This window comes from Ottowia pentelensis (genome assembly GCF_964341695.1).
In genome coordinates this window covers 1-112,023 of record NZ_OZ224513.1, presented here as the reverse complement: position 1 = coordinate 112,023, position 112,023 = coordinate 1, and the positions used below count along the sequence as shown (strand labels likewise).

Sequence of the window (112,023 nt, the reverse complement as noted above, 5' to 3'; positions counted from 1 at the left end):
GCGGATCGATCGCCAGGATGCGGTTGAAGCGCGCCAGCGACAGCGTCACGCCCCGCTCGTGCGGCAGCGCGCCGCCCGACAGGCCGGTGCCCGCCCCGCGCGCCACCACCGGCACGCCCAGCGCATGGCAGGTCTGCAGCACGGCGCGCACCTGCGCCTCGGTCTCGGGCAGGGCCACGGCCATGGGGCGCTGGCGGTAGGCGGTCAGGCCGTCGCACTCGTAGGGCGTGGTCTGCTCGTCGGTCCACAGCAGCGCGGCGGGCGGCAGCACGGCCTGCAGCGCCTGCACCACCTGGGCTTGCCGCTGGGCAAGCGAAGGCGCGGGCGTCGCGTCGGCGGCGGGAGAGGGCTGGAGGTCTGGCATGGAAAGCGGGCGGGGAAAAGGCGGTGCCGACACTATATCGGCCGGTGCCGCCGGCGGGCGCAAAAAAGCCCGCTGGAGGGCGGGCTTGGATGGGCGCGCGCGGACGTCAGGCCGCGCTCAGCCAGTAGCCGGCATTGAAGGGGCTGCTCATGCGCAGCGCCAGCGGCGAGATGTCGACCAGCTTGTCGGTCGGCATCTTCTCGGTGGCCTCGGCGGCGGCGTCGCCTGCCTCGGCTTGGGCCTCGTTGGCCCGTTCTGCTTGGCCAGCTGGTGCAGAACGGGCTACCGAAAAGAATAGAAGCACCGGAAGGGTATCTTGCGATCCCCCCAGTAGTCGGCGGCGTCGCGGAAGATGTCCAGCAACTGCTCGCGCGCTTCCTTGTCGAACTTGGCCGTGGCCGGGATGTGCTCCAGCACCACGATGAAGCCCGGCTGCGCGCCCGCCTTGTGCAGCGGGTCGGTCATGCAGTCGTACAGGGCGTCGAAGTTCTTGCCGAAGTGCGCCGGCAGGTTGAACTGCGCGGCGATCAGGTCCAGCACGTCCTGCTTGGTCTGCGCCTGCGCCAGGTTGGCGTACAAAAAGTGCTGGCCCAGCGCGGTGGCCGCGTCCTGCAGGTCGCTGGCGTGAAACGCGCGAATCGACTGCACGATGTTGGTGCGCACGTTCTTGAGGGGCGTGTCCCCCGGTTGACGAAGTGGCTGATCCATCTCCGCTGCTCTTTCTGAAGTCAATGACCGATCCGGGACAGCCAGCTGCACCGGTTGAAACTGCTCTTGCGCCTTCATGGCTCGACGATCCTCTTGAAGCTCGAATAATGGTCGCTCGTGTACCAGCACGCGTCGGGTTCGGTGCGCTGCACGCCGCCGCAGACGATGCGACGGGCGCCGCGATTGCGCGCGCCGGGGGTCTCGACGGTGTATTCACGGTAGTAGCCGCGCCGCTTGGGGGGCAGCAGGCGTTCGCGATTGCCGAACACCACGCCGTCCTTGTCGTGCGCGAACGGCCCGCCCTGGTGAATCAGGACGTACGTTTGCTGCCCCTGTCGGGGCAGCTGGGCCACCCCGATGGTGGTTTCCGCGCTCCTCAGGTCGCTGCGCGCCAGTGCCACATCGACGCCGGCCCCAAGGCCTGCACACAGCGACACGGCTACCAGCGATCGGGCAACAAGCGATGCCGCTGTCCGCAACATGAAAAACACCTCTCCAAAACCTCCGGGTAAACCCGAAAATCTCAAGCCGATAGTGTGCCGCAGCGGGCGCGAAAAATCAAGCACTTGGCCATGGGCCCGGTGCCGGTTCAAGGCCTCGATAGGTCAAATTAGTGAGCGCACACTAATTTGATTGGCCTTTCAATTCAATCGTTTGCGTCCACCACGGCCAGGGCCGTCAGGTTGACGATGCGGCGCACGGTGGCGCTGGCCGTGAGAATGTGCACGGGTTTGGCCGCGCCCAGCAGCACCGGGCCGATGGCGATGTTGCCGCCGGCGGCGGTTTTCAGCAGGTTGTAGGCGATGTTGGCGGCGTCGATGCCGGGAAACACCAGCAGGTTGGCGTCGCCCTGCAGCAGGCCGCGCGGCATCAGCGCCTGGCGGCCGGCGCCGTCCAGCGCCAGGTCGCCGTGCATCTCGCCGTCCACCTCCAGCCAGGGCGCCTGCTCGCGCAGCAGCGCCAGGGTGCGGCGCATCTTGAGCGCGCTGGGCTGCTCGCTGGTGCCGAAGTTGGAGTGCGACAGCAGGGCGGCCTTGGGCGTGATGCCGAAGCGCAGCATCTCGGTGGCGGCCATGGCGGTGATCTGCGCCAGCTCCTCGGCGCTGGGGTCGTAGTTGACGTGGGTGTCCACCAAAAACAGCTGGCGGCTGGGCAGCAGCAGGCCGTTCATGCAGGCGTAGACGGGCGCGCCCGGGCGCCGGCCGATCACCTGGTCGATGTAGTGCAGGTGGTTGGCGGTGGTGCCCCAGGTGCCGCAGATCAGGGCGTCGACCTCGCCCTTGTGCAGCATCATGGAGCCGATCAGGGTCAGGCGCCGGCGCATCTCGATCTTGGCCACCTGCACGGTGATGCCCTTGCGCTCGGTCATGCGGTGATAGGTCTGCCAGAAGTCGCGGTAGCGGTGGTCGTAGTCGGTGTTGACCACGTCGTAGTCCTCGCCCTGCTGCAGTCGCAGGCCGAACTTCTCGACGCGCTGGGCGATGATGGCCGGCCGCCCGATCAGCGTCGGCCGCGCCACGCCCTCGTCGACCACGATCTGCGCGGCGCGCAGCACGCGCTCTTCCTCGCCCTCGGCGAAGGCCACGCGCTTCTTGGCCGCCAGCCGCGCGGCGTCGAAGATCGGGCGCATGGTGGTGCCCGAGGCGTAGACGAAGGTCAGCAGCTTCTGGCGATAGGCCTCCATGTCGGCGATGGGGCGCTGCGCCACGCCGCTGGCCGCCGCCGCCTCGGCCACGGCCGGGGCGATCTTCATCATCAGGCGCGGATCGAAGGGCTTGGGGATCAGGTATTCGGGCCCGAAGGCCAGCTTTTCACCCGCATAGGCGCGCGCCACCACCTCGCTTTGCTCGGCCTGCGCCAGCTCGGCGATGGCGTGCACGGCGGCCACTTCCATCTCGGTCGTGATGGTGGTGGCGCCGCAGTCCAGGGCGCCGCGGAAGATGTAGGGAAAGCACAGGACGTTGTTGACCTGGTTGGGGTAGTCGGTGCGGCCGGTGGCGATCAGCGCGTCGTCGCGCACCGCCTGCACGTCCTCCGGCATGATCTCGGGGTTGGGGTTGGCCAGCGCCAGGATCAGCGGGCGCGCGGCCATGCGCGCGGCCATCTCGGCCTTCAGCACGCCGCCGGCCGACAGGCCCAGGAAGATGTCGGCGCCGTCGATCACCTCGCTTAAGGTGCGCTGGTCGGTCTTTTGCGCATACACCGCCTTGTCCGGGTCCATCAGCTCGGTGCGGCCTTCGTAGACCAGGCCCTTGATGTCGGTCACCCACACGTTCTCGCGCCGCACGCCCAGCTTGACCAGCAGGCCCGTGCAGGCCAGCGCCGCCGCCCCGGCGCCCGAGACGACCAGCTTGACCTGATCGATCTTCTTGCCCACCACTTTCAGGCCGTTGACCACCGCCGCACCCACCACGATGGCGGTGCCGTGCTGGTCGTCGTGAAAGACGGGGATCTTCAGGCGCGCGCGCAGCTTGCGCTCGACGATGAAGCACTCGGGCGCCTTGATGTCCTCCAGGTTGATGCCGCCGAAGGTCGGCTCCAGCGCGGCGATGATCTCCACCAGCTTGTCCGGGTCCTTCTCGTTGATCTCGATGTCGAACACGTCGATGCCCGAGAACTTCTTGAACAGCACCCCCTTGCCTTCCATCACCGGCTTGCCCGCCAGCGGCCCGATGTCGCCCAGGCCCAGCACGGCCGTGCCGTTGGTGATGACGCCCACCAGGTTGCCGCGCGCGGTGTACTTGAAGGCGGCGGCCGGGTCGCGCACGATTTCCTCGCAGGGCGCGGCCACGCCGGGGCTGTAGGCCAGCGACAGCTCGTAGCGGTTGCTGACGGTCTTGGTCGGCTGCACGGCGATCTTGCCGGGCACCGGGTGTTCGTGATAGTCGAGCGCGGCGCGGCGCAACTGGGCCTGCTTGTCGTCGCCGGCGGGTGGGGTGGGGGTGCTGCTCATGCCAAAAAGTCTCCTGGGTGCGTGCGCCGGGCCGGTTCAGCCGGCCCAACGGCGCCTGCACCGGCGATTGTAGGAAACGCCCCCTGTACGGGCCGTCGGGCGCCCCGTATCATCCGCCGACACCGACGGCACTGGAGGGCCCGAGCATGGCGCTGATGGATTTCATCAAGAAGCAGTTCATCGACATCCTGGAGTGGACGGAGGACGGCGACGGCACGCTGGCCTGGCGCTACCCCATGGCCGACCGGGAGATCCAGACCGGCGCCCAGCTGGTGGTGCGCGAGTCGCAGCTGGCGCTGTTCGTCAACGAAGGCCAGGTGGCCGACGTGTTCGGCCCCGGCACGCACAAGTTGACGACGCAGACGCTGCCGGTGCTGACCTACCTGAAGAACTGGGACAAGCTGTTTCAGTCGCCCTTCAAGAGCGACGTCTACTTCTTCAGCACGCGCCAGCAGGTGGACCAGAAGTGGGGCACGCCGCAGCCCATCACCATCCGCGACCCCGAATTCGGCGCCGTGCGCCTGCGCGCCTTCGGCAACTACGCCTGGCGCGTGGCCGACCCCAAGACCTTCTACACCGAGATCTCGGGCACGCGCGAGCAATACACCGTGGCCGACCTGGACGGCCAGCTGCGCGGCCTGATCGTGCAGAACATCGCCACCGGCATCGCGCAAAGCGGCATTCCGTTTCTGGATTTGGCGGCCAACCAGCAGGCCTTCGCGCAGGCGCTGGCCGGCGCGCTGACGCCGGCCATGGAAGGCTACGGCCTGAAGCTGGAGGCGATGACGGTGCAAAGCATCTCGCTGCCCGACGAGCTGCAGAAAATCCTCGACCAGAAGATCGGCATGGGCATGGTCGGCGGCGACATGGGCAAGTTCATGCAGTACCAGACCGCGCAGGCCATTCCCAAGATGGCCGAGGGCGTGGGCGGGGGCGGCGACGGCGGCCTGGCCGGCGCCGGACTGGGCATGGGCGCGGGCGTGGCCATGGGGCAAATCCTGGCGCAGAACATGCAGTCGGCGCTGCAGGGCGGCGCGCCCGCGGCGGCCGCCGGCGCGGCGCCGGTGGGCGTCAAGCCCGAGGACGTGATGGCCACGCTGGAGAAGCTGGGCGAGCTCAAGACCAAGGGCATCCTGACCGAGGACGAGTTCAACGCCAAGAAGGCCGAGTTGCTCAAGAAGTTGGTCTGATACTATAAAAATGATAGCTATCGGCTCTTGACCGACGGGCGCCAGAGGCATAAAACACTTAAAAATGGCCGCCGACGCCCCGCAGCGTCACTACCGCGCGCCCTGCCCCTCGTGCGGCGCGCCGGTCGAGTTTCGCAGCGCCGCCGCGCCCTACGCTGTGTGCGGTTACTGCCGCAGCACCGTGGTGCGCAGCGGCGAGCAGCTGAGGCGCATCGGCCGCATGGCCGAGCTGTTCGACGACCACAGCCCGCTGCAGCTCATGGCCAGCGGCCGCATCGCGCTGGACGGCAAGGACCAGCCCTTCACCCTGATCGGACGGCTGCAATACCAGAGCGAGGCCGGCGTCTGGGCCGAGTGGATCGCCGCGCTTCAGGATGGCCGCACCGCCACCCTGGGCGAGGACAACGGCGCCTACGTCTTCACCCAGCCCGACGCCGCCGCGCACCCGCCGGCCGGCCTGCCGCCCGATTTGCCGCGCCAGCCCGCCGGCGGCACGGTGACGCTGGACGGCCAGCCCTGGGTCGTCGCCTTCAGCGGCCGCGCCCAGCTGCTGGCCGCCGAGGGCGAGCTGCCCAAGCTGCCGGCGCTGGGCCAGCCCTTCGAGCTGGTCGAGCTGCGCAGCGAGGACGGCCAGGTGTTGTCCATCGACTACGGCCACGCGCCGCCGGCCATCGAGCGCGGCCGCGCCGTGCAACTGCAAGACCTGCAGCTGACGGGCCTGAAGGACGAATCCACGCGCGAGGACCAGGGCGGGCGCTCCTTCGCCTGCCCCCACTGCGGCGCGCCCGTCACGGTGCAATTGGACAGCAGCAAGAGCTGCACCTGCCCCAGCTGCCACAGCCTGATCGACTTGTCGGCCGGCATCGGCGGCGAGCTCAAGGCGGTCGAGCAATCCGTTCATTCCACGCCGCTGATCCCGCTGGGCGCCAGCGGTGAGTTGGAGGGCGTGCGCTGGCAGGTGGTGGGCTATCAAAGGCGCATCGGTCACGAGCCGGGCGACGACGAACGCTTTGCCTGGAGCGAATACCTGCTCTACCACCGCGAGCGCGGCTTCGCCTTCTTGGTCGACGCCGAGGACGGCTGGAGCCTGGTGCGCACCGCCACCGGCGCGCCCAAGATCGACAAGGACCACCGGCGCGCGCGCTACCTGGGCGCCACCTACACGCTGCAATCCAGCTACGAGGCCACCACCACCGAGGTGCTGGGCGAGTTTTACTGGCCCGTCCAGGCGGGGCAAAAAACCGACAACCGCGACTACATCAGCGGCAACAACCTGCTGTCCACCGAAAGCGGCGCCGGCGAAGTCACCACCTCCGTGGGCAGCAAGATCAGCGCGCAGACGGTGGCCGAAGCCTTCGGCCTGGCGACCGCCCAGGAGCAGTTCGAGCGCCAGGAGGTCGGCCCCTTCGTCGCCTCCAAGGGCGTGGGCTGCATGACGATCATCGTCATCATCATCTTCTTCATCGTCATCGCGTCCATCATGGACAGCTGCTCGGGCTCGTCCGGCTACAGCCGCAGCTCGGGCGGCTCCTTTGGCGGCTACTCCAGCGGCGGCAGCCACAAATGACCCTTTCCAACCCCGGAGAACCACCCCATGGAAACCGAATGGCTCAAACCCGCCGCCCTCGTCGGCTCGCTCGTCTACGCGCTGATCGGCGTGCTCATCTTCTGGGTGTGCTTCATCGTCATCGACAAGATCACGCCCTACGACCTGTGGCTGGAGATCGTCGAAAAGCACAACCGCGCGCTGGCGCTGATCGTGGCCGCGATGTGCCTGGGCATCAGCATCATCGTGGCCGCTGCAATCCATTGACCCACCCCCAGTCTCCACACGCTGCGCGTTGTTGCGCCTCCCCCTCGCAGGGGGCATCGCCAGTGACCGGGGAGACCCCGGTCACGGCGCTTGCTGGCACGGCCTGCTCCGCGGCCCTTGGGCTCTTGGGTTTTCATGCGCCGCAGGAGATGCCGTGCGCCGCACCCCATGAGCGCCCTGCCCTCCGCGATCGACGCGCCCGCGCGCGCCGCCCCGCGCCCCATCGCCGTGGCGCTGCTGGCCAGCGTGTTCGTCATTGCCGCCTGCGGGCTGCTGTACGAGCTGGCGGCCGGTGCGCTGGCCTCGTACCTGCTGGGCGACTCGGTGCTGCAGTTTTCCACCGTCATCGGCACCTACCTGTTCGCCATGGGCGTGGGCTCGTGGGCCTCGCGCCATTTCGAGCGCGAGCTGCCGGCGCACTTTTTGCGCATCGAGCTGCTGATCGCCCTCTTGGGCGGCGCGCTGCCGGCCGTGCTGTTCATCGCCAACGCCACCGTGCCGCAGGCGTTTCGGCCGCTGCTGTACGCCATGGTGCTGGCGGTGGGCACGCTGGTGGGGCTGGAGATTCCGCTGGTCATGCGCATCCTGCGGCGCGACGTGCAGCTCAAGGACCTGGTCAGCCAGGTGCTCACCTTCGACTACCTGGGCGCGCTGGCGGTGTCGCTGGCCTTTCCGCTGTGGCTGGTGCCGCGGCTGGGGCTGATCCGCACCGGCTTTCTGTTCGGCCTGATGAACGCGGCGGTGGCGCTGTGGGCGCTGTGGCTGTTTCGCCATGAGCTGCCGCGCCGGCGCGACTTTGCCGCCGCCAGCGTGCTGGTGCTGGCGCTGCTGGCCGCCGGCATGGCCGGCGCCGGGCGCATCACCACGCTGGCCGAGGAGCACTTCTATCAGGACCGCATTGCCTTTGCGCACAGCTCGCCCTACCAGCGCATCGTGGTGACGGCCGGCCACGCGGGCTTGCGGCTGTTCTTGAACGGCAACCTGCAGTTTGCCCAGCGCGACGAATACCGCTACCACGAGGCGCTGGTGCACCCGGCCATGGCCGCCTTCGGCGCGCCGCGCCGCGTGGCGGTGCTGGGCGGCGGCGACGGCATGGCGGTGCGCGAAATCCTCAAGTACCCCTCGGTCGAATCCGTCACCCTGGTCGAGCTGGACCCGGCCATGACGCGCCTGTTTCGCGACACGCCGCAGCTGGCGCGGCTCAACCGGCAGTCGCTGAGCAATCCCAAGGTGCACATCGTCAACACCGATGCCTTCCAGTGGCTGCAACACACCGAAGATGTTTTCGACGTGATCGTGGTGGACTTCCCCGACCCCACCAACTTCGCCATTGGCAAGCTCTACACCAGCAGCTTCTACGGCCTGCTGGACCGGCGCCTGGCGGCCGGCGGCTACGCAGTCGTCCAGACCACCTCGCCGCTGATCGCGCGCCGCAGCTTCTGGACCGTGGTGCAAACCATCGAGTCGGTGGGATTCAGCGCCACGCCCTACCACGCCCACGTGCCCAGCTTTGGCGAATGGGGCTTCGTCATCGCCAGCCGCCGGCCCTGGCACTGGCCCACGGCGCTGCCGGCGGGGCTGCGCTTTCTCGACTTGCCTTCGCTGCCGCTGCTGTTCGACTTTCCGCCCGACATGGCGCGCGTGCCGGCCGAGGTCAACCGCCTGTCCAACCAGGTGCTGGTGCACACCTACGAGCAGGAATGGGGGCAGGTGCATCCATGACCGCCTTGCGCCGCCGCGCGCTGCTGGCCTTTGGTGCGGGCGGCCTGCTGGCGGGCTGCGCACGGCCCGATGCCAGCGCCATCGAAGGCGGCTTTACCGGCATCGACCACGCGCGCGGCCACCGGCTGCGCGCGCCCTGGCCCACGCGCGCGCCCGACGTCACGCGCCGCGTGCACACGCTGATCGCCGGCGGCGGCATCGCCGGGCTGGCCGCCGCGCGCGCGCTGCGCCAGCGCGGGCACGAGGATTTCGTGCTGCTGGAGCTGGAGGACACGGCCGGTGGCAACAGCCGCGGCACGCACATCAAAGGCATCGCCTGCCCGCAGGGCGCGCACTACCTGCCGCTGCCGGGCGCGGACGCGCGCGCCGTGCAGGACTGGCTGGAAGAGCTGGGCCTGCGCCGGCGCGTGGCCGGCCGCTGGCGCTACGACGAGTTCACGCTGTGCCACAGCCCGCAGGAGCGCCTGTTCATCGACGGCCACTGGCAGCCCGGCCTGCTGCCGCTGCAGGGCGTGGGCGAGGCCACGCTGGCGCAACACCGCCGCTTCGCCGATCTGGTGCGCCAGGCCCGGCAGGCCGCGCACTACGCCATTCCGGTGCAAAAATCGGCTTTCACGCCCGTCCAGCTTGCGCAAGACGCTATCACTTTCGATGTGTGGCTGAATCAAAACGGCCTGAACGACCCGGCCCTGCGCTGGTATCTGGACTATGGCTGCCGCGACGACTACGGCGCCGGCCTGGGCGCCGTGTCGGCCTGGGCCGGCCTGCATTACTTCGCCAGTCGACACGGCTTCCAGGCCCCGGGCGAGGCGGCGGACGACGAGGGCGAGGACGCGGTGCTGACCTGGCCGCAGGGCAACGGCTGGCTGGCCGAGCGCCTGGCCGCGCCCCTGGGCGAGCGCCTGCAGGCCGCGCGCGTGGTCGGCCGCATCGCGCCCGGGCGCCACGGCGTGACGGTGGACGCCCTGCACGAGCCCAGCGGCCGGCTGGAGCGCTGGCAGGCGCGGCAGGTGGTGGTGGCGCTGCCGCTGTGGCTGGCCGCGCGCGTGCTCGATCCCGTGCCCGCCGCCCTGCGCGCGCGCGCCCAGGGCCTGCGCACCGCCCCCTGGCTGGTGGCCAACCTGCGCCTGCGCGCGCCGCTGCTAGACCGCCCCGGCGCCGCGCCCAGCTGGGACAACGTGCTGTACGGCGCGCCCGGCCTGGGCTATGTCGACGCCCGGCACCAAAGCCTGTCGCCCGTGCCCGGCCCCACGGTGCTGACGTACTACCGCGCGCTGGGCGATGTGTCGGACGGCCGCGCGCAGCTGCTGCGGCAGCCTTGGACGCACTGGCGCGACGCCATCCTGGCCGAACTGGGCGCCGCCCACCCCGACCTGATCGAGAAGACCGAGCGCATCGACATCGTGCGCTACGGCCACGCCATGGCGGTGCCGGTGTCGGGGGCGCTGGCGCAGGTGGCGCGCGCGCGTGCCGCCGCCCGTGCCGGCGCCGCTCGCACCGAGGTGGCGCCGCTCATCTTCGACGACGCGCCGCGCCTGGCTTTCGCCCACGCCGACTGGTCGGGCTATTCGATCTTCGAGGAGGCGTTTACCTTGGGCGACGCCGCCGGCGCGGCATTGGCCTGACAGCCCGCGGACAGGCGCCGCCGGTCGCCACACATTTTTTTACCGGGGCGTCATGACAGGCCCGGAACTTTGCCGTATCTTTGCCCCTCACATGGCTGCAACGAGTGAATGACTCCTCCCATTGCCTTGACGCTGCCGAGCCCCTTGGCTCCGCGCCGACTGAAAACCTGAAGCGCTTTTCCTCCTCCCTCCCTCCTCCTCCTTCGCTTCAGGCCGCCTCGGCAGCATTTTTATTCTGAGCGCGCCGCTTTCGCCCCCGGGCCAAGGCGGCGCGCTTGTTTTTGGCGCAGGACAAGGCGCGGCGCGGTGCCGCGCGTGCCAATTGGGGCCCTTATGCGGGTTGGGTGTCGACGAAGCTGGCGCGCTGCATCAGCCTATCGTCCAGCAGGCGCGCCAGGTTGGCGTGGCGCGCGCGCCAGTCCAGCTCGGCAAAGCGAAAGTCCAGGTAGCCCAGCGCGCAGCCGACGGCGATGTCGGCCAGCGTCATGTGCACGCCGGGGGCGCACCAGGGCTTGTCGGCCAGGCCGGCGCTCATGGCCGCCAGCGCGGCGTCCACCTTGCCCATCTGGCGCGCGATCCAGGCGGCGCTGCGCTCGCCCTCGGCGCGGCCGGGCCAGGTCTTTTCCAGCCGCGCCAGGATGGCGGCGTCCAGCAGGCCGTCGGCCAGCGCCTCCCAGGTCTTGACCTCGACGCGTTCGCGCCCCGGTGGCGGAATCAGCTTGCTGACGGGCGAGAGCGTTTCCAGGTAGTCCACGATCACGCGCGAGTCGAACACCGCGTCCTGCCCGTCCATCACCAGGCAGGGCACCTTGCCCAGCGGGTTGGCGGTGCCGATGGTGGTGTCGTCGGCCCAGACGTTTTCCTGCACGAACTGGTAGTCGAGCTTTTTCTCGGCCAAAACGACGCGCACCTTGCGCACGTAGGGGCTGGTGATGGCGCCGATCAAACGCATGGTCATGAAGGTCGGGTCAGGAAAGCCGGGGTGCCGGCGAGCGCCGCCATTTTAGGGGCTGCGCGGCGGGGCGCGCGACAGGGCGCTTTTACAATCGACGCCATGGATCTGACCGCGCTCACCGCTCTTTCGCCGCTCGATGGGCGTTACGCCGCCAAGCTGGATGCCCTGCGCCCGCACCTGAGCGAGCTGGGCTACATGCGCTACCGCGTGCAGGTCGAGCTGACCTGGTTCATCGCCCTGTCGGACGCCGGCTTTGCCGAGTTCCAGCCGCTCGGCGCCGCCGCGCGCGCGCATCTGCTGGGCCTGCTGCGCGACTTTTCCGAGGCCGACGGCGCGGCCATCAAGGCCATCGAAAAAACCACCAACCACGACGTCAAGGCCGTCGAGTACTGGATCAAGGGCCGCTTCGACGGTCAGCCCGAGCTGCAGGCCGCGGCCGAGTTCGTGCACTTCGCCTGCACCAGCGAGGACATCAACAACACCAGCCACGCGCTGCAGCTGCGCGCCGGACGCGCCGTGCTGCTGCAGGGCCTGGACGCGGTGATCGAGCGCCTGCGCGCGCTGGCGCACCAGCACGCCAGCGTGCCCATGCTTGCCCGCACGCACGGGCAGACCGCCAGCCCCACCACCGTGGGCAAGGAGCTGGCCAACGTGGCGGTGCGCCTGCAGGCGGCGCGCCAGCGCATCGCGCAGGTCCAGCTGCTGGCCAAGATGAACGGCGCCGTGGGCAACTACAACGCGCACGTGTCGGCCTGGCCCGACTTCGACTGGCAGGCCTTCGCGCGCCGCGTGGTGGAAAGCGCGGAGCCCGCCGGCCTGGGCCTGACGTTCCAGCCCTACAGCACGCAGATCGAGCCGCACGACACCATGGCCGAGCTGTTCGACGCCATCGCGCGCGCCGACACCGTGTGCATCGACCTGGCGCGCGACGTCTGGGGCTACATCAGCCTGGGCTACTTCAAGCAAAAGACCAAGGCGGGCGAGATCGGCAGCTCCACCATGCCGCACAAGGTCAACCCGATCGACTTCGAGAACGCCGAGGGCAACCTGGGCTTGGCCAACGCCCTGCTGCGCCACCTGGCCGAGAAGCTGCCCATCAGCCGCTGGCAGCGCGATTTGACCGACAGCACGGTGCTGCGCAACATGGGCGTGGCGCTGGGGCACGCCGTGCTGGCCTACCAGTCGCTGCTGGCCGGCCTGAACAAGCTGGAGCTGAACGAGGCCGCGCTGGCGGCCGACCTGGACGGCGCCTGGGAGGTGCTGGCCGAGCCCATCCAGACCGTGATGCGCCGCTTCGGCGTGCCCGGTGCCTACGAGAAGCTGAAGGAGGTCACGCGCGGCCAGCAGGTCACGCGCGAGGCGTTGCACGGGCTGATCCGCGCGCTGGACATTCCGCAGGCGGAGAAAGAGCGCCTGCTGGCGCTCACCCCCGCCCGCTATGTGGGGCAGGCGGCGGAGCTGGCGCGGCGGGTTTGACGCGCCGTCAGCCCTCACCCCAACCCTCTCCCAGAGGGAGAGGGAGTTAAAACCCCACCGGCCGATCGCCCTCGCCCCTTTGGGGAGAGGGAGGGGTGAGGGGCCAGCCCAAATCAACAAAACTCAGATCGAATTGACCGCCAGCGCTTGATGGAAAAGCGCTAAATGCTATCAAAAACAAAGCAACCTCATGGCCCTCAAGGCAACCATCTTCAAGGCCGACGTGGCGCTGGCCGACATCGACCACGGCCACTACGCCGACCTGCAGCTGACCCTGGCGCGCCACCCCAGCGAGACCGACGAGCGCATGATGGTCCGGCTGGCCGCGCTGGCGCTGAACGCCCACCAGGTGCAGGACCTGTGCGGCGGCGACGCGCGCATCGGCTTCGGCGCCGGCCTGTCCAGCCCCGACGAGCCCGACGTGCAGCTGCAGGACTTCACCGGCCGCACGCGCCTGTGGATCGAGGTCGGCCAGCCCGAGGACAAGCCGCTGGCCAAGGCCTGCAGCAAGGCCGACCAGGTCCTCGTCTACGCCTTCGGCCCGGCGGCCGAAGTGTGGTGGCGCGGCATCGAGGGCAAGCTGACGCGGCTGGACAAGCTGCAGGTCTGGCGCATTCCGGCCGTGGAGGCGCAAGCGCTGGCGCAACTGGCCGAGCGCAGCATGCAGCTGCAGGCCACGCTGCACGAGGGTGTGCTGACCCTGTCCAGCGCGCGCGGCAGCGTGGGGGTGGAGCCGCTGCGCTGGAAGTGACGGTGGGCGGCCGCCCCTGGGCACCCGGGTGCGCCCTTCAGAGTCACACACTCCGGAGGTTCATGCATCGGCCTCGTGCGCGCCGCTGAACCCGGGGCATGGGTCGTGGACGTGTTGCGCCCCTCCAGACTGCAACGACAAAATGAGTCTTTTCCAATTCAGGTATGAGCCTGAACGAGCCGGATTGAAGGTTGGGTTCAGGCCAAGCGTCTGGATCGTTTTTCAATTGTCGCAAACAGCGCCATGCGCGCTGCATTGAGCTGTTCAGCGGCCTGCAAGTCAGTCACTTGCACGGCCTGCTGTTGCAGCAGCTGGACAGTGATGCCGCGGCGCAACTGCTTGTCAATGTCCGGCAAGCTCGCGAGCTTCTCCAACGGCGTTTGCACCAGCTCGGGTGGGTAGGTCTTGCGAATTTTGCCCTTGGCATCCATCACCTGCTTGGCAAACAGGCAAGGGCGGTGCAGGTTGACGTAGGTGTTCAGATGCTCTTGGCAGAACGTGTTGATCAGGCCGGCAAAGCGCTGCGGAATATGGCTGTAGCCGAACGTCTTGCGCACCACGGCGGCGTTCTTGCTCTCGGCCAACGCGTTGTCATTGCTCTTGCGCGGGCGCGACTTGGTCTGCTCGGCCTGCAGCTTGCCCAGCAAGGCGGCCACCTGTCGATTGACGAACTCGCCGCCGTTGTCCGAATGAAAGCCGCGGATCGGAAACGGAAACTGAGCCATGAGCTGCTCCAACACCGGCAGCAAGAACGCCTCGCTGATGCGCTCGCAGCAAGCCACCACCTCCCACTGAGTGAGGATATCGACGGCATTGACGTAGTACACCCCCTTGATGCGATCGAGATCGCCCTGATGGACGCTGTCGATGCGAATGAAGCCCACTCGCCCGCCGGGGTCGGGCGCGCGTCGCTGGCCAATGGCATTGAGCACGGGCCGGGTTTTGGTCAAGGACACCCGGGCGGCTTTGTATGGGCCGCTCTTGCGCAGGTTGTACAGGTGCGAGGGCGACAGTTGCGCCAGGCGTTCAAAGCGCGCATCACCGTGCACATGCCAGGCGCGGCGCAGCAGGTGCACCGTCGCCGGCCCCGACAAGCAGCCATGGGCGCGATCAACGCTCACCAGCAGCGCCACATCGGCGGGGCTGTAGCGCCGGGCAAAGGCATGCGCTGGCACGCGGTAGCGCTTGGCCAGAGGCTGGCCTTCCAGCACGCGCGCCAGCAGCCGCGTCAGTTGCGCGCGCGAGTAGCCGCTGGTGCGCGCCAGATAGCGCAGCACGATGCCCTTGTCGGGCCTGGACAGACGCGTATAGCCCAAGCGGCGCACCACGCTGGCAATGTGCGCATAGCGCTCTTGATCATCGGCGAAGGCGCTGAAGCTGACCTCCAGCGTGCCTTCGAGAAACGCCTGCAATTGGGCAATGCTGCCCAGCCGGGATTCGTCCATGTCGATCACCATCTGAAAAATGATCGACCCAGATCGCCCATTCAGGCTCATATCTCGTTGGAATCTCGGCAACTCGTTCAGGCTCATACCTCGTTGGACAAGACTAAATGTTGCAACAATGGACGAATTGGTGCATGGTAGGCAGCGGCGACACTGCGGGTCGGCACGTTCCGGCCTTCGACTAGAGGAGGAAAGGATGGGAACTCATGCGTTGATGCGTGCGGCACGGCGTCTGCTGCCGCTGGCCTTGGGCGGCGTCGTGCTTGGCGCCTCGGGGGCCTTTCTCAATGCGCCGGTGCCGGCCAATGCCTACATCACCCAGGGGGGCCTGGACTGGGCTTGGGCGTCGCCGCTGCCGGCGGCCGTCGCTCCGCTCGACCTGAGCTACCAGTCCGCACAGGGCTGGCGCTTGCCGACGGCGGCCGAGCTGGCCAACGCGCCCTTGGCCACCGATTTCATGAAGGCGGGCGCCAACGTGCCGCTGGCCGGCACCGACCCCGTCAGTGGCGCATATTTTGCCGTCCCCAACGCCAACCTGACCGGGCCCGCGGCCTGTGCAACGCCGTACTTTTCTGCCAGCTATCACCACTGCGATTGGGCGGACGGCCTCGGGCAGCCGGGTGGGCTGTGGGCGCAGCCGGGAGATGTTGGTTTTCGAGACCAGTGGTCGTGCGCACATCTGGCGCCTCGTCGGCCATTGCGCCGGTGCCGACGCTGGGTGGGGGAGCGCTGGTTCTGCTCAGCCTCACCCTGCTTGGTGTCGGCTGGCTGAACCGGCCGCGCCAGCGCTGAAGGGGGCAAGCAGGGGCGCCGATGCACAGACGCCCCACGCGCCCGACCCGAAGACCGGTGCGGGTGCGGCGCTGATTCACCGCGGGGCGGGTGCGGCGGCGTCGCGCGGCATCCACGCGCCGCAGTTCCAGCACTGCTCGAAGCCGCCCTCCACCCATTCGCCGCAGTGCGCGCAGTGCCAGCGCCGCTGCGGCAGCTGCGCCAGGTCATCCAGCAGCTGGCGCGCGGCGGTTTCATGCTCGGCGTGGCGCAACCAGATTTCGGGCTGGCATTGGTCGGGCGGCAACTGGCCGGCGATGCTGCTGAGGTAGCGCCGCTCCACCGTCGCCGCATAACCGGCCTCGCACAGCAGGTCGGCCCAGACCTGGGCGATGGCGAGGTTGGGCGCTTGCGTCAGGCGAAACATGCGTGCGCCGGGCTATTCGTGTCAAATCGGGCGGCAGCCGGCATCCGTCAAGCGCAAACAGCTATTAAATATATAGTATCGACTACTTGCCGGTGTGGCTGACGCCGGCATCCACCGTGCCGTACACCGTCACGCCCGATTGCGCGGCATCGACGTCGGGGTTGCGCGGCAGGTTGGTGCAGCCGGCCAGCAGGGCGAACGCGCTGGCCAGCAGGGCGCCGGCCAGGGGGAGGGGCAACAGGGTCTTGCTCATGCGGCCAGTATGCCCCCGATGCGCATCATCGGTGCGTGTCCGATTGCGACGGCGCGCGCGGCAGCCACCCAAACAGGGCCGCCCCCGCCAGCAGCAGCGCCGACATCGACAGCAGCGCGGCGCTGAAGGGCTCCAGCCCCAGCGCCGGCGCCCAGCCGGCCACCCAGCCGCTGACCGACTGCATCAGCGCCACGCCCAGGAACATCGCCATCGTCAGCAGCGACAGCGCGCGCCCGCGCACCGCCGGCGCGTAGCTTTCGTGCACGTAGCCGTACTGCAGCACGGCGAAGCCCGACAGCAGCCCGTACAGCACCGGCAGCACCACGTCCACCCAGGCGATTTGCACCAGACCCAGCGTGGCCACCAGAGCGGCCGCCACCAGTGCCATGGTCAGCAGCCAGCGCTGGCGCCCGCGCCCGCCGGGGGTCAGGCGGCCGAACAGCGCCGGGCTGCCGATGCTGGCCAGCGTCATCGCCAGTGCGACGTTGCCGCTGGCCACCAGCGAAAGCCCCGCGCGCTCGACCAGCAGCGGCCCCAGCCACAGGCCGCGGATGGTGATGAAGCTGGCATACGCCACCATGCCGTAGGCCACCATGCCCAGGGTGTGCGGCAGCTTGAACAGGCCCAGCAGGCCGCGCAGCGCGTCCATCGGCGAGGCGCGCGGCGGTGTGGCGCCGGGCGCCGATGCCGGTTCGTGCACGCGCCAGGCGATCAGCAGCCAGGCCACCAGGGCCGCGCTCGCCAGCGCGCCAAAGCCCCAGCGCCACGAGCTGCGCTCGATCAGCCAGGCCAGCGGCGTGGCCGTCAGCAGCATGCCCAGGTAGCCGATGCTCATCACCGTGCCCGACACGGCGGTGAAGCGCTCGGGCGCGAAGTGCCGGCTGGTGAACACGGTGCAGACCAGAAAGGCGGGCGAGCAGCCGGCGCCGATCAGCAACTGCCCCGCCATCAGCATGGAGTAGCTGCTGGCGTTGGCCGACAGCGCCGCGCCGGCCACGGTGAGCGGAAACGCCAGCAGGATGGTGCGGCGCACGCCCCACACGTCCAGCGAGATGCCCATGGCCACCTGCATCACGCCGAAGGCCAGGTGGTAGGCGGCCGACCAGTTGCCCAGCTCGCTGGCGCTCAAGGCCAGCTCGCGCATCAGCGGCGGCCCCATGATGGCCGCCAGCGAGCGGAACGCCTGGCTCAGCACGAAGGCGCAGGCCAGCGCCAGCAGCATGGCCCAGGCCTGGCGCACGGGCAGCGCCGGCGCAGGCTGGGCCGCGGCGGCGACGTCCGGGCGGGAGGGCATGAGGGAGCGGGTCTCGGCCTGATCTCAGTGCAAGATCAGCCCAATGCCGGCGTCGATAGAGCGCAAACAGCTATCAAAATATGAGTGCCGATCAGTGATGATGCCCATGCGCCCCATGCACGTGGCGGTGCGTGATCTCCTCCTGGGTGGCCGCGCGCACCGCCTTGACGGTGGCGACAAAGCGCAGGTCGTGCCCGGCCAGCGGGTGGTTGCCGTCCAGGTGCACCACCGGCCCCTTGATCTTGACCACGTTGTAGTGCACCGGCCCATTCGGCCCGGCGCCCTGCAGCTGTCCGCCCACCTTCACCCCGGGCGGAAATTCGCTCTTGGGGATGGTGCGCACCAGCGCCTCGTCGCGCTCGCCAAAGGCATCCCGGGCGGCCAGCTCCAGGTTGATCGACTGCCCTACCTCCAGCCAGGCCAGCGCCGCCTCGACCTTGGGAAACAGGTTGTCGTAGCCGCCGTGCAGATAGGCGGTGGTGCCGGCGTCCAGTGGCTTGCCGGTGCGGGCGTCGGTGATCTTGTAGGCCAGGGTGACGGCGCTGTCTGGGGTGATGGGCATGGGTGGTCGGGGGCCGTTGAAATGGGTGTGGGGGGGGCCGGCAGTCCTCGGCGCGCGGCGAACCTCCGACTCTAACGTCTTGCGCCGCCAGGGTGCCAAGCGCCCGGGGTTTGTCGAGTCGGTGGCTTCGGACCACAATCGGGCCATGCGACCTGCTCGATCACCCCGGCCTGGCGCCGTCACACGCGTGCAGGTGTGCTGCCGCCTGGCGCTGGTGGCGCTGACCGGCGCCTCGGCCCCATCGGCATGGGCCGCTACGCCATACCCCGCCGGCATGACGCAGGTGGAGTACGTTGACGCGGCCAGCGGCCAGCGCACCCTGAGCTACATGCTGATCTATCCGGCCGCTCCGGCGGATGGGGCGGAGCCTTTCAGGATGCCGATGACCGAGGGCTTGCGGCTGTATCTGGACGCGCCGGCCGTGCCCGATGGCCCACGCCATCCGCTGGTGGTGCTGTCGCACGGCGCGGGCGGCAATGGCTCCAACTACGCGTGGCTGGGCCAATACCTGGCGGCCCGGGGCTACATCGTGGCCCTGGTGCACCACTACCGCGCCAACACCTACGACCGCAGCGCGCTGTATGTGCGCAACCGGCTGTGGCAGCGCCCGCGCGATATCAGCCTGGACATTTCCCATCTGCTGCAGGACCCGGTCTGGGGACCGCGCATCGACCCCGGCCGCATCGGCGCGGCCGGGCATTCGCAAGGGGGTTTTGCCGCGCTGTGGCTGGGCGGCGCCCAGGTTGACCCCGAGGCCTTCATGCGCTATCAGCGCGGCTGGAAGAACAACCCCCTGGTGCCTGCGCACATCCGCGCGCGCATGCAGGTTGACGCGGCGCCCACGCAGCATCTGCGCGACGAGCGGGTAAAGGCGGTGTTCGCCATGGCGCCCGGCATGATCCAGGCCTTTGGCATGGATGCGAACGGACTGCGCCAGACGCGGGTGCCGGTCCATCTGGTCGTCGGTGCGGGCGACCAGACCACGCCCGCCGACGAAAACGCCGCGTTTGCGGCCCGGCACATCCCGCAGGCGCGGCTGCAGCTGTTGCCCGGCACCGTGGGCCACGAGATCTTCACCAACGAATGCGATGCGGACGGGCGCGCCAATTTCCCCGAATCCTGTGTCGATGCGCCGGGCGTGGACCGCGCCGCCCTGCACCAAGCGATCGGCCAGGCGGCGCTGGCGTTTTTTGACCGGACGCTGGATGTGCAGCGCGCCGCGGCAGGGCAAGAAATGCGCTGAGCGGGCGTTGATGCCGAAGGGAGTTCAAGTCGTTGGAGGCCGTTCGTTCGCACTGCGCTGGTCGAAGTGCCTGAGCCGGGCGGCACACTCCGCAGGCGCGGCCCGGCCCTCGTTGCGCCGAGCGGCCTTCGGCGTTCGCGCTGGTCGAGAAGGCGCGCTGGGCGCGCGGCCTCAGCTCAGGGCGTGACCAGCCCCTGCATCCGCACCACCTCGAAGTCCGCGCCCTTCACGGCGCCCAGCTCGCGCAGCAGCGCGTCGTTGTTCCAGCGCGCGTCGGGCGCGCCGCTGATGTACCAGCTGGAGCCGTTGTCGGCGACGAACATGCCGTAGGTCTTGAGCGCCTGCAGGATGGCGCGCGATTCGGTGCTGGTGCCTGGCGGGATCGCGTAGGTCGCCTTCAGCCGCACCCGCATGCCCATCGGCGGCAGGCTGGCGCTGGTGTCGCTGGACGCCCAGTGCGTGGCCGGCGGCACATAGGCCCGGCGCGTGCGGCTGACGGTAAAGCGCAGGGCGTGGGCAATCACCCCGCTCGCCGCCTCGTCGTAGCGCGCCAACCCAGGGAAAATCGGCAGCCCGGCCGCGTCGGCGCTGGTCCAGCCCGGCTGGCCGCCCGGGCGCACGGTGTTGCTGTCCAGGTGAAACACCGCCCCGCCGCTGGCCAGCCAATTGCCGTCGGCCTGCGGGTAGGCGTTGCCCATTTCGTACAGCCGGTTGGCGTCGCGGTCGATCACCAGCACGTGCCGGTCGCCGCCAAAGGCGGCGCCGTCGGCGCGCTGGCCCTCGATCGGCGCATTGGGTGGCACCGGGTAGGGGCCGGGGTCGCTCTCGTCGCCGTAGTCGGTAAAGCTGATCCTGACCTTGGGCTGGCCCGCGCCCACCACCACGTAGGGAATGCCGATCGGCGCGCCCTCCCACAAGCCCGCGCCAAAGTCCGGGTGCAAGCCGCGCGTGAGGCCGATGCTGGCGATCAGCGCTTCCGAATTGGGATCGACCGGCGCCGTGGAAATGTCCGTGTTCCAGGCGTTGTCGGCCGGGAACGGAACCGCCCCGTTCAGGCTGGCGCCCGGGCCCAGCGACGCCGCTTGCAGGTTGCCGTAAGTTGCGCCGGCGGTTGGGGGCGTGGTTGGTGGTGGTGTCGTTGGTGGGGTGGGCGAGCTTGGTTCGTCAGAGCCGCCACCGCATCCTGACACGCAGAGCAGGGCGGCGGTGAGCAGCAGGGCACCCTGGCGACACCAGCTGCGCAGTTGCCTGATTGCGTGCAAGTCCATTTCTTTGTAATTGAAAAGTTTGGCTCACTTCGCAGTGCGGCTGTCTGAATCGCGAGCCCTCCCAAACGGAAGAGCGTCAATGAATTTTTTCATTAACGGACCAGCGATTGGGTGCTCTGCTGCGTCAGGAGCCTTCTGTTTGGAGGGATTACTTTGAACTTCAAAGAAGACTGCTGTCGTGATCTCTTCCTCATAGTTGGGAGCTTGCTTCTTGAAGCCTTCCACGGAACGAGCTAGGGCAGCTTTATGTGCATATTCGCGCTCGAGATGAAAAAATTCTGAGAATGCCTTCGAAAAGAACTGTGTGAGCCATGTTGCCGGAAATAGCAAACATATCTTTCCAAGGAGACTTATCCAGGCGTCTGCTTTTCCGTTCGAATTCTGCAATTCAGTAGCAGCTATTGGTGATAACAACCAAGTAGTGAAGAGACCAGGAAGAACGTGCGAAACAAGCGGTATGGCAGACGCCGCCAGAAGAACGATGGATAAAAAGAAACCAACGCCAGCACCGAACATGCGACGTCCGTAGAGTTTTCGCGTCGTCTCTAGACTTTCTCCAAGGCCCGCTGTTGTTGAGCCTTTAATCATCGATTCCGACTTCTTGATGAGACGATCAATCTCTTCTTCACGTCCTTGGTTTTCTTGCAGCGCCGCGTTCGTGTCCAGCTCGAATTTTTCGTGCAACGCGACACGTTTATCCAACGACTTCTGGAAAGCATCAAAGGCTGCGTCGAAATCTTGGACTTGTGTCTGGAGACTTGCAGCGGCCTTCGCGGTTTCACGAATGACAGCGAGTTTCGCTTCAGTCTCTACTTGGGCTGCGTGTGACGCGTCAGCCGCCGCTATCGAGTTATCGGCCGCCGCTTTTGCTTCTTCTGCACCGGAAGATGCCCTTTCTGCAGCTTCATCCGCCTTGACTCGGAGAGCCTCTACAGTGTCGTGAAGTTTTGCTATTTCACTGCATGTCTTACCGGCCAAGTCGGACAACTTCTCGAGTTGCCGACCATACTGCTGATACAGTGAGAGCCCTTTTACTTTGCCGAACTTCAAACCTATCGACACTATGTCGAACAGAGCCGACATGTTGTTGCTGATTTGTTCTAGCTGAGTACCTGCATTAACAGTGACGACGTGGCTATCATTTATGAATCCTTGCAGGTTATCGAGGTTGTTGTTTGTATCTTTGAATTTCGCATCCGGATTGGAGTTCAACTCGGTGAGGATCTGCTCCACACTCGTCCGAGCGGCGTTGAGCTGCTGTTTAGCACTATTAACTTTTGGCAAAAACATCACTTGCCCGGCGGTGTCCACCGAGCCGAGAGTTGCAACCAGTTCAAGTGTCGAAATTACGCGAAGGCTTAGTTCTTGAAACGTCGCCCCGCACAGTCGTGCATATGGTGTCGAGTCAGGTAGTTCGGAAGTCGACCAGCGCTGAACGAGTGCAAACCAGCGATGCGAGAGCTCTTGCGCTTCAACGACCAATGGTTCAATTTGCGAATGCATGAATGGATTTTCCAACGCTCGATTGTCTGTGGTGTCATGTCAGGCGAGCTGCACACGAACCAGCCTCCGAAACCGATCACACATCAATATTCCCCGCCCTCAGCGCATTCGTCTCGATGAACGCCCGCCGCGGCTCCACGTCGTCGCCCATCAGGGTGGTGAAGACCTGGTCGGCGGCGATGGCGTCTTCGATCTGCACGCGCAGCAGGCGCCGCACGGCCGGGTCCATGGTGGTTTCCCACAGCTGCTCGGGGTTCATCTCGCCCAGGCCCTTGTAGCGCTGGCGGCTGGTGGTGCGCTCGGCCTCGCCGATCAGCCATTGCATGGCTTCGCGGAACGTGCCCACGGCCTGCTCGCGCTGGCGCTCGCCTTCACCGCGCGTGACCTTGGCCCCTTCGCCCAGCAGGTGCTGGAAGGTCTGTGCGGCGGCCACCAGGGCGGCGTAGTCGCCGCCATGCACGAAGTCCTGCGGGATGACGCTGCTCTTGATGTTGCCGTGGTGATGGCGGCTGATGCGCAACACGGTGCGCTCGGTGCGCGGGTCTTGCACGGCGGCCACTTCGGGCGCGCCGCCGTTGGCCTGCTGCTCGTGCAGGTGCGACTGCAGCTCACGCGCGCTGGCGGCGGCGGCCTCGGGCGTGTCCAGGTCGATGACCACGCCGCTGGCGATGGCGCGCAGGGCCTCTTCGTCCATGAAGGCTGAAAGCCGCGCGATCACGCCTTCGGCCACCTGATGCTTGCGCGCCAGCTCGGCCAGTGCCTCGTCGGCGATGGGTGCAGCGCCTGCGCCAGGGTGCACCACGGCGTCCTTCAGCGCCACGCGCAGCAAGAAGGCATCCAGCGCGGCGTCGTCCTTCAGGTACAGCTCTTCCTTGCCGGATTTGACCTTGTACAGCGGCGGCTGCGCGATGTAGATGTGGCCGCGCTCGACCAGCTCGGACATCTGGCGATAGAAAAAGGTGAGCAGAAGGGTGCGGATGTGCGCGCCGTCCACGTCGGCGTCGGTCATGATGATGATGCGGTGGTAGCGCAGCTTGTCGATGGCGAAGTCGTCGCTGGCGCTCTTGCCGTTGCCGTCCTCGGCGGCCTTGCCGATGCCGGTGCCCAGGGCAGTGATCAGGGTCACGATCTCGTTGCTGGACAGCAGTTTTTCGTAGCGCGCGCGCTCCACGTTCAGGATCTTGCCGCGCAGCGGCAGGATGGCCTGGAACTTGCGGTCGCGCCCCTGCTTGGCGCTGCCGCCGGCCGAGTCACCCTCGACGATGTAGATCTCGCACTGGGCCGGGTCTTTCTCCTGGCAGTCGGCCAGCTTGCCGGGCAGGCCAAAGCCGTCCAGCACGCCCTTGCGCCGCGTCATCTCGCGCGCCTTGCGGGCGGCCTCGCGGGCGCGCGCGGCCTCGACGATCTTGCCGCAGATGATCTTGGCGTCATTGGGGCGCTCTTCCAGGTAGTCGGTCAGCGCCTTGGCCACGATGTCTTCCACCGGCGCGCGCACTTCGCTGCTGACCAGCTTGTCCTTGGTCTGGCTGCTGAACTTGGGCTCCGGCACCTTCACCGACAGCACGCACACCAGGCCCTCGCGCAGGTCGTCGCCCGTGACGTCGACCTTGGCCTTCTTGGCCAGCTCGTTTTGCTCGATGTACTTGGTGATCACGCGCGTCATGGCCGCGCGCAGGCCGGTCAGGTGGGTGCCGCCGTCGCGCTGCGGGATGTTGTTGGTGAAGCAGAGGACCTGCTCGTTGTAGCCGTCGTTCCACTGCATGGCGACCTCGACGCCGATCTCGGTGCCGGGGATGCCGCCATAACTTTCGGCCGGGCGCGAGCCGGTGGCGTAGAACGGGTTGGGGTGCAGCACCTTCTTGCTGCCGTTGATGAAGGTGACGAAACCCTGCACGCCGCCGGCGCCCGAGAAGTCGTCTTCCTTGCCGGTGCGCTCGTCCACCAGGCGGATGCGCACGCCGTTGTTCAAGAACGAAAGCTCGCGCAGGCGCTTGGCCAAGATCTCGTAGTGAAAGTCGTTGTTTTCCTTGAAGATCTCGGTGTCGGGCAGAAAGCGCACCTCGGTGCCGCGCTGGTCGGTGTCGCCCGTCACGCGCATGGGCGACACCTCGACGCCGTCCACGGTCTCGACCAGGCGGTTCTGCACGAAGCCGCGGCTGAACTCGATCTCGTGCTTCTTGCCCTCGCGGCGCACGATCAGGTGCAGGCGGCTGGACAGCGCGTTGACGCAGGACACGCCCACGCCGTGCAGGCCGCCCGAGACCTTGTAGCTGTTCTGGTTGAACTTGCCGCCGGCGTGCAGCTCGGTCAGCGCGATTTCGGCGGCCGAGCGCTTGGGCTCGTTCTTGTCGTCCATCTTCACGCCGGTCGGGATGCCGCGGCCGTTGTCGACCACGCTCAAGGATCCGTCGGCGTGGATGGTGACCACGATGTCGTCGCAGTAGCCGGCCAGCGCCTCGTCGATCGAGTTGTCGACCACCTCGAACACCAGGTGGTGCAGGCCGGTGCCGTCGCTGGTGTCGCCGATGTACATGCCCGGGCGCTTGCGCACCGCCTCCAGCCCTTCCAGGATCTGGATGGCGCCCTCGCCATAGCCGCCGCTGGCGCCGGCGGATGACGGGGAATCGGGGGTGGGGTTGGCATCGGTCATGGCATTCTTTCCATCAATTGAAGCTCAAAACCCGCCAACGCGGGCGGGTTTGTTGCGCAAGCAGCTCTTAAAAAGTGAGCATGCTCAGATGCGCATCGGCATCACCACGTACTTGAAGTGGTCGTTGCCGGGCAGGGTGATCAGCGCCGAGCTGTTGCCGTCGGCCAGCTCGATGCGGATCATCTCCTCGGTGTTCATGTTGGCCAGCGCGTCGATCAGGTAGGTGACGTTGAAGCCGATCTCGATCGAGTCGCCGCCGTAGTCGATGTCCAGCTCGTCCACGGCCTCTTCCTGCTCGGCGTTGTTGGACGCGATCTGCAGCGTGCCGGGATCGAAGGACAGGCGCACGCCCTTGAACTTCTCGCTGGTCAGGATGGCGGTGCGCTGCAGGCTGGCCAGCAGCGGCGCGCGCCCCAGGGTGACCTGGTTGCGGTGGTTCTTGGGGATGACGCGGTTGTAGTCGGGGAACTTGCCCTCGACCAGCTTGGTGACGAACTCCATGCTGCCGAAGCTGAACTTGGCCTGGTTGGCGGCAAACTGCATCTCGATCATGGGCGCGGCCTGGCCCTCGGGGGCGCTGGCGTCCGACAGCAGGCGCTGCAGCTCGATCACGGTCTTGCGCGGCAGGATCACCTCCTGCTTGGGCACCTCGGTGTCCAGCTGGCTGCTTGCAAACGCCAGCCGGTGGCCGTCGGTGGCGACCAGGGACAGCGTCTTGCCCTCGGCCACGAACAGGATGCCGTTCAGGTAGTAGCGGATGTCGTGCACCGCCATGGCGAAGGCCACCTGGCCCAGCAGCGTCTTGAGCGTCTTTTGCGGCACGCTGAAGGCGGGACCGAAGCCGGGCGCCTCCTGCACCAGTGGAAAGTCCTCGGCCGGCAGGCTGGCCAGGGTGAACTTGCTCTTGCCGCCCTTGAGGATCAGCTTGGCCTGCTGCGCTTCCAGGCTGACCGTCTGGTCGGCCGGCATGGTGCGCAGGATGTCGATCAGCTTGCGCGCGCCGACGGTGGTGGCCAGGCTGCCGCTGTCGCCGCCCAGCTCGGCCTGGGTGCGGATCTGGATCTCCAGGTCGCTGGTGGTCAGCTGCACGGTGGAGCCGTTCTTGCGCAGCAGCACGTTGGCCAGCACGGGCAGCGTGTGGCGCCGCTCCACGATGCCTGAAACCGACTGAAGGGCCGCCAGCAGGGTGTCTTGGGTGGTCTTCAGAACGATCATGTCTTCCTCTGGGTTGTGGGCACGGTCGAAACCCGGCGCCGCGCACGGGAGCGCCATGGGTGGCAAACCCCATATTGTCGCTGCTTTTGCCAGCGGTTTCGGCGGCGTCGGGGCATGGTGGCGGTCAGCCTTTCAGGGTCTGCTCCAGCACGTGCAGCTGCTGGTTGAGCTCGGTCAACTGCTGGCGCTCGCCGGCGATCTTGCGCACGGCGTGCAGCACGGTGGTGTGGTCGCGCCCGCCGAACAGCTCGCCGATCTCGGGCAGGCTTTTTTGCGTCAGCTCCTTGGCCAGGTACATGGCGATCTGGCGCGGGCGGGCAATGCTGGCCGGACGCTTCTTGCTGTACATGTCGGCGACCTTGATCTTGTAGTAGTCGGCCACCGTTTTCTGGATGCTCTCGACGCTGATCTGGCGGTTCTGGATGGACAGCAGGTCGCGCAGCGCCTCGCGCGCCAGCTGGATGGAGATTTCGCGCTGGTTGAAGCGCGAGTACGCCAGGATCTTGCGCAGCGCGCCCTCCAGCTCGCGCACGTTGGAGCGCACGTTCTTGGCGACGAAGAAGGCCACCTCCTCGGGCATCTGCGCGCCTTCGCCGCCGGCCTTGTTGATCAGGATGGCCACGCGCATTTCGAGCTCGGGCGGCTCGATGGCCACCGTCAGGCCAGCGTCGAAGCGCGACACCAGGCGCTCGTGGATGTCCGTGAGGCCCTTGGGGTAGGTGTCGCTGGTCATCACGATGTGGCTCTTCTTGGCCAGCAGCGCCTCGAAGGCGTTGAAGAATTCTTCTTGCGTGCGGTCCTTGTTGGCGAAGAACTGCACGTCGTCGATCAGCAGCAGGTCCAGCGAGTGATAGCGCTGCTTGAACTCGTCGAAAGTCTTGCGCTGGTAGCTTTTGACCACATCCGAGACAAATTGCTCGGCGTGGATGTAGAGAACCTTGGCGTCGGGGTGGTCGGCCAGCAGCCGGTTGCCCACGGCGTGCATCAGGTGCGTCTTGCCCAGGCCCACGCCGCCGTAGATGAACAGGGGGTTGTACAGCCGCCCGGGCGCGCCGGCCACGTGCAGCGCCGCCGCCCGCGCCATGCGATTGGCCGAGCCTTCGACCAGCACGTCGAAGGTCAGCGCGCTGTTCAGCCGGCTGCGGTGCGCGCCCTCGGCGGCTTCGCGCGCGGGGGCGCCGGCGGGCTCGCCGGGCGGGGTGCTGGCGGGCTCGGGACTGGCGCCATTGGACGCCCCGTTGGGCATCGACGAAGGTTTGCTGGCGCTGGCTGCGCGCGGAGCAAGCGCCAACTCCAGTTGCACCGGGTGGCCGGCCAGCTGCTCCAGCGTGGCGACGATGCGGGCGGCATATTGCGCCCGGATCCAGTCCATCTTGAAGCGGTTGGCCACCAGCAGGGTCAGGCGCGAGCTGTCGGGCGCCGCTTGGGCCGACAGCGGCTTGATCCAGGTGTTGAACTGCTGCTCGGGCAATTCCTGCGCCAGCACGTCCAGGCAGCCCGGCCACAGGGTTTGACTTGAATCGGAAATCACGAAAATGTGTTGTATTGTTTCTAAGGCGCGCGTGTCCGAATTGTGGACAACTGGCCGCTCCCGTGCCCGTCCATTGTAGGGAGCCGGCCACTTGTCCACAAGGGCGAATGGCGGTCGAGCCCGGTCTTTGTGCACCCGGCCGCCGCCGCCTCGCGCGCAAGGCATTGGCCGCATTGCAAATTTTTGCGATAATCGGCGGTTTTCCTCGACGGGCGGGCTTTGGGCCAGCGGGCAGTGCCTGCGCCGCCTGCCGCGTGCGGGGCGTTCGGCGGCGGTTGGGCCGGGCCCGACGCACGCCACATCCAGATTCCTCAAGGGGCGATCCATGAAACGTACTTATCAGCCTTCCAAGACGCGCCGTGCGCGCACGCACGGTTTTCTGGTGCGCATGAAGACGCGCGGCGGCCGCGCGGTGATCAACGCGCGCCGCGCCAAGGGACGCAAGCGCCTGGCGGTCTGAGCCTGGCTGCCCACGCCTGTGGCTGCCGGGCTTGCCGCATCGCCCCCTGAGGGCGCGCCGGCCCGCGTGCAGCGGCTGCGCACGCGTGCGCAGTTTCAGGCGCTTCTGGCGCATCGCCCCGTGGCCCGCACGGCCCATTTCGCCCTGCATCGCCTGGCCTTGCCAGCCGAGCGCGCGCCCGAGGCCGCGTTGTTCGGCCCCGCGCCCGCCAGCTGGCTGGGCGCCATGGTGCCCAAGCGCTGGGCGCGCCGAGCGGTCACGCGCAATGCCATTCGCCGCCAGGTCTATGCCCTGGGCGGCGCGCAGCCGTGGCCACGGCCGGCGGCGCGCCTGGTGCGCCTGCACACGGCGTTTGCGCCGGCGCAGTTCGCCAGTGCCAGTTCGCCCGCGCTGCGCCGTGCCGTGCGCGCCGAGCTGCGCGAGCTGATGAAGCGGGAGCCGGCATGATGCGGATGCAGTGGTTGCTGATCGGGCTGGTCAAGGGCTATCGGCTGCTGCTCTCGCCCTGGCTGGGCTCGGCCTGCCGCTTCGAGCCCACCTGCTCGCGCTATGCGCTGCAGGCGCTGGAGCAGCATGGCGCCGCCATGGGCAGCTACTTGACGCTGCGCCGGCTGGCGCGCTGCCACCCCTGGTGCGCGGGCGGCTGCGATCCGGTGCCGGCCGAGCGCCCCCGTCTTTTCACCGGCCTGCCGGGCGTGCGCTGCAAGCCGCCGGGCGAGCATTCCGAGTCAACATGAACGACATCCGCCGCACCATTCTCTGGGTGATCTTTGCCTTTTCGCTGGTCATGTTGTGGGACCAGTGGCAGGTGCACAACGGCCACAAGGCCACGTTCTTCCCCAGTGCCTCGTCGGTGGCGGCCAAGCCGGGCGCGAGCGCGTCGGCTGTGCCGCCGGCCGCTGCCGCCAGCACGCCGGCGGCGGTGCCTGCCGGCACCGCCGTGACCGCTGCCGCCGGCCAGCCGCCGGTGCCCGAAGGCGCCGCGGTGGCGCACGAGCGCATCACCGTCCGCACCGACGTGCTCCAGCTCACCTTCGACACCGAAGGCGGCTCTGTGATTGAAAGCGAGCTGCTGAAGTACCCCGACGACGCGCAAACCGACCGCCATGTGCTGCTGTTCGACAGCCAGGGCAACGAGGTGTATCAGGCGCAGTCGGGCCTGATCGGCGGCGCCTTTCCCAACCACAAGACGCCGATGAGCTTCAGCGGCGACAAGGCGCTGGCCGACGGCGCGCAGCAGCTGGTGCTGAGCTTCACCTCGCCGGTGGTGGGCGGCGTCAAGCTGGTGCGCACCTACACCCTCACGCGCGGCTCCTACGTCATCGGCGTGCGCAACGAGGTCATCAACGAGGGCAGCCAGCCGGTGCACCCGCAGCTGTACGTGCAGCTGGTGCGCCACGGCGCCGAGCCCGGCAGCAAGACGCCGTTTTATTCCACCTTCACCGGCCCGGCCTTCTATACCGAGGCCAAGAAGTACCAGAAGGTCAGCTTCAGCGACATCGAGAAGGGCAAGGCCGAGTTCGTCAAGCAGGCGCCCGATGGCTACGTGGCCATGGTGCAGCACTATTTCGCCAGCGCCTGGATGTTCGCGCCCGACACGCCGCACGACAACTTCGCGCGCCAGATCGGCCCCAACCTGTACGCCGCCGGCATGATCGCGCCGCTGGCCGAAATCGCCCCCGGCGCGCACCAGACCGTGGACACGCGCCTGTTCGTCGGCCCGCAGGTCGAGACCATGCTGGAATCGGTCACGCCGGGGCTGGAGCTGGTCAAGGACTACGGCTGGGTCACCATCGCCGCCAAGCCGCTGTACTGGCTGCTCGACCAGATCCACAAGGTGCTGGGCAACTGGGGCTGGTCGATCGTGGCGCTGGTGCTGCTGCTGAAGATCGCCTTCTACTGGCTCAACGCCAAGGCCTACGGCAGCATGGCCAAGATGAAGGCGCTCAACCCCAAGATCACCGCCCTGCGCGAGCGCCTGAAGGACAAGCCGCAGCAGATGCAGATGGAGATGATGCGCATCTACCGCGAGGAAAAGGTCAACCCGCTGGGCGGCTGCCTGCCGATGGTGGTGCAGATTCCGGTGTTCATCGCGCTGTACTGGGTGCTGCTGTCCTCGGTGGAGATGCGCGGCGCGCCCTGGATCGGCTGGGTGCACGACCTGTCGGCCAAGGACCCGTACTACATCCTGCCGGTGGTGATGACCCTGACCACGCTGCTGCAGACGGCGCTGAACCCGGCGCCGCCCGACCCCATGCAGGCCAAGATGATGTGGATCATGCCGCTGGTGTTCAGCGTGATGTTCTTCATGTTCCCGGCCGGCCTGGTGCTGTACTACGTCACCAACAACCTGCTGTCCATTGCCCAGCAGTGGATCATCAACAAGCGCATGGGCGTGCCGCCGCAGTTCAACCTGCCCAAGTTCTCCTGATCGGGACAAACCCCGAGCCTCGCCAGGCCGCCTGCGGGCGGCCTTTGTGTACCATGCTTCGCTCCATCCAAACCCCTTTTTGTGCGAGGAGCGCATGCACCCCATCACCAAGCTCAGCCTGATCGCCGCGGCCACCCTGGCCCTGCTGCAACCCGTGGGCGCCGCCACGCTGCGCATCGGCGGCGCCAACGACATCCTCACCTTCGACCCGCACGGGCAGAACCACCAGACCACGCTGGCCTACCAGCAGATGGTGTACGAGACCCTGGTGCGCTACAACGAGAAGTTCGAGGTCGAGCCCGGCCTGGCCACGAAGTGGACCTTCGTCACGCCCACGCAGCTGCGCTTCGAACTGCGCCAGGGCGTCAAATTCCACGACGGCGCGCCCTTCACCGCCGACGACGTGGTGTTTTCCATCACCCGCGCCATGACGCCGCCCTCCAACATGGGCGCCTACGTGCAAAGCGTGAAGGAGGCCAAGAAGGTCGACGAGCACACGGTCGATTTGATCCTCAAGGGCCCCAGCCCGGTGGTGCTGCGCGAGCTCACGGGCTCCTACATCATGAACAAGGCCTGGGCCGAGAAGAACAACAGCGTGAAGGCCCAGGACTACAAGGCCAAGGACGAGAACTACGCCTCGCGCAATGCCAACGGCACCGGCCCCTTCATCCTGGTCGGCTGGCAGCCCGACACCAAGCTCACGCTGAAGAAAAACGACGCCTGGTGGGACAAGCCCAAGGGCAACATCGACGAGGTGGTGTTCACGCCCATCAAGTCGGCCGCCACGCGCTCGGCCGCGCTCATCTCGGGCCAGGTCGACCTGGTGCAGGACCCGCCGGTGCAGGACATCGAGCGCATGCGCCGCGACCCCAACCTGAAGGTGCTCGACGGGCTGGAAAACCGCACCATCTTCCTCGGCTTCGACCAGTTCCGCGACGAGCTGCCGGGCGTCAAGGGCAAGAACCCGCTGAAGGACAAGCGCGTGCGCCAGGCGCTCTACCAGGCGGTGGACATCGCCGCCATCGAGCGCAACGTGATGCGCGGCCTGGGCAAGCCCACCGGCACCATGATCGCGCCCATGGTCAACGGCTGGACGCAGCAGCTGGCCACGCGCGCCTCCAAGTTCGACGTCGAGGCGGCCAAGAAGCTGCTGGCCGACGCCGGCTACCCGGACGGCTTCGAGCTGACGCTGGACTGCCCCAACGACCGCTACGTCAACGACGAGGCGATCTGCCAGGCGGTGACCGCGATGTGGACCAAGGCCGGCATCAAGACCAAGCTGCAGACCAACCCGATGTCGATCCACTCGGCCAAGATCCAGCGCTTTGAAGTCAGCGCCTACATGCTGGGCTGGGGCGTGGCCACCTTCGACGCGCTGTACACGCTGGACTCGCTGATCCACACGGTGGACCCGAAGGGCGGCACCTCGGGCAACTTCAACAACGGGCGCATGAGCAACCCCAAGGTCGACGCGCTGATCGACGGCATCAAGGTCGAGATGGACGCCAAGAAGCGCGACGGCATGATCCACGAGGCGCTGCAGATCGTGAAGGACGACTACAACTACCTGCCGCTGCACGACCAGGTGCGCCCCTGGGCCATGCGCAAGAACGTGAACACCATCCACCGCGCGGACGACCGCCCGATGCCGATCTGGACGACTATCAAATAACTAGCTGTTCGCGCTTGCATGGCGGGCGTTACAGCCCGATTTGTCTTGAAACCCCGGCCCGCGTGCCGGGGTTTTTCATGACCGCAGCGCGTTGAAGCGCAGCTGCCCGCCCTGCATCACCAGCGCGATGCGCTCGCCCTGGCCGGCCAGGCAGCGCAGGTCTTGCAGCGGGTTGCCGTTCACCAGCAGCAGGTCGGCGCGCGCGCCCGGTGTCACCTCGCCGATCTTGCCCTGCTGCCCCAGCAGCTCGGCGCCGACCAGGGTGGCGCTCTGCAGTATCTCCAGCGGGGTCTGCACCTGCGCGCGAATCAAGAGCTCCTCGCTTTGCAGCGCGTGCGAGGCGCCCAGCAGGTCGGTGCCGAAGGCCAGCTTCACGCCCGCGGCCTTGAAGATTTCGAGCGAACGCAGGCCGGCCGCGCGGACGCGCGCGATCTTGGCCACGCTCTCGGGCCCCAGGCCCAGCCGTGCGCCGTCGCGCGCCAGGGCTTCGTAGGTGATGAGGGTGGGCACGGCAAACGTGCCGCGTTCGGCCATCAGCGCGGCCGTGGGGGCGTCGATCAGGTTGCCATGCTCGATGCTGCGCACGCCGCATTGCACCGCGCGGCGGATTGCCGCGGGCGTGTAGGCGTGCGCCAGCACGCCCGTGTGGCGCGCCGCCGCCTCATCCACGATGGCGCGGGTTTCCTCCAGCGAATAGCCCAGCGCGTCAATCGGGTCGGTGGGCGAGGCCACGCCGCCCGAGGACATGATCTTGATCTGGTCGGCCCCCATCTGCAGCAGCTCGCGTACCGCGCCGCGCACGGCATCCACGCCGTCGACCACGCGCGTGCTGGCGAGGCGCTGGCAGCCGCAGCCCACCGGTTGCAGGCGGTCCGAGCGCGCGCGAAAGTCGCCATGCCCGCCGGTGGGGCTGAGCGCCGGGCCGCTGACGAACAGGCGCGGGCCGATCACCGTGCCGTCCATGCCGTCCTCGACCGCCTGCTTGAGCGCCCAGTCGGCGCCGCCGCAGTCGCGCACGGTGGTGAAGCCGCGCCGCAGCATGCCGCGCAGGATGGGCAGCGCGCGATACGCCAGCGTGGTGTTGGGCGTGCCGGCCAGCAGGCCCAGGTGGGTGTGCGAGAAGGTGACGTGCACGTGGCAGTCGATCAGCCCCGGCATCAGCGTGCGGCCGCCGCCGTCGATCACACGGGCGCCGGGGCGGGTGATGGGCGTGTCGCTGACTTCGCGGATCGTATCGCCCTCGACCAGCACCTCGTGCGCTTCCAGCAGCGCGCCTTGGCGCACGTCCAGCACATGCACGTTCTTGAACAGGGTCGGGCTCATGGCGGCGTGGGGCAAGCGGCAGTCGCGGACAATCATGCCATGCATGCCGCGCCCGACCCCATCGTCGCCATCGCCACCGCGCCCGGCCGCGGCGCGGTGGGCATCGTGCGCGTGTCCGGGCGCGGCCTGCTGCCGCTGGCGCGCGCGCTCACCGGGCGCACGCCGGCGCCGCGCCACGCCAGCTATGGCGCGTTCATGGACGCCGACGGCAGCCCGATCGACCACGGCCTGGCGCTGTACTTTCCGGCCCCGCAGTCCTACACCGGCGACGACGTGCTGGAGCTGCAGGCGCACGGCGGCCCCGTCGTCTTGCAGCTGCTGCTGGCGCGCTGCCTGCAGGCGGCCACACAAATCGAACCCGCCAGCGGCCAGGCGCTGCTGCCGCGCCTGCGCCTGGCGCGGCCGGGCGAGTTCACCGAACGCGCGTTCTTGAACGACAAACTCGACCTGGCGCAGGCCGAGGCGGTGATGGATTTGATCGACGCCAGCACCGAGCAGGCGGCGCGCTCGGCCAGCCGCTCGCTGGCGGGCGACTTTTCGCGCGAGATCGAGCGGCTCACCGACGGCCTGATCCAGCTGCGCATGCTGATCGAGGCCACGCTGGACTTTCCTGAAGAAGAAATCGACGTCCTGTCGGCGCACGACGTGCGCGGACAGCTATTGAAATTGCAGCAAACCCTGCGTGACGTGCAGGCGCGGGCACGCCAGGGCGCGCTGCTGCGCGAGGGCATCCAGGTGGTCATTGCCGGCCAGCCCAATGCGGGCAAGAGCAGCCTGCTCAACGCCCTGGCCGGCGCCGAGCTGGCCATCGTCACCCCCATTGCCGGCACCACGCGCGACGTGGTGCGCCAGACCATCCAGATCGAGGGCGTTCCCCTGCACGTGCTGGACACCGCCGGCCTGCGCGCGGCCGGCGACGCGGTGGAGCAGATCGGCATCGAGCGCGCCTGGCAGCACATCGAGCAGGCCGACGCCGTGCTGTGGCTGCACGACCTGACGCGCCAGCATGACGCCGACTACGCCGCCGGCGAGCAGCACATTGCCGAGGGCCTGGCCACGCGCAGCGCCGCTGGCGTGCCGCTGCTGCACCTGTGGAACAAGCACGACGCGGCGCCGGACGCGGCCGTGCCCGAGGGCGGCATCGCCCTGTCGGCGCGCACCGGCGAGGGCCTGGACGCGCTGCGCCAGCGCCTGCTGCAGCTGGTGGGCTGGCAGGGCGGCGCGGGCGAAGGCCTGTTCATCGCGCGCGAACGCCACCTGCAGGCGCTGGCGCGCGCCGCTGCGCATTTGGAAGCAGCCGGCGATCATCTGGCGGGCGCTGCGCCCATGCTGGACCTGTTGGCCGAAGAACTGCGTCTGGCGCAGAACGCGCTGGGCGAGATCACCGGCCAGTTCAGCGCCGACGACCTGCTGGGCGTCATCTTCGCGCGCTTTTGCATCGGCAAGTAGGCCGGCGCCGGGCTGGTATCCGCGCCGGTATCCGCGCCGGCAACGGGACTTTTCGGCTTGCGCTACGGTGCCTGCATCATCTTTGGAGCGATGTCATGGATTCCACCCACCCCAGCCAATGGCTCGAAGCGCAGCACCGCCGGATCGACGACGGCCTGAAGGCCGCGCTGCGCGGCAGCGCCAGCGATGCCGTGCTGGCCGACGCCCTGCGCCTGCTGCAGGAGCACATCCATCTGGAAGAGGCGGTGCTGTTCCCGCCGCTGGAGCGCGCGGGCCTGAGCATGCCGATTTTCGTCATGCAGCGCGAGCACGGGCAGATGTGGCCGCTGATCGAGACCCTGCTGGCTTCTGGCGCGGCGGCCGCGCACGAGCCGGGCCGCGAACTGTTCCAGATGCTGCAGATCCACAACCCGAAGGAGGAGCAGATCCTCTACCGCGCCGCCGACCAGCTGCCGCAACAGACCGAGGATGGCGCGCTGCTGCGCGCCCTGCAGGACGCGCGCATGCCCGCCGGCTGGGCCTGCGCGATGGCGCCGCGCTGAGGCCCTGCCCGGCTCAGGCTGCGGTCACAGGCTGTCGTCGAACACGATCACGCCGCGCGCATTGCGCCCGGCCTGCAGGTCGGCAAAGGCCTGCGGCGCCTCGGCGATCGGGTAGGTGCGGGTGATGAGCTCGTCCAGCTTGAGCTTGCCGGCCTTGTACAGGCCCAGGATGCGCGGCGCGTCGACGCGCGGGCGGGCCGAGCCGAAGTAGCTGCCGCCGATGCTTTTCTCGTCGAAGGTGAGGCTGGCGGTGCGCAGCGTGGTGGTGTCCTTGGGCCGCGCCACGCCGACCACCACCGCCTGCCCGCCCTTGCGCAGCACGCCGTAGGCGGTGGCGGCCAGCTCGCCCGAGCCCACGCATTCGAAGGCGTAGTCGGCGCCGCCGCCGGTCAGCTTGCGCAGGGTCTTGACGATGGCCTCGTCGCCCTTGGAGTTGACGGTGTGCGTGGCGCCCAGGGTCTTGGCCAGGCCGAGCTTGAAGTCGTCGATGTCGACCGCCACGACCATGCGCGCGCCGGCCACCGCCGCGCCCTGGATGGCCGACAGGCCGACGCCGCCGGCGCCGAACACCACCACCACCGAGCCCGGCGCCACGCGCGCGGTGTTGGTGGCGGCGCAAAAGCCCGTCATCACGCCGCAGCCGACCAGCGCGGCCGAGCGCAGCGGCGCGTCGCCGGCGATCTTGATCAGGCTGCGGGTGTCCAGCGTGGCGTACTCGGCCATCACGCCGCAGCCCGAGAACACGCTGAGCGGCTGGCCCTGGGCGTCGGTGGTGCGCAGCGCGCCGCTGGGCAGGGTGGTCAGGGTGCGCGCGCCCAGTTCGCACAGCGCCGGCCGGCCGATCGTGCAGTAGTGGCACGTGCCGCACATGGTGACGAAGGAGGACAGCACGTGGTCGCCGACGGCGAAGTCGCTCACGCCGGGCCCTACCTCGACCACCACGCCGGCGCCTTCGTGGCCCAGGATCAGCGGCGGGGCGAAGGCGATGGTGCCGTTGGTGGCCGACAGGTCGCTGTGGCACACGCCGCAGGCCGCCAGCTTGATCATCACCTCGCCGGCCTGCGGCGGCGCGACCTCGATGGTCTCGACCACGACCGGCTGGTTCAGTTCGCGGCAAATCACGGCTTGGGCTTTCATGGGGGTGAATCTCCTGACAAGGCTTGAAGGGTTGACAAAGGGGAGCGGCGCGCACCGCAGCGGCGTGCCGCGTGAAAAAAAGTCGCTCAGTGGCCGGCGAAGTCGACCAGCGTGAACAGTTCCAGGCCGGCCTCGCGCAGGCGCTGCGCGCCGCCCAGCTCGGGCAGGACGACGATGGCGGCGCCTTCGGTCACGGTGGCGCCCAGTTTTTCCAGCAGCTTCTTGCCGGCCATCATGGTGCCGCCGGTGGCGATCAGGTCGTCGATCAGCAGCACGCGCTGGCCCGGGGTCACGGCGTCGGTGTGCAGCTCCACGGTGGCGCTGCCGTATTCCAGCTCGAAGGTTTCCTGCACCGTGGTGTAGGGCAGCTTGCCCTTCTTGCGGATGGGCACGAAGCCCACGCCCAGCTCGTAGGCAATGACCGAGCCGATGATGAAGCCGCGCGCGTCCAGCCCGGCCACCACCTCGGGGCGCCGCGCCGGCTCCATGTAGCGGTGCACGAAGGCGTCGATCAGCACGCGGAACACGCGCGGGTCCTGCAAGAGCGGCGTGATGTCGCGGAACTGCACGCCCGGCGCCGGCCAGTCGGGCACGGTGCGGATGTGCTGGCGCAGGTAGTCGGTGATGGCGAGCGGTGCGGTCATGGGTGGGCGAGGTCGGCGGGGCGGTCGAAGGGCCATTGTGCCGCGCGGAGGGCGCTCGGGGGCAACTCAGGGGGCCAGCGCCTGCTCCGCGCGCGACAGCGCCTCGGCCTTGCCCGACAGCACCAGGGTCTCGCCGCCTTCCAGCGTGAAGGCCTCGTGCGCGGCGACGGGAATGCCCAGGCGACTGCGCAGGCGCACCACGCGCAGCGCGCCGCCCTCGCCCACCGCCTGCTTCAGCACGTCGGCCAGGCGCTGCCCGGCCGCCGCCGGCGGCACCGTCAGGGTGGCCAGGCGCTCGGCCTCCAACTCGTCCTCGTGGCTGTCGGCGGCGCCGTGAAAAAAGCCGCGCAGCAGGCCATAGCGCTGCTCGCGGTACTGCTGCACGATGTGGATCACGCGCCGCATCGGCACGCCCACCAGCGCCAGCGCGTGGCCGCCCAGCATCAGCGCGCCCTCCTGCGACTCGGGCACCACCTCGGTGGCGCCGGCGGCGCGCAGGCGCTCCAGGTCGCGGTCGGTCTGGGTGCGCACGATCACCGGCGTGTGCGGCGCCAGGGCGCGGACGGTGGCCAGGGTCTTGAACACGGTGGGCGTGTCCAGATAGGTCAGCACCACGGCGCTGGCGCGCGTCAGGCCGGCGGCCGTCAGCGTGGGCGCCTTGGTGGCGTCGCCGAAGGCCACCGCCTGGCCGGCGCTGCGCGCCTGCTGCACGTGGTCGGGGTCCAGGTCCAGCGCCATGGTGGCGATGCCCTCGTGCTCCAGCATGCGGGCCATGGCCTGGCCGCTGCGCCCGAAGCCGAGGATCAGCACGTGGCCGCTGGTGTTGATCGACTCCACCGCGATGTGCGTCATCTGCAGCGACTGCTGCAGCCATTCGCTGGCCACCAGGCGCAGCACGATGCGGTTGCTGGCCATGATGATGAAGGGCGTGGCCAGCATCGACAGCACCATCGCCGCCAGGATGGGGTGAAACAGCTCGGGCGCCACCAGGCCCTCGCGGCGGCTGAGGGTCAGCAGCACGAAGCCGAATTCGCCCGCCTGCGCCAGGTACAGGCCGGTGCGCAGGGCGGTGCCGGCGCTGGCCCGCAGCGCGCGCGCCAGCACGGTCACCAGCACCAGCTTGAAGGCCACCGGCACCAGCAGCAGCACCAGCACCAGCGGCCAGCGCAGCATGACCTGGTGCACGTCCAGCAGCATGCCGATGGTGATGAAGAACAGGCCCAGCAGCACGTCGTGAAAGGGCCGGATCTCGGACGCCACCTGCACGCGAAACTCGGTCTCCGAGATCAGCACGCCGCAGATGAAGGCCCCCAGCGCCAGCGACAGGCCCGCCTGCTGTGTCAGCCAGGCCAGCCCCAGGGTCATCAGCAGCAGGTTGAGCATGAACAACTCGGGACTGCGCCGGCGCGCCACGATGGTCAGCCAGCCGTGCATCAGGTGCTGGCCGCCCCACAGCAGCAGCGCGATCAGCAGCCCCGCCTTCAGCGCCGCCAGGCCCAGGCCGGCCAGCAGCTGCTCGGGCGGCAGGTTCAGCGCCGGAATCAGCACCAGCAGGGGCACCACCGCCAGATCCTGAAACAGCAGCACGCCCATCACGCGCTGGCCGTGTTCGGACTCCAGCTCCAGCCGGTCGGCCATCATCTTGACCACGATGGCGGTGCTGCTCATGGCCATGGCGCCCGACAGCACCAGGGCGGTCTGCCAGCTCATGTGCCAGACGGTGGGCAGCAGCCAGGCCAGCACCATCGAGCCGCTGGTGGCCAGCAGCATGGTCCACAGCACCTGCGCCAGCCCCAGCCCGAACACGTGGCGGCGCATGGCGCGCAGCTTGGGCAGGTTGAACTCCAGCCCGATCACGAACATGAGAAAGACCACGCCGTACTCGGCCAGTTGGCGAATGCCCTCGGCGTCCTGCCCGAAGGCCAGGCCCAGCGTGTGCGGCTCCATCATCACGCCCGCCAGCAGGTAGCCCAGAATGGGCGGCAGCTTGGCCCAGCGGCACGCCGCCACCCCCAGCACGGCGGCCAGCAGGTACAGCAGCGTCAGCTCGAGCGAACTCATGCCCGATGGTAGTGCACCGAATGGTGCACACATCAGGGCGCCCGATAGAATTTGGCGCATGAAAGTCAACCCCGAGCAGGCCCTGCGGCTGGCGCGCGAGGCGCTGGCCATCGAGGCCGACGCCGTGCGCGCCCTCACGCAGCGCCTGGGCGACGGCTTCGTGCAGGCGGTGCAGCTGATGCTGGACGTGCGCGGCCGCGTGGTCGTCATGGGCATCGGCAAGAGCGGGCACGTGGGCCGCAAGATCGCCGCCACGCTGGCTTCCACCGGCACGCCGGCCATGTTCGTGCACCCGGCCGAGGCCAGCCATGGCGACCTGGGCATGATCAAACCGGTGGACGTGGTGCTGGCCATCTCCAACAGCGGCGAGAGCGAGGAGCTCAACGTCGTGGTGCCGCTGGTGCGTCGTCTGGGCGCGCCGCTGGTGGCCATGACGGGGCACACCGACTCCACCCTGGCCCACCACGCCGACGTGGTGCTCGACAGCGGGGTCGAGAAAGAGGCCTGCCCGCTCAACCTGGCACCCACCGCCAGTACCACCGCGCAGTTGGCGCTGGGAGACGCGCTGGCCGTGGCGCTGCTGGACGCGCGCGGCTTCAAGGCCGAGGACTTCGCCCGCTCGCACCCCGGCGGCGCGCTGGGGCGGCGCCTGCTCACGCGCGTGCTCGACCTCATGCGCGCGGGCGAGGACGTGCCGCGCGTCGGGCCCGACGCGCCCTTCGGCGAGCTGATGCGCGAGATGACGCGCAAGGGCCTGGGCGCCTCGGCCATCGTCGCCACCGACGGCCAACTGCTGGGCATCTTCACCGACGGCGACCTGCGCCGCCTGGTCGAGACCGGGCGCGACCTGCGCGCGCTCACCGCCGGCCAGGTCATGCACGCCGGGCCGCGCACCATCAACCCCGGCGCGCTGGCGGCCACCGCCGCCGAGCAGATGGAGCGCCACCGCATCACCGTGCTGCTGGTGACCGACGACGCGGGCCAGCTGGTCGGCGCGCTCAACACCAACGACCTGATGCGGGCCAAGGTCATATGACCCACCCCCAGGCTCCACACGCTGCGCGTTGTTGCGCCTCCCCCCTCGGGGGGGCAGCGCCAGTGGCCGGGGAAACCCCGGCCACGGCGCTTGCTGGCATGGCCTGCTCCGCGGCCTTTGGGCTCGCACCGTTTCACGCGTTGCGGGCAGCACCTCAACGCCAAGGCTCCTGAGATGCAAGTTGCCCAGACTTGGCCGGCCGAACTGCTGCTGCGCGCGCAGGGCATTCGCCTGCTGCTGCTCGACGTCGACGGGGTGCTGACCGACGGCGGCCTGTACTACGGTGAGGGCGGCGAGGTGCTCAAGCGCTTTCACACGCTGGACGGTCACGGCCTGAAGCTGCTGGGGCGCGCGGGCATCGCCGTGGGCGTCATCTCGGGGCGCGACTCGCCGGCGCTGCGCCAGCGCCTGGCGGCGCTGGGCATTCAGCACGCCCGGCTGGGCACCGAGGACAAGCTGCCCGCCGCGCAGGCCCTGCTGCAAGAGCTGGGCATCGACTGGCCGCAGACCGCCGCCATGGGCGACGACTGGCCCGACCTGCCCTTGCTGCGCCACGCCGGCTTGGCCTGCGCGCCGGCCAACGCCCACGCCGAGGCGCGCGCGCTGGCCGCCCACGTCACCGCGCTGGCCGGCGGCGCGGGCGCGGTGCGCGAGCTGTGCGACCTGCTGCTGGCGGCCGGCGGCCACTATCGGCGCCTGCTCGATCAACACCTGGGGCCGGCATGAACAGCGCCCGCCTGTGGCGCCACGGCAAGGAGCAGTTCTTTGCCTGGCTGCCGGCGCTGATGATGGCGCTGTTTGCCCTGGGCACCGGCTGGCTGGTGCGCCACACGCCCGACTTCACCGCCGCCAGCACCGTGCCCGGCCCGCTGACGCACGAGCCCGACTACCAGATGCGCTCGTTCGCGGTGCGCAGCTTCGACGCCGCCGGGCGCATGACCTCCGAGCTGCGCGGCGTCGAGGGCCACCACTACCCCGACACCGACACGCTGGAAGTCAGCCAGCCGCGCGTGCGCTCGTTCGACGCGAAGAACCAGCTCACCGTGGGCCGCGCCGAGCGTGGCGTGTCCAACGGCGACGGCTCCGAGATCCAGCTCTACGGCCAGGCGCAGGTGGTGCGCGAGCCCAACACCGGGGCCGACGGCCGGCCCACGCCGCGGCTGGAGTTTCGCGGTCCCTACCTGCACGCCTGGGTCAAGGACGAGCGCGTCAGCTCCGACCAGCCGGTCGAGCTGCTGCGCGGCCCCGACCGCTTTACCGGCGACCGCTTCGACTACGACAACCACAGCGGCGTGGCCAACCTGATCGGCCAGGTGCGCGGCGTGATCCAGCCGGCGCGGCGCTGAAGGCCGGGCATGAGCGCGCCGGGCCGCTCCCAAGCGCGAATCCCGCAGCGCGCAGCGCGGAGGGTCATCCAGTGAGCGTTGCGCGAGGACTGGTCTTCATCACCGGCGCCTCCAGCGGCATCGGCCAGGCCCTGGCCCGGCGCTACGCGCAGGATGGCTGGCGCCTGGCCCTGGTGGCGCGCCGCGCGGCCGAGCTGACGGCCTGGGCCGAGGCCCAGGGCTGGCCCGGCGAGCGCTGGCGCGTGTATGGGGCCGACGTGGCGCAGGTGGACGCCATCGCCGCCGCCGGCCAGGCCTGCCTGGCGCAGCAGGGCGTGCCCGACGTGGTGATCGCCAGCGCCGGCATCAGCATCGGCGTGGACACCGCCGTGCGCGGCGACCTTCAAGTCATGGCGCGCATCTTCGCCACCAACAACCTGGGCCTGGCGGCCAGCTTTCAGCCCTTCATCGCGCCCATGCGCCGGCGCGGCAGTGGCACCCTGGTGGGCATCGCCAGCGTGGCCGGCATTCGCGGCCTGCCGGGCCACGGCGCCTACTGCGCCAGCAAGGCGGCCGTCATCGCCCATTGCGAAAGCCTGCGCGGCGAGCTGCGCGGCAGCGGCGTGCGCGTGGTCACCCTGCTGCCCGGCTTCGTCGACACGCCGCTCACGCGCGGCAACCGCTACGCCATGCCCTTCCTGATGACGCCCGAGGCCTTTGCCCGGCGTGCCCAGCGCGTCATTGCCAAGGGCGCCAGCTACCGCGTCATCCCCTGGCCCATGGGCGTGGCGGCCAAACTGCTGCGCCTGCTGCCCAACGCGCTGTTCGACCGCGTGCTGGCGGGGCGCCCGCGCAAGGCGCGCCAGGGGGCCAGTGAGGAGCCATGAAACCATGAAAAAGGGCTCCCGCAGGAGCCCTTGCTTCAATCACGGCCAAGCCGGATCGGGTGGACGATCAATAGTCGTCGCGACCGCCACCGCCGTCACGGCGGCCACCGCCGCGCGGGCCGCTGCCGTAGGGGCTGCGAAAGCCGCCGTCGTGGCCGCCGCCGCCTTCGCGGCGACCGCCGCCGTAGCCGCCTTCACGCGGGGCACCACCACCGCCGCCGTAGCCACCTTCGCGGCGACCGCCGCCGTAGCCACCGCCGCCACCACCATAGCCGCCGCCACCGCCGCCGTAGCCGCCACCGCCGCTGCGGGGCGGACGCGGCTCCATCGGGCGCGCCTCGTTGACGACCACGTTGCGGCCGCCCAGCGACTGGCCGTTCATGCCGTCGATGGCGGCCTGCGCCTCGGCGTCGCTGCCCATCTCGACAAAGCCGAAGCCCTTGGAGCGGCCGGTGTCGCGCTCCATCATGACTTTGGCGCTGCTGACCGCCCCGAACTGGCTGAACGCCTGCTCGAGATCCTGGTCGCGCACGGAATACGGCAGATTGCCGACGTAGAGTTTGTTGCCCATCGAAAAGGGACTCCTCAAGAACTATGGAAACGCGATGGAGTCCGCAAAACGCCTTCGACGAAGCTGCTCAAGGCTGAGAGCGAAGGGAAACTGACTGCTTTCACCGCAGGGTCAAACAAGGGTTGAATGTTTGGGAATGTGTGCAGGGTGCACACCCGCGCGATTATGCGTCAGAAATTCCGCCGTCAAGCAGGAAAAAATCAACCTTTGAATTTTGTCGGATATTCGTTTGGCCATGAGGTGGCGAGCGATTCCCGTGCGCGCCGTGCCCCAGCGCCAGCGCGGCGCAGTGTGGCATGTCCGCAACATTCGCCGGGCCCGCGGCGGCGGATCGGCGCTTCACCATGCGCATCGCCCGGCCATTGTGGGCGCCGTCGGCACGGCGCTATACTGGACTCTCACAGCGCCGATTTGCTTCCTGCTTGCGGGCGCTTTTACAAATGCAGCTAAAGACGGACAAGCGCAAACCCCGGCTTTCCGCCTCTTTGGCGAGCCGGGTTTTTTTATGTCCTTCATCGTCCAGCCGCACAGCCTGCACTTCGAGGCCCCGCTGCCGCTGCAAAGCGGCGCCTCGATCCGCGGCTACGACCTCAGCTACGAGACCTACGGCCAGCTCAACGCCGCGCGCGACAACGCGGTGCTGATCTGCCACGCGCTCAACGCCTCGCACCACGTGGCCGGCTGCTACGCCGGGCAGGACAAGAGCGAGGGCTGGTGGGACAACATGATCGGCCCCGGCAAGCCGGTCGACACCGAGCGCTTCTTCGTCATCGGCATCAACAACCTGGGCTCGTGCTTCGGCTCCACCGGGCCGATGCACGTCAACCCCGACACCGGCCGCATCTACGGCGCGGACTTTCCGGTCATGACGGTGGAAGACTGGGTCGATGCGCAGGCGCGCCTGCTGGACGCGCTGGGCGTGCACCAACTGGCCGCCGTGATGGGCGGCAGCCTGGGCGGCATGCAGGCGCTCAGCTGGACGCTGCAATATCCCGAGCGCGTGCGCCACGCCGTGGTGGTGGCCAGCGCGCCCAACCTGAGCGCCGAGAACATCGCCTTCAACGAGGTGGCGCGCCGCGCCATCGTCACCGACCCGGACTTTCACGGCGGCCACTTCTACGAGCACGGCGTGCTGCCCCAGCGTGGCCTGCGCATCGCCCGCATGATCGGCCACATCACGTATTTGTCCGACGACGTGATGAACGAGAAGTTCGGTCGCGAGCTGCGCGAGGCCGTCACCCAGCACGCCAGCGGCTATCGCTACAGCACGCAGGACGTGGAGTTCCAGATCGAAAGCTACCTGCGCTACCAGGGCGACAAGTTCAGCCAGTACTTCGACGCCAACACCTATCTGCTGATCACCCGCGCGCTCGACTACTTCGACCCCGCGCGCGCCTTTGGCGGTGACCTGACGCGGGCGCTGGCGCGTGCGCAAAGCAAATTTTTGCTGGTGAGCTTTACGACCGACTGGCGCTTCGCCCCCGCGCGCTCGCGCGAGATCGTCAAGGCGCTGCTGGAAAACCGCCGCGCCGTCAGCTACGCCGAGATCGACGCGCCCCACGGGCACGATGCGTTTCTGCTGGATGACCCGCGCTACACGGGCGTCGTGCGCTCTTATTTTGAAAGCATCTCGGGAGCGCGGGCATGAGCGACTTGCAACTGCTGAACACCATCGCCAACTTGGTGCCCGCCGGCAGCCACGTGCTCGATCTGGGCTGCGGCGATGGCGCGCTGCTGCAGCAGCTGACGCGTGACAAGGGCTGCACCGGCTACGGCATCGACATCGACGACGCCAACGTGCTGGCCTGCGTGCGCCGCGGCGTCAACGTGCTGCAGGTCAACCTGCACCAGGGCCTGACGTCCTTTGCCGACCAGAGCTTCGACGTGGTGCTGCAGATCAACACCCTGCAGCACCTGCGCAACGCCGAGGTCATGCTGCGCGAGACCGCGCGCGTGGGCCGCGTGGGCATCATCGCCTTTCCCAACTTCGCGCACTGGGCCAACCGCCTGTCGGTGCTGCGCGGGCGCATGCCGGTGACCGCGCGCCTGCCTTATCAGTGGTACGACACGCCCAACATCCGCGTCGGCACCTTCAAGGACTTCGAGGTGCTGGCCGAAAAGAACGGCCTGAAGCTGCTGGACGCCTTTGGCCTGGACGAGCAGCACGTGGTGCGCCGCTGGCCCAACCTGCTGGCCGGCACGGCGGTGTTCAAGCTGCAGCGCTGAAAATTCAACCAAATCGGCCTGCAGCGACCATCAAGCAAGCGCGAGCAGCTATCAAAAAATGATCAACCTGCCCACCCTCGAACAACTGGCCGCCGAGCTGGCGGCCGGCACCACCACCGCGCAGGCCCTGATCGAGGCGGCGCTGGCGCGCGCGGAAGACGCGGCCGGCGAAGGCGCGGCGGTATTTACGCACATCGGCTTCGAGCGCGCGCGCGCCATGGCCAAGGCCAGCGACGAGATGCGCGCCGCCGGCATCGTGCGCTCGCCGCTGGAGGGCATTCCGGTCTCCATCAAGGATCTGTTCGACGTTGCCGGCGAGGTCACCACCGCCGGCTCGGCCGTGCTGCGCGGCGCCGCGCCCGCCACGCGCAATGCGCCCGTGGTGCAGCGCCTGATCGCCGCTGGCGCGGTGATCGTCGGGCGCACCAACCTGAGCGAATTCGCCTTCTCGGGCCTGGGCCTCAACCCGCACTGGGGCACGCCGGCCAACCCCTGGGACCGCGCCACGCGCCGCATTCCGGGCGGCTCCAGCAGCGGCGCGGCGGTGTCGGTCACCGACGGCATGGCGGCGGTGGCCATCGGCACCGACACCGGCGGCTCGGTGCGGATTCCATCGGCGCTGTGCGGGCTCACGGGCTTCAAGCCGACGCAGCGGCGCGTGCCGCGCGAGGGCGCGCTGCCGCTGTCCACCTCGCTCGACTCGGTCGGCCCGCTGGGCGCCAGCGTGCGCTGCTGCGTCATCACCGACGCCATCCTGGCCGGCCAGCCGGTGCCCGCGCCCGCCGCGCGCGAGCTGGCCGGCGCCCGGCTGGCGGTGCCCGAGACGCTGGTGCTGGACGGCCTGGACGCCTTTGTTGCCACGGCCTTCGAGCGCGCGCTGGCGCGCCTATCGGCCGCCGGCGCGCGCATCACCCGCCTGGCCGTGCCCGAGTTCGCCGAGTTCGCGGCGCTGAACGCGCGCGGCAGCCTGACCGCCGCCGAGGCCTGGGCCTGGCACCGCGCGCGGCTGGCCCAGCACGCGGTCGACTACGACCCGCGCGTGGCCAGCCGCATCCGCGGCGCCGAGGCCATGAACGTGGCCGATTACATCGACCTGCTGGCCGCGCGCCGGCGCTGGATCGCCCAGGTGCAGGCCCGCATCGACGGCTTCGACGCGCTGGCCCTGCCCACCGTGCCGGTGGTCGCGCCGCCCATCGCCGAGCTGCAGGCCAGCGACGCGGCCTACTTCGCCGCCAACGGCCTGATCCTGCGCAACCCCACGCTGATCAACTTCCTCGACGGCTGCGCGCTGTCGCTGCCCTGCCACGCGCCGGGTCAGGCGCCCGTGGGCCTGATGCTGGCCGGCCTCGGCGGGCGCGACCGCGAGATCCTGGCGCTGGGCGCGGCGGTGGAGCCGATCCTCGCGGCCTGAGCCGGCGCCGTGGCGCATATCGTGCGCCAGAAGCTATCATTGATATAGCTTGTTGCGCCCAGCCCACGCGGGCTAGAGGCATATTTCACACCTAATCCCGAAACCCGGCGCCCAGCGTCAGCGGGCGCTCGCCGTCGCGGCACAATTGCTTACCGGTCTGAATCGAGCCGGGGAAGAGCGAGGGACACATGGCCGAGGATGAAGTCGCCGAGCGCCCGTGGGTGCGGCGGGTCGACGCGCCGCTGGAAGGCGGGGCGCTGTCGCTGGCCGCGCTCGAGCGCGTGCAGACGGCGCTGTATGGCGCGGTGGGGCGCGACGACGCCTGGCCCGAGGCGCTGCGCGTGCTGGCGCACGAGTTCGACGCCCACATCGCGCTGCTGGTGGCCGCCGGCCAGGGCCAGCGCGACCAGAGTTTCTATGCCGCCTGGAACCAGACGGAAGCGGCCGCGCGGGCCTTTTCGGACCACTGGTGGCAACACGACCCCTGGCTGGCGCAGGGCATCGCGCAGGGGCTGTTTCGGCACGGCGTCATCCGGCGCGGCAGCGACATCGTCGCGCCGGCGGCGCTGCGCGCCAGCCGCTACTACCGTGAATACCTGAGTACCCTGCCGGCCGAGCACCTGCTGGCCTGCGTGGTGTCCGACGGCAGCGTGCCCGGCATGGCGCCGGCCTCGCACCTGAGCCTGTTTCGCCGCCCGGATCAGGACGACTTCAGCGCGCAGGACGTGCAACGCCTGCGGGCGTACTACCCGCACCTCCTGCGCGCGTTCGACCTGCACTGGTCGCACCGCCGGCTGGCCGACCAGGTGACGCTGCTGCACCGCTTTCTCGACGCCTTCGAGTTCGGTGTCGTCATGCTCGGCCCCGACGCCGCCGTGCTGCATGCCAACCGCAGCGCGCGCGACATGGCGGCCGAGCCCAGGCTGGCGCGCTGGCTGGGCAGCCTGCCCGCGCGCGTGGCGGGGCACGAGCCGCTGGGCCCGCTGGTGCACGAGGGCCTCCGCGGCCAGGGCGGCGGCGGGGTGCTGGGCGGCGCGCGGCCGGTGCTGATGGCGCTGGCCCTGCCCGTGGGCGCGGCCGCGGCGCAGCCCGGCGCGTGCATGCTGCTGCTGACGCGCTATGCCCAACTGACCGAGTCGGCGCTGGACTTCGTCATGCGCACCTTCGCCCTGAGCGCGGCCGAGGCGCGCCTCTTGCCCCTGCTGCTGCGCGGCAGCACGCCGGCCGACATGGCGGCGCAACTGGGCATCAAGCTCGGCACCGTGCGCAGCCAGCTGTCCGCCATCTTCGCCAAGACCGGCTCCGTGCGCCAGCAGGACTTGATTCGGCTGCTGGGCAGCGTGCCGCCGGTGCGACTGTGAGCGCCGTTCAGGCGCCGGTCTCGCGCGCCACGTCGGCCGCGAAGTCGCTGTGTGCGCCCATGCCCTGCATCCAGGCGCCGTAGACGCGGTGGAAGTCGGCGGCGATGCGATCCAGCGGCAGGTCGTCGAAGGCGCCGCGCTGCTGGACGTATTCCATGTGCCGCTTGCCGCTGGCGTCGAAGGCGTGATAGATCGAGTCGTGCACGCCGTCGAAGTCCAGCGGCAGCAGGCCGAACTTCTCGCACAGCTCGATGTTGAAGGCCGGCGTGGCCTTGCGCCAGGCGCCATCCAGCCACAGCTCGGTGTAGCCGTGCCAGATGAACAGGTCGGTCTGCATGGTCTGGCGCATGCGCTCGGTCGACAGGTGGTTGCGCACGTCGGCAAAGCCCAGCCGCGCCGGGATGCCGGCCGCGCGCGCCGCCGCCGCCAGCAGCGTGGCCTTGGGCACGCACCAGCCGTAGCCGTGGGCCAGCACCGTGCTGGCGCGCATGCCCTGGGGCGAGAGGTCGATGCGATACGGGTCGTAGCGAAAGCCGTCGCGCACCGCCCGCACCAGGGCGACGGCGCGCTCGCGCTCGGTGGCGCCTTGTGCGTGCTCGCGCGCGAAGGCCTGCACGGCGGGATGGTCGCGGTCGATGGCTGGCGTGGCGGCCAGGTGGGCGGGGGTGGGTTGATCGGCCATGCGGCTACCGTAGCAGATCGGGGTTATCGGCGCCAGAAGGCGGGTGTGAACAGCACCAGCATCGACAGCAGCTCCAGCCGCCCCAGCACCATGGCCAGCGCGCACAGCGCCAGCTGCGGGTCGGTGAACGAGGCGTAGTTGCCGGCCGGCCCGATGCGGCCCATGCCGGGGCCGATGTTGTTGACGTTGGCGATGACGGCGGAAAACGCCGTCACCACGTCCAGCCCCGAGGCCAGCCGCACCAGCACCAGCATGCGCACCATCTTGATGCCGCCGCCGGTCGACCCGGCGCAGGACACGAAGCTGCCCAGAAACAGCAGCAGCACCGGCACGAAGGTCGGCCAGGTCAGGTAGTCGCCGATCGAGTAGCCGGTGGTGGTGGCGACCGACACCACCTGGAACGCGGCGTGCCGCACTGCGCTGGGAAAGTCCTCGTACACGTCGTGCGTGATGAGCATCGCCGCCACCCCGGCGCTGGCCAGCAACAGCACGGTGACGTAGGCGCGCACCTCGGCGTCGCGCGTCAGCGGCGCCAGCGAGCGCAGCTGCCACAGCAGGAAGTAGCGCGCAAAGCTGACGCCCGCCAGCGCCATGAAGAGCACCGCCGTCCATTCGAGCTGCGGCGAGCCCCAGAAGGCAAAGCTCTGGTCGTGCGAGGACAGCCCGCCCAGCCCCACCGTGGTGCACATGTGCATGAAGGCGTCGGCCCAGCTCATGCCGCCGGCGCGGTAGGCCAGCAGGCAGGCCACCGACAGCACGAAGTACACGCCCCACATGCCGCGCGCCGTCTCGGCGATGCGCGGCGTCAGGCGCGAATCCTTCATCGGCCCCGGCATCTCGGCCTTGAAGATCTGCAAGCCCCCCAGGCCCAGGAAGGGCAGCACCGCCAGCGCCAGCAGCATGATGCCCAGCCCGCCGATCAGCTGCAGAAAGCAGCGCCAGATGTTGATCGAGGTGGCCAGCACGTCCAGCCCCGCCAGCGAGGTGGCGCCGGTGGCCGTCAGCCCGCTCATGGCCTCGAAATAGGCCTGCACCACGCCGATGCCCGGCACCGTGAACCACAGCGGCACGGCGGCGTAGGCGGGCAGCACCAGCCACACCAGGTTGACCAGCAGAAAGCCGTCGCGCACCGTCAGCTCGGCCGCGTGCCGGCGCGTGCGCCACCACAGCCACAGGCCGGTGAAGAAGGTCAGGCCGAAGCTGCCCAGCCAGATGCGCAGATTGCGCCCGCCCTCGCCCCACCAGTCCCAGGCCAGCGGCACCCAGAAGGCGAACGAGAAGCCCATGATGACCCAGGACAGGATCAGGAAGGCGGGGGCGAAACGGGTCATGGCCTGGAGCCGCCAAGTTCCCGATGCAGGGTGAACTGGCATGGCCCGCTGCGCATGAAAAACAAAGAGCCAAATGGCCGCGGAGCAGGCCATGCCAGGGCACCCCTGGCCGGGGTCTCCCCGGTCAGTGGGTGCGCCCCCTTGCAGGGGGGAAGCGGAGCGGAACGCAGTCCGCGCAGCTTGGGGGTGGTCATAGGAATGTCGCCCGCACCTGAAACAGCTTTTCCACCTCGCGCACCATGCGCTTGCTGGGCACGAAGATGATCACGTGGTCGTTCTCCTCGATCACCGTGTCGTGGCGTGGCACCAAGGTGCGCGCGGCGTCGTCCTCGCCGCGCACGATGGCGCCCACGCGCGCACCGGCGGGCAGCTTGATCTGCTCCACGCGCCGGCCCACCAGGTGCGAGGTCTTGGCGTCGCCGCGCGCGATGCCCTCCAGCGCCTCGGCCATGCCGCGGCGCAGGCTGTGCACCGCCGCCACCGCGCCGCGGCGCACGTGCAGCAGCAGCTCGCCGATCACCACCTGCGAGGGCGAGATGGCGATGTCGATGGTGCTGCCGGCCAGCAGCTCGGCGTACACGCGGCGGTTGACCAGGCTGATCACGCGCCGCGCGCCCAGGCGCTTGGCCAGCATGGACGACAGGATGTTGTCCTCGTCGTCGCTGGTCAGGGCGATGAACAGGTCCATGCCGCCCACGTCCTCGTCCTGCAGCAGGTCCTCGTCCGAGCCGTCGCCGTGCAGCACCAGGGTGTCGGCCGGCAGCTCGCCGGCCAGGTAGTCGCAGCGCTTGCGGTCGGCCTCGATGATCTTGACCACGCAACGGCCCGCCAGCTGGCGCGCCAGGCGCAGGCCCACGCGGCCGCCGCCGGCCAGCATCACGCGGCGCACCTGGCGATCCGGGTTGCCGATGGCGTGCAGCGCGCCGCGCAGGTGCTCGCGCCCGGCCAGCACGAAGATCTCGTCGCCCACCAGCACGCGCGTGTCGGGGCCCAGCGGCTGCTCGGTGTCGTCGCGGTAGACGGCCACGATGCGCATCGGCAGCTCGGGCTGGCGGGCGCGAAACTCGGCGATGCTGCGGCCGGCCAGCGCGCTGCCCGCCGCCACGCGCACCACCGCCATGTGCGCCTGCCCCTGCGAAAAGCGCACCACCTGCAGCGCCTCGGGGTAGTCCACCAGCAGCTGCAGATACTGCGTGACCGACTCCTCGGGGCAGATCACGCGGTCGACCGCAAAGCCTTCCTTGCCCAGCAGCTCGCCCTCGCCGAACTCCATCGAGCGCAGGCGCGCGATGGTGGTCGGAATGCCAAACACGTCGTGCGCCACCTTGCAGGCCACCAGATTGGTCGCATCGTGCCCGGTGGCGGCGATGAACAGGTCGCAGTCCTCGGCGCCGGCGCCGCGCAGCACCGAGGGCAGGGTGCCGTTGCCGGTCACGCCGCGCAGCTCCAGGCGCTCTTCCAGCTCGCGCAGGCGCTGCGGCTCGTCGTTGATCAGGGTGATGTCGTTGGCCTCCGACACCAGGGTCTCGGCCACGCTCTCGCCCACGCGGCCGGCGCCGAGAATCAGGATGCGCATGGCGGCTGCCCCGGGTCAGAATTAACTATCATTATTATAGCTGTTGGCGCTTGATGCACGTGGGCTGCAAGGCGAAATCATTCTAAAGCAAGACGCCATCGACATAAAACCAGCGCCACGCGCCGTCCGCACGCTCGCGCACGAAGCGGCTGCGCTCGTGCAGACGCTGCGCCGGTCCGCCACCCACGCGCGAGCGGGCCACGAACTCGACCTCGGCGTGCGTGTCGTCCAGCCGGTGGTGCGCGCGTACCTGCAGCCCCAGCCAGTGCACGCCGGCCTCCAGCGTCAGCGTGGCCGGGCGCGTGCTGGCGTGCCAGCTGGCCTGCAGATAGGCGGCATCACCGCGCACGAAGGCCGAGTAGCGCGAGCGCATCAGCGCCTCGGCGTCGGGCGCGGGGGTGTCGGCCCAGTGGTCGATGTAGCGGCCGCAGCAGGCGTCGTAGCCGGCGCCGGCAGGGCAGCCGCCGCAGGGGCAGGCATCAGAGCTTGGCGTTCGTGCCATCGTTTGCGATGCGCTCGAAGTTGGTCGCGAGATACTTCGTCCACTGGGGCTTGCAATAGTCGGCGGCCACGCCGGTGATCTTGTTCTTGCGACGGCCGTTGAACCAAATGGAGCGCAGGCCGGCGTTCTTGCCACTCTTGTTGCGCACTGCTTCGCGGTCGAATTCTTCGGAGCTCATGATCCAGATCAGATCAAGGCCTTCCGAATAAAACACGAACCAGTAGTCGGAGCGCACCTCGGCGTGCGGGATAGCGGCGAACAGCGCCGCATCGCCGGCTTTCACGGTACGCGAGCGCGCTTTGATTTGCACCTGCGCAATCGATCCGTCTTTGCGCTTGATGAGGGCATCGACCGCATGGTCGTCCACCAACGGGACATAGACGTCCATCCCCTCCTTGAGCATCAAGCCGATGATCCAGTATTCGATGCGCTTGCCGAATCCGGCGCTGTGCCTAAAGCTGGGATATGAAGCCATCGTGTCGCTATGTCACAGCGCCCGCGTGATGATGATCTTCTGCACGTCGCTGGTGCCCTCGTAGATCTGGCACACGCGCACGTCGCGGTAGATGCGTTCCAGCGGAAAGTCGCTCACGTAGCCGTAGCCGCCCAGGGTCTGGATGGCGGCGCTGCACACGGCCTCGGCGGTCTCGGTGGCGAACAGCTTGGCCATGGCCGCTTCCTTCAGGCAGGGGCGGCCGGCATCGCGCAGGGCGGCGGCGTGCCAGATCAACTGGCGCGCCGCTTCCAGCCGCGTGGCGCAGTCGGCCAGGCGGAAGGCCACCGCCTGGTGGTTGATGAGCGTGGTGCCGAAGCTCTCGCGCTCCTTGGCGTAGGCGATGGCCACCTCCAGCGCGCTGCGTGCCATGCCCACGGCCTGCGCGCCGATGCCGATGCGCCCGCCCTCCAGCGCCGACAGGGCGATCTTGTAGCCCTCGCCCTCGTCGCCGATCAAATTGGCCGCCGGCACGCGGCAGTCGACCAGGTTGATCTGCGCCGTGTCGCTGCTGTGCTGTCCCAGCTTGTCCTCCAGCCGCGCCACCTGCCAGCCGGGGTTGCCCAGCTGGTGCGTGGGCACGATGAAGGCGCTCATGCCGCGCTTGCCGGCGCCCTTGTCGGTCACGGCAATCACGATGGCGACGTGGCCGTTCTGCCCGCTGGTGATGAACTGCTTGACGCCGTTGATGACGTATTCGTCGCCCTGCCGCACGGCGCTGGTGCGCAGCGCCGAGGCATCGCTGCCCACGTGCGGCTCGGTGAGGGCAAAGGCGCCCAGCATCTCGCCGCGCGCGGACGGCGCCAGCCACTGCTGCTTTTGCGCGTCGGTGCCGTACTTCATCAGGATGGCGTTGTAGGGGCAGTTGGTGACGCTGATGGGCGTGCTGGTGCCGCCGTCGCCGGCGGCGATTTCCTCCAGCACCAGCGCCAGCGTGAGGTAGTCCAGACCCGCGCCGCCATAGGCCTCGGGCACGCAGATGCCGTAGGCGCCCAGCTGCGCCAGGCCCTGGTGCGCGGCGGCGGGAAAGCTGTGCGCCTTGTCCCATTCGGCGGCGTGTGGCCACAGCTCCTGCCGGGCAAAGGCGCGCACGGCGTCGCGGATCATTTCCTGGTCTTGGGTCAGCAGCATGGGGTGGTCTTCTTTAAGAATGAGGGTGAGAGTGCTTCACCAGCCGTTCAGCCGGCTGCCGTCGTGGTTGAAGAACGCGCCGTTGTCGGCCGCCGTGGCGCTGGCCAGGGTGGCGCGCAGCTGCGTCACGCTGTCCTGGGTGCTGATGCCGGCCTGCGGCCCGCCCATGTCGGTGCGCACCCAGCCGGGGTGCAGCAGCACGAACAGCGCCCGCGGGTAGCCGTGGCGCGCCGCGGCCACGGCCATGTTCAGCGCCGCCTTGCTGGTGCGGTACAGCCAGGCGTTGCTGCCGCCCACGTCGCCGATGCGCCCCATGCTGCTGCTGATGAAGCCGAAGCGCCCGCGCGCGGCCTCGACCAGCGGGGCGACCTGCGGGATGGCCTGCATGGCGCCCAGCACGTTGGCGTGCATCACGCGGTCGAACTCCCGCTGCGCCGGCGGCAGGTGGGCGTCGGCGCGCGAGCACATCACGCCGGCCACGTACCAGGCGGTGTCGATCTTCTCGCCGTCGAGCTGCCAGGACAGGCCGCTGATGCTGGCCGGCTCGGCCACGTCCAGCCGCAGCACCTCGGCGCCCAGCTCACGCAGCCGGGCCAGGCCCTCGTCGCTGCGCGCGGTGGCGATCACGCGCTGATGTGCCGCCACGCTCTGGCGCGCCAGCTCCAGGCCGATGCCGCGCGAGGCGCCGAGGATCAGGGTGGTGGGCATGAGCGCTTATGAACGAAAAATGGCTCCAGCGCTTGTTCAGTAAGCGCGAGGAGCTATCAAATCAATAACAAATCGAACGCCAAAACGCAAAGGATTCGCAGAGAACCGAAAAAAATCCATGGGCATTCTTCTGCGTCCTCTGCGTTCGGCTGTTGGTATGGCGGCTTACACCAACTCCAGCGCCACCGCGGTCGCCTCGCCGCCGCCGATGCACAAGGTGGCCAGGCCCTTCTTGAGGCCGCGTGCCTGCAGCGCGTGGATCAGGGTCACCATGATGCGCGCGCCGCTGCAGCCGATGGGGTGGCCCAGCGCGCAGGCGCCGCCGTTGACGTTGACCTTGTCGTGCGGCACCTTCAAGTCGTGCATCAGCGCCATCGGCACCACGGCAAAGGCCTCGTTGATCTCCCACAGATCGACGTCGCCCACCTGCCAGCCGGCCTTGGCCAGCGCCTTCTCGGTGGCGCCGATGGGGGCGGTGCTGAACCACTCGGGCTCCTGCGCGTGCGTGGCGTGGCTGACGATGCGCGCCAGCGGCTTGCAGCCCAGCTTCCTGGCGGTGCTCTCGCGCATCAGCACCATCGCGGCCGCGCCGTCGTTGATGCTGGAGCTGGAGGCCGCCGTCACCGTGCCGTCCTTCTTGAACGCGGGTTTCAGCGTGGCGATCTTGTCGAGCTTGACCTTGCCCGGGCCTTCGTCGGTGTCGACCACCCGCTCGCCCTTGCGGTCCTTCACCGTCACGGGCGCGATCTCGGCCTTGAATGCACCTGTTTTGATGGCGGCTTGCGCCCGCTGCACGCTGGCGATGGCGAAATGGTCCTGTTGCTCGCGCGTGAAGTGGTACTTGGCCGCGCAGTCCTCGCCGAAGGTGCCCATGCTGCGGCCGGGCTCGTAGGCGTCTTCCAGGCCGTCGAGCATCATGTGGTCGAAGATGCGGTCGTGGCCCATGCGGTAGCCGCTGCGGCCCTTTTGCAGCAGGTAGGGCGCGCCGGTCATGCTCTCCATGCCGCCGGCCACCAGCACGTCATGCGAGCCGGCCACCAGCATGTCGTGCGCGAACATCGCCGCGCGCATGCCCGAGCCGCACATCTTGCTCAGCGTGACCGCGCCCGCGCTCTTGGGCAGCCCGCCCTTGAACGCCGCCTGCCGCGCCGGCGCCTGGCCCTGGCCGGCCATCAGGCAGTTGCCGAACAGCACCTCGGTCACCAGCTCGGGCTTGATGCCGGCGCGCTCGATGGCGGCCTTGATGGCCACGCCGCCCAGGTCGTGCGCGGCCAGGTTGGCAAAGTCGCCCTGAAAGCTGCCCATGGGCGTGCGGGCGGCGGAAACGATGACGATGGGGTCGGACATGGGGCTCTCCTTGAATCAGGTGGCAGGTGGATGAAGGGATGATCGCGCAAAGCGCCATCCGGGATCGGCGCCGGGGGTCATTCCGCGGGTTCGGTCGGGGTGATCGGCGCCAGCGCATCGGCACGATCGGCCGGCGTCTCCACGCTGGCGGCGCGCGGGTCGGGCAGCTCGGGCGCGCCCCAGGCGCCGCCGTTGAGGTCGAAGCGCCGGTGCGCGCCGTAGGGAAAGAAGTCGATCACCTCGCCGCTCTGGATGCGTTCCTTGTTTTGCTGCCAGAACTCGGGCGTCAGCAAATCGGCGTGGTGGCGCATGAAGGCGGCGCGCACGCGGGGGTTGCCCAGCAGGAAGGGGGCGAAGGTCTCGGGGAAGACGTCGCCCCGCGCCACGTGGTACCAGGGTTCGGCGCTCAGCTCGTCCTCGTCGGTGCGCGGCGGCGGCACGCGGCGGAAGTTGCAGTCGGTGAGGTACTCGATCTCGTCGTAGTCGTAGAACACCACCCGGCCGTGGCGCGTGACGCCGAAGTTCTTGTACAGCATGTCGCCCGGAAAGATGTTGGCGGCCACCAGGTCCTTGATGGCGTTGCCGTACTCGATGACGGCGTGCTCCAGCTGTGCCTGCGCGGCGGCGTCCGACTCGCCGGCGTCGAAGGCCTCCTGCAGGTACAGGTTGAGCGGGATCATGCGCCGCTCGATATAGGCATGGGCGATGATGACCTCGGTCTGGCCGTCGCCGTCGCGGTCGGAAATTTCGAGCTGGCTGGGCGCGGCGCGCTGCAGCTCGGCGATCAGTTCGTCGTCGAAGCGCTGGCGCGGAAAGGCCAGCAGCGAGAATTCCATGGTGTCGGCCATGCGGCCCACGCGGTCGTGGTGCTTGACCAGCTGGTACTTGGCGCGCACCTGCTCGCGCGTGGTTTCCTTGGGCGGCGCGATGCGGTCGCGAATGAGCTTGAACACGTAGGGAAAGCTGGGCAAATCGAACACCAGCATCACCATGCCCTTGATGCCGGGGGCGATGCGGAAGCGGTCGGTGCTGTGGCGCAGGTGCCACAGCAGGTCGCGGTAGAACAGGTTCTTGCCCTGCTTGGCCAGGCCGAGCGCGTTGTACAGCTCGGCGCGCGGCTTGCGCGGCATCAGGCTGCGCAAGAACTGCACATAGGCCGAGGGGATCTCCATGTCGACCATGAAGTAGGCGCGCGAGAAGCTGAACAGGATCAGCAGGTCCTCCTCGCCGAACAGCGCGGCATCCACATACAGCGTGCCCGGCTCGCGGTGCAGGATGGGCAGCGCGAACGGGATTTCGCGAAAGCCGTTGATGATCTTGCCGACCAGGTAGGCGCCCTTGTTGCGATAGAACAGGCTGCTCAGAACCTGGATCTGGAAGTTGCTGCGCGGCTTGTCAAGGCCCAGCTCGCGGCGCATGGCGGCGGCCACGTAGCCGGCGTCGCGCGCGATGTCCTCGTAGCGGCAGCGCAGCTCGAAGGACTCGATCACCGCGCGCACGCTGTCCGCCAGCGCGTCCAGCCGCGGGTAGAAGGCGCGGAAGGTGGGGCGCGCGCGCGGGCCCTCGGTCTCCATGTACTCGGTGCTGATGGCCGGGCGCACGAAGATGAAGTCGTTCTGGAAATAGCTGCGGTGCAGGATCTTGGTGGTGACCGAGTTGAAGAAGGTCTCGGCCAGCTCGGGCTGCGGGTGCGTCACCAGCATGCCGATGAACAGCAGCTTGGCCTGGTGCCATACGGCCATGGGCTGCGCGCCGGCGGCGAACTCGCGCTCGAGCCGGCGCGTGCATTCGCGCACCCGCAGGTCGTAGAACTCGATGCGCTCGCGCTGCGCGCGCTGCTGGCCGTGCCAGTCGCCGGTCTCGAAGCGGTGCTTGCCGCGCGCCGACTCTTGCCGAAACAGCCGGTAGTGGCGGTTGAAGCCGTCGACCATCGCCTGCGCGAGGTCATGCGCCAGGGCGGCTTGCTCGGCCGTCAGCGCCACCGGCATGGGCCTATCCCGCTTTGTCCTCGGCCGCCTGGCGCGGATAGCGCTTGATGGCGTCGCTGTACACCTGCACCACGTGGTCGGGGCGCGTCATGGTCACGCCCAGGTTCTTCACCAGGCCGTCCTTCAGGCCGTAGCACCAGCCGTGCACCGCCAGCGGCTGGCCGCGCGCCCAGGCGTCCTGCACCACGGTGGTCTCGGCCACGTGGCCGACCTGCTCGATCACGTTCATCTCGCACAGGGTGCTTTCCTGGTCGGCGGTGCACAGGTGCATCCAGCGGCCGCGGTGGCGCTGCTTGACGTCGTGCACGTGGCGCAGCCAGTTGTCGCCCAGGCCGATGCGCTGCTCGCGCAGCACCGCCAGCACGCCGCCGCAGCCGTAGTGGCCCACCACCATGATGTGTTCGACCTTGAGCACGTCGACCGCGAACTGGATCACCGACAGGGCGTTGAGGTCCGAGCTGACCACCACGTTGGCCACGTTGCGGTGCACGAACACCTCGCCCGGCGCCAGGCCGATGACCTGGTTGGCCGGCACGCGGCTGTCGGAGCAGCCGATCCACATGTATTTGGGGTTTTGCTGCTGCGCCAGGGTCTGGAAGAACCCCGGGTGCTCGCGCTCGACCTTGGTGGCCCAGGCGCGGTTGTTGTCGATCAGGTGTTGCAGGGAGGATGGCATGGGGCGATTGTGCGCGCAGGCGGTGGTGCGTGTTTCAAGCCGTCTCGGCAAACATCTCGCGTCCGATCAGCATGCGGCGGATTTCGCTGGTGCCGGCGCCGATCTCGTACAGCTTGGCGTCGCGCCACAGGCGCTCGACCGGAAACTCCTTGGTGTAGCCCACGCCGCCCAGCGCCTGGATCGCTTCGCCGGCCATCCAAGTGGCCTTTTCGGCCGAATAGAGAATGGCGCCGGCCGCGTCCTTGCGAAAGCTGCGCGCGTGCGCCGCGCGGTCGGCCGCCTGGCCCACGGCGTAGACGTAGGCGCGCGTGGCCTGCCAAGTGGAATACATGTCGGCGATCTTGCCCTGCATCAGCTGGAATTCGCCGATGCTCTGGCCGAACTGCTTGCGCTCGTGCACGAAGGGCACGACGGCGTCCATGCAGGCGGCCATGATGCCCAGCGGCCCGCCCGAGAGCACCGCGCGCTCGTAGTCCAGCCCGCTCATCAGCACCTTGGCGCCGTTGCCCTCGCCGCCCATCACGTTTTCTTCGGGCACCTCGCAGTTGTCGAAGAACAGCGGGTAGGTGTTGCTGCCGCGCATGCCCAGCTTGTCGAGCTTGGTGCCGGCCGAGAAGCCCTTGAAGCCCTTCTCGACGATGAAGGCGGTCATGCCGCGCGCGCCCATCTCGGGCTCGGTCTTGGCGTAGATCACCAGCGTGTCGGCGTCGCCGCCGTTGGTGATCCACATCTTGCTGCCGTTCAGCACGTAGTAGCCGTTCTTCTTCTCGGCCTTGAGCTTCATGCTGACCACGTCGCTGCCGGCATTGGGCTCGCTCATGGCCAGCGCGCCGACGTGCTCGCCGCTCACCAGCTTGGGCAGGTATTTCTTCTTCTGCGCCTCGCTGCCGTTGCGGTGGATCTGGTTGACGCACAGGTTGGAGTGCGCGCCGTACGACAGGCCGACCGAGGCCGAGGCGCGCGAGACTTCTTCCATCGCCACGATGTGCGCCAGGTAGCCCAGCTCGGTGCCGCCGTACTCGGCCTTCACCGTCATGCCGTGCAGGCCCAGCTCGCCCAGCCGGGGCCACAGCGCGTGCGGAAACAGGTTGTCGCGGTCGACCTGGGCGGCCAGCGGCGCGATCTGCTCCTGCGCAAAGGCGTGCACCGCCTCGCGCAGGGCGTCGATGTCTTCACCCAGGTGAAAGTCGAGGCCGGGCAGGTTGCTCATGAAGGGTCTCCTGTGGATGAGGGAAAGGTTCAATAGGTGCGCGGCACGGGCACCAGGGTTTGCTGCATCAGGGCGCAGGCGCTGGTCTGGCCGTCGTCGGCCACGTGCGTGACCTCGGCACTGGTGACGATCAGGCGCCGGCCGGGCTTGATGACGCGCCCCACGGCGCGCAGCGCGCCGCCCTGGCGGCTGCCCAGGAAGTTGATCTTGAATTCGGCCGTGGTCACTTCCATGTCCTCGGGCGCCACCGTCAGGCCCGCGTAGCCGCCGGCGATGTCGGCCAGCGCCCCGATGGCGCCGCCGTGAAAGCCGTCCTGCTGCTGCGTCACGCGGTCGGAATAGGGCAGCCACAGTTCCACCTCGCCCGGCGCCACGCGCACGAGAAGCGCCTGCAGGTGACGCATCAGGCCCTGGCGCGCAAAACTGACGGCCACGCGCTGGTGCAGCGCGGGGTGCTCGATGGGGGGGATGTTTGGGGTCATGGGCAAAACACCGGATTTTGATTGACGTTTACGTTAACGTCAATTGATCTCGCTCGATGGCAGGCCTGCGCGGGCGGCGCCCTTGCGCGCCAGGCCGCCCAACAGGGCGCGGGCATCCTTCTCGTGCTGGCTGACCTCGCGCAGCGTGGCCTGCAGCTCGGCCAGCTGGGCCTCGAGCTGCACACGGTGCTGGCCCAGCACGCGCAGAAACTGCTCCAGCTGCGCGGCGGTGTCGCGCGGGCTGTCGTACATGTCGATCAGCGCGCGCGCCTCGATCAGCGACAGGCCCAGGCGCTTGGCGCGCAGGGTGAGTTTGAGGCGCGTGCGGTCGCGGTTGCTGTACACGCGCTGGCGCCCGCCGGGGCCGCGCCGCTCGGGCTGCAGCAGGCCCATGTCCTCGTAGAAGCGCATGGCGCGCGGCGTGAGGTCGAACTCGCGCGCCAGGTCGCTGATGGTGTAGGTGGCGGCCATGAAGAGGCGCGCTGTCGCGCGCGTGCTGGGCAAGAAAAGTGCCGTGTTCCTAAAATGATCGGCTCGATTGACGTTCACGTCAATTGCATCCGCATCCTACCCGAGACCTCCGGTCCGCCCCCTCATGTCCCTTTCCGCCGAACTCGAACGCGCCCTGCACTACCCGCTGGGCGACGAACTGCCCGCGCCCGGCCGCGCCATCACCCTGGCGCCCGGCCTCAAGTGGATTCGCATGCCGCTGCCCTTTGCGCTGGACCACATCAATCTGTGGCTGCTGCGCGACCGTTTTCAGGGCCGCGAAGGCTGGACGGTGGTGGACTGCTGCATCGACCGCCCCGAATCGCGCGCGCTGTGGGAGCAGGTGTTCGAGCACGAGCTGGAGGGCCTGCCCGTGGTGCGCGTGGTCGTCACCCACATGCACCCCGACCACATCGGCCTGGCGCACTGGCTGTGCGAGCGCTGGCAGGCGCCGCTGTGGATCAGCGGCACCGACTTTCAGGTCGCGCGCTACAGCTGCGAGGTGGTCAACAGCTTTGGCGGCGAGCGCCTGGCGGCGTACTTTCGCAGCCACGGAATGGTCGACGAGGGCGACCTGGAGCAGATCCGCAACCGCAAGAACTACTACCGCGGCCTGGTGCCCGACGTGCCGCACAGCTACGCGCGCCTGATCGACGGCATGCCGCTCACCGTCGGCGGCCAGGCCTGGCGCTGCATCGCGGGCTACGGCCACGCGCCCGAGCACATGGCGCTGTACTGTGAGGCACAGGGCATCCTCATCAGCGGCGACATGGTGCTGCCGCGCATTTCCACCAACGTCAGCGTGTACGAGATGGAGCCCGAGGCCGATTCGCTGACGCTGTTCCTGGACTCCATCGACCGCTTCAAGCCGCTGCCCGAAAGCACCCTGGTGCTGCCTTCGCACGGCAAGCCCTTCAAGGGCCTGCACACGCGCATCCAGCAGCTGCACGAGCACCACCGCGACCGCCTGGCCGAGGTGGTGCAGGCCGCCCATGAAAAACCGGTGAGCGCCTACGACATGCTGCCGGTGCTGTTCAAGCGCCCGCTCGATCTGCACCAGACCACCTTTGCGCTGGGCGAGTCGGTGGCCCACCTGCACCGCCTGTGGCACGGCGGCCAGCTGGCGCGCACGCTCGACGCCGCGGGCATCTGGCGCTTTGCGCCGACCTGACGCATGAGCGTCGCGCCGGGCCGCCCCAAGCAAGCTCGCACCGCAGTGCGCAGCACGAAGGTACTCCAGTGAACGCCGGCACGGACCTCGTCTGCCAGCGCCAGGGTGGCCTGCTCGAGATCGCCCTGAACCGGCCCGGCCGCCTGAACGCGCTCACGCCGCAGTCGGCACAGGCGCTGCTGCATGCCGTGCGCCAGGGCCAGGACGATCCGGCCGTGCGGCTGCTGCTGATCCGCGGCGAGGGCCGCGCGTTTTGCGCCGGCAAGGACCGCGACGCGCCCGCCAGCGCGGCCTTCGTCGCCACGCTGCAGCAGTTGGCCGCCGCGCTGGTCGAGGGCAAGCCGTCGGTCGCGGCGGTGCAGGGCTGGGCCGTGGGCGCCGGCCTGGAGCTGGCGCTCAATTGCGACGTGGTCTTCGCCAGCGAGGACGCGCGCTTCGCGCTGCCCGAGGCGCAGCTGGGCCTGCCCGGCACCGGCGGCATCCACGCCCTGCTGCCGCGCCTGATCGGCCTGGGGCGCGCCAAGGCCCTGCTGTGGTCCGGCCAGGCCTTCGGCGCGCGGCAGGCGCACGACTGGGGCCTGGTGTGGCAGCTCACGCCGCCGGGCGCGCTGCTGGACGAGGCGCGCGCCTTCGGCCGGCTGCTGGAGCAGGCCGAGCCCGACACCCTGGCGCGCGTGAAGGCGCTGCTGCACGCTGCAGCGCTGCGCGACTTTGACGCGACACTGGTGGCCGAAGGCCGTTGAATTTCAGGCAAAGACAAAGAGAGACTGATGATGAACATCGACCAACTGTTTTCGCTGCGCGACCGCACGGCGCTGGTCACCGGCGGCTCGCGCGGCATCGGCCGCATGATCGCCGAGGGCTTTTTGCGCGCCGGCGCGCGCGTCTACATCTCGGCGCGCAAGGCCGAGGCCTGCGATGCGACCGCCAGGGAGCTGTCGGCCATCGGCCCCTGCGTTTCGCTGCCGGCCGACGTCGCCACGCGGGCCGGCATCCAGGCCCTGGTGGCCACCCTGCAGCAGCGGGAAAAGAGCCTGGACATCCTGGTCAACAACGCCGGCGCGGCCTGGGGCGCGCCCTACGACGAGTTTCCCGAAAGCGGCTGGGACAAGGTGGCCGACCTGAACCTGAAGACGCCGTTTTTCCTCACCCAGGCGCTCACGCCCATGCTCGAAGCCGCCGCCACCGAGCACCTGGCCAAGGTCATCCACATCGCCAGCATCGACGGCATCAGCGTCAACCCCTGGGAAACCTATTCGTACGCCGCCAGCAAGGCCGGCCTGATCCACCTGACCAAGCGCATGGCCATGACCCTGGCGCCCCGGCGCATCATCGTCAGCGCCATCGCGCCGGGCCCTTTCGCCTCCGACATGAACAAGAGCGCCCGCGACCACGCCGAGGAAACCGCCGCGCGCGTGCCGCTGCGCCGCATTGGCCAGCCCGAGGACATGGCCGGCGCCGCCATCTTCCTGGCCTCGCGCGCCGGCGACTACGTGGTCGGCTCCACTTTGGTGGTGGACGGCGGCACCGCCTGGGGGCGCTGAGCCGGCCCTCGCTCCGCCGCGCCACAATGGGCGCATGGTTGCCGCCGCCCGCATCCCGCCCATCCAGGCGCTGCTCGCCTTCGAGGCAGTGGCGCGCTTGCGCAGCGTGACGCAGGCGGCCGAGGAACTCAGCGTCACCCCCAGCGCGGTCAGCCACCGCATCCGCCAGCTCGAAGGCCAGCTCGGCCTGAAGCTGTTCGCCCACCGCAGCGAGTTCCTGCCCAGCGCCGAAGGCGCCACCTACCTGGCGCGCGTGCGCGAGGCGCTGGCCGCGCTGCAGGAGTCGCCGCGCGCCGCCGGGCCCGGCCCGGCACACCTGCGCGTGGCCGTCACGCCCACCTTCTCGCGCCAACTGCTGCTGCCCCGGCTGGCGCTGTTCCGCCACGCCTATCCCGACATCGAGCTGATGCTGCAGGTGGCTATCCCGGTGCACAACGTGACCGCCGAGGAGGCCGACATCGAACTGCGTTTCGGCGCTGGACCCTTTCCCGGGCGCGAGTCCATGCACCTGCTGTCGGACGAGGTATGCCCGGTGTGCAGCCCCGGCTACCTGCACGAGGCCGGCCCCTTCGGCGATGGCTTCGAGACCGAGGCGGCGGTCAGCCGCGCGCACCTGATCCGCTCGCCGCTGGAGCCCTGGCGCACCTGGTTCAGCGCCTGCGGCATCGGCCTGCCCGAGCCGGCCTCCGGCAACCAGTTCAACGACCTGGGCCTGGTGCACGATGCCGCCGTGGCCGGCTTCGGGGTGGCGCTGATGCGGCTCAAGCTGGGCCAGAGCTGGCTCGACAGCGGGCGCCTGGTGCGCCTGTCGGCGCGCAGCGTGCGCTCGCCGCACGACTACTTCCTGTGCTGGAAGCCCGGCACGCTGGAGCGCTGGGAGTGCGCCAGCTTCGTGGACTGGCTGCGGCAGGCCATCAACGCATAGGGGTTTCTTGCCGGGGTGGGGCGCCTATCCAGAATGGCGCACCGTGCGTTGAGAAATGGCTCCCCATGCTTCGCATGATGCGCAGCCGCTGCGGGGGCGTTTTTCATCTTGGGGCGGCCCGGCGTTGAAAAAATTTCACGCGCGGCGTCAGCACATTTCACGCAACGCCAGCGCCGGTGCTTCTACAGTGCCAGCCGGCACTTATCCGGGCGATCAGGTGGGTGGCACACCATTCCTGAGCCAGGGCCTCGCGTGCCCCCGCCATTGCGTACAACGACACCGAAGGAGACATCGCCATGACCTGGCAGCAGACCTACGACCCCATGGGCAGCATGGTGCTGTCCACTTGCCTGGCCGCCATTCCCGTGGTGGTGATGCTGGGCGCGCTGGGCCTTTTCCACATCAAGGCGCACATCGCCGCCGGCATGGGCCTGGCGGCCGCGCTGCTGGTGGCCATCTTCGCCTACGGCATGCCGGCCGACATGGCCGGGCGCGCGGCGGTGCTGGGCGCGTTCACGGGCCTGCTGCCGATCGGCTGGATCGTGCTGAACATCATCTTCCTGCACCAGCTCACGGAGCAGAACGGCAGCTTCCGCGTGCTGCAGGACTCGCTCTCGGGCATCACCGAGGACCGGCGCATCCAGCTCCTGCTGATCGCCTTCTGCTTCGGCGCCTTCTTCGAGGGCGCGGCGGGCTTCGGCACGCCGGTGGCGGTGACGGCGGCCATCCTGATCGGGCTGGGCTTCTCGCCGCTGGCGGCCTCGGGCCTGTCGCTGATCGCCAACACGGCGCCGGTGGCCTTCGGCGCGCTGGGCACGCCGGTCATCATGCTGGCCAAGGTGCACGGCTACGACCTGATGGAGGTCACGGGCATGATCGGCCGCCAGCTGCCGCTGTTCTCGCTGATGGTGCCGTTCTGGGTGGTGTGGGCCTTCGCCGGCCGCAAGGGCATGCTGGAAATCTGGCCGGCCATCCTGGTCACGGGCCTGTCGTTCGCCATTCCGCAGTACCTGGTGTCCAACTTCATGGGGCCGGAGCTGGTAGACATCATTGCCGCCATCGTCTCCATGGCGTGCCTGGTGGGTTTCCTGCGCGTGTGGCAGCCCAAGAAGGTGTGGACCTCGCCGTCGCTGCGCGGCCATGACCCCAGCGCCGCCGAGGCCAAGCCGCCGCAGCCGGTGACGCGCCACAGCACCCAGGCGCTGGTGGCCGCCTGGACGCCGTGGGTGATCCTGTCGGTGTTCGTGTTCATCTGGGGCCTGCCGCCTGTCAAGGCGTGGCTGAACGGCCTGTTCGCGCCCGCCTTCCCCATGGACGGCCTGCACAACCTGGTGCTGAAGTCGCCCCCGGTGGTGACCAAGCCCACGCCCGAGGGCGCGGTGTACGTGCTGAACCTGCTCTCGGCCACCGGCAGCGGCATTCTGCTGGCGGCCGTCATCAGCGGGCTGGTGATGAAGTACAACCCCGTCGCCATCGTGCGCACCTTCTTCAAGACGCTGTGGCTGGTGCGCTATTCGCTGCTGACCATCGTGCTGATGCTGGCGCTGGGCACGCTCACGCGCTTCTCGGGCACCGACACTACGCTGGGCCTGGCCTTCGCCAACACGGGCGTGCTGTACCCCTTCTTCGGCACGCTGATGGGCTGGCTGGGCGTGGCGCTGACGGGCTCGGACACGGCCAGCAACGTGCTGTTCGGCGGCATGCAGAAGGTGGCGGCCGAGCAATTGGGCCTGTCGGGCAACCTGATGGGCGCGGCCAACAGCGCGGGCGGTGTGATGGGCAAGATGATTGACGCGCAGTCGATCGTGGTGGCATCGACCGCCACGCGCTGGTTCGACCACGAGGGCGACATCCTGCGCTACGTGTTCTTCCACTCCATTGCGCTGGCCTGCCTGGTCGGCCTGTACGTGACGATGCAGGCCTACGTCTGGCCGTTCACGCTGATGGTGGTCAGGTAGCGCGCGGACCGGCCATGATCATCTCCTCCACCACGGACTACCGCGCGGCTGCGCAGCGGCGGCTGCCGCCCTTCCTGTTCCACTACGTCGACGGCGGCGCCTACGCCGAGAAGACGCTGGCGCGCAACGTCGCCGACCTGGCGGAAGTGGCGCTGCGCCAGCGCGTGCTCCGGGACATGAGCCAGCTTGACACCAGCATCGAACTGTTCGGCGAGAAGCTCTCCATTCCTACCGTGCTGGCGCCGGTGGGCCTGACCGGCATGTACGCGCGCCGCGGCGAGGTGCAGGCCGCCATGGCGGCGGACAAAAAGGGCATCCCCTTCACCCTGTCCAGCGTCTCGGTGTGCCCGATCGAGGAGGTCGCGCCCCGGCTGAAGCGCCCGATGTGGTTCCAGCTCTACGTGCTCAAGGACCGCGGCTTCATGCAGAACGCCCTGGAGCGCGCGCAGGCCGCCGGCGTCTCGGCGCTGGTGTTCACCGTGGACATGCCCGTGCCCGGCGCGCGCTACCGCGACGCGCACTCGGGCATGAGCGGCCCGGGCGCTGCCCTGCGCCGCTACGCGCAGGCCGTCACGCACCCGCACTGGGCTTTCAGCGTGGGGCTGTTCGGCCGCCCGCACACGCTGGGCAACATCTCTGCCTACAAGGGCAAGAACGTCAGCCTCGAAGACTACATGGGCTACCTGGGCGAGAACTTCGACCCCTCGATCTCGTGGAAGGATCTGGAGTGGATCCGCGACTTCTGGAAGGGCCCGATGCTCATCAAGGGCATCCTCGACCCCGAGGACGCGAAGGACGCGGTGCGCTTCGGCGCCGACGGCATCATCGTCAGCAACCACGGCGGGCGCCAGCTCGACGGCGTGCTCTCGTCGGCGCGCGCGCTGCCGCCGATCGCCGACGCGGTGAAGGGACAGATCAAGATCCTGGCCGACTCCGGCATCCGCAACGGCCTGGACATCGTGCGCATGCTGGCCCTGGGCGCCGACTGCACCCTGATCGGCCGCGCTTTCGTCTACGCGCTGGCCGCCGGGGGCGAGGCCGGCGTGACGAACCTGCTTGAGTTGCTCGAGAAGGAAATGCGCGTGGCGATGACGCTGACCAGTGTCCGGAACGTGGCCGAGATCACCGGCGACCTGCTGGTAGGCGCCGGCTGAGAGGTGTGAACGAATCCCCCTGACTCGGCGGGCGGCAGCGCCCTTACCAGCGCGGCACCGCCTCGTCGCGCAGCGCACCGCGCCGCTCGGCGTAGTCGGGCAGCACCGCTTCGACGTGGTCCCAAAAGCGCGGGCTGTGGTTCATCTCGCGCAGGTGGGCCAGCTCGTGCACCACCACGTAGTCGATGACGGCCTCGCTCAGGTGGATCAGGCGCCAGTTCAGGCGGATCGAGCCGTCGGCGCTGGCGCTGCCCCAGCGCGTGTGCGCGGACGACAGGCTGAGGCGCTGCCAGCGCACGCCCAGCTGCGGCGCGAAGTGGTCCAGCCGCTCGGTGAACAGGCGCCGCGCCTGCCGCAGCAGCCAGGCCTGGGCGGCGTCGCGCAGGCGCTCGGGCGCGGCGTCCAGCGGCAGGCCCAGCCACAGGCAGCCGTCCTGCAGCGCCGCGCCCACCGGGCCGTGCGCCTGGTGCGGGTCCAGCCGCAGCGTGAGCGCCTGGCCCAGGTAGGGCAGGCGGGCGCCCTCGCGCCAGTCGATGGCGGCGGTGGCGGCCTGGGCCTGGCGCGCGCGCGCCTCGGCGAGCTTGTCCAGCACCCAGCGCGACTTGTGCTGCAGCAGGGCCTCGACCTCGGCCAGCGGCGTCCAGCGCGGCGCGCTGACCGACAGGCCCTCGGCGCCCACCGTCAGGCCGATGGTGCGCCGCCGCCCGCGCCGAAACGCGTAGGCCACCTGGGCATCGCCCAGCACGATGCGGCGATTGGCCTGCGGGTGGCTGAAGGCGGCCGGGGGCAGGGCCTGCTGCAGGTCGAGCGCAGGCTCGATCGATTGGACTATTGAATCGATAGCTGTCGGCGCTTGATTGGTGGGCGCTGTGGGCTGATTTGGCTCGAAGCTCTCGCTGGCGTTGCCGACACCGAACAGATCGAGCAGCAGCTGGCGCATGGCGGGCATGGGCGTTTCAGGCGCTGGGCCGCACGGCCGAGCGCGGCGTCTCGGCCGTGGGGTAGGCCTCGGGGTCCAGGCGCCGCATCTCGGTCTCGATCCAGGCCTCGACCTCGCGCGTCACCTCGTGCGCCTTGCGGCCGGTGGTGGCGATCGGCGGGCCGATGGAGAAGTCGACGATGCCGGGCGTCTTGACGAAGGCCTTGCGCGGCCAGCAGCGCGCCGAGGTGACGGCGATCGGGATCACCGGCACGCCGCAGTCGATGGCCAGGCGCGCGCCGCTGCTCTGGTAGGCGCCCTTTTCGCCGCGCGGAATGCGCGTGCCTTCGGGGAACATGATGACCCACACGCCTTGCCCCAGCAGGCGCCGGCCCTGCTCGGTGACCTTGCGCAGCGCCTCGGTGCGGTGCTCGCGGTCGATGTGGATCATGTCCATCCGGCCGATGGCCCAGCCGAAGAACGGGATGCGCAGCAGCTCGCGCTTGAACACGTAGGCCAGCGGATGCGGCATCAGCGGCGGCATGCAGAAGGTCTCCCAGGCCGACTGGTGCTTGACCAGCAGCACCGCGCCGTCGGTGGCGCCGGTGGGCAGGTTCTGCATGCCGGTGACGCGATTCTCAATGCCCAGGATCCAGCGGCCGGCGTGCATGGTCAGGCCCAGCCAGGCGCGGCAGACGCGGTACACCACGGACTTGGAGGTGAAGGGCGCGATCAGCACCACCACCGTGGCCCAGGGGATGACGGTGATCGCCATCCACAACAGGTGCAGGGCGGAGCGCAGGGCGTTCATGCGGCGGTCGACCGGGGCTCGGGGTGGGCGGCTTCGTCGGCCGCGATCAGGGCCGTGGCAAAGGCCGCCAGGTCGGCGTGCACCTGGGTGCCGGGCGGAAACTCGGGCGGCAGCGGGTCGGTGCGCGCCGGCGCGCCGCGCCCCGTCAGCACCAGGTGCACGCGGCAGCCGGCCGCCTGCGCGGCCTGCGCGTCGCTGGCGCTGTTGCCCACGGCGTGCACGCGCGCCAGGTCGATCTTGTAGCGCTCGCCGATCTGGCGCAGCAGGCCCGGCTGCGGCTTGTGGCAGCTGCAACCCTCGTCGGGCGCATGGGGGCAGAAAAAGATCGCCTCGATGCGCCCGCCGGCCGCCGCCAGCTGCTTGTTCATGCGTGCGTGGATGGCGTTGACGGTGGCCATGTCCACCTGCCCGCGGCCCAGGCCGGGCCAGTTGGCGGCAATCACCACCTGGTAGCCGGCGTGGTTGAGCCGCGCCACCGCGTCCAGCGCGCCGGGCAGCGGCTGCCAGTCCTCGGGCGACTGCAGGAAGCCTTCGCGCTCCAGGTTGAGGGTGCCGTCGCGGTCGACGATGACCAGTTTCATGCGCGCGATTATCCGCCGCCCGGCGGCGCCAGCCGGCCCCAGCGCCCCCACCAGCGGCCGGCCTGCACCTGCAGCCGCGCGACGCGGCCGGGTGGCCAGGCGGCGGGCGACTCGCCCTCGGCCAGCAGGCGCTGCGGGGCGGACGTGTCGGGCAGCTGCAGGTACAGCTCGGCGCCGCCCGGGCCGTGCGCGCCGGGCGGCACCGCGCGGGCCAGCAGCACGCGCGCCTCGGGCTCGGCCACCGGGTGGCGGCCGGTCTGGTTGAAATGGCTGGCCAGCAGCCCCGCGCCGCCCAGCCCCCAGGCCAGCACCCACAGCGCCAGCGCCCAGGGCCGCAGGCGCGGCCAGCCGTGGCGGCGCAGCGCCGCGCGCAGGCCCCAGCGCAGCAGCAGCGCGGCGGCGAGCAGGCCCAGCGCGGTGAACACGAAGGGGCGCGCCGCCGCCCACATCGCCTGATACGGGTCGGCCACCAGCGTGGCGGCGCGCAGTGGTTGCAGGCCGCTGGCGTCGTTTTCGCCCTGCGCCTGCAGGCCGGCGCGCAGCAGCAGCACGCCAATCACCGGGCCGATGGCCCAGGCCAGGGTGCGCCAGGTGATCGAAGAGGACTCGGTCAAGGCCATTTCCGTTGTTCATGGCGCTGTGCGCCGGCCGCCGAGCATAAAAACTCAAAGGGTCGAGGGGCCGCGGAGCAGGCCAAGCAAGCGATCGCCGTGGAAGGGCTTGGCCCGCCCACAGGTGATGCCCCCTGAGCGCTGCTCGGCCGCCCGAAGGCGCGAAGGCCTCCATGGGGGGCAGCGCACCACGCGCAGCGGGGAAGCGTGGGGGGCCGATTCTTTTGGGGGAGGTGCCACATCGCGCAGCGAGTGGAGCAACGGGGGGAGCGTCAAGTCGCCAGGCGCGAGAGGTCGGCCACGCGGTTCATGGCCTGGTGCAGCTGCTGCAGCAGCTGCAGGCGGTTGGCCCGCAGGGCCGCATCGTCGGCGTTGACCATCACGCCGTCGAAGAAGGCATCGACCGGGCCCTTCAGCGCCGCCAGCTGCTGCAGGCTGGCGGTGTAGTCGCCGCGCTCGAAGGCGGCGTCGGCCTTCGGGGCCACGGTTTGCAGGGCCTGGTACAAGGCCTTTTCGGCGTCTTCGACCAGCCGCTCGGGCTGGACCGCGCCGCCGACTTCGCCCTCGGCCTTTTTCAGGATGTTGCCGACGCGCTTGTTGGCGGCGGCCAGGGCGGGGGCCTCGGGCAGCTGGGCGAAGGCGCGCACGGCGGCCAGCGCCTGCGGCAGCTGGCTGGCGCGCAGCGGCGCGGCAATGACGGCATCGGCCTCCTGCGTGCTGGCGCCCAGCTCGCGCAGGTAGCCGGCCATGCGCTCGTGGATGAAGGCCAGCAGCTGCGCGTTGCTGTGCGCCGGGTCGGCCAGCAGCGCGCCAAAGGGCTGGGCGGCGGCCTCCAGCAGGGCCGGCAAGTCCAGCGGCAGCTGCTGTTCGGCCAGCATGCGGATCACGCCCAGCGCGTGGCGGCGCAGGGCGAACGGGTCGCGGTCGCCGGTGGGCAGGCTGCCGATGCCGAACAGGCCGACCAGGGTCTCCAGCTTGTCGGCCAGCGCCACCACCGTGCCGACGGGGCCGCGCGGCAGTTCGTCGCCCGCAAAGCGCGGCTTGTAGTGGTCTTCGATGGCGAAGGCGATGTCCTCGCTCCAGCCGTCGTGGCGCGCGTAGTAGCCGCCCATGATGCCCTGCAGCTCGGGAAACTCGCCCACCATGTCGGTCAGCAGATCCGCCTTGGCCAGTTTGGCGGCATCGTCGGCGGCCTGGGCCAGCACCGCGCCGCCCCCTGGCTGGCCCGACGGCGCCAGCAGTCCCGCGATCGCGCGGGCGATGGCGCGCACGCGCTCGCTGCGCTCGCCCTGCGTGCCCAGCTTGTTGTGATAAACCACCTTGGCCAGCTGCGGCACGCGGCTTTCCAGCGTCTTCTTGCGGTCCTGGTCGAAGAAGAACTTGGCGTCCTGCAGGCGCGGACGCACCACGCGTTCGTTGCCCTGGATGACGGCGCTGGCGTCGTCGGGGCTGATGTTGCTGACCACCAGGAACTGGTTCGTCAGCTGGCCCCGCGCATCCAGCAGCGGAAAGTACTTCTGATTCGCCTTCATGGTCAGGATCAGGCACTCGGGCGGCACTTCGAGAAAGGCCGCCTCGTACTGGCACACCAGCACCTTGGGGCGCTCGACCAGGGCCGTCACCTCGTCCAGCAATGCTTCGTCTTCGATAGCTTGCAGCGCTTGTCCCGCGCCGGCTGCAGCCGTTTTCAGCTGAGACTGAATGAGGGCGCGCCGCTCGTCGAAGGAAGCGATCACGGCGCCCTGCGCGCGCAGCGTGTTGGCGTAGTGGTCGGCGTGCGCGATCTCGATGGGCTCGCGCGCGGCCTCGAAGCGGTGGCCGTGCGTGACGCGGCCGGCGCTCAAGCCCAGCGCCGTCACCGGCACCACCTCGGCGCCGTGCAGCGCCAGCAGGCCGTGCGCCGGGCGCACGAACTGCACGCTGTCCCAGCCCGGCAGCGGCGTGCCGTGCTGCAGCTGGTAGGTCATGACCTTGGGAATGGGCAGGTGCGTGAGGGCCTCGTGCAGCGCCTTTTGCAGCGCCGCGGGCAGGCTGGCGCCGGGGGCCACGCTGTCGTGAAACAGCGCCTCGGCCTTGCCGTCCACCGCGCGTTGCAGGCCGGGCACGGCGGCCGCGTCCAGGCCCAGCGCCTGCAGCTTTTTCAGCAGCGCCGGCGTCGGCTGGCCCTGCGCATCCAGGCCCACGCTCACTGGCATCAGCTTGTGGCGCACCGGCTTGTCGGCGGCCCGCACCGCCACCTGTGTGATGTGCGCGGCCAGCCGGCGCGGGCTGGCAAAGGGCGTGACCTGGCTGCCCGCGGCCGTCAGGCCCTGGGCCTTCAGCTGCTCGAACAGCTGGCCGGCGAAGGCCTCGCCCAGTTTCTCCAGCGCCTTGGGCGGCAGTTCTTCGACGAACAGTTCGACGAGAAGGTTGTGCGTTGTCATGATCCGATCAGTCCCTCACGCGGCCTTCTTCTCGATCTGCGCCACCCACTCGCGCGGCGCCAGCGGAAAGCCCAGGCGCTCGCGGCTGTCGTAGTAGCTGGCGGCCACGGCGCGCGCCAGGTTGCGGATGCGGCCGATGTAGGCGGCGCGCTCGGTCACGCTGATGGCACCGCGCGCGTCCAGCAGGTTGAAGCTGTGCGCGGCCTTCAGCACTTGCTCATACGCGGGCAGCGCCAGCTGCTGCTCGATCAGGTGCTTGGCCTGCTTCTCATGGGCGTCGAAGGCGGTGAACAGGAAGGCGGCGTCGCTGTGCTCGAAGTTGTAGGTAGACTGCTCGACCTCGTTCTGGTGGTAGACGTCGCCGTAAGTGAGGCGGCTGCCGTCGGCGGCCTCGGTCCACACCAGCTTGTAGACGTTGTCCACGCCCTGCAGGTACATCGCCAGGCGCTCCAGGCCGTAGGTGATCTCGCCGGTGGCGGGCCGGCAGTCGATGCCGCCGACCTGCTGGAAGTAGGTGAACTGCGTCACCTCCATGCCGTTGAGCCACACCTCCCAGCCCAGGCCCCAGGCGCCCAGCGTGGGGTTCTCCCAGTCGTCCTCGACGAAGCGGATGTCGTTTTTCTTCAGGTCGAACCCCAGGGCTTCGAGGCTGCCCAGGTACAGCTCCAGGATGTTGTCGGGCGCGGGCTTGAGCACTACCTGGTACTGGTAGTAATGCTGCAGCCGGTTGGGGTTGTCGCCATAGCGGCCGTCCTTGGGGCGGCGGCTGGGCTGCACGTAGGCGGCCTTCCAGGGCTCGGGGCCGATGGCGCGCAAAAAGGTGGCGGTGTGCGAGGTGCCGGCGCCGACCTCCATGTCGTAGGGCTGCAGCAGCGCGCAGCCCTGCGCGTCCCAGTATTGCTGGAGCTGAAGAATGATCTGCTGGAAGGTGAGCATGGCAAGGGGAGACCGGGTCGAGACCAACCCGGTATTTTAGCGATGGCAGTCAAATAGGCCTCCAGCGCTTGCCGATCAAGCGCGAAAAGCTATCAATTTTGTAGTTTTCAGCCCCAGTGCCGCAGCACCAGGCAGGCGTTGGTGCCGCCAAAGCCGAAGCTGTTGGACAGCACCTGGCGCAGCGTGGCCGCGCGCGCCTGGGTCACCAGCGGCATGTCGCCGACGGCGGGGTCGGGCGTCTCGACGTTGGCCGAGCCGGCGATGAAGCCCTTCATCAGCATGATCAGGCTGAAGATGGCCTCCTGCACGCCGGTGGCGCCCTGCGAGTGGCCGGCCAGCGACTTGGTGCTGGAAAACGGCGGGATGCGGGCGCCGAACACCTTGCGGATGGCGTGCAGCTCGGGCACGTCGCCCACCGGGGTGGAGGTGCCGTGGGTGTTGATGTAGTCGATCGGCTCGGCCAGGCCCTCGATGGCCTGGCGCATGCAGGCCACGGCGCCCTCGCCGGACGGGGCCACCATGTCCTCGCCGTCGGAGGAGATGCCGAAGCCCACCACCTCGGCCAGGATGGCGGCGCCGCGCTGCTGGGCGTGCTCCAGGCTCTCCAGCACCAGCGCGCCGCCGCCGCCGGCGATGACGAAGCCGTCGCGGCCCGCGTCGTACGGGCGCGAGGCCTTGTCGGGCGTGGCGTTGTACTTGCTGGACATGGCGCCCATGCCGTCGAACAGCAGCGCCAGGCCCCAGGACAGCTCCTCGCCGCCGCCGGCGAACATCACGTCCTGCGTGCCCCAGGCGATCTGCTGCGCCGCCGCGCCGATGCAGTGCGCGGAGGTGGAGCAGGCCGAGGTGATGGAGTAGTTGATGCCCTTGATGCGGAAATTGGTCGCCAGGTTGGCCGACACCGTGGAGCCCATGCAGCGCGTCACCTGGTAGGGCCCGACGCGGCGGATGCCCTTGCTGCGCAGCGTGTCGGCGGCCTCGATCTGGTTGGCCGGCGAGCCGCCGCCCGAGCCCATGATGAGGCCGGTGCGCGGGTGGCTGATCTGCTCGGGCGCCAGGCCCGCCTGCTTGATCGCGTCTTCCAGCGCGATCTGCGCGTAGGCCGCCGCGTCGCCCATGAAGCGCAGCTGCTTGCGGTCGATGCGCGACTCGAGGTCGATCTCGGGCGCGCCGGCCACCTGGCTGCGCAGGCCCAGCTCGGCGAACTGGGGCGCTGCCTTGATGCCCGAGCGGCCCTGGCGCAGCGAGTCCTCGACCGTTGCCAGATCGTTGCCGAGGCACGAGACGATGCCCGCGCCGGTGATGACTACGCGCCGTTTGTTCATGGCGTTTCCTTGCTGTCGCCCTCGCGCAGAAACAGGCCCACGCGCAAGTCGTTGGCGACGTAGATTTCCTTGCCGTCGGCCAGCAGGCGGGCGTCGCCGATGGCCATGTTCAGCTTGCGGCGCACCACGCGCTTGATGTCGATCTCGTAGGTCACGCGCTTCACGTCGGGACCCACCTCGCCGGTGAACTTGACCTCGCCCGCGCCCAGCGCGCGCCCGCGGCCGGGCAGGCGCAGCCAGGTCAAAAAGAAGCCGATCAGCTGCCACATGGCGTCCAGCCCCAGGCAGCCGGGCATCACCGGGTCGCCGCGAAAGTGGCAGGCGAAAAACCACAGCTCGGGGTTGACGTCCAGCTCGGCCACGATCTTGCCCAGGCCGTGCGCGCCGCCGCTGTCGTCGATGTGCGTGATGCGGTCGAACATCAGCATGGGCGGCAGCGGCAGCCGCCCGGCATCGGGCCCGAACAGGCGGCCTTCGCCCGAGGCGATCAGCTGCTCGTAGGAAAAGGATTCAGCCATAGAGGGTCAATTGTGCCTGAGCGCTGTCCGCGCCCATATGACAGCGCGGCAGCGCGCCGTCAATCCCCGCGCCGCCCGGCGGTCGCCGCCGCCAGCACGATCAGCACCGCCGCGCCCCACAGCGGCGCCAGGCCCCAGCGCGCCACCCAGGCCGCGTAGGGCGTGATGCCGGTGCCGCCCTCGAAGGCGCCGCGCAGCACGCCACGCGTCAGGCGCGGCAGCTGCTGCGTGACGCGTCCCTGCGCGTCGATGATGGCGGTGGCGCCGGTGTTGGTGGCGCGCAGCACCGGGCGCTCGAACTCCAGCGCGCGCATGCGGCTGATGGCCAGGTGCTGGTCGATCGCCACCGTGTCGCCGAACCAGCCGATGTTGCTCAGGTTGACGAAGGCCGTGGGGGCGGCGGCCGGGTCGGCAAAGCGCGCCGCCAGCTCCTCGCCGAACAGGTCTTCATAGCAGATGTTGGGCGCGAGAAGCTGGCCCTGCAAGACGAAGGACGGCTGGTTGACCGCGCCGGGGGTGAAGTCGCCCAGCGGGATGTTCATCAGCCGCACGAACCAGCGAAACAGCGGCGGGATGAATTCGCCGAAGGGCACCAGGTGGTGCTTGTCGTAGCGGTAGGGCGCGTCCTGGCCCGGCGCCAGGCCGACGGCCGAGTTGGTGTAGCCCGTTTCCAGGTCGCCCAGCGGCATGCCCAGCAGCGCCGCCTGGCCCGGCTGGGCATAGCGCGCCTGCAGCGCCGCCCAATAGCCCTCGGGCAGCTGGCGCGGCAGCAGCGGCAGGGCGGTTTCGGGTGCCACCACCAGCGGCGCGGTGTTGGCCTGCAGCTGCTCGCCGTACCAGCGCAGCGAATCGACCACGCCGGTGCCGGGGACGAACTTTTCGTCCTGCGGGATGTTGCCCTGCAGCAGCGCCACCTCCAGCCGCGGGCCGGCAGGCGGTGGCGACACGGGCAGCCAGGGCCGGGCCAGCCCCCAGCCCAGCAGCGCGGCGGCCAGCAGGACCGAAATAGCCAAGCCGCCGCGTGTCGGCCGCGCAGCGGGCGCCGTGCGCCGCCCCAGGGCCAGCGCCACCAGCGCCGCCAGCCAGGCGGCCGCAAAGCCGATGCCGTACACCCCCACCCAGCGGGCATAGGTGGCCAGCGCGCCGTCCACGTGCGCATAGCCGCCGGCGCCCCAGGGAAAGCCGGTGAACCAGCGCCCGCGCGCCAGCTCGGCCAGCGTCCACAGCGCGGCAAACAGCAGCGCCGCCGTCGCCGGCCGCGCGTGCCGCGCCCAGCGCACGAACAATGCGCCCGCCACGCCGTAGTACAGCGCCAGCAGGCCCGCCAGCGCCAGCACCGCCGCCACCGCCAGCGCCGCGTTCAGCCCGCCGTAGACGTGCATCGAGATGTACAGCCACCAGAAGGTGCCGGCCAGCCAGGCCAGCGCGAACAACCAGGCCAGTGCGAAGCCGCGCCGCCAGCGCCCGGTGTCCGTCGCCGGCATCAGCAGCGCCACCAGCAGCCCCAGGGCCAGCGCCTGCAGCCAGCCGTGGGCCTGGCCGGTCCAGGGGTCGGCCAGCGCCAGCGCGTGCAGCGCGCCGGCGGCCAGCGCGATCAGGGCGGCAATCACGCGGCGACGGCCGTGGGCGTGCGCGAGACCTTGTACCAGCGCACCGCGCCGCCCTTGGTGTGCAGCACCACGAAGTCCATGCCGCCCAGGCTGAAGCGCTCGCCGCGGCTGGGCACGTGGCCCATCTCGTGCGCGATCAGCCCGCCGATGGTATCGAACTCGACGTCCAGGTCGCTGTCCGGGTCCACCCCCAGGTGCACGTCGAAGGATTCGTTGAAGCGCTCCAGCGGCGTGTCGCCGGCCACGCGCCAGCTGTCGTCGGGCAGGGCGAAGATGTCGCCCGCGTCGCCCTCGATGTCGAACTCGTCCTCGATCTCGCCGACGATCTCCTCCAGCACGTCCTCGATGGTCACCAGCCCGGCCGTGCGGCCGAACTCGTCCACCACGATGGCCAGGTGGTTGCGGTTGGCGCGGAACTCGCGCAGCAAATCGTTCAGGCCCTTGCTCTCGGGGATGAACACCGGCGGGCGCAGCAGCGTGCGCAGGTTCAGTTCGGGCGCACGCTGCAGCTTGAGCAGGTCCTTGGCCAGCAGGATGCCGATGATGTTCTCGCGCTCGCCCTGGTAGACCGGAAAGCGCGAGTGCGCGGTGACGATCACCTGGCGCAGCAGCTCGTCGTAGGGTGCGTCGATGTCCAGCAGGTCCATGCGCGGCGCGGCCACCATCACGTCGCCCGCGCTCTGGCCCGACAGGCGCAGCACGCCTTCGAGCATGACGCGGCTTTCGGCGTCGATCAGCGACTTGTCCTCGGCCTCGGCCAGGGTCTCGATCAGCTCGTCGGTGGAGTCGGGCCCGGGGCGAATGAACTCGATCAGCTTGCGCAGCAGGCTGCGCTTGTCTTCGCGCTCATGGGGGCGCGCAGGGTGGGGGTCGGGCAAGGTGGCGGGGTGCAGGACGTGCGGTGGTTTTTGGGACGTCAAGGATAGCGGATGCGCGGGGGCGGGTCACTCCGGTCGCGTTGGCCGGCGCTCGCGGGGTTGGGCGGGTTCGCTTGTTGTTCGATGTTCTGACGGCTCTGCATGCGTCGGCTGGCCGGGATGTGCGCCCGGCGGCGCAGTCCCTTTCTTTGTCTCGCCAAAGAAAGGAACCAAAGAAAGGCGACCCCAAGTCTGCGACCCCTGCGCTTCGCTTCGGGGCAAACCTGCGTCACGGCGCTTGCGGGGTGCGCCGCAGAACTCACTGCGCGCTGACGCGCTCCGTTCAAACAACCGCGGCGAGCCAGAGCACGAAGCGCGTGCATCCTGCGGTGCACGCGCCACCCCGCAAGCGCCGCGCCGCAGGCGCAGCCACAGGGGTTTGGACACGGGCCATCGCTGCGCTCGGCCCCGGTCTTCGATGCGAGGCCGAGCGCAGCGATGGCCCGGGTTGGCTTCGGGTCCCCTCTGGCCGTGCCGAGAAGCGCAGCGGCTGGGGCGGGCATGGGCAGCGCAGCATGCCCATGCAACGTGTTCTGACTTGCTGCGGTTGTTCGAGCGAAGTGAACGCAGTGAACGAAGCGAGTTCCGCAGCACCGCCCCAGGCGCGAGCATCGCAGGTTGCCCGCAGCGCAGCGAAGGGACGCGGCCAGTGGGGTCGCCTTTTCTTTGCCTTCTTTCTTTTGGCGACGCAAAAGAAAGAAGGTGCGCCGCCGGGCGCACATCCCGGCCGACAGCGTACCCAGCAGGCGCCGCCCGCCGTCAGCTCCCGCTCTTGTGCCGCCCCTCGCGCACGCCGTCGCGCACTTCCTGCACGGTGGCCAGCAGGCCGCGCAGGGCGGCGGCTTCGCTCTTGATCCAGTAGTCCACCTCGCCCACCTGGTCGGCCAGCAGCTGGTCCAGGCGGGTCTTGAAGGTGGCTTCGGGCAGGCGCAGGTAGGCCTCGCTCTCGCTGCCGGCGCGCTCGATCACGGCGCCGGCGTTGCGCGCGATCTTGAGCATGGCGGTGTTTTCGCTCAGCGCGTGGATGTACAGCGTGTCCACCCCGTGGTTGACGGCGTGGATGGCGGCGCGCTCGAACAGCAGGCGGCCGTAGCCGCGGCCGCGCGTGTGCTTGGCGACCGAGACGCCGAACTCGGCAAAGCCGGCTTGCGCCATGTCGCCGGGATAGGCCAGGTGCGCCATGGCGATCATCTGCAGGCGGCGGTTGAAGATGCCGAACACCTGGTCGCGCTCGAAGTTCAGGCCGTCCACGTACTTGCGGATCTGCTCGTCGGTGGCCGGGTAGCCGAAGCGCAGGTAGCGGTCGTGCTCGTCCAGCTCGAGCAGGTGGCGCGTGATGCGCGCGCGGTAGCGCACGCCGATCTCGCGGATCGGCACGATGGTGCTGGCCTGGGCGTAGGGCGAAGCGGGCTTGGCGGGATGGACCGTCGGGCTCGCGGCCAGCGCAGGGTCTGCGGGGCGGGAGAGGTCGGTGGTTTCCATGCACCCCATGTTAGGGCCCGGGCCTAGAGTTGCCACTCCAAAGGCAGCGGAACCCGTTGATCCGTGAAGTCTGTGGTCAAAAGGCCGCGGAGCAGGCCGGGCCAGCGGCACCCGTGGCCGGGGTTTCCCTGGCCACTGGGTGCGCCCCCTTCAAGGGGGGAGGCGCAACAACGCGCAGCGTGTGGAGCCTGGGGGTGGGCCTATATCGGCAGCGCCGTGGTGGATTTGACCCGATCCATCACGAAACTGGTCTTGCAGTCCTGCACGGCGGGGTGGCGCAGCAGGGTGTCCATCATGAAGCGCGAATACGCCCCCATGTCCTGCACCACCAGGCGCAGCAGAAAGTCCATCTCGCCCGTCAGCGCCGCGCACTCGACCACCTCGGGCCAGTTCTGCACGCTGGCGCGAAACTCGTCCATCGGGTTGCGCTTGCCGTGGTCCTGGCGCTTTTCCAGCCGCACGTTGACGTAGGCCACCAGGCCCAGGCCCACGGCCTCGGGGCGCAGCAGGGCCACGGTGCGCTCGATCACGCCGCTGTCTTCCAGCCGTTTCACGCGCCGCAGCACGGCGCTGGCCGACAGGCCCACCTGCTCGCCGATGGCCTCGCAGGGCGCGCGCCCGTCGGCCTGCAGGCGCAGCAAAATGGCCCGGTCGAGCTTGTCGAGTGCGTTGGACGTCATGATGACGCAATTTTACGGCTTGATTGACCCATCAGTCATCCCATATCGGGCTTGAATTTCGATGTCATGCAAAAAACGTGCATCGCGCGGCCGATCAAAACCCGTTCTGTGCATCGGGGCGCTCTTGAGACGCATCAAACGCTGGAAATCCGCCCCCCGCCCGGCCTACAGTGAGGGATTGGCCGCCTTGGCCCGCATCCCACGGAGACAGCCCCATGACCGCAGCGCAACAATCCACCCCCGCCCCCTGGGACAACCCCATGGGCACCGACGGCTTCGAGTTCATCGAATACGCCGCGCCCGACCCCAAGGCCATGGGCGAGCTGTTCGAGCGCATGGGCTTCACGGCGGTGGCCAAGCACCGCCGCAAGAACGTCACCCTGTACCGCCAGGGCGAGATCAACTTCATCATCAACGCCGAGCCCGACAGCTTTGCCCAGCGCTTCGCGCGCCTGCACGGGCCCAGCATCTGCGCCATCGCCTTTCGCGTGCGCGACGCCAAGGCCGCCTACGAGCGCGCCATCGGCCTGGGCGCCTGGGGCTACGCCGGCCACGCCAACCCGGGCGAGCTGAACATCCCGGCCATCAAGGGCATCGGCGACTCGATCATCTATTTCATCGACCGCTGGCGCGGCAAGGACGGCGCCACGGACGGCGAGATCGGCAACATCGGCTTCTACGACGTCGACTTCGAGCCGCTGCCCGGCGTGCACGGCGCCGCCGCCATCCACCCCGAGGGCTACGGCCTGACGGTCATCGACCACCTGACGCACAACGTGCACAAGGGCCGCATGGACGAGTGGGCGGGCTTTTACGAGCGCCTGTTCAACTTCCGCGAGGTGCGCTACTTCGACATCGAGGGCCAGGCCACCGGCGTCAAGAGCAAGGCCATGACCAGCCCCTGCGGCAAGATCCGCATCCCGATCAACGAAGAGGGCAACGACAAGAAGGGCCAGATTCAGGAGTACCTGGACATGTACCACGGCGAGGGTGTGCAGCACATCGCGCTGGCCAGCAAGGACATCTACCACGCGGTCGACCAGCTGGGCATGGCCGGCGTCAAGCTGCTGGACACCAGCGACACCTACTACGAGCTGCTGCCCAAGCGCATCCCGGGCCTGAAGGAGCCGATCGGCGAGCTGCAGTCGCGCAACATCCTGGTCGACGGCCGGCAGGGCGAGCTGCTGCTGCAGATCTTCAGCGAGAACCAGCTGGGCCCCATCTTCTTCGAGTTCATCCAGCGCAAGGGCAACGAGGGCTTCGGCGAGGGCAACTTCAAGGCCTTGTTCGAGACCATGGAGCTCGACCAGATTCGCCGCGGCACGCTGAAAACGAGCTCCTGAATACTACGAATACCGAACGCAGAGGACGCAAAGAAATCGCAGAGGACGCAGAACAGAAATCAGATTGAAACTATGAATTTGATAGCTTTTGGCGCTTGCCACGCAAGGGCTATGGAGCGATTCAATCAAATTTTTTGTATTCTTCTGCGCCCTCTGCGAAATCTTTGCGTCCTCTGCGTTCGGCTGTTTGAAGCTCAGTTTCCCGACACCGGTTCCCGCCGCGGCAGCCCGAACGCCAGCGCTCCCAGCGCGCCCTGCGCCAGGCCGTACAGGCCGTAGATCACGCCCACGCCGACGGCCGCCGGCGCCGCCACGCCAAAGGGCGCCAGCGCGGCCACGGCGGCGGCCTCGCGCGTGCCCCAGCCGCCCACGCTCACCGGCAGCGCCGCCATCAAAAACACCGGCGCGACGGCCCAGGCCCACACCGCGGCCGGCTGCGTCACGCCCAGCGCCAGCCCGCCGCCGGCCAGCGCCGCCGCCGACAGCGCCTGCACCACGGCCGAGGCCGCGGCCTGCCAGGCCCATTGGCGCGCAAAGTCGGGCCGCAGCGCCGCCGCGCGCAGCGGCGCCAGCCAGCCACCCGCCGCCCGGCTGCGCCGCAGCAGCGGCGGCAGGCCCCAGGGCAGGGCCAGCCACAGCGCCGTGCCCGTCAACGCCAGCGCGGCGAAGCTGCCGGCCGGCAGCCGCAGCCAGGGCGCCAGCACATCGGCGCAGGCCGCCGCCCCCAGGCCGCCGATGGCGCACAGCATCCACAGCCCGCTCACGCGGTCCAGCACCACCGACCAGCTGGAGGCGGCGGTGTCGTGCCCGGCGCGGCGCAGCACCACCGCGCGATAGACGTCGCCGCCCACCACGGCGCCCGGCAGCAGCGCGTTCAGCCCCATGGCCTGGAAGTACCAGCGGCAGGCATCGCCCGCGCCCAGCTCGGCGCCCAGCCAGCGCGCCAGCGCGCGCCAGCGCAGGGCCGAGACGAGGTTGGACGCGATGGCCGCCGCCAGCCCCGCCGCCAGCCAGCCGGGCTGCGCCTGGCGCAGCTGCGCCAGCACGCGCGCGGGGTCGGCCAGGGCCAGCACGGCGCCCAGCAGCGCCAGGCCCAGCAGGCCGCGCAGAAGGGCCCGGCGTGCTCGTGTCACGCTATCGATTCAGAAGCTGCCGGCGCTTGACTGAAGGGCGCTGGAGCTCGATCGGGCACATATTCCTCGGCATGGAACTGCGGCGCGCCGCCGGCCTCGTGGTAGATGCGCATCAGCAGCTCGCCGATCAGCCCGGCGGCAATCATCTGCACGCCCATCAGCAGCAGCATCACCCCCACCAGCAGCAGCAGGCGCCCGCCGATGTCGTGCCCCAGCAGCTTGAGGCCGAACAGCCACAACAGGATCAGCACGCCCGGCGCCGCCAGCCACAGCCCCAGCCCGCCGAAGGCGTGCAGCGGGCGCTGGCGGTAGCGCATGAAGAACACCACCAGGATCAGGTCCAGGATGACGCGGAAGGTGCGGTCGATGCCGTACTTGGACACGCCGCGCGTGCGCGCGTGGTGGCGCACCGCCACCTCGGCGATGCGTGCGCCGGCCTCGCGCGCCAGCGAGGGGATGAAGCGGTGCAGCTCGCCGTACAGGCGGATGCGGTCGATGATGGGCCGCCGGTAGGCCTTGAGCGCGCAGCCGTAGTCGTGCAGGTGCACGCCGGTGGCGCCGGAGATCAGCCGGTTGGCGATGCGGGACGGCAGCTTGCGCGAGAGCTCGGCGTCCTGCCGGTCCTTGCGCCAGCCGCTCACCATGTCGACGTCGGGGTCGCTTTCCAGGCGCTGCAGCAGCAGCGGGATGTCGCCCGGCTCGTTCTGCAGGTCGGCGTCCAGCGTCACCACGTAGCGGCCGCGCACGCGGTCGAAGCCGGCCTGCAGCGCGCTCGACTGGCCGTAGTTGCGCGCCAGGAACACCGGGCGCAGCCAGGCGCGCGTGGCGGCCAGCTCGCGCAGCCGGGCGCGGCTGCCGTCGCTGGAGCCGTCGTCCACCGCCAGCAGCTCGAAGGTCTGCGGCTGGCCGGCCATGGCCTGCGCGATGCGCTCCACCAGCTCGGGCAGGTTGTCCACCTCGTTGTAGATCGGCACCACGATGGAGACGTCGGGCGGGGGCGCGGGGGGCTGGGGCATGGGGCGCGAAGGGTGCACGGATAATCGAGCGGCCATTGTGCCTGCCGCGCAGTGCCGCGCCCCGCATGTCTTCCTTGCCCACCGCCTCGCCCCCGCTTCCTGCACCTGCCGCCGGCGCGCTGCCGGCCGTCATGCGCCGGCCGCTGCCCTGGCTGCTGGCCTGGGCGGCGGCGCACGTGGCGCTGCGGCTGGCGCTGTCGCCCGCGCTGCGCTGGGACGAGGCCGAACAGACGCTGTGGTCGCAGCAGCTGGCCTGGGGCTACGGCATGCAGCCGCCGCTCTACACCTGGCTGCAGTGGGGGCTCAACGCCGTGCTGGGGCCCAGCCTGCTGTCGCTGGCGGTGCTCAAGCACGGGCTGCTGGCGCTGACCTACCTGTTCATGGGCCTGGCCGCGCGCGCCCTGCTGCCGCCGCGCGCGGCCTGGTGGGCCGCTGCCAGCATGGTGATGCTGCCGCCGCTGGGCTGGTCCTCGCTGCACGACCAGACGCACACGGTGCTGGTCACCGCCGTCACCGCCGCCACCTGGTGGGTGGCGATCCGGCTGGTGCAGGCGCCGCGTCCGGCGCGCTACGCGCTGCTGGGGCTGGTGCTGGCGCTGGGCCTGCTGTCCAAGTACAACTACGCGCTGGTGGCCGCCGCGCTGGGCGCGGCGGCGCTCAGCGTGCCGGCGACGCGCCGGGTGCTGCTGGCACGCGGGCTGTGCATCACGGTGGTGGTGGCGGCGGTGCTGGTGGCGCCGCACGCGCTGTGGCAATTCGATCACTGGCACGAGACGGCGAGCGCCATCACCGACAAGATGGAGCTGCAGTCCCAGGGCGGCCTGCTGGACGGCCTGGGCGAGCTGGCGCTGACCCTGCTGGAGACCCTGCTGCTGTGGGCCCTGCTGGCGGCCTGGGCGTTTCGCGGCGCCTGGCTGCGGCGTGCGCCGGCGGGTGTGGCGGCGCCAACCCAGGCGGCGCCCTGGGCGCGGCCGCTGCTGGCGCGCTACCTGGTGCTGGTGCTGGCGGCGTTCGTCGCCATGGTGGTGCTGGGCGGCGTGACGGAGTTCAAGGAGCACTGGATGCAGCCGGTGTTCTGCGTGCTGCCGCTGGCCGCCTTCGTGTGGCGGCCGCAGCTGGAAGGGGCGCCCGGCGGCGGGCGCTTCACCGGCGCCGTGCTGGGCGTGGCACTGCTGTTTTTTCTGGCCACCGCCGCCTACCCCTGGGTGGCCGGGCTGCGTGGCCGGCCGGGCGAGCTGAACCAGCCGATCCGGGCGCTCACCCAGGACCTGCGCGCCGCGGGCTACGACGGCCGCAGCCCGATCATCGCCGCCGACCACATGCTGGCCGGCGCGCTGCGCACGCGCTTTCCCGCCGCGCCGGCCACCGACTGCGACGGCAACGAGCAGCCGGTGGCCGCTTGCGTGGCCGAGGAAACGGCCGATGCGCGCGCCGCCGGCCAGGGCTGGCTGCTGATCTCGCGCGACGACCGCCTGCCCGACGACTGGTGGGACGAGGCGCAGACCGTGCTGCCGGCCGGCGCCACGCCGCGTGTGCTGGCGCTGCCCTGGCGCTACGTGCCCGCCGGCAGCGCGCCGGAGCACTATCGCTTCGTCTGGCACCCGCCGCAGGGGAAAGCGCCATGATCCTGGTCACCGGCTGCGCCGGCTTCATCGGCATGCACTGCGCGCAGGCCCTGCTGGCTCGGGGCGAGCGCGTGGTCGGCATCGACAACCTCAACGCCTATTACGACGTGGCCCTGAAGCAGGCGCGCCTGCAGCGGCTGCTGCCGCACCCGGGCTTCGCCTTCGAGCACCTGGACGTGGCCGACCGCGCCGGCATGACCGAGCTGTTTGCGCGCGTGCGCCCCACGCGCGTGCTGCACCTGGCGGCGCAGGCGGGCGTGCGCTACTCCATCGACGCCCCCGACGACTACACCGACGCCAACCTGCTGGGCTTTGCCAACATCCTGCAGGGCTGCCGCACGCAGCAGGTGGCGCACCTGGTGTTCGCCAGCAGCTCCAGCGTGTACGGCGGCAACGCCAAGCTGCCCTACAGCGAGCGCGACGCGGTCGATCACCCCATCAGCTACTACGCCGCCACCAAGAAGGCGGGCGAGGTGATGGCGCACAGCTACGCCCACCTGTACGGCATCCCCACCACCGGCCTGCGCTTTTTCACCGTCTACGGCCCCTGGGGCCGGCCGGACATGGCGCTGTTCAAGTTCACGCGCGCCATGCTGGCGGGCGAGACCATCGACGTCTACGGCCAGGGCCGGCTGGTGCGCGACTTCACCTACATCGACGACATCGTGCAGGGCGTGCTGCGCGTGCTGGACAAACCCGCCACGCCCGATGCCGACTACGACCCGCAGGCGCCCAACCCCGGCACCGGCACGGCGCCCTATCGCATCTTCAACATCGGCGGCGGCGCGCCCACGCTGCTGATGGACTACATCGGCGCGCTGGAGTCGGCCCTGGGCATCACGGCGCGCAAGCGCATGCTGCCGATCCAGCCCGGCGACATGCACAGCACGGCCGCCGACACGTTGGCGCTGGCGGCCTGGGTCGGCTTTGCGCCCGCCACGCCGGTGGGCGAGGGCGTGACGCGCTTCGTCGATTGGTACCGGGGGTTTTATGCAGGGCCGTGATCCATCCAAGGCCCACCCATACCGGACAGCCGAACGCAGAGGGCGCAGAAAAAACCATTTTTTGGCTGTTTTTCTGCGCCCTCTGCGAATCCTTTGCGTTCTCTGCGTTCGGCTGTTCGTTTTCAAACCTTCCACAGTTCAATTGACATGAAAGTCACCATCTTCGGCACCGGCTACGTCGGCCTGGTCCAGGGCGCGGTGCTGGCCGACGTGGGCCACGACGTGCTGTGCGTGGACGTGGATGCGGCCAAGGTGGCGGCCCTGCAGGCGGGCCGGATCCCCATCCACGAGCCCGGGCTGCAGCCCATGGTGCAGGCCAACCAGGCCGCTGGGCGCCTGCGCTTCACCACCGACGCCAGGGAAGGCGTCACCCATGGCCGGCTGCTCTTTTTGGCCGTGGGCACGCCGCCCGACGAGGACGGCAGCGCCGACCTGCAGCATGTGCTGGCCGTGGCGCGCACCATCGCCACGCACATGGCCGCGCCCAAGACCATCGTCAACAAGTCCACCGTGCCGGTGGGCACCGCGGACCAGGTGGCCGACACGGTGCGCACGGTGCTGGCCGGGCGCGGCGCGCAGATCGCCTTCGAGGTCGTCTCCAACCCCGAATTCCTCAAGGAAGGCGCGGCCGTGGCCGACTGCAAGCGGCCCGACCGCATCGTCATCGGCACCGCCAGCGCGGCCGCCGAGGCGCAGCTGCGCGAGCTCTACGCCCCCTTCAACCGCAATCACGACCGCATCGTGATGATGGACGTGCGCAGTGCCGAGCTGACCAAGTACGCCGCCAACGCCATGCTGGCCACCAAGATCAGCTTCATCAACGAAATCGCCGGCCTGGCCGAACGCCTGGGCGCCGACATCGAGGCCGTGCGCCGCGGCATCGGCAGCGACCCGCGCATCGGCTACAGCTTCATCTACCCCGGCGCAGGCTATGGCGGCAGCTGCTTTCCCAAGGATGTGAAGGCCCTCATCCACACGGCGCAATCCACCGGTTTCACGCCCGAGCTGCTGCTGGCCGTGGAGCGGCGCAACGACGCCCAGCGCCAGACGCTGGGTGAGCGCATCGTCGCCCACTATGGCGGCAGCCTTCAAGGCAAGACCATCGCCGTCTGGGGCCTGGCCTTCAAGCCCGAGACCGACGACATGCGCGAGGCGCCCAGCCGCTACCTGCTGCAGGCCCTGTGGGCCGCGGGCGCCCGGGTGCGCGCGCACGACCCGGCCGCCATGGGCGAGGCCCGCCGCATCTTCGGCGAGCGAGCCGACCTGACCCTGTGCGAGAGCCCCGCCGATGCCCTGCAGGGCGCGCACGCGCTGGCCATCGTCACCGAGTGGAAGATCTTCCGCGTGCCGGACTTCGAGCAGATCGCGCAACGCCTGCGCGACCGCATGATCTTCGATGGCCGCAACCTGTACGACCCGGCGGTCGTCGCCGGCCACGGCCTGGGCTACGTCAGCATCGGCCGGCCGGGCGTGTCGCCGCCGGACAAGGCGTGAGCGGGCGCGCGGTCATCCGACACCGATTTTTACAACAAAATGAGGCCCCGGCCCTTGTCTGACCTGCGTCAACAGCTATCAAAACAATAGGCCCCGCGGGGTTGCCGCACACCGCGTAACATCGCTCCCTGGGCCGGCGGCGGCACGCGCGATCGCGCGCGCCGCCCGCCACGAGCCGGCCGGCCCCCACTCGACCCCATCCCGATCCGAGCCCACAGGAGTTTTCGCGCATGAGCACGCCGTCCACCATCATCTACACCCTGACCGACGAGGCGCCCGCGCTGGCCACGGCCTCCTTCCTGCCCATCGTGCGCACCTTCGCACGGGCGGCCGGCATCGACGTGCAAACCAGCGACATCTCGGTGGCCGCGCGCATCCTGGGGCAGTTTCCCGAGCGCCTGAAGCCCGAGCAGCGCGTGCCCGACAACCTGGCCGAGCTGGGCAAGCTGACGCTCAAGCCCGAGGCCAACATCATCAAGCTGCCCAACATCAGCGCCTCGGTGGCGCAGCTCAAGGCCGCCATCAAGGAGCTGCAGGAGCACGGCTACGCGGTGCCCGACTTTCCCGAGAGCCCCGCCACCGACGAAGAAAAGGACATCCGCGCGCGCTACAACAAGTGCATCGGCTCGGCCGTCAACCCGGTGCTGCGCGAGGGCAACTCGGATCGCCGCGCGCCGCGCGCCGTCAAGGAATACGCGCGCAAGCACCCGCACAGCATGGCCGAGTGGAGCCCGGCCTCGCGCTCGCACGTCTCGCACATGTTCGACGGCGACTTCTACAGCGGCGAAAAGTCGATGACGCTGGACAAGGCGCGCGACGTCAAGATGGAGCTGATCACCCAAAGCGGCAAGACCATCGTGCTCAAGCCCAAGGTCGCCCTGCAGGACCGCGAGGTGATCGACAGCATGTTCATGAGCAAGAAGAAGCTGCTGGCCTTTTATGAGCAGCAGATCGAGGACGCGCGCAAGACCGGCGTGATGTTCTCGCTGCACGTCAAGGCCACCATGATGAAGGTGAGCCACCCCATCGTGTTCGGCCACTGCGTGCGCATCTTCTACAAGGAGGCGTTCGCCAAGCACGCCAAGCTGTTCGACGAGCTGGGCGTCAACGTCAACAACGGCATGGTCGACCTCTACAACAAGATCGCCGCGCTGCCCAAGAGCGTGCAGGACGAGATCAAGGCCGACATCCACGCCTGCCACGAGCACCGCCCCGAGCTGGCGATGGTCGATTCCAGCAAGGGCATCACCAACTTCCACTCGCCCAACGACGTCATCGTCGATGCCTCGATGCCGGCCATGATCCGCAACGGCGGCAAGATGTACGGCGCCGACGGCCGCCTGAAGGACGTCAAGGCCGTGATGCCCGAGAGCACCTTCGCCCGCATCTACCAGGAGATGATCAACTTCTGCAAGTGGCACGGCGCGTTCGACCCCAAGACCATGGGCACCGTGCCCAACGTCGGCCTGATGGCCCAGCAGGCCGAGGAATACGGCAGCCACGACAAGACCTTCGAAATCCCCGAGGACGGCACGGCCAACATCACCGACCTGGCCACCGGCGAGGTGCTGATGAGCCAGCACGTTGAGGCCGGCGACATCTGGCGCATGTGCCAGGTGAAGGACGCGCCGATCCGCGACTGGGTCAAGCTGGCCGTCACGCGCGCGCGCCAGTCGGGCATGCCGGTCGTCTTCTGGCTCGACCCGTACCGCCCGCACGAGGCGCAGCTCATCACCAAGGTCAAGATGTACCTGCACGAGCACGACACCAACGGCCTGCAGATCGAGATCATGAGCCAGGTGCGCGCCATGCGCTACACGCTGGAGCGCGTGATCCGCGGGCTGGACACCATCAGCGCCACCGGCAACATCCTGCGCGACTACCTGACCGACCTGTTCCCCATCATGGAGCTGGGCACCAGCGCCAAGATGCTGTCCATCGTGCCGCTGATGGCCGGCGGCGGCATGTACGAGACGGGTGCCGGCGGCTCGGCGCCCAAGCACGTCGAGCAGCTGGTGGAAGAAAACCACCTGCGCTGGGACTCGCTGGGCGAGTTCCTGGCGCTGGCCGTCAGCCTGGAAGACCTGGGCCACAAGAACCAGAACGCCCAGGCCGGCGTGCTGGCCAAGACGCTGGACGCCGCCACCGGCAAGCTGCTGGACGAGGACAAGAGCCCGCGCCGCAAGACCGGCGAGCTGGACAACCGCGGCAGCCACTTCTACCTGGCGCTGTACTGGGCGCAGGCGCTGGCCGCGCAGACCGAGGACCCGGCGCTGGCCGCGCGCTTCAAGCCGCTGGCCGACGCCCTGGCCGCCAACGAGCAAAAGATCGTCGGCGAACTGGCGGCGGTGCAGGGCCATGGCGCCGACATCGGCGGCTACTACCAGACCGACGAGACCAAGACGGCGGCCGTGATGCGCCCCAGCAAGACCTTCAACGACGCGCTGGCGGCCGCCGCGCACTGAGCGGCGCCATCACCGCACCCCGCGCTGCCACTCGCAGCCGCGCGCGGGGTGGCGTCCTGCCCTTGATTCGCCGCCCCCATGCTGCTCACCCTGCTCAACATCGTGCTGCCCGTGTTCGCCGTGGCGGGGCTGGGCTTTGCCTTTGGCCGGCGCCAGCGGCGCGAGCCCGACATGGGCTTCATCAATCACGCCAACGTGATGGTGTTTTGCCCGGCGCTGGTGTTCTCGGCGCTGCTGGGGCATCCGGTCAGCCTGCGGCACAGCTGGCCGCTGGTGGCCGCCGGCGTGGGGATCATCGTGCTGCCCGGCCTGCTGCTGGCGCTGGTGCGCCGGCCCGGCCTGGCGCGGCCGGGCTTTCTGGTGACGGGCATGTTCCGCAACACCGGCAACCTGGGCATTCCGCTGATGATGCTGGCCTATGGCCAGCAATTGCTGGGCGACATCGTCATCCTGTTCGTCATCTCCAACCTGCTGCAGTTCTCGCTCGGGCTGATGCTGCTGTCGCGCGCGGCCGGGCGCTGGCAGTGGCTGCGCAACCCCAATGTCTGGGCCGCCGTGGCGGGCGTGGCGCTGGCGCCCTGGCGCCAATACATTCCGGGCTTCGTCACCACCACGGCCGAGCTGGCCGGCCAGCTGGCCATTCCGCTCATGCTGTTCGGGCTGGGCGTGCGCATGTCGCGCGACCGCATCGAGCAGTGGGCGCTGCCGCTGCGCGTCAATGGCCTGTACCTGCTGGCCGGCCTGGTCACGCTGCCGCTGGTGCTGTGGCTGCTGCCGCTCACGCCCGAGTGGTCGCGCCTGGTGGCGCTGTCGGTCATGCTGCCGCCGGCCGTGATCAACTACCTGCTGTGCGAGCAGTACCAGGTCGACCCCAAGGCCGTGGCCAGCGTGGTGCTGGTGGGCAATGCGCTGTCGCTGGTCACCATCCCGCTGGTGGTGTGGGCCACGCTGACCTGGCTGTAGGGGCGTGCCGCCTATGATGCAGGCGCACCCTCTTGCACCCCGACGATAGGAGACCACCCATGCCCAACACCCACCTGCTCATCGGCGCCGGCGCGCACAAGCTCATCGCGCTGCACGGCTGGTTCGGCCACGCGCATGGCTGGGGGCCGTTCACCCGGCACCTGAACGGCCGCGACTTCAGCTACGCCTTCATGGACCAGCGCGGCTATGGCGGCATGCGTGGCCAGGGCGGGCCCTACACGGTGGAGCAGATCGCGCAGGACGCGCTGGCGCTGGCCGACCAGCTGGGCTGGCGGCGCTTTTCACTCATCGGCCATTCGATGGGCGGCAGCGCCATCCAGCAGGTGCTGGTGGCCGCGCCCGAGCGCGTGCGCGCGCTGGTCGCCATCACGCCCGTGTCGGCCGCCGGCGTGCCCTTCGACGAGCAAGGCTGGCAACTTTTCACCGCCGCCGGCCACGACGTGCAAGCGCGCCGCACCATCATCGACTTCACCACCGGCAGCCGCCTGACCGGCACCTGGCTCGACGCCATGGCCGCCAGCACGCAACAGCAGTCCGACGACGAGGCCGTGGCCGGCTACCTCGGGTCGTGGGCCAAGACCGCCTTCGTCGACAAAATCCAGGGCCAGAAATTGCCCGTGCTGGTGCTGCCCGGCGAGCACGACCCCGCCCTGGGCGAGGCCGCCTGCCGCGCCACCTGGATGCAGCACTACCCCAACGCGCAGCTGCGGGTGCTGGCCAACGCCGGCCACTATCCGATGGACGAGACGCCGGTCATCCTGGCGACGTGGGTGGAGCAGTTTCTGGCCGGCGTGCCGGCGTAGCGGCGTCGGCCGGCATCCCGCCGAGGCCGCCCACTGGCGACATGCCCACCCCCGTTTCACGCAAGGAGAACCCATGCCGATTCATTCCGCCATCGCCGCTCGGGCGCTGACCGTGCTGCTGGCCGCCAGCCTGGGCGCCGGCGCCGCCTGGGCCGACAAGCCCGAATGGGCCGGTGGCGGCAAGGGCCGCGACGGCTCGCCCGGCCAGGTGAAGCAGCGCGGCGACCATGGACCGCGCGCCGACCGCGGACCGCGCGGCGACCGCAACGACCAAGGCGAGCGCCGCCGCCATGCGGACGAGCGCCGTCCGCGCGCCGAGCGCGACCACCGAGACCGCCGCGACCACCGCGATCGGCGTGACGCGCGCCCGCCGGTGGTCGTGCTGCAGCCCGGCCACTACTTCAACGACGGCCAGCGCCGCGATGCCCGCCAGTGGTACGGCGACCAGTACCGCAGCGGCCGCTGCCCGCCCGGCCTGGCCAAGAAGCACAACGGCTGCCTGCCGCCGGGGCAGGCCAAGAAGTGGCACGTCGGCCAGCGCCTGCCGCCGGGCGTCGTCTATTACGCCGTGCCGCAGCCGGTGGTGGTGCAGCTGGGCGTGCCGCCGACCGGCTACCGCTACGTGCGGGTCGCGGGCGACATCCTGCTGCTGTCCATCGGCTCGGGCATCGTGGTCGACGCCATGGTCGACCTGAACTTCGGGTTCTGATGGCACCCGCCGCCTCGGCCCCGACGCGCCGTCACTTTCAGCGCCTGCTGGGCGCCGCCGCGCTGGGCGGCCTGCTGCCCACCCTGGGCGCCTGCGCCGCCGGCAGCGGCGCGCCCGGCTACACCGTGTCGCGGCAGCGGCTGAACGAGTTGCTGGCGCACAGCTTTCCGGTCACGCGCGGCCTGCTGGGCGGGCTGGCCGAGCTGACGCTGTCCTCGCCGCGCCTGAACCTGCTGCCGGCCTCCAACCGCATCGCCACCGCGTTCGACTTGGCCTTGGTCGAGCGCCTGGCCGGCACGCGCCACACCGGCGCGCTGGACTTGGACTGCGGCCTGCGCTTCGACCTGGCCGAAGGCGTGGTGCGCATGGTCGACGTGCAGGTCAACCGCCTGAGCATCGACCGGCTGCCGCCCGCGCAGCAGGCGCTGGTGCAGCAGTACGCGCCCGGCATCGCCCAGCAGCTGCTGCAAAACCTCGTGCTGTACCGCGTGCCCGCCGAGCAACTGGCGCTGGCGCGCAACCTGGGCTGGACCCACGCCACGCTGCGCGTGCTGCCCGATGCGCTGCGCATCGAGCTGGGGCCGACGCCGCCGCGCTGACGGGCGCGCCGGCATTTATTAGCCAAATCGGGCTCTAACCGGCACGGGGCAAGCGCGAGCAGCTATTCAATCGATAGTTGAAAAAGCCGCCTACAGCGCCGGCTGCTTTGTGCTGCCCGTCAGGTAGCCCACGGCCGCCCCGAACTTGCCCTTGTAGTTGGCCTTGATCAGCGGATCCAGCTGGTCCTTCACCACGTTGTGGATGCCGCCCCAGTCGCCGGCGTGCTGGAAGTTGCTCATGATGTAGGTCCAGCCGTTGATCTCGTCCACCGCGTGCAGGCCGGTCGATTCGCCGCCCGCGGGGATGGACATGATGCGTGAGAGCTGCCGGGTGTCGATGTTGTAGGCCCACAGGAAGTTGTTCACGTGCTGGCTGCTGTCCTCGCCGATGAACAGGGTGCGCAGCTTTTCCGAGAACTTGAGGTTGTCGGGGTTGGCCATCTTGGCGGGGTTGGCCGTGTTGCCCAGCGCGTCGGCGGCGATGTCCTCGCCGGCCAGCAGGGCCTTGGTGTCCACGGGCATCCATTCGCTGTTGATGGCGGCACCGGCCGTGTCCTTCTGAGCGCCGCGCAGGTTCAGCGCCATCACCACGCCCGCCTTCAGCACCTTGGGGATGGCGATGCCGTTGCCCGGCACGTTGGCGGCGTCGCCCGTGACCATGGATTTTTCGCAGTTCTGCAGCGCCGAATAGGCCACCTTGTCGGCCGCGTTCACGGTCGTGCCCTCCATCTTGGAGAAGCCCATGCTGGCGCCCATGAACGCGGCGTAGCGGTGGGTTTCGAGGAAGGCGGCGGCCTTTTCCATGCCGGGGTTGATCTTGATCCACTCGGCCCGGCCGTTGGCGACGATCTTTGTGTAGCTGGCGTCGTTGGGGTCGGCCTTGGCCACGGTCATGATGTCGGCGGGCTGGAGGGTGCCCGCCAGCTGCTCGATCTCGGCGCTGCTGGCATGGCCCAGCTTGATCCAGCTCAAAGGCGCGGCGCTGCCCGCGGCCGGGTCGATGGAGAAGCCCGCGCCCAGCTTGGCGGCGTACAGCGTGCCCGCCGACAGATCCTTTTCCTTGTCGGCCACGAAGACGAAGTAGGCGCTGTTGGTGGCGTCGTCGCCCATCAGCGCGGTGCGCTGGTCGGGCATGACCTGCACCAGCTCGTGCGAGATGCGGCCCATGCAGAAGTGCTTCTTGATGGAGGCCGTGCCGTCGGGGTTCACCGTCACCTCGGGCATGTGGCCGTAGTGGTAGGCCTTGGCCGTGTTCTCGTTGCCATACAGGTTCTGGCTGTAGGCCTTGAACATGGTGTTGCTGGCGATGCTGAAGGCATCGGGCTCGTACTCCTCGCTGGACAGGTGCGTGCCCCAGGGCGACAGGCTGGCGCCGCAGGTGATCCACAGGCCGTGCACCCTGGAGGTGTCCACGTTGTGGTACTTCACCAGGCTCAGCTTGCCGGTGGTGGAGTCCTGGTCCAGCGTCAGCACGGCAATCGGCGAGGGCAGCTTGCCGTACATGTCGGTCTTGCCGTCCTGCGCCCAGGTGGTGTATTCGAACTGCACCACGGCGAACACGGGCTTGCCCTTCACGCCGTCGACCTTGGCATTGGGCACGGTCAGCAGCGAGGTGCCGTCGGGCGAGTCGGAGAAGAAGTGGCGCTCGGCGCCGGCCACGCTGGTGTCCATGATGGGCTGGTTGTGGATGTCGTAATAGCCGCCGGCCAGCAGCTTGCCACCCTTGCCGTCGGCGACCCTGTCGCCGGTGATGAAGAAGGGCTGGTAGGCCAGCGTGTAGGTCTGGGTCGAGCCGTCCGCATACGTGACCTCGAGCGCCGAGCCCACCGTGGTGGTGGCCATGGCCGCCGCATTGGCCAGCGTGGGCGCGGCCATCGACGTGAAGCGGGCCGACTTGAACGCCGGCGGCGCGGACGGCGCCAGGGGCGTGTCGTCGCCGCCGCAGGCGGACAGCAGGCCGGCGGCCGACACGCCGGCGCCCACGGGCAGCAGCGGCAGGCCGGCGAACATCTTCAAGGTCTTGCGGCGATTGGGGGTGAAGTTGTGGTGCATGGGTTTCTCGAGCGTTGAATGAAGCCGCGTCCCGCCTGCGCGAGGCGTGACGACGCGGATCGGTGCCAGGCGGCAGGGGCCGCCCGGTCGCGTGAGAAATGCTAGAAAGCCGCCGTGACAAGGGCGTGACGGCTGGGTGACGGGGGTGTGACGGGGCGGGGGACCGTGTCGATCGCTCAACGGCCGTTGGCGACACCGAATGCTGCTGAATTTATAGCTGCTTGCGCTTGATGCACGCCGGCTGCGATCCGATTTGGCTTGAAATTTCGTAGGCTGGGTCAGCGCAGCGTAACCCAGCGAGGAAAGGATTGTTCACCCGAACCCTTGCATTCGTGGCGTGTCCAGTCGAGCGAAGGGTTGGGTCAGTCGTCATTCCGCTGCACGCGATGGAGCCAGTATTCTGGAAGCTGATGGTCGCCGGCTACCGCATGAATCAGAATGCCGAAGTCAGTCTCTGTGTAGACGAGTTTGAAGGGAAAGTCCGCGACGAGGCGGCGCCTGGTGCCCGCTGGGCCTGCCTTGCCGTGAAGCGGAAACGCGGCTGCGAGTTGCGCGGCTTGCTCGATCTCGGCGCGAAAGCGCGCACCAAGCCCATGGCGAAGCGTTTCGTAGTAGGCCGTCTGTGCCAGGAACTCCGCACGAGCCTCCCGAGTGAAGCGGGCCCGCTTCACGGCGCTATGTGGCGCGCCTCGGCAAAGACGTCTGCGGCGTCGAAGGTCTCAACCTCGCCTCGTTCGTACGCGGCAACGCGACGTTCGATTTCCTTGGCCCAAGCGGCCTCGACCTCGGCGATGGGCGACTCGTGCAAGGTTTCCAGCAGCAGGTCCACGAGGCGCGAGCGCTCTTCGACCGGCAGGCGGCGGGCTTGACCAGCGAGTTCGGCAACGAGATCTGGCATGAGGACTCTCCCAACGGCTTGCCCATGATACGCGCCCGTGCCAGAGGGGGCGTCGGGGCCGTCCGCGTTCAAGCCGGGAAATGTTCATCTGCCCCCACTTTTCTTGACGGCTTAGCTATCTGCCTTCGCTCGAACGTCCTGAAGGTACTTTTCTGCTGCGCTTAGCGTCTCAAGGGACATATGCGGATTCTTGGCCGCCATCGCCAAGAACAGCCTGCTTTCGCGAAGGAAGAGGCGAGCGAACCAGCCACGCGCAAGCCCCTTGTTGCTATGCCGGAGATCCGTTCGGATCGCGTTCAAAAACTTCTCCGTTAGGAATACGCTCTGGGCGTCGGGCCTCCCGGCGGCAAGATGCTCTTTCCACTCGGCGAATACCTGCACTACTTCTGGGCCTCCCCACAAAACTAATTTGCCAGTGAAGTCTCGGAAAAAGGCAACCATATCAGGAGTCTGTTCTCCTTCAGCGGCCTTTCCTTCGGTGAACCACACTGAGAAAAATTGCGTAAGGAACTGGTCGTATATCTCCAACTTCTTGTCGCGATGCAGCGCATCCAGCTCCTTTTGCCGTTCGAAGTACTTTCCTAATGTCACAGTGAGAGTTGCGACGAGAACGGTGGTGACTGCGGCAATCAGAGCGGCCCCGATTTCCTTGGGAACGGTGGAGAGGTAACTCCCAAGTGAATACAACGCCCAGCCGAGGCCGCCAATCGAGCCGAATATGACTGCGAACGCGAATACGATAGCTAAGGCGCGGCTAAGTCGGAGAAGTATGTTCGGCTGGCCATTGAATTCACGCGCCACCGAAGGTGGTCGCGTGGAAGGAATAATTGGGTCGCTGTAACCTGTTCAGGCCGGCACCTTCAACCCCCGCTGCACCGCCGGCCGCGCGACGAAGGCGTCCAGCACGCGCCGCACCTGGGCAAAGCGCTCGAAGCCGACCAGCTCGCCCGCCTCGTACCAGCCGACCAGGTTGCGCACCCACGGAAAGATGGCGATGTCGGCAATGCTGTAGTCCTCGCCCAGCATCCAGGCGCGGCCCTTCAGGTGGCCGTCCAGCACCTGCAGCAGGCGCACGCTTTCGTCGACGTAGCGGCGCAGCGGGCGCTTGTCTTCATAGTCCTTGCCGGCGTATTTGTGAAAGAAGCCGACCTGGCCGAACATGGGGCCGATGCCGCCCATCTGCCACATCAGCCACTGCAGCGCGTGGTAGCGCGCGGCCGGGTCCTGGGGCAGCAGCTGGCCGGTCTTGTCGGCCAGGTAGACCAGGATGGCGCCGGACTCGAACAGCGCCAGCGGCCGGCCGCCCGGGCCGTGGGGGTCCAGGATGGCGGGGATCTTGTTGTTGGGGTTGAGCGAGAGGAACTCGGGCGACAGCTGGTCCTGCGTGTCGAAGGCGACGCGGTGCGCCTCGTAAGGCAGGCCGGTTTCCTCCAGCGCGATGGAGGCCTTGACGCCGTTGGGCGTGGTCAGTGAATACAGCTGCAGGCGATCGGGGTGGCGCGCGGGCCACTTGCGGGTGATGGGGAAGGTGTCGAGGGTGGAGGTCATTGCGCCAATATAGCCGGCGCGCGCAGCGTCGGCGCGGCGCGGTATCGTCACGCCCTCAACGGGAGATTTGATCCATGTCCACCCCCACCCTTGCCGCGCTGGTGTACGCCATTCGCTGGGAAGCCCAGGACGTCGTCAGCGTCGAGTTGCGGCCGGCGACAGCCGAGGTGCCGTTTCCGCCCTTCGAGGCCGGCGCGCACATCAACCTGCACCTGCCCAACGGCCTGTCGCGCAGCTATTCGCTGTGCAATTCGGACGCCGAGCGCGGGCGCTACGTGGTGGGCGTGGCGCGCGACCGCAAGACGCGCGGTGGCTCGCTGTACGTGCACGAGCAGCTGCGCGTGGGCTCGGTGCTGCCGATCGACCCGCCGCGCAACCACTTCAGGCTGGATGCCGACGCGCCGCGCAGCGTGCTGGTGGCGGGCGGCATCGGCGTCACGCCGCTGTTTTGCATGCTGCAGCATCTGGCGGCGCAGGGGCGCGCGACGGATTTCATCTATTGCGCGCGCAGCCGCCGCGACGCCGCCTTTGTCGACGCCATCGAGGCGCTGGCGCGCGAGCACGGGGTGGCGCTGACCCTGCACTTCGACAGCGAGCACGCCGGCCCGCCCGACCTGGCGCGGCTGCTGGCCGGCAAGGGTGCCGACAGCCACTTCTATTGCTGCGGGCCCACGCCCATGATCAGCGCCTTCGAGCAGGCCTGCGAGCGGCTGGGCTACGCCAACACCCACATCGAGCGCTTCACCGCCGCGCCGCCGCCCGCCGCCGACTTGGGCGGTGGCTTCGAGGTGGTGTGCGCCAAGAGCGGCAAGACGGTGGCCGTGCCCGAGGACCAGTCGATCCTGGACGCGCTGATCGACGCCGGCCTGAGCCCCGACTACAGCTGCACCGAGGGCGTGTGCGGCACCTGCGAGACGGCCGTCATCGAATGCGACGGCGAGCTGGAGCACAAGGACAGCGTGCTGACCAAGGGCGAGCGCCAGGCCGGCAAGACCATGATGATCTGCGTGTCGCGTTGCAAGGGTACGCGCCTGGTGCTGGACATTTGAACCGTATCTCACGCCGGCGCGCATTGGCGTAGAGTTGACGCACCCCCCAGAGCGCCGGAGATTGCCGCCATGAACGCCCCCCACACCCCCGAACTCGCCGCCGTCATGGACGCCGCGACCGCGCAGCGCCAGATCGATGCCCAGTGGGACGGCGACATCGTGCGCCAGCTGACCGACTACATCGCCATCCCGGCCAAGTCGCTGGCGTTCGACCCGGCTTGGGCCGCGCACGGCTTCATCGACACCGTGGTGCGCAACGCCGCCGCCTGGGTCGAGGCGCAGAAGGTGCCGGGCCTGACACTGGAGGTGATCCGCATCGCCGGGCGCACGCCGGTGATCTTTTTCGAGATCGCGGGCACCAAGGCCGGCAGCACGCAGACCGCGCTGATGTACGGCCACCTGGACAAGCAGCCCGAGTTCAACGGCTGGCGCGCCGACCTGGGGCCGTGGACGCCCAAGCTGGAAGACGGCAAGCTCTACGGCCGTGGTGGCGCCGACGACGGCTACGCGGTTTACGCCGCCATCGCCGCCGTGCAGGCCCTGAAGGCGCAAAAGCTGCCGCACCCGCGCATCGTCGGCCTGATCGAGACCAGTGAAGAAAGCGGCTCGCCCGATCTGCTGCCTTACATCGACGCCTTGCGCGCGCGCCTGGGCGACGTGGGCCTGGTCGTCTGCCTGGACTCGGGCGCCGGCAACTACGACCAGCTGTGGCTGACCACCAGCCTGCGCGGCATGGCGGCCGGTACGCTCAAGGTCGAGGTGCTGACCGAGGGCGTGCACTCGGGCGATGCCTCGGGCCTGGTGCCCAGCAGCTTCCGCATCCTGCGTCAGGTACTCGACCGGCTGGAGGACTCGGCCACCGGCCGCCTGCTGCCCGCCAGCTTTCACTGCCAGGTGCCGGCCGAGCGCGTCGCGCAGGCGCAGGCCACCGCGCAGATCCTGGGCGACGATTTGTTCAAGCGCTTTCCGTGGGTGCACTACGACTGCGGCGGCAAGGACCAGTCCGTGCTGCCCATGAGCAGCGACCCGGTCGACGCCCTGCTGGCGCGCACCTGGCTGCCCACGCTCAGCGTCACCGGGGTGGAAGGCCTGCCCGCGCTGCAGGACGCCGGCAACGTGCTGCGCCCCTACACCGCCTTCAAGCTCAGCCTGCGCCTGCCGCCGCTGGTCGACGCCGCCGCCGCCGTGCAAGAGCTCAAGCAACTGCTGGAAGACAACGCGCCCTACCAAGCGCGCGTGACCTTCGACAGCCAGGGCGGCGCCACCGGCTGGAACGCGCCCGACACCGCGCCCTGGTTCGCGCAGGCGCTGGACGCCGCGTCGCTGGCGCACTTCGGCGCGCCCTGCGGCTACATCGGCCAGGGCGGCACCATCCCGCTGATGAGCCAGTTGAGCGAAGGCTTTCCCACCTCGCAGATGATGGTCTGCGGCGTGCTCGGCCCCAAGAGCAACGCCCACGGCCCCAACGAGTTCTTGCACCTGCCCTACGCCAAGCGCCTGACGGCGGCGGTGGCCGAAGTGATTGCGCGCATGCCCTGATTCTTAAGTCGAATCGGGCTCTGGCCGGCGTGCAGCAAGCGCCGGCAGCTATCAAATCAGGATTATTTTGGTCTACAGCCAGCGCCGCACGCGCGCCGCGTAGCGCTCGAACTCGGCGCCGAAGCGCGCGCGCAGCACGCGCTCCTCGCCCCTGATCTGCAGCCCCGTCAGCAGCGCCATCGACAGCGGCAGCCCCAGCCACGCGGCGGCGTTGCCCAGCCACACCGCCCAGCCGGCCAGCACCACCAGCATGCCCAGGTACATGGGGTTGCGCGTCACGCGGTAGACGCCGTCCGTCACCAGCGCGCGGGCGCGCTCGGGCGCCATCGGGTTGACGGTGGTGCGCGCGCGCCGAAACGCCGCCACCCCCGCCAGCGCCAGCGCGCCGCCCACGGCGGCCAGGGCCAGCGCCGCGACCGTGGCGACGGTCGAAGCACCGATCGGGCGGCCCAGGGGCCACAGCTGCGCGCCGGGCAGCGCGCCCGCCAGCCACCACATCAGCGCCGCGCACGCCGCATCGATGACGGGCGGCGGCACCCGGCCTTCGTACCAGCGCCGCAGCGGCAGCGGCTCAGCCATGCGCCACCGGCGGCGTGGCGCGCTGGCGCAGCGCCAGCCAGGCCAGCGCCGCCGCCATCAGCGCCAGCGGCACCAGCGAGCCGTAGTTCAGCAAGGCCCAGCCCTGCGTGGTCACCAGCGCGCCCGAGGCGAACGAGGTCACCGACATGGTGGCGAACACGCAGAAGTTGATGGCGGCCTGCGCGCGGTCTTTTTCCTCCGGCCGATACGCGGTCAGCGCCAGCGTGGTGGCGCCGGTGAACAGGAAGTTCCAGCCCACGCCCAGCAGCAGCAGGGCGCTGACAAAGTGCATCAGCTCCACGCCCGACAGCGCGACGGCCACGCACACCCCGTTCAGCACCACGCCCACGCCCATGATGGGCAGCGCGCCGAAGCGCTTGATGAGGTGCCCGGTGACGAAGCCCGGCGCGTACATGCCGATCACGTGCCACTCCAGCACCAGCGCGGTGGCGCTGAACTCGAAGCCGCACACCTGCATGGCCAGCGGCGTGGCGGCCATCAGCAGGTTCATCACGCCATAGCCCAGCGCCGCGCCCAGCGTGGCGACGATGAAGATCGGCTGGCGCATGATCTGCCCCAGCGGCCGCCCCTGCGGCGCGTGCGCGGCTTGCGCGTGCACCGGCGGAAACTCGATCAGCGCCATCACCCCCATGGCCAGCAGCGCCACCACCGCCAGCGCCAGGTAGGCGCCGACAAAGGGCGTGGGCAGCAGCGTGCGCGTCCACGACGCCAGGTTGGGCCCGATGATGCCGCCCAGCAGCCCGCCGGCCAGCACCAGCGACACCGCCTTCTCGCGCCACGCGGGCGCGGTCAGTTCGGCGGCGGCAAAGCGGTACAGCTGGCCGTTGGCGTTGTAGTAGCCGGCGATCACCGTGGCCGTCAGCAGCAGCCAGAAGTGCTGGTGCGCCGCCGCGTACGCCGCCAGCAGCGCCGAGCCCAGGGCCACCAACAGCCCGATCTGGAACGAGCCGCGCCGCCCGAAGCGCGTCTGGCTGCGCGCCACCAGTGGCGCCGCCAGCGCGCCGCCCACCACGTAGCCCATTACCGGCAGGGTCGCCATCCAGGCGTGCGGCGCCAGTCGCAGGCCCACCAGGCCGTTGATGGCGATGAAGGTGACGTTGTTGATCAGGAACAGGCCCTGGACCAGGGTCAGCAGCAGCAGTTTGCGGTTCATGGGGTGACGATGTTCAGGGCAGGGTCAGCAGGCTGAGTGCCGCCAGCGGCGCGGTCTCGGCGCGCAGCACGCGCGGGCCCAGGCTGCGCGCAGCATAGCCGGCGGCGCGCGCGACCGCTTCCTCGTCGGCGGCCAGCCCGCCTTCGGGGCCGGACAGCAGGGTGACGGGCGCGCCCGCATCCAGCGCCGCCGCGCTGGCGCGCAGGCCGGGCGCGGCGCCGTCCAGCGACAGCAGCCAGCGCGCACCGTCCGCGGCTTGTTGCAAATACTCTTGAAGTGATAGCTGCTCGCGCACGTCCAGCAAGCGGTTGCGGCCACTTTGCTCGCAAGCGGCGATGGCCACGGCCTGCCAGTGGGCGCGCTTCTTGGCGGCGCGCTCGCCGGCCAGGCGCAGGCTGCTGCGCGCCGTCAAGACCGGCGTCAGGCTGGCGGCGCCCAGCTCGGTGGCCTTTTCCACCAGCCAGTCCATGCGCTCGGCGGCCATCAGGCCCACGGCCAGGTGCACGGCGCGCGCGGCCTCGCGCTCGATGGGCTGGTGCGCGGCGATGTCCACTTCCACGTCGGCGCGGCCCATGCGCGCGACGGTGGCGGCCCATTCGCCGCCAGCGCCGTCGAACAGCGTGACGGCCTGACCCGGCTGCAGGCGCAGCACCTGCACGTGGCGCGCCGCGCCCGGCGGCAGGGCAAGGCGGGCGCCGGCGGCCAGCGCCAGCGGGACGTGAAAGCGGGGCATTGGCGGTGCGCGGTGAAAGCCTGCAATGGTACGCTGCGCCCACCATGCTGGACCCCGTCGCCGTCACCGCCTTGACACCGCCGCTGGCCTGCCCTTCGTGCCGCGCGCCCATGAGCGCACGCGCCGTGGCCGGGCACAACGGCGCGCGCATCGCGCTCGATTTGTGCCACGCCTGCCGCGGCCTGTGGTTCGACGAGGGCGAGAGCCTGCGCCTGGCGCCCGATGGCATCGTCGACTTGTTCGGCGAGCTGAACGCGCACAAGGACGACGCGCAGACCCCGCTGGGGCACGACTTGGCCTGCCCGCGCTGCCGGCGCACGCTGGCTGAGGGCGTGGACCTGGTGCGCACCGGCCGCTACTTCACCTACCGCTGCCCGCAGCGGCACGGGCGCTTCGCCACCTTTGCCGCCTTCATGATCGAAAAGGGCTTCGTGCGCCAGCTTTCCGCGCCCGAGATCGCCGACCTGGCCGAGCGCGTGCGCATCATCCACTGCGGCAGCTGCGGCGCGCCGATCGACCTGCGCCAGCACGACGCCTGCCCCTACTGCCATTCGGCGCTGTCGCTGCTCGACCCCAAGGCCGTGCAGCAGGCGCTGGCCGACTACCAGGCGCGCGCCCAGCGCGCCGCCGCCGGCCCGCGCGCGCCCGACCTGGCCGACGCGCTGATCCGCCTGGAGCAGGACCGCGAGCGCGTCAAGCGCGAGGAGCAAAAGGAGCGCTGGCAGGGCACCGCCCGCGCCGACGACCTGTGGGCCGTCGGCCTGAGCGAGGTGTGGGGCTGGCTCAGCGCGCGCGTCAAATCCTGATTTGATAGCTGCCTGCGCTTTACGGAAGCGGGCTGCAGACCAGTTTGGCTTGAAATCTTGAGTTTTACTTGGGCGCGTGCGCCGGCAGCACGGCATCGATGCCGGCGGTGATGAAGTCGTTCAGCAGCGGCGCGGCGGCCGCTCATCACCGCGCCCAGCCGTGCAAACCCCGAGCGAAATCCGGCCGTCGAGGGCTGCGGCGCGTGCCCGGCGGGTCAATAATTCCGGCATGACCCAGCCCACCCCAGCCACCTCCGCGGGCCTTGCGCCCAACGTTCCCCAGATCCGCCTGTACCAGGACTGGCTGCGCCGCGAGCGCGGCCTGACGTTTGCCACGTATCGCGATCTGTGGACCTGGTCCACCACCGAGCTGGATGCGTTCTGGCAAAGCATCTGGGACTACTTCGAGCTGCGCTCGCCCACGCCGCACACGGCGGTGCTGGGCAAGAACGTGATGCCCGGCGCCGAGTGGTTCCCGGGTGCGCAGGCCAACTACGCGCACCAGGTGTTTCGCCACGTCGACGCGGCGCACGCCGCCGGCGTGCCGGCCATCGTCAGCGACGACGAGAAGGGCCAGGCGCGCGAGCTGAGCTGGCCCGAGCTGCGGCGCCAGGTCGCCTCGCTGGCGCTGCACCTGCAGGCGCAGGGCGTGCGCCCGGGCGACCGCGTGGCGGCCTACCTGCCCAACGTGCCCGAGACCATCGTCGCCTTTCTCGCCGTCGTCAGCCTCGGCGCGGTGTGGAGCGTGTGCGCGCCCGACATGGGCACCAACGCGGTGCTCGACCGCTTCAGCCAGATCGAGCCCGCGGTGCTGATCGCCGCCGACGGCGTCAGCTGGGCCGGGCGCGACATCGACCGCAGCGCGGTGCTGCAAGAGTTGCGCGCCAAGCTGCCCAGCGTGCGGCACCTGGTGGTGCTGCATCACCCAGCTGCTTCAGAATCCATAGCTGACAGCGCAGACTGGATGCAGGCCATCGCCCGAAACGATCAGGAAACCGCGGCCTTCGAGCCGCGGTGGCTGCCGTTCGAGCATCCGCTGTGGATCGTCTACTCCAGCGGCACCACCGGCCTGCCCAAGCCGATCGTGCATTCGCACGGCGGCATCGTGCTGGTGTCCACGGCCAGTGCGCTGCACATGGACGTGGGCTGCAGCTATCGCCCCAACAACTTCGGCGAGCGCTTTCACTGGTACAGCTCCACCGGCTGGATCATGTGGAACTCGCAGACCTCGGGGCTGTTGTCGGGCACCACCTGCGTGCTCTTCAACGGCAGCCCGGGCGGGCCGCGCGACGCGCCCGACTGGACCACGCTGTGGCGCTTTGCCGCGCGCCACGGCGTCACGTACCTGGGCTCGGGCGCGGCGTTTTACGCCGGCTGCGCCAAGGCCGGCGTCGACATGGCGCAATGCGGCGACCTGTCGCGCATCCGCGCCCTGGGCACCACCGGCTCGCCGCTGTCGCCCGAGGTGCAGCAGTGGGGCACCGAGCAGTTCCGTCGCATCGCCAAAACGCCGGCCCAGCAGGACATCTGGTGGATGAACATTTCCGGCGGCACCGACTTCGCCGGCGGCTTCATCGGCGGCACGCCCGAGCTGCCGCAGCAGCCCGGCGTCATGCAATGCCGCATGCTGGGCGCCGCGGTGGAGGCCTGGAACGAGGCCGGCGCGCCGGTGCTGGGCCAGGTCGGCGAACTGGTCTGCGCCCAGCCCATCCCGTCGATGCCGCTGTACTTCTGGAACGACCCCGGCAACGCCCGCTACCTGGCCAGCTACTTCGAGATGTACCCGCCCGGCCACGGCCGCAAGCCCGGCGGCGGCGACCTGGACGCCAGCGCCGGCAGCGTGTGGCGCCATGGCGACTGGCTGCGCGTGGGCGACGAGAGCGGCCAGGGCGAATGGTGCGTCATCTACGGGCGCTCGGACGCCACCATCAACCGCCAGGGCCTGCGCATGGGCACCAGCGAGATCTACAGCGCGGTCGAGTCGCTGCCCGAGGTGCTCGACTCGATGGTGGTCGACCTGGAATACCTGGGCCGCGAGAGCTACATGCCGCTGTTCGTCGTGCTGCGCCCCGGCGTGGCGCTGGACGATAGCCTGAAGAAGCGCATCAACGACGCCATCCGCCAGGCGCTGAGCCCGCGCTTCATGCCGAACGCCATCTTCCAGGTGCCCGAGATTCCGCGCACCCTGTCGGGCAAGAAGCAGGAGCTGCCGATCAAGAAGCTGCTGCTGGGCCAGCCGATCGACAAGGTGGTCAACCGCGAAGCCATGGCCAATCCCGGCTCGCTGGCTTGGTACGTCGACTTCGCCCAGCGGCGGCAGGACGGCCGGGTGGCCTGAACCAGCGGCCCCGGGCCCGCTGGTTCGCCGGGCGAGGGCGGGACGTTTGCCCCGCAGCCGAGGGGTCGGGCCAGCCCGCGCCGGCGCGCTGTGGCATAATTCGCCCTTCGCTCTTTCGACCACGGTCGCAGGGCGGCACAAGAGGTTCAATGACCTTCAAGTTTGACAGGTCATTGAGAATCGAGTGATAATTCAAGGCTTCGCTGATCGCAGCGAGGATGACGCAAGACGGGTAGTTTTGCGTGTTGGATCATTAACAAGATACAGCCGATAAGCGTGGGCGTTTGGTGGCGAATTGCCAAGTTCTTTCAGGACTAAAACAAACGCTCATGAAGATAGAAGTGAAGTTCACTTCAATTCCGTTTAAGTGAGTGACTCGAGAGAGTATAAATTTCAAGATCGAACTGTAGAGTTTGATCCTGGCTCAGATTGAACGCTGGCGGAATGCTTTACACATGCAAGTCGAGCGGCAGCGCGGGGCAACCTGGCGGCGAGCGGCGAACGGGTGAGTAACACATCGGAACGTGCCCAGACGTGGGGGATAGCCCGGCGAAAGCCGGATTAATACCGCATGTGATCTGAGGATGAAAGTGGGGGACCGCAAGGCCTCACGCGTTTGGAGCGGCCGATGGCAGATTAGGTAGTTGGTGGGGTAAAGGCTTACCAAGCCTGCGATCTGTAGCTGGTCTGAGAGGATGATCAGCCACACTGGGACTGAGACACGGCCCAGACTCCTACGGGAGGCAGCAGTGGGGAATTTTGGACAATGGGCGCAAGCCTGATCCAGCCATTCCGCGTGCAGGACGAAGGCCTTCGGGTTGTAAACTGCTTTTGTACGGAACGAAAGGGCTCTCTCTAATACAGGGGGCATATGACGGTACCGTAAGAATAAGCACCGGCTAACTACGTGCCAGCAGCCGCGGTAATACGTAGGGTGCAAGCGTTAATCGGAATTACTGGGCGTAAAGCGTGCGCAGGCGGTTTTGTAAGACAGAGGTGAAATCCCCGGGCTCAACCTGGGAACTGCCTTTGTGACTGCAAGGCTGGAGTGCGGCAGAGGGGGATGGAATTCCGCGTGTAGCAGTGAAATGCGTAGATATGCGGAGGAACACCGATGGCGAAGGCAATCCCCTGGGCCTGCACTGACGCTCATGCACGAAAGCGTGGGGAGCAAACAGGATTAGATACCCTGGTAGTCCACGCCCTAAACGATGTCAACTGGTTGTTGGGAATTCATTTTCTCAGTAACGAAGCTAACGCGTGAAGTTGACCGCCTGGGGAGTACGGCCGCAAGGTTAAAACTCAAAGGAATTGACGGGGACCCGCACAAGCGGTGGATGATGTGGTTTAATTCGATGCAACGCGAAAAACCTTACCCACCTTTGACATGTACGGAATCCTGCAGAGACGCAGGAGTGCTCGAAAGAGAGCCGTAACACAGGTGCTGCATGGCTGTCGTCAGCTCGTGTCGTGAGATGTTGGGTTAAGTCCCGCAACGAGCGCAACCCTTGCCATTAGTTGCTACGAAAGGGCACTCTAATGGGACTGCCGGTGACAAACCGGAGGAAGGTGGGGATGACGTCAAGTCCTCATGGCCCTTATAGGTGGGGCTACACACGTCATACAATGGCTGGTACAAAGGGTTGCCAACCCGCGAGGGGGAGCCAATCCCACAAAGCCAGTCGTAGTCCGGATCGCAGTCTGCAACTCGACTGCGTGAAGTCGGAATCGCTAGTAATCGTGGATCAGCATGTCACGGTGAATACGTTCCCGGGTCTTGTACACACCGCCCGTCACACCATGGGAGCGGGTTCTGCCAGAAGTAGTTAGCCTAACCGCAAGGAGGGCGATTACCACGGCAGGGTTCGTGACTGGGGTGAAGTCGTAACAAGGTAGCCGTATCGGAAGGTGCGGCTGGATCACCTCCTTTCTGGAAAAAAAGCAATTCAAGCTCAAACGTCCACACTTATCGGTTGTTGGAAGGTGTCGCCAGCGGTCCGGGCAAGAGACAGGCCCGCGGTTGACCGACTAGGGTCTGTAGCTCAGTTGGTTAGAGCACCGTCTTGATAAGGCGGGGGTCGTTGGTTCGAGACCAACCAGACCCACCATTTCCTCCAGCACAGAACCGGGGGATTAGCTCAGCTGGGAGAGCACCTGCTTTGCAAGCAGGGGGTCGTCGGTTCGATCCCGTCATCCTCCACCAAGATTTCAATATCAAAGCATCGACAGGCGACTGCATCGGTGTTTTGATATTGGCATTGCCAATAATTGGAGTCGCAAGACTTCCGGCTGTTCTTTAACAATTCATAGAGTCGAATCAGCGTTGTCGACGGAAAGGACCAGATCGTCAAGGTCTTGTCCACCGTGCCGTCGGCAACAATTTTTGATTGCGTCACAAACGAATTCAACGCGAGTTGTATTCGAGTAATCCGAGCGAAAGCTCGATTACGGCATAACGCGCCAGGTGAAAGACCTGGCAAGTCCTTGATAGGCTTTGGTTTCGTGAGAAACGTCAAAGTTATAGGGTCAAGTGACTAAGAGCATGTGGTGGATGCCTTGGCGATGATAGGCGACGAAGGACGTGATAGCCTGCGATAAGCTTCGGGGAGCTGGCAAATGAGCTTTGATCCGGAGATTTCCGAATGGGGAAACCCACCGAAAGGTATCTTGCGATGAATACATAGTTGCAAGAGGCGAACCGGGTGAACTGAAACATCTCAGTAGCTCGAGGAAAAGACATCAACCGAGATTCCGAAAGTAGTGGCGAGCGAAATCGGAGCAGCCTTCTAGTGATAGCACGAGCGTTAGCAAAACGAGCTGGAAAGCTCGGCCATAGCAGGTGATAGCCCTGTATGCGAAAGCGCACGTGTGGTACCAGGCTAGAGACAAGTAGGGCGGGACACGTGTAATCCTGTCTGAACATGGGGGGACCATCCTCCAAGGCTAAATACTCATCATCGACCGATAGTGAACTAGTACCGTGAGGGAAAGGCGAAAAGAACCCCGGGAGGGGAGTGAAATAGATCCTGAAACCGCATGCTTACAAAAAGTCGGAGCCCTTCGGGGTGACGGCGTACCTTTTGTATAATGGGTCAGCGACTTACATTCAGTGGCAAGGTTAACCGAATAGGGAAGCCGAAGAGAAATCGAGTCCGAATAGGGCGTTCAGTCGCTGGGTGTAGACCCGAAACCAAGTGATCTATCCATGGCCAGGATGAAGGTGCCGTAACAGGTACTGGAGGTCCGAACCCACTGGTGTTGCAAAACCAGGGGATGAGCTGTGGATAGGGGTGAAAGGCTAAACAAACTTGGAAATAGCTGGTTCTCTCCGAAAACTATTTAGGTAGTGCCTCAAGTATTACCTGCGGGGGTAGAGCACTGTTTTGGCTAGGGGGTCATGGCGACTTACCAAACCAAGGCAAACTCCGAATACCGCAGAGTACAGCTTGGGAGACAGTGCACCGGGTGCTAACGTCCGGACACAAGAGGGAAACAACCCAGACCGCCAGCTAAGGTCCCTAAAATTGGCTAAGTGGGAAACGAAGTGGGAAGGCTAAAACAGTCAGGATGTTGGCTTAGAAGCAGCCATCATTTAAAGAAAGCGTAATAGCTCACTGATCGAGTCGTCCTGCGCGGAAGATGTAACGGGGCTAAGCCAGTTACCGAAGCTGCGGATGCACACGCAAGTGTGCGTGGTAGGAGAGCGTTCTGTAAGCCTGTGAAGGTGGCTTGTAAAGGCTGCTGGAGGTATCAGAAGTGCGAATGCTGACATGAGTAGCGTTAAAGGGGGTGAAAAGCCTCCTCGCCGTAAGCGCAAGGTTTTCTACGCAACGTTCATCGGCGTAGAGTGAGTCGGCCCCTAAGGTGAGGCAGAGATGCGTAGCTGATGGGAAACAGGTCAATATTCCTGTACCGATGTGCAGTGCGATGTGGGGACGGATCCTAATAGGTCATCCAGTTATTGGATTCTGGTTTGGGCAGATGTAGGCGACAAGTAGGCAAATCCGCTTGTCATATACCGAGGCTGCCGATCGAGCGAGCTTGCTCGTGAAGTGACTGAACGGGGTTCCAGGAAAAGCCACTAAGCTTCAGCTGTACACGACCGTACCGCAAACCGACACTGGTGCGCGAGATGAGTATTCTAAGGCGCTTGAGAGAACTCTGGAGAAGGAACTCGGCAAATTGACACCGTAACTTCGGAAGAAGGTGTGCCCAAGTAGTGTGATGAGAACATCTGAGCATGAAAGGGTTGCAATAAATAGGTGGCTGCGACTGTTTATCAAAAACACAGCACTCTGCAAACACGAAAGTGGACGTATAGGGTGTGACGCCTGCCCGGTGCTGGAAGATTAATTGATGGGGTGCAAGCTCTTGATCGAAGTCCCAGTAAACGGCGGCCGTAACTATAACGGTCCTAAGGTAGCGAAATTCCTTGTCGGGTAAGTTCCGACCTGCACGAATGGCGTAACGATGGCCACGCTGTCTCCTCCAGAGACTCAGCGAAGTTGAAATGTTTGTGATGATGCAATCTCCCCGCGGAAAGACGGAAAGACCCCATGAACCTTTACTGTAGCTTTGTATTGGACTTTGAACGGATCTGTGTAGGATAGGTGGGAGGCTTTGAAGTGCGGTCGCTAGATCGCATGGAGCCAACGTTGAAATACCACCCTGGTGCGTTTGAGGTTCTAACCTGGGTCCCTTATCGGGATCGGGGACAGTGCATGGTAGGCAGTTTGACTGGGGCGGTCTCCTCCCAAAGCGTAACGGAGGAGTTCGAAGGTACGCTAGTTACGGTCGGACATCGTGACGATAGTGCAATGGCATAAGCGTGCTTAACTGCGAGACTGACAAGTCGAGCAGATGCGAAAGCAGGACATAGTGATCCGGTGGTTCTGTATGGAAGGGCCATCGCTCAACGGATAAAAGGTACTCTGGGGATAACAGGCTGATACCGCCCAAGAGTTCATATCGACGGCGGTGTTTGGCACCTCGATGTCGGCTCATCTCATCCTGGGGCTGTAGTCGGTCCCAAGGGTATGGCTGTTCGCCATTTAAAGAGGTACGTGAGCTGGGTTCAAAACGTCGTGAGACAGTTTGGTCCCTATCTTCCGTGGGCGCTGCAGATTTGAGAAAGCCTGCTCCTAGTACGAGAGGACCGGAGTGGACGCACCCCTGGTGTACCTGTTGTCACGCCCGTGGCATCGCAGGGTAGCTAAGTGCGGAAGAGATAACCGCTGAAAGCATCTAAGCGGGAAACTCGTTTCAAGATGAGATCTGCCGGGGCCTTGAGCCCCCTCAAGAGTCGTTCTAGACCAGGACGTTGATAGGCTGGGTGTGCAAGGGCAGCAATGCTCTGAGCTAACCAGTACTAATTGCTCGTGCGGCTTGACCCTATAATTTTGATCAGCCCGATCAAAACTGTTATGCCAAGTGACGCAAACAAAATATTCGCGTAATATTCATTCGTGAAATACCGAAGCTGATCCGCTCTGTGAATTGGTCTGGCAGTCAACCGACTGCCAGACAACAAGTTATGCCTGATGACCATAGCAAGGTGGCCCCACTCCTTCCCATCCCGAACAGGACCGTGAAACGCCTTAGCGCCAATGATAGTGCGGACTCCCGTGTGAAAGTAGGACATCGTCAGGCTATTACAGCCAAAACGCCCCATCCAACAAAGGATGGGGCGTTTTTTTT

98 protein-coding genes, 2 tRNA genes and 3 rRNA genes (1 of these 103 only partly in view) are annotated in these 112,023 nt (G+C 68.4%); 48 read left to right on the top strand and 55 right to left on the bottom strand.

Annotated features, from left to right (window positions below):
- The 4 genes from ACWHMB_RS00515 to ACWHMB_RS00500 form a co-directional block, all read right to left on the bottom strand.
- Positions 1-364, bottom strand: the start of a protein-coding gene (locus ACWHMB_RS00515; RefSeq protein WP_377483585.1) for an FAD-linked oxidase C-terminal domain-containing protein. Its footprint begins 1,148 nt before the window's first position; the window shows 364 of its 1,512 coding nt (coding positions 1-364); it begins with the start codon at positions 362-364; its stop codon lies beyond the left edge, outside the window.
- Positions 365-646: 282 nt separating this feature from the next.
- Positions 647-1,072: a barstar family protein gene (locus ACWHMB_RS00510; protein ID WP_293224104.1), complete on the bottom strand. Its 426-nt coding sequence runs from the start codon at positions 1,070-1,072 to the stop codon at positions 647-649.
- A gap of 74 nt (positions 1,073-1,146) precedes the next feature.
- A complete protein-coding gene (locus tag ACWHMB_RS00505; protein ID WP_377483583.1) occupies positions 1,147-1,554 on the bottom strand; it encodes a ribonuclease domain-containing protein in 408 nt (135 codons plus the stop codon).
- 164 nt (positions 1,555-1,718) lie between these two features.
- Positions 1,719-4,025, bottom strand: coding sequence for an NADP-dependent malic enzyme (locus tag ACWHMB_RS00500; protein WP_377483580.1), 2,307 nt, complete (start codon positions 4,023-4,025; stop codon positions 1,719-1,721).
- A gap of 146 nt (positions 4,026-4,171) precedes the next feature.
- On the opposite strand from ACWHMB_RS00500, the gene ACWHMB_RS00495 reads away from it, so the two are divergent.
- The 5 genes from ACWHMB_RS00495 to ACWHMB_RS00475 all read left to right on the top strand — a co-directional run bounded on the left by ACWHMB_RS00495 (position 4,172) and on the right by ACWHMB_RS00475 (position 10,375).
- Positions 4,172-5,215, top strand: a complete 1,044-nt coding sequence (locus tag ACWHMB_RS00495) for an SPFH domain-containing protein (RefSeq protein ID WP_377483577.1) — start codon at positions 4,172-4,174, stop codon at positions 5,213-5,215.
- Positions 5,216-5,279: 64 nt separating this feature from the next.
- Complete coding sequence (locus tag ACWHMB_RS00490; protein WP_377483574.1) at positions 5,280-6,782, top strand: DUF4178 domain-containing protein; 1,503 nt, start codon at positions 5,280-5,282, stop codon at positions 6,780-6,782.
- A gap of 27 nt (positions 6,783-6,809) precedes the next feature.
- Positions 6,810-7,028, top strand: a complete 219-nt coding sequence (locus tag ACWHMB_RS00485; protein WP_293226360.1) for a DUF350 domain-containing protein — start codon at positions 6,810-6,812, stop codon at positions 7,026-7,028.
- Positions 7,029-7,196: 168 nt separating this feature from the next.
- A complete protein-coding gene (locus ACWHMB_RS00480; RefSeq protein ID WP_377483572.1) occupies positions 7,197-8,750 on the top strand; it encodes a polyamine aminopropyltransferase in 1,554 nt (517 codons plus the stop codon).
- A complete protein-coding gene (locus ACWHMB_RS00475) occupies positions 8,747-10,375 on the top strand; it encodes an FAD-dependent oxidoreductase (RefSeq protein WP_377483570.1) in 1,629 nt (542 codons plus the stop codon). Before ACWHMB_RS00480 ends, ACWHMB_RS00475 begins: the two co-directional genes overlap by 4 nt.
- Positions 10,376-10,706: 331 nt before the next feature.
- Here the strand turns inward: ACWHMB_RS00475 and ACWHMB_RS00470 are convergent, their stop codons facing one another.
- Positions 10,707-11,327, bottom strand: coding sequence for a glutathione S-transferase N-terminal domain-containing protein (locus tag ACWHMB_RS00470; RefSeq protein ID WP_377483692.1), 621 nt, complete (start codon positions 11,325-11,327; stop codon positions 10,707-10,709).
- Between the two features lie 102 nt (positions 11,328-11,429).
- On the opposite strand from ACWHMB_RS00470, the gene purB reads away from it, so the two are divergent.
- Together purB and ACWHMB_RS00460 are read left to right on the top strand one after the other, a co-directional pair.
- Positions 11,430-12,806, top strand: coding sequence for an adenylosuccinate lyase (gene purB, locus ACWHMB_RS00465; protein ID WP_377483567.1), 1,377 nt, complete (start codon positions 11,430-11,432; stop codon positions 12,804-12,806).
- Between the two features lie 190 nt (positions 12,807-12,996).
- Complete coding sequence (locus ACWHMB_RS00460) at positions 12,997-13,557, top strand: YaeQ family protein (RefSeq protein ID WP_377483564.1); 561 nt, start codon at positions 12,997-12,999, stop codon at positions 13,555-13,557.
- Between the two features lie 197 nt (positions 13,558-13,754).
- Here the strand turns inward: ACWHMB_RS00460 and ACWHMB_RS00455 are convergent, their stop codons facing one another.
- Positions 13,755-15,053 (bottom strand): integrase, encoded by a 1,299-nt coding sequence (locus tag ACWHMB_RS00455; protein ID WP_377542571.1) that lies wholly within the window; start codon positions 15,051-15,053, stop codon positions 13,755-13,757.
- Positions 15,054-15,198: 145 nt separating this feature from the next.
- Here ACWHMB_RS00455 and ACWHMB_RS00450 point away from each other — a divergent pair, with 145 nt between their 5' ends.
- Positions 15,199-15,774 carry a PEP-CTERM sorting domain-containing protein gene (locus tag ACWHMB_RS00450; RefSeq protein ID WP_447648406.1) on the top strand — a complete coding sequence of 192 codons (576 nt, stop codon included), beginning with the start codon at positions 15,199-15,201 and terminating at the stop codon, positions 15,772-15,774.
- 96 nt (positions 15,775-15,870) lie between these two features.
- Here the strand turns inward: ACWHMB_RS00450 and ACWHMB_RS00445 are convergent, their stop codons facing one another.
- The 4 genes from ACWHMB_RS00445 to ACWHMB_RS00430 all read right to left on the bottom strand — a co-directional run bounded on the left by ACWHMB_RS00445 (position 15,871) and on the right by ACWHMB_RS00430 (position 18,309).
- Positions 15,871-16,200, bottom strand: coding sequence for a DUF2007 domain-containing protein (locus ACWHMB_RS00445; protein ID WP_293226347.1), 330 nt, complete (start codon positions 16,198-16,200; stop codon positions 15,871-15,873).
- 82 nt (positions 16,201-16,282) lie between these two features.
- The gene (locus tag ACWHMB_RS00440) at positions 16,283-16,453 is read right to left on the bottom strand and encodes a hypothetical protein (protein ID WP_377484403.1); all 171 of its coding nucleotides are present in this window, start codon (positions 16,451-16,453) and stop codon (positions 16,283-16,285) included.
- A 25-nt stretch (positions 16,454-16,478) separates the two neighbouring features.
- Positions 16,479-17,747, bottom strand: coding sequence for an MFS transporter (locus ACWHMB_RS00435; protein ID WP_377484405.1), 1,269 nt, complete (start codon positions 17,745-17,747; stop codon positions 16,479-16,481).
- Between the two features lie 91 nt (positions 17,748-17,838).
- Positions 17,839-18,309, bottom strand: coding sequence for an FKBP-type peptidyl-prolyl cis-trans isomerase (locus ACWHMB_RS00430; RefSeq protein ID WP_377484408.1), 471 nt, complete (start codon positions 18,307-18,309; stop codon positions 17,839-17,841).
- A gap of 145 nt (positions 18,310-18,454) precedes the next feature.
- On the opposite strand from ACWHMB_RS00430, the gene ACWHMB_RS00425 reads away from it, so the two are divergent.
- Complete coding sequence (locus ACWHMB_RS00425; RefSeq protein ID WP_377484411.1) at positions 18,455-19,552, top strand: alpha/beta hydrolase family protein; 1,098 nt, start codon at positions 18,455-18,457, stop codon at positions 19,550-19,552.
- 176 nt (positions 19,553-19,728) lie between these two features.
- Here ACWHMB_RS00425 and ACWHMB_RS00420 read toward each other — a convergent pair whose 3' ends face one another.
- The 5 genes from ACWHMB_RS00420 to dnaA all read right to left on the bottom strand — a co-directional run bounded on the left by ACWHMB_RS00420 (position 19,729) and on the right by dnaA (position 27,719).
- Positions 19,729-20,820, bottom strand: coding sequence for a hypothetical protein (locus ACWHMB_RS00420; RefSeq protein WP_377484414.1), 1,092 nt, complete (start codon positions 20,818-20,820; stop codon positions 19,729-19,731).
- Between the two features lie 24 nt (positions 20,821-20,844).
- Positions 20,845-22,323: a hypothetical protein gene (locus tag ACWHMB_RS00415; protein WP_377484417.1), complete on the bottom strand. Its 1,479-nt coding sequence runs from the start codon at positions 22,321-22,323 to the stop codon at positions 20,845-20,847.
- A gap of 76 nt (positions 22,324-22,399) precedes the next feature.
- Positions 22,400-24,973: a DNA topoisomerase (ATP-hydrolyzing) subunit B gene (gyrB, locus tag ACWHMB_RS00410; RefSeq protein ID WP_377484420.1), complete on the bottom strand. Its 2,574-nt coding sequence runs from the start codon at positions 24,971-24,973 to the stop codon at positions 22,400-22,402.
- 84 nt (positions 24,974-25,057) lie between these two features.
- Positions 25,058-26,188 (bottom strand): DNA polymerase III subunit beta, encoded by a 1,131-nt coding sequence (gene dnaN / locus ACWHMB_RS00405; RefSeq protein WP_377484423.1) that lies wholly within the window; start codon positions 26,186-26,188, stop codon positions 25,058-25,060.
- A gap of 124 nt (positions 26,189-26,312) precedes the next feature.
- On the bottom strand, positions 26,313-27,719 hold the full coding sequence (gene dnaA / locus ACWHMB_RS00400) for a chromosomal replication initiator protein DnaA (protein ID WP_377484425.1): 1,407 nt from the start codon (positions 27,717-27,719) through the stop codon (positions 26,313-26,315).
- 325 nt (positions 27,720-28,044) lie between these two features.
- Here dnaA and rpmH point away from each other — a divergent pair, with 325 nt between their 5' ends.
- The 5 genes from rpmH to ACWHMB_RS00375 all read left to right on the top strand — a co-directional run bounded on the left by rpmH (position 28,045) and on the right by ACWHMB_RS00375 (position 32,282).
- Positions 28,045-28,179: a 50S ribosomal protein L34 gene (rpmH, locus tag ACWHMB_RS00395; RefSeq protein ID WP_005798102.1), complete on the top strand. Its 135-nt coding sequence runs from the start codon at positions 28,045-28,047 to the stop codon at positions 28,177-28,179.
- Positions 28,180-28,197: 18 nt separating this feature from the next.
- Positions 28,198-28,626 (top strand): ribonuclease P protein component, encoded by a 429-nt coding sequence (locus ACWHMB_RS00390; RefSeq protein ID WP_377516435.1) that lies wholly within the window; start codon positions 28,198-28,200, stop codon positions 28,624-28,626.
- A gap of 5 nt (positions 28,627-28,631) precedes the next feature.
- The gene (yidD, locus tag ACWHMB_RS00385; RefSeq protein ID WP_377484576.1) at positions 28,632-28,916 is read left to right on the top strand and encodes a membrane protein insertion efficiency factor YidD; all 285 of its coding nucleotides are present in this window, start codon (positions 28,632-28,634) and stop codon (positions 28,914-28,916) included.
- Complete coding sequence (gene yidC / locus ACWHMB_RS00380) at positions 28,913-30,610, top strand: membrane protein insertase YidC (RefSeq protein WP_377484433.1); 1,698 nt, start codon at positions 28,913-28,915, stop codon at positions 30,608-30,610. Before yidD ends, yidC begins: the two co-directional genes overlap by 4 nt.
- A gap of 94 nt (positions 30,611-30,704) precedes the next feature.
- Entirely contained in the window at positions 30,705-32,282 is a 1,578-nt protein-coding gene (locus ACWHMB_RS00375; protein WP_377484436.1) for an ABC transporter substrate-binding protein, read from the top strand.
- A 75-nt stretch (positions 32,283-32,357) separates the two neighbouring features.
- Here the strand turns inward: ACWHMB_RS00375 and ACWHMB_RS00370 are convergent, their stop codons facing one another.
- Positions 32,358-33,605 (bottom strand): metal-dependent hydrolase family protein, encoded by a 1,248-nt coding sequence (locus ACWHMB_RS00370; protein WP_377484439.1) that lies wholly within the window; start codon positions 33,603-33,605, stop codon positions 32,358-32,360.
- Between the two features lie 39 nt (positions 33,606-33,644).
- Between ACWHMB_RS00370 and mnmE the strand changes: the two genes are divergently transcribed.
- On the top strand, positions 33,645-35,054 hold the full coding sequence (gene mnmE, locus ACWHMB_RS00365) for a tRNA uridine-5-carboxymethylaminomethyl(34) synthesis GTPase MnmE (protein WP_377484441.1): 1,410 nt from the start codon (positions 33,645-33,647) through the stop codon (positions 35,052-35,054).
- 95 nt (positions 35,055-35,149) lie between these two features.
- On the top strand, positions 35,150-35,596 hold the full coding sequence (locus tag ACWHMB_RS00360) for a hemerythrin domain-containing protein (RefSeq protein WP_377484444.1): 447 nt from the start codon (positions 35,150-35,152) through the stop codon (positions 35,594-35,596).
- 24 nt (positions 35,597-35,620) lie between these two features.
- Here the strand turns inward: ACWHMB_RS00360 and ACWHMB_RS00355 are convergent, their stop codons facing one another.
- The 3 genes from ACWHMB_RS00355 to ACWHMB_RS00345 all read right to left on the bottom strand — a co-directional run bounded on the left by ACWHMB_RS00355 (position 35,621) and on the right by ACWHMB_RS00345 (position 39,438).
- On the bottom strand, positions 35,621-36,733 hold the full coding sequence (locus ACWHMB_RS00355) for a zinc-binding dehydrogenase (RefSeq protein WP_377484446.1): 1,113 nt from the start codon (positions 36,731-36,733) through the stop codon (positions 35,621-35,623).
- Between the two features lie 86 nt (positions 36,734-36,819).
- Complete coding sequence (locus tag ACWHMB_RS00350) at positions 36,820-37,377, bottom strand: adenine phosphoribosyltransferase (protein WP_377484450.1); 558 nt, start codon at positions 37,375-37,377, stop codon at positions 36,820-36,822.
- 66 nt (positions 37,378-37,443) lie between these two features.
- Entirely contained in the window at positions 37,444-39,438 is a 1,995-nt protein-coding gene (locus ACWHMB_RS00345) for a cation:proton antiporter domain-containing protein (RefSeq protein WP_377484453.1), read from the bottom strand.
- 58 nt (positions 39,439-39,496) lie between these two features.
- Here ACWHMB_RS00345 and ACWHMB_RS00340 point away from each other — a divergent pair, with 58 nt between their 5' ends.
- The 4 genes from ACWHMB_RS00340 to ACWHMB_RS00325 all read left to right on the top strand — a co-directional run bounded on the left by ACWHMB_RS00340 (position 39,497) and on the right by ACWHMB_RS00325 (position 42,686).
- Complete coding sequence (locus ACWHMB_RS00340) at positions 39,497-40,474, top strand: KpsF/GutQ family sugar-phosphate isomerase (RefSeq protein WP_377484456.1); 978 nt, start codon at positions 39,497-39,499, stop codon at positions 40,472-40,474.
- A 174-nt stretch (positions 40,475-40,648) separates the two neighbouring features.
- Positions 40,649-41,200 carry a KdsC family phosphatase gene (locus ACWHMB_RS00335; RefSeq protein ID WP_293222396.1) on the top strand — a complete coding sequence of 184 codons (552 nt, stop codon included), beginning with the start codon at positions 40,649-40,651 and terminating at the stop codon, positions 41,198-41,200.
- On the top strand, positions 41,197-41,820 hold the full coding sequence (gene lptC / locus ACWHMB_RS00330) for an LPS export ABC transporter periplasmic protein LptC (RefSeq protein WP_377484458.1): 624 nt from the start codon (positions 41,197-41,199) through the stop codon (positions 41,818-41,820). The genes ACWHMB_RS00335 and lptC overlap by 4 nt, the downstream gene beginning before the upstream one ends.
- A 71-nt stretch (positions 41,821-41,891) precedes the next feature.
- The gene (locus ACWHMB_RS00325) at positions 41,892-42,686 is read left to right on the top strand and encodes an SDR family oxidoreductase (RefSeq protein WP_377484461.1); all 795 of its coding nucleotides are present in this window, start codon (positions 41,892-41,894) and stop codon (positions 42,684-42,686) included.
- Between the two features lie 67 nt (positions 42,687-42,753).
- On the opposite strand, the gene ACWHMB_RS00320 is transcribed toward ACWHMB_RS00325, so the two are convergent.
- On the bottom strand, positions 42,754-43,257 hold the full coding sequence (locus tag ACWHMB_RS00320; RefSeq protein ID WP_293222402.1) for an RNA recognition motif domain-containing protein: 504 nt from the start codon (positions 43,255-43,257) through the stop codon (positions 42,754-42,756).
- Positions 43,258-43,762: 505 nt separating this feature from the next.
- On the opposite strand from ACWHMB_RS00320, the gene metX reads away from it, so the two are divergent.
- From metX to ACWHMB_RS00300, 4 genes are all read left to right on the top strand, one after another.
- Complete coding sequence (gene metX / locus ACWHMB_RS00315) at positions 43,763-44,905, top strand: homoserine O-succinyltransferase MetX (RefSeq protein WP_293223067.1); 1,143 nt, start codon at positions 43,763-43,765, stop codon at positions 44,903-44,905.
- A complete protein-coding gene (gene metW, locus ACWHMB_RS00310; protein WP_447648405.1) occupies positions 44,902-45,483 on the top strand; it encodes a methionine biosynthesis protein MetW in 582 nt (193 codons plus the stop codon). Before metX ends, metW begins: the two co-directional genes overlap by 4 nt.
- Positions 45,484-45,541: 58 nt before the next feature.
- A complete protein-coding gene (locus ACWHMB_RS00305; protein WP_293223063.1) occupies positions 45,542-46,894 on the top strand; it encodes an amidase in 1,353 nt (450 codons plus the stop codon).
- Positions 46,895-47,082: 188 nt separating this feature from the next.
- Positions 47,083-48,255 (top strand): helix-turn-helix transcriptional regulator, encoded by a 1,173-nt coding sequence (locus ACWHMB_RS00300; RefSeq protein ID WP_377484466.1) that lies wholly within the window; start codon positions 47,083-47,085, stop codon positions 48,253-48,255.
- Between the two features lie 7 nt (positions 48,256-48,262).
- Here ACWHMB_RS00300 and ACWHMB_RS00295 read toward each other — a convergent pair whose 3' ends face one another.
- From ACWHMB_RS00295 to ACWHMB_RS00235, 13 genes are all read right to left on the bottom strand, one after another.
- Positions 48,263-48,937: a transglutaminase-like domain-containing protein gene (locus tag ACWHMB_RS00295; RefSeq protein ID WP_377484468.1), complete on the bottom strand. Its 675-nt coding sequence runs from the start codon at positions 48,935-48,937 to the stop codon at positions 48,263-48,265.
- Between the two features lie 23 nt (positions 48,938-48,960).
- Complete coding sequence (locus ACWHMB_RS00290) at positions 48,961-50,268, bottom strand: TrkH family potassium uptake protein (RefSeq protein ID WP_377484471.1); 1,308 nt, start codon at positions 50,266-50,268, stop codon at positions 48,961-48,963.
- Positions 50,269-50,458: 190 nt separating this feature from the next.
- Positions 50,459-51,844, bottom strand: a complete 1,386-nt coding sequence (gene trkA, locus ACWHMB_RS00285) for a Trk system potassium transporter TrkA (protein WP_377484474.1) — start codon at positions 51,842-51,844, stop codon at positions 50,459-50,461.
- An 82-nt stretch (positions 51,845-51,926) separates the two neighbouring features.
- Positions 51,927-52,346 (bottom strand): YchJ family protein, encoded by a 420-nt coding sequence (locus ACWHMB_RS00280; RefSeq protein WP_377484476.1) that lies wholly within the window; start codon positions 52,344-52,346, stop codon positions 51,927-51,929.
- Positions 52,324-52,821, bottom strand: a complete 498-nt coding sequence (locus ACWHMB_RS00275) for a hypothetical protein (protein WP_377484479.1) — start codon at positions 52,819-52,821, stop codon at positions 52,324-52,326. The genes ACWHMB_RS00280 and ACWHMB_RS00275 overlap by 23 nt, the downstream gene beginning before the upstream one ends.
- Before the next feature lie 12 nt (positions 52,822-52,833).
- A complete protein-coding gene (locus tag ACWHMB_RS00270) occupies positions 52,834-53,970 on the bottom strand; it encodes an acyl-CoA dehydrogenase family protein (RefSeq protein ID WP_377484483.1) in 1,137 nt (378 codons plus the stop codon).
- A gap of 36 nt (positions 53,971-54,006) precedes the next feature.
- Positions 54,007-54,678 (bottom strand): SDR family oxidoreductase, encoded by a 672-nt coding sequence (locus ACWHMB_RS00265; protein ID WP_377484486.1) that lies wholly within the window; start codon positions 54,676-54,678, stop codon positions 54,007-54,009.
- A gap of 165 nt (positions 54,679-54,843) precedes the next feature.
- Positions 54,844-56,025, bottom strand: a complete 1,182-nt coding sequence (locus tag ACWHMB_RS00260) for an acetyl-CoA C-acyltransferase (RefSeq protein WP_377484489.1) — start codon at positions 56,023-56,025, stop codon at positions 54,844-54,846.
- A gap of 77 nt (positions 56,026-56,102) precedes the next feature.
- On the bottom strand, positions 56,103-58,013 hold the full coding sequence (gene aceK, locus ACWHMB_RS00255; RefSeq protein ID WP_377484492.1) for a bifunctional isocitrate dehydrogenase kinase/phosphatase: 1,911 nt from the start codon (positions 58,011-58,013) through the stop codon (positions 56,103-56,105).
- Positions 58,014-58,017: 4 nt separating this feature from the next.
- Positions 58,018-58,689: a carbonate dehydratase gene (gene can, locus ACWHMB_RS00250; protein WP_377484495.1), complete on the bottom strand. Its 672-nt coding sequence runs from the start codon at positions 58,687-58,689 to the stop codon at positions 58,018-58,020.
- 34 nt (positions 58,690-58,723) lie between these two features.
- Positions 58,724-59,899 (bottom strand): isovaleryl-CoA dehydrogenase, encoded by a 1,176-nt coding sequence (locus tag ACWHMB_RS00245; protein ID WP_447648404.1) that lies wholly within the window; start codon positions 59,897-59,899, stop codon positions 58,724-58,726.
- Positions 59,900-59,928: 29 nt separating this feature from the next.
- Positions 59,929-60,381, bottom strand: a complete 453-nt coding sequence (locus ACWHMB_RS00240; protein WP_377484501.1) for a PaaI family thioesterase — start codon at positions 60,379-60,381, stop codon at positions 59,929-59,931.
- A gap of 39 nt (positions 60,382-60,420) precedes the next feature.
- Complete coding sequence (locus ACWHMB_RS00235; protein ID WP_293221906.1) at positions 60,421-60,852, bottom strand: MerR family transcriptional regulator; 432 nt, start codon at positions 60,850-60,852, stop codon at positions 60,421-60,423.
- Positions 60,853-60,976: 124 nt separating this feature from the next.
- Between ACWHMB_RS00235 and ACWHMB_RS00230 the strand changes: the two genes are divergently transcribed.
- From ACWHMB_RS00230 to lldD, 6 genes are all read left to right on the top strand, one after another.
- Positions 60,977-62,041, top strand: a complete 1,065-nt coding sequence (locus ACWHMB_RS00230; protein ID WP_377484504.1) for an MBL fold metallo-hydrolase — start codon at positions 60,977-60,979, stop codon at positions 62,039-62,041.
- Between the two features lie 68 nt (positions 62,042-62,109).
- Positions 62,110-62,784, top strand: a complete 675-nt coding sequence (locus ACWHMB_RS00225; RefSeq protein WP_377484506.1) for an enoyl-CoA hydratase/isomerase family protein — start codon at positions 62,110-62,112, stop codon at positions 62,782-62,784.
- 30 nt (positions 62,785-62,814) lie between these two features.
- Entirely contained in the window at positions 62,815-63,585 is a 771-nt protein-coding gene (locus tag ACWHMB_RS00220) for an SDR family oxidoreductase (protein WP_377484578.1), read from the top strand.
- Positions 63,586-63,619: 34 nt separating this feature from the next.
- Positions 63,620-64,510 (top strand): LysR substrate-binding domain-containing protein, encoded by an 891-nt coding sequence (locus ACWHMB_RS00215; RefSeq protein ID WP_293221914.1) that lies wholly within the window; start codon positions 63,620-63,622, stop codon positions 64,508-64,510.
- Between the two features lie 296 nt (positions 64,511-64,806).
- Positions 64,807-66,468: an L-lactate permease gene (locus ACWHMB_RS00210; RefSeq protein ID WP_377484508.1), complete on the top strand. Its 1,662-nt coding sequence runs from the start codon at positions 64,807-64,809 to the stop codon at positions 66,466-66,468.
- Positions 66,469-66,482: 14 nt separating this feature from the next.
- Positions 66,483-67,622, top strand: coding sequence for an FMN-dependent L-lactate dehydrogenase LldD (lldD, locus tag ACWHMB_RS00205; RefSeq protein ID WP_293221918.1), 1,140 nt, complete (start codon positions 66,483-66,485; stop codon positions 67,620-67,622).
- A gap of 43 nt (positions 67,623-67,665) precedes the next feature.
- On the opposite strand, the gene ACWHMB_RS00200 is transcribed toward lldD, so the two are convergent.
- The 12 genes from ACWHMB_RS00200 to ACWHMB_RS00145 all read right to left on the bottom strand — a co-directional run bounded on the left by ACWHMB_RS00200 (position 67,666) and on the right by ACWHMB_RS00145 (position 80,435).
- Positions 67,666-68,571 (bottom strand): M48 family metallopeptidase, encoded by a 906-nt coding sequence (locus ACWHMB_RS00200; protein WP_377484511.1) that lies wholly within the window; start codon positions 68,569-68,571, stop codon positions 67,666-67,668.
- A gap of 7 nt (positions 68,572-68,578) precedes the next feature.
- Positions 68,579-69,352 carry a lysophospholipid acyltransferase family protein gene (locus tag ACWHMB_RS00195; protein ID WP_377484513.1) on the bottom strand — a complete coding sequence of 258 codons (774 nt, stop codon included), beginning with the start codon at positions 69,350-69,352 and terminating at the stop codon, positions 68,579-68,581.
- Entirely contained in the window at positions 69,349-69,933 is a 585-nt protein-coding gene (gene gmhB, locus ACWHMB_RS00190; protein ID WP_377484515.1) for a D-glycero-beta-D-manno-heptose 1,7-bisphosphate 7-phosphatase, read from the bottom strand. The genes ACWHMB_RS00195 and gmhB overlap by 4 nt, the downstream gene beginning before the upstream one ends.
- Positions 69,934-69,941: 8 nt before the next feature.
- A complete protein-coding gene (locus ACWHMB_RS00185; protein WP_377484517.1) occupies positions 69,942-70,547 on the bottom strand; it encodes a hypothetical protein in 606 nt (201 codons plus the stop codon).
- Positions 70,548-70,816: 269 nt separating this feature from the next.
- Positions 70,817-72,967: a glycine--tRNA ligase subunit beta gene (glyS, locus tag ACWHMB_RS00180; protein ID WP_447648403.1), complete on the bottom strand. Its 2,151-nt coding sequence runs from the start codon at positions 72,965-72,967 to the stop codon at positions 70,817-70,819.
- A gap of 15 nt (positions 72,968-72,982) precedes the next feature.
- Positions 72,983-73,903, bottom strand: a complete 921-nt coding sequence (gene glyQ, locus ACWHMB_RS00175; protein ID WP_377484521.1) for a glycine--tRNA ligase subunit alpha — start codon at positions 73,901-73,903, stop codon at positions 72,983-72,985.
- Between the two features lie 107 nt (positions 73,904-74,010).
- The gene (gene fabB, locus ACWHMB_RS00170; RefSeq protein ID WP_377484523.1) at positions 74,011-75,228 is read right to left on the bottom strand and encodes a beta-ketoacyl-ACP synthase I; all 1,218 of its coding nucleotides are present in this window, start codon (positions 75,226-75,228) and stop codon (positions 74,011-74,013) included.
- The gene (fabA, locus tag ACWHMB_RS00165; protein ID WP_377484525.1) at positions 75,225-75,746 is read right to left on the bottom strand and encodes a 3-hydroxyacyl-[acyl-carrier-protein] dehydratase FabA; all 522 of its coding nucleotides are present in this window, start codon (positions 75,744-75,746) and stop codon (positions 75,225-75,227) included. Before fabA ends, fabB begins: the two co-directional genes overlap by 4 nt.
- 59 nt (positions 75,747-75,805) lie before the next feature.
- Entirely contained in the window at positions 75,806-77,356 is a 1,551-nt protein-coding gene (lnt, locus tag ACWHMB_RS00160; protein ID WP_377484527.1) for an apolipoprotein N-acyltransferase, read from the bottom strand.
- On the bottom strand, positions 77,353-78,234 hold the full coding sequence (locus tag ACWHMB_RS00155) for an HlyC/CorC family transporter (RefSeq protein ID WP_377484529.1): 882 nt from the start codon (positions 78,232-78,234) through the stop codon (positions 77,353-77,355). The genes lnt and ACWHMB_RS00155 overlap by 4 nt, the downstream gene beginning before the upstream one ends.
- A gap of 798 nt (positions 78,235-79,032) precedes the next feature.
- Complete coding sequence (locus tag ACWHMB_RS00150) at positions 79,033-79,755, bottom strand: GNAT family N-acetyltransferase (RefSeq protein WP_377484531.1); 723 nt, start codon at positions 79,753-79,755, stop codon at positions 79,033-79,035.
- Positions 79,756-79,955: 200 nt separating this feature from the next.
- Positions 79,956-80,435: an Lrp/AsnC family transcriptional regulator gene (locus ACWHMB_RS00145; protein WP_293221591.1), complete on the bottom strand. Its 480-nt coding sequence runs from the start codon at positions 80,433-80,435 to the stop codon at positions 79,956-79,958.
- A 215-nt stretch (positions 80,436-80,650) separates the two neighbouring features.
- On the opposite strand from ACWHMB_RS00145, the gene hppD reads away from it, so the two are divergent.
- A complete protein-coding gene (gene hppD / locus ACWHMB_RS00140; protein ID WP_377484533.1) occupies positions 80,651-81,778 on the top strand; it encodes a 4-hydroxyphenylpyruvate dioxygenase in 1,128 nt (375 codons plus the stop codon).
- Between the two features lie 194 nt (positions 81,779-81,972).
- Here the strand turns inward: hppD and ACWHMB_RS00135 are convergent, their stop codons facing one another.
- Both ACWHMB_RS00135 and ACWHMB_RS00130 read right to left on the bottom strand, forming a co-directional pair.
- Positions 81,973-82,911 carry a lysylphosphatidylglycerol synthase transmembrane domain-containing protein gene (locus ACWHMB_RS00135; RefSeq protein WP_377484535.1) on the bottom strand — a complete coding sequence of 313 codons (939 nt, stop codon included), beginning with the start codon at positions 82,909-82,911 and terminating at the stop codon, positions 81,973-81,975.
- The gene (locus ACWHMB_RS00130) at positions 82,908-83,927 is read right to left on the bottom strand and encodes a glycosyltransferase family 2 protein (protein ID WP_377484537.1); all 1,020 of its coding nucleotides are present in this window, start codon (positions 83,925-83,927) and stop codon (positions 82,908-82,910) included. The genes ACWHMB_RS00135 and ACWHMB_RS00130 overlap by 4 nt, the downstream gene beginning before the upstream one ends.
- A gap of 65 nt (positions 83,928-83,992) precedes the next feature.
- On the opposite strand from ACWHMB_RS00130, the gene ACWHMB_RS00125 reads away from it, so the two are divergent.
- The 8 genes from ACWHMB_RS00125 to ACWHMB_RS00090 all read left to right on the top strand — a co-directional run bounded on the left by ACWHMB_RS00125 (position 83,993) and on the right by ACWHMB_RS00090 (position 93,610).
- On the top strand, positions 83,993-85,552 hold the full coding sequence (locus ACWHMB_RS00125) for an ArnT family glycosyltransferase (RefSeq protein ID WP_377484539.1): 1,560 nt from the start codon (positions 83,993-83,995) through the stop codon (positions 85,550-85,552).
- On the top strand, positions 85,549-86,556 hold the full coding sequence (locus tag ACWHMB_RS00120; RefSeq protein ID WP_447648402.1) for an NAD-dependent epimerase/dehydratase family protein: 1,008 nt from the start codon (positions 85,549-85,551) through the stop codon (positions 86,554-86,556). Before ACWHMB_RS00125 ends, ACWHMB_RS00120 begins: the two co-directional genes overlap by 4 nt.
- A gap of 147 nt (positions 86,557-86,703) precedes the next feature.
- Positions 86,704-88,050, top strand: coding sequence for a UDP-glucose dehydrogenase family protein (locus tag ACWHMB_RS00115; protein ID WP_377484543.1), 1,347 nt, complete (start codon positions 86,704-86,706; stop codon positions 88,048-88,050).
- A gap of 230 nt (positions 88,051-88,280) precedes the next feature.
- Entirely contained in the window at positions 88,281-90,515 is a 2,235-nt protein-coding gene (locus ACWHMB_RS00110) for an NADP-dependent isocitrate dehydrogenase (RefSeq protein ID WP_377484545.1), read from the top strand.
- Between the two features lie 78 nt (positions 90,516-90,593).
- Entirely contained in the window at positions 90,594-91,478 is an 885-nt protein-coding gene (locus tag ACWHMB_RS00105) for an AEC family transporter (RefSeq protein ID WP_377484547.1), read from the top strand.
- 59 nt (positions 91,479-91,537) lie between these two features.
- Positions 91,538-92,302: an alpha/beta fold hydrolase gene (locus tag ACWHMB_RS00100; protein ID WP_377484549.1), complete on the top strand. Its 765-nt coding sequence runs from the start codon at positions 91,538-91,540 to the stop codon at positions 92,300-92,302.
- Between the two features lie 73 nt (positions 92,303-92,375).
- Positions 92,376-93,011 carry a hypothetical protein gene (locus ACWHMB_RS00095; RefSeq protein WP_377484551.1) on the top strand — a complete coding sequence of 212 codons (636 nt, stop codon included), beginning with the start codon at positions 92,376-92,378 and terminating at the stop codon, positions 93,009-93,011.
- Positions 93,011-93,610 (top strand): hypothetical protein, encoded by a 600-nt coding sequence (locus tag ACWHMB_RS00090; RefSeq protein WP_377484553.1) that lies wholly within the window; start codon positions 93,011-93,013, stop codon positions 93,608-93,610. Before ACWHMB_RS00095 ends, ACWHMB_RS00090 begins: the two co-directional genes overlap by 1 nt.
- Before the next feature lie 90 nt (positions 93,611-93,700).
- Here ACWHMB_RS00090 and ACWHMB_RS00085 read toward each other — a convergent pair whose 3' ends face one another.
- From ACWHMB_RS00085 to ACWHMB_RS00065, 5 genes are all read right to left on the bottom strand, one after another.
- A complete protein-coding gene (locus tag ACWHMB_RS00085) occupies positions 93,701-95,662 on the bottom strand; it encodes a PhoX family protein (protein WP_377484555.1) in 1,962 nt (653 codons plus the stop codon).
- A gap of 362 nt (positions 95,663-96,024) precedes the next feature.
- Positions 96,025-96,333: a type II toxin-antitoxin system RelE/ParE family toxin gene (locus ACWHMB_RS00080; protein ID WP_377484556.1), complete on the bottom strand. Its 309-nt coding sequence runs from the start codon at positions 96,331-96,333 to the stop codon at positions 96,025-96,027.
- Entirely contained in the window at positions 96,330-96,560 is a 231-nt protein-coding gene (locus ACWHMB_RS00075; protein WP_293222360.1) for an addiction module protein, read from the bottom strand. The genes ACWHMB_RS00080 and ACWHMB_RS00075 overlap by 4 nt, the downstream gene beginning before the upstream one ends.
- Positions 96,561-96,671: 111 nt before the next feature.
- On the bottom strand, positions 96,672-97,361 hold the full coding sequence (locus ACWHMB_RS00070) for a hypothetical protein (protein WP_377484558.1): 690 nt from the start codon (positions 97,359-97,361) through the stop codon (positions 96,672-96,674).
- 45 nt (positions 97,362-97,406) lie between these two features.
- Entirely contained in the window at positions 97,407-98,108 is a 702-nt protein-coding gene (locus ACWHMB_RS00065) for a glutathione S-transferase N-terminal domain-containing protein (protein ID WP_377484560.1), read from the bottom strand.
- Between the two features lie 74 nt (positions 98,109-98,182).
- On the opposite strand from ACWHMB_RS00065, the gene ACWHMB_RS00060 reads away from it, so the two are divergent.
- Both ACWHMB_RS00060 and ACWHMB_RS00055 read left to right on the top strand, forming a co-directional pair.
- Positions 98,183-99,157, top strand: a complete 975-nt coding sequence (locus ACWHMB_RS00060; RefSeq protein WP_377484562.1) for a PDR/VanB family oxidoreductase — start codon at positions 98,183-98,185, stop codon at positions 99,155-99,157.
- A gap of 69 nt (positions 99,158-99,226) precedes the next feature.
- Positions 99,227-100,696 carry a M20/M25/M40 family metallo-hydrolase gene (locus ACWHMB_RS00055; protein WP_377484564.1) on the top strand — a complete coding sequence of 490 codons (1,470 nt, stop codon included), beginning with the start codon at positions 99,227-99,229 and terminating at the stop codon, positions 100,694-100,696.
- Positions 100,697-100,768: 72 nt separating this feature from the next.
- On the opposite strand, the gene ACWHMB_RS00050 is transcribed toward ACWHMB_RS00055, so the two are convergent.
- The 3 genes from ACWHMB_RS00050 to ACWHMB_RS00040 are packed head-to-tail and all read right to left on the bottom strand — an operon-like array spanning position 100,769 to position 103,182.
- The gene (locus tag ACWHMB_RS00050; protein ID WP_377484566.1) at positions 100,769-101,275 is read right to left on the bottom strand and encodes a methyltransferase family protein; all 507 of its coding nucleotides are present in this window, start codon (positions 101,273-101,275) and stop codon (positions 100,769-100,771) included.
- A complete protein-coding gene (locus ACWHMB_RS00045) occupies positions 101,268-102,449 on the bottom strand; it encodes an MFS transporter (protein WP_377484568.1) in 1,182 nt (393 codons plus the stop codon). The genes ACWHMB_RS00050 and ACWHMB_RS00045 overlap by 8 nt, the downstream gene beginning before the upstream one ends.
- Positions 102,450-102,462: 13 nt before the next feature.
- Positions 102,463-103,182: a 16S rRNA (uracil(1498)-N(3))-methyltransferase gene (locus ACWHMB_RS00040; protein WP_377484570.1), complete on the bottom strand. Its 720-nt coding sequence runs from the start codon at positions 103,180-103,182 to the stop codon at positions 102,463-102,465.
- 44 nt (positions 103,183-103,226) lie between these two features.
- Here ACWHMB_RS00040 and ACWHMB_RS00035 point away from each other — a divergent pair, with 44 nt between their 5' ends.
- The 7 genes from ACWHMB_RS00035 to rrf all read left to right on the top strand — a co-directional run bounded on the left by ACWHMB_RS00035 (position 103,227) and on the right by rrf (position 111,975).
- Complete coding sequence (locus ACWHMB_RS00035) at positions 103,227-103,988, top strand: zf-TFIIB domain-containing protein (protein WP_377484572.1); 762 nt, start codon at positions 103,227-103,229, stop codon at positions 103,986-103,988.
- Positions 103,989-104,217: 229 nt separating this feature from the next.
- On the top strand, positions 104,218-106,326 hold the full coding sequence (locus tag ACWHMB_RS00030; protein ID WP_377484574.1) for an acetoacetate--CoA ligase: 2,109 nt from the start codon (positions 104,218-104,220) through the stop codon (positions 106,324-106,326).
- A 401-nt stretch (positions 106,327-106,727) separates the two neighbouring features.
- Positions 106,728-108,256, top strand: a 16S ribosomal RNA gene (locus ACWHMB_RS00025).
- A 101-nt stretch (positions 108,257-108,357) separates the two neighbouring features.
- Positions 108,358-108,434, top strand: a tRNA-Ile gene (locus ACWHMB_RS00020).
- A gap of 19 nt (positions 108,435-108,453) precedes the next feature.
- Positions 108,454-108,529 (top strand) — tRNA-Ala (locus ACWHMB_RS00015).
- Between the two features lie 321 nt (positions 108,530-108,850).
- Positions 108,851-111,719 (top strand): 23S ribosomal RNA (locus ACWHMB_RS00010).
- A 143-nt stretch (positions 111,720-111,862) separates the two neighbouring features.
- A 5S ribosomal RNA gene (gene rrf, locus ACWHMB_RS00005) occupies positions 111,863-111,975 on the top strand.
- Together the 16S, 23S and 5S rRNA genes with 2 tRNA genes alongside form the textbook arrangement of a ribosomal RNA operon.
- Positions 111,976-112,023 lie beyond the last annotated feature (48 nt).

Bases quoted from the DNA above. Each gene is read 5' to 3' on its own strand.
- ACWHMB_RS00510 (WP_293224104.1), bottom strand. From the start codon at position 1,072: ATGGATCAGCCACTTCGTCAACCGGGGGACACGCCCCTCAAGAACGTG.
- ACWHMB_RS00505 (WP_377483583.1), bottom strand. From the start codon at position 1,554: ATGTTGCGGACAGCGGCATCGCTTGTTGCCCGATCGCTGGTAGCCGTG.
- ACWHMB_RS00500 (WP_377483580.1), bottom strand. From the start codon at position 4,025: ATGAGCAGCACCCCCACCCCACCCGCCGGCGACGACAAGCAGGCCCAG.
- ACWHMB_RS00495 (WP_377483577.1), top strand. From the start codon at position 4,172: ATGGCGCTGATGGATTTCATCAAGAAGCAGTTCATCGACATCCTGGAG.
- ACWHMB_RS00490 (WP_377483574.1), top strand. From the start codon at position 5,280: ATGGCCGCCGACGCCCCGCAGCGTCACTACCGCGCGCCCTGCCCCTCG.
- ACWHMB_RS00485 (WP_293226360.1), top strand. From the start codon at position 6,810: ATGGAAACCGAATGGCTCAAACCCGCCGCCCTCGTCGGCTCGCTCGTC.
- ACWHMB_RS00480 (WP_377483572.1), top strand. From the start codon at position 7,197: ATGAGCGCCCTGCCCTCCGCGATCGACGCGCCCGCGCGCGCCGCCCCG.
- ACWHMB_RS00475 (WP_377483570.1), top strand. From the start codon at position 8,747: ATGACCGCCTTGCGCCGCCGCGCGCTGCTGGCCTTTGGTGCGGGCGGC.
- ACWHMB_RS00470 (WP_377483692.1), bottom strand. From the start codon at position 11,327: ATGCGTTTGATCGGCGCCATCACCAGCCCCTACGTGCGCAAGGTGCGC.
- purB (WP_377483567.1), top strand. From the start codon at position 11,430: ATGGATCTGACCGCGCTCACCGCTCTTTCGCCGCTCGATGGGCGTTAC.
- ACWHMB_RS00460 (WP_377483564.1), top strand. From the start codon at position 12,997: ATGGCCCTCAAGGCAACCATCTTCAAGGCCGACGTGGCGCTGGCCGAC.
- ACWHMB_RS00455 (WP_377542571.1), bottom strand. From the start codon at position 15,053: ATGAGCCTGAATGGGCGATCTGGGTCGATCATTTTTCAGATGGTGATC.
- ACWHMB_RS00450 (WP_447648406.1), top strand. From the start codon at position 15,199: ATGGGAACTCATGCGTTGATGCGTGCGGCACGGCGTCTGCTGCCGCTG.
- ACWHMB_RS00445 (WP_293226347.1), bottom strand. From the start codon at position 16,200: ATGTTTCGCCTGACGCAAGCGCCCAACCTCGCCATCGCCCAGGTCTGG.
- ACWHMB_RS00440 (WP_377484403.1), bottom strand. From the start codon at position 16,453: ATGAGCAAGACCCTGTTGCCCCTCCCCCTGGCCGGCGCCCTGCTGGCC.
- ACWHMB_RS00435 (WP_377484405.1), bottom strand. From the start codon at position 17,747: ATGCCCTCCCGCCCGGACGTCGCCGCCGCGGCCCAGCCTGCGCCGGCG.
- ACWHMB_RS00430 (WP_377484408.1), bottom strand. From the start codon at position 18,309: ATGCCCATCACCCCAGACAGCGCCGTCACCCTGGCCTACAAGATCACC.
- ACWHMB_RS00425 (WP_377484411.1), top strand. From the start codon at position 18,455: ATGCGACCTGCTCGATCACCCCGGCCTGGCGCCGTCACACGCGTGCAG.
- ACWHMB_RS00420 (WP_377484414.1), bottom strand. From the start codon at position 20,820: ATGGACTTGCACGCAATCAGGCAACTGCGCAGCTGGTGTCGCCAGGGT.
- ACWHMB_RS00415 (WP_377484417.1), bottom strand. From the start codon at position 22,323: ATGCATTCGCAAATTGAACCATTGGTCGTTGAAGCGCAAGAGCTCTCG.
- gyrB (WP_377484420.1), bottom strand. From the start codon at position 24,973: ATGACCGATGCCAACCCCACCCCCGATTCCCCGTCATCCGCCGGCGCC.
- dnaN (WP_377484423.1), bottom strand. From the start codon at position 26,188: ATGATCGTTCTGAAGACCACCCAAGACACCCTGCTGGCGGCCCTTCAG.
- rpmH (WP_005798102.1), top strand. From the start codon at position 28,045: ATGAAACGTACTTATCAGCCTTCCAAGACGCGCCGTGCGCGCACGCAC.
- yidD (WP_377484576.1), top strand. From the start codon at position 28,632: ATGCAGTGGTTGCTGATCGGGCTGGTCAAGGGCTATCGGCTGCTGCTC.
- yidC (WP_377484433.1), top strand. From the start codon at position 28,913: ATGAACGACATCCGCCGCACCATTCTCTGGGTGATCTTTGCCTTTTCG.
- ACWHMB_RS00375 (WP_377484436.1), top strand. From the start codon at position 30,705: ATGCACCCCATCACCAAGCTCAGCCTGATCGCCGCGGCCACCCTGGCC.
- ACWHMB_RS00370 (WP_377484439.1), bottom strand. From the start codon at position 33,605: ATGAGCCCGACCCTGTTCAAGAACGTGCATGTGCTGGACGTGCGCCAA.
- mnmE (WP_377484441.1), top strand. From the start codon at position 33,645: ATGCATGCCGCGCCCGACCCCATCGTCGCCATCGCCACCGCGCCCGGC.
- ACWHMB_RS00360 (WP_377484444.1), top strand. From the start codon at position 35,150: ATGGATTCCACCCACCCCAGCCAATGGCTCGAAGCGCAGCACCGCCGG.
- ACWHMB_RS00355 (WP_377484446.1), bottom strand. From the start codon at position 36,733: ATGAAAGCCCAAGCCGTGATTTGCCGCGAACTGAACCAGCCGGTCGTG.
- ACWHMB_RS00350 (WP_377484450.1), bottom strand. From the start codon at position 37,377: ATGACCGCACCGCTCGCCATCACCGACTACCTGCGCCAGCACATCCGC.
- ACWHMB_RS00345 (WP_377484453.1), bottom strand. From the start codon at position 39,438: ATGAGTTCGCTCGAGCTGACGCTGCTGTACCTGCTGGCCGCCGTGCTG.
- ACWHMB_RS00340 (WP_377484456.1), top strand. From the start codon at position 39,497: ATGAAAGTCAACCCCGAGCAGGCCCTGCGGCTGGCGCGCGAGGCGCTG.
- ACWHMB_RS00335 (WP_293222396.1), top strand. From the start codon at position 40,649: ATGCAAGTTGCCCAGACTTGGCCGGCCGAACTGCTGCTGCGCGCGCAG.
- lptC (WP_377484458.1), top strand. From the start codon at position 41,197: ATGAACAGCGCCCGCCTGTGGCGCCACGGCAAGGAGCAGTTCTTTGCC.
- ACWHMB_RS00320 (WP_293222402.1), bottom strand. From the start codon at position 43,257: ATGGGCAACAAACTCTACGTCGGCAATCTGCCGTATTCCGTGCGCGAC.
- metX (WP_293223067.1), top strand. From the start codon at position 43,763: ATGTCCTTCATCGTCCAGCCGCACAGCCTGCACTTCGAGGCCCCGCTG.
- metW (WP_447648405.1), top strand. From the start codon at position 44,902: ATGAGCGACTTGCAACTGCTGAACACCATCGCCAACTTGGTGCCCGCC.
- ACWHMB_RS00305 (WP_293223063.1), top strand. From the start codon at position 45,542: ATGATCAACCTGCCCACCCTCGAACAACTGGCCGCCGAGCTGGCGGCC.
- ACWHMB_RS00300 (WP_377484466.1), top strand. From the start codon at position 47,083: ATGGCCGAGGATGAAGTCGCCGAGCGCCCGTGGGTGCGGCGGGTCGAC.
- ACWHMB_RS00295 (WP_377484468.1), bottom strand. From the start codon at position 48,937: ATGGCCGATCAACCCACCCCCGCCCACCTGGCCGCCACGCCAGCCATC.
- ACWHMB_RS00290 (WP_377484471.1), bottom strand. From the start codon at position 50,268: ATGACCCGTTTCGCCCCCGCCTTCCTGATCCTGTCCTGGGTCATCATG.
- trkA (WP_377484474.1), bottom strand. From the start codon at position 51,844: ATGCGCATCCTGATTCTCGGCGCCGGCCGCGTGGGCGAGAGCGTGGCC.
- ACWHMB_RS00280 (WP_377484476.1), bottom strand. From the start codon at position 52,346: ATGGCACGAACGCCAAGCTCTGATGCCTGCCCCTGCGGCGGCTGCCCT.
- ACWHMB_RS00275 (WP_377484479.1), bottom strand. From the start codon at position 52,821: ATGGCTTCATATCCCAGCTTTAGGCACAGCGCCGGATTCGGCAAGCGC.
- ACWHMB_RS00270 (WP_377484483.1), bottom strand. From the start codon at position 53,970: ATGCTGCTGACCCAAGACCAGGAAATGATCCGCGACGCCGTGCGCGCC.
- ACWHMB_RS00265 (WP_377484486.1), bottom strand. From the start codon at position 54,678: ATGCCCACCACCCTGATCCTCGGCGCCTCGCGCGGCATCGGCCTGGAG.
- ACWHMB_RS00260 (WP_377484489.1), bottom strand. From the start codon at position 56,025: ATGTCCGACCCCATCGTCATCGTTTCCGCCGCCCGCACGCCCATGGGC.
- aceK (WP_377484492.1), bottom strand. From the start codon at position 58,013: ATGCCGGTGGCGCTGACGGCCGAGCAAGCCGCCCTGGCGCATGACCTC.
- can (WP_377484495.1), bottom strand. From the start codon at position 58,689: ATGCCATCCTCCCTGCAACACCTGATCGACAACAACCGCGCCTGGGCC.
- ACWHMB_RS00245 (WP_447648404.1), bottom strand. From the start codon at position 59,899: ATGAGCAACCTGCCCGGCCTCGACTTTCACCTGGGTGAAGACATCGAC.
- ACWHMB_RS00240 (WP_377484501.1), bottom strand. From the start codon at position 60,381: ATGACCCCAAACATCCCCCCCATCGAGCACCCCGCGCTGCACCAGCGC.
- ACWHMB_RS00235 (WP_293221906.1), bottom strand. From the start codon at position 60,852: ATGGCCGCCACCTACACCATCAGCGACCTGGCGCGCGAGTTCGACCTC.
- ACWHMB_RS00230 (WP_377484504.1), top strand. From the start codon at position 60,977: ATGTCCCTTTCCGCCGAACTCGAACGCGCCCTGCACTACCCGCTGGGC.
- ACWHMB_RS00220 (WP_377484578.1), top strand. From the start codon at position 62,815: ATGAACATCGACCAACTGTTTTCGCTGCGCGACCGCACGGCGCTGGTC.
- ACWHMB_RS00215 (WP_293221914.1), top strand. From the start codon at position 63,620: ATGGTTGCCGCCGCCCGCATCCCGCCCATCCAGGCGCTGCTCGCCTTC.
- ACWHMB_RS00210 (WP_377484508.1), top strand. From the start codon at position 64,807: ATGACCTGGCAGCAGACCTACGACCCCATGGGCAGCATGGTGCTGTCC.
- lldD (WP_293221918.1), top strand. From the start codon at position 66,483: ATGATCATCTCCTCCACCACGGACTACCGCGCGGCTGCGCAGCGGCGG.
- ACWHMB_RS00200 (WP_377484511.1), bottom strand. From the start codon at position 68,571: ATGCCCGCCATGCGCCAGCTGCTGCTCGATCTGTTCGGTGTCGGCAAC.
- ACWHMB_RS00195 (WP_377484513.1), bottom strand. From the start codon at position 69,352: ATGAACGCCCTGCGCTCCGCCCTGCACCTGTTGTGGATGGCGATCACC.
- gmhB (WP_377484515.1), bottom strand. From the start codon at position 69,933: ATGAAACTGGTCATCGTCGACCGCGACGGCACCCTCAACCTGGAGCGC.
- glyS (WP_447648403.1), bottom strand. From the start codon at position 72,967: ATGACAACGCACAACCTTCTCGTCGAACTGTTCGTCGAAGAACTGCCG.
- glyQ (WP_377484521.1), bottom strand. From the start codon at position 73,903: ATGCTCACCTTCCAGCAGATCATTCTTCAGCTCCAGCAATACTGGGAC.
- fabB (WP_377484523.1), bottom strand. From the start codon at position 75,228: ATGAACAAACGGCGCGTAGTCATCACCGGCGCGGGCATCGTCTCGTGC.
- fabA (WP_377484525.1), bottom strand. From the start codon at position 75,746: ATGGCTGAATCCTTTTCCTACGAGCAGCTGATCGCCTCGGGCGAAGGC.
- ACWHMB_RS00150 (WP_377484531.1), bottom strand. From the start codon at position 79,755: ATGGAAACCACCGACCTCTCCCGCCCCGCAGACCCTGCGCTGGCCGCG.
- ACWHMB_RS00145 (WP_293221591.1), bottom strand. From the start codon at position 80,435: ATGACGTCCAACGCACTCGACAAGCTCGACCGGGCCATTTTGCTGCGC.
- hppD (WP_377484533.1), top strand. From the start codon at position 80,651: ATGACCGCAGCGCAACAATCCACCCCCGCCCCCTGGGACAACCCCATG.
- ACWHMB_RS00130 (WP_377484537.1), bottom strand. From the start codon at position 83,927: ATGCCCCAGCCCCCCGCGCCCCCGCCCGACGTCTCCATCGTGGTGCCG.
- ACWHMB_RS00125 (WP_377484539.1), top strand. From the start codon at position 83,993: ATGTCTTCCTTGCCCACCGCCTCGCCCCCGCTTCCTGCACCTGCCGCC.
- ACWHMB_RS00120 (WP_447648402.1), top strand. From the start codon at position 85,549: ATGATCCTGGTCACCGGCTGCGCCGGCTTCATCGGCATGCACTGCGCG.
- ACWHMB_RS00115 (WP_377484543.1), top strand. From the start codon at position 86,704: ATGAAAGTCACCATCTTCGGCACCGGCTACGTCGGCCTGGTCCAGGGC.
- ACWHMB_RS00110 (WP_377484545.1), top strand. From the start codon at position 88,281: ATGAGCACGCCGTCCACCATCATCTACACCCTGACCGACGAGGCGCCC.
- ACWHMB_RS00105 (WP_377484547.1), top strand. From the start codon at position 90,594: ATGCTGCTCACCCTGCTCAACATCGTGCTGCCCGTGTTCGCCGTGGCG.
- ACWHMB_RS00100 (WP_377484549.1), top strand. From the start codon at position 91,538: ATGCCCAACACCCACCTGCTCATCGGCGCCGGCGCGCACAAGCTCATC.
- ACWHMB_RS00095 (WP_377484551.1), top strand. From the start codon at position 92,376: ATGCCGATTCATTCCGCCATCGCCGCTCGGGCGCTGACCGTGCTGCTG.
- ACWHMB_RS00090 (WP_377484553.1), top strand. From the start codon at position 93,011: ATGGCACCCGCCGCCTCGGCCCCGACGCGCCGTCACTTTCAGCGCCTG.
- ACWHMB_RS00085 (WP_377484555.1), bottom strand. From the start codon at position 95,662: ATGCACCACAACTTCACCCCCAATCGCCGCAAGACCTTGAAGATGTTC.
- ACWHMB_RS00075 (WP_293222360.1), bottom strand. From the start codon at position 96,560: ATGCCAGATCTCGTTGCCGAACTCGCTGGTCAAGCCCGCCGCCTGCCG.
- ACWHMB_RS00065 (WP_377484560.1), bottom strand. From the start codon at position 98,108: ATGACCTCCACCCTCGACACCTTCCCCATCACCCGCAAGTGGCCCGCG.
- ACWHMB_RS00060 (WP_377484562.1), top strand. From the start codon at position 98,183: ATGTCCACCCCCACCCTTGCCGCGCTGGTGTACGCCATTCGCTGGGAA.
- ACWHMB_RS00055 (WP_377484564.1), top strand. From the start codon at position 99,227: ATGAACGCCCCCCACACCCCCGAACTCGCCGCCGTCATGGACGCCGCG.
- ACWHMB_RS00050 (WP_377484566.1), bottom strand. From the start codon at position 101,275: ATGGCTGAGCCGCTGCCGCTGCGGCGCTGGTACGAAGGCCGGGTGCCG.
- ACWHMB_RS00045 (WP_377484568.1), bottom strand. From the start codon at position 102,449: ATGAACCGCAAACTGCTGCTGCTGACCCTGGTCCAGGGCCTGTTCCTG.
- ACWHMB_RS00040 (WP_377484570.1), bottom strand. From the start codon at position 103,182: ATGCCCCGCTTTCACGTCCCGCTGGCGCTGGCCGCCGGCGCCCGCCTT.
- ACWHMB_RS00035 (WP_377484572.1), top strand. From the start codon at position 103,227: ATGCTGGACCCCGTCGCCGTCACCGCCTTGACACCGCCGCTGGCCTGC.
- ACWHMB_RS00030 (WP_377484574.1), top strand. From the start codon at position 104,218: ATGACCCAGCCCACCCCAGCCACCTCCGCGGGCCTTGCGCCCAACGTT.